We start from the raw sequence: 107,916 nt of genomic DNA, 5'->3' as shown, positions 1-107,916 counted from the left end.
GAACTGCCGGCCGAGCATGTTGTCGGCGTCGACATCGATCTTGATCTGGCTCATGCGTCCCTCAGCGCAGCCCGGCGCGCATCACGCGCCGGGCTACTTGATCAGGCGTTGCCGCTGGCCTTCAGGCGGATCACCGCACGCGGGCGGGTGTTGAGGTTGATCGGGTTGGACTGGCTCTCCATGTCCACACCCTTGTTCATCCGCAGCGGCTCGAGCTTGGTGTAGTACGGCAGGCCGATGCCCTTGACCGTCTCCATGTAGTCCGCCGGCGCGAACCGGGTGATGAACATATCGGGCACACCGAGCGGGAACGCCAGCGCTTCGCCGGCCGGAATGAACGGCTGATTGCCCAGGCCGCCGACCATCTCTTCATAGACCACGCCGCCCAGTTCGAAGCCAGCGCGGACGTCATTGCGCAGCGCCGCGCCGTCCTGCCAGCGCGCGTAGGCGTCACGCACGTCTTTGTGATCGATCAGCGCATCGAAGAACTCCGGGCTGCACAGGACACGTACGCCGCTGTAGGGAACGCCACCCAGTTCGAGCTCGATGGCGCGCTTGACCGCCAGCGACTTGCTGCGCACCTTGGTGGCATCGGTCCCCAGGCCGAAGGGGATGGTGACCTGCTCCACGCCGAACTCGTCGTACATGTCCCAGATCACCGAGCCGTCGGCATCGAGCACCTGGCCGCGGATGGCGCCGATGCGGTGGTACTCGATGGTGTAGTCGACGTCGCGGCGGTGAATGACCTGCAGCGCGTTGATGACTGCCGCAACGCTCTCGCCCGCAGGATCATCGTCACGCACCACATTCAGCAGCTCGTCGGCCATGACCGTCGAGCGCTGCGGCAGATGCGCGGTCTCGAAGATCCGGACGTTGCCACGGGCAAGCGCCTTGGGCTGCGCCGGCGCGCCGCGCGGAACATTCGGCACCAGCACCAGCTTTGCGCCGTTGATGCCGACCTTGACGATGTTGGTGCCGACCAGACCCGCTTCGGTGAACAGGCCGAGCTGCGCGATGCGCGTGGGCGTCGCCGGCAGATTGTTGACATAGGCGTTCAGAGCGCCAGGGCTCAAAACACCAAGTGCCAGGAGGGTTTGCAGATCCATGATTGGTTTCCTTGAGGCAAATAGAAAGCCCCGCTTTCGCGGGGCTGGAGTGGTGCCGAATGCGGGTTGATCAGGCCGCGGCGGTGATCACGATCTCGTCGCTGACGTCGGAGGTCAGCCCGGCCGATGCAGCGGTCAGGGTGAAGGTGCCGGCCACGCTGAAGGACACGGTCGGCCAGGTCACCACACCGTCGACCGCAGCCTTGGCGCCGCCACCGGTGAGCGCCCCGCCGCCCGCGGTCTTGGTCAGGGTGACCGATGCAGCGCTGCCGTTGACCAATGCACCGAACACATCCTTGATGTGCGCGACCACTGGCCCGATGGGCGCGCCAGCGGCACCGCCGACGGGCACCTGGACGAACTCGATGTGGTGCGCGGCACCCGACTTGATCGGCACGAACGTCCAGCGGACCGAAATGCCGGCCTGCTCCAGGCTCTGCACGGCCAGCAGCTTTTCATCGGCAGTGGTGTCGCTAGCCCAGCTCAACAGCTCGCCGTGCACCTCCGCGTCGCGGGCGATCGCCGTGGCCTTGACGGCCTCGGTCGACGCGTCGACCGCGCCATACAGGACCTTGACCGCGTCGGCGCCGTCGGCGGCCTTCGTGTTATCGGCCTTGAGCAGCGTGCCGGCGACCAGGTTGCCCTGGCCAGCGGGAATGACGATCAGCTCGCGGCTGCGCTGGCCGTTGCTTTCGGACAGCAGAAACTCGGCGTTACGGACGCCATTGATGTAAAGCTCCATCTTCAGTTACCTCGTTTTTGGTAGATGGTTGCGGGATTGAGGGAGGCCTTCACTTCAGCCTCCCGCTTCGCGGCGTCCGACGCCGGAAGAGTGGTAACGATCTGCGCGACGCGCCCTTCCTCGGCCTTCAGAGCCAGGAGCTGGGAGCGCACCGCGCTCAAATCGGTGTTTTTCTCGACGTAGTCCGCCGCCAGGGATTCGCCGCCGCGCATTGCAGCTGCGCAGGCATCACGCACGCTCGTCGCATAGGCCACGGCGTCCTCCGGCGTCTGGCCGGTGATCGGGCCGCGCCGGATAAGCGCCATCTGCAGATCGGCGGGCAGTGTGCTCGCGGCAATCACGCGACTCTCGATTGCAGCCGCACGCTCTGCTGCGGTTTCATCGCTGGCGGCGGCCAAGGCCGCAGGTCGCGGTGCGGCCAGCTCGACTCGGCCCGCAGTAGCCACGGCAGCGGCTGCGTCGTCGGCCTCTTCGTCGTCACCCGGCTGCGGTGGCGCATCAGCGTCCGGAGTACCCAACTCGGCAACCATGTCGTCCCACGTACCCAGACGCGTGGCAAAGCCGGCAGCGACGGCGGAGGTGCCTCGAAAGGTTCCCGCCTCCGTCGCGCGCACAGCCGCTTCGTCCATACCGCGGTTGCGCGCCACGGTGCTGACGAACAAGCCGTAGAGCATGTCGATATCGGCCTGGGCGTCGGCCTGCGCTTCTTCGCTCAGCGGGAAATTTGGGTTGAAGTCGACCTTGCGTGCGCCGCCATAGATGGCAGTGACCTTGAGCCCCATCTGCGCGTTGTTCGCGCTCCAGTCGTAATGGAAACCGACCACGCCAATCGAACCGACGCCACCGGTGCGGCTGACCCAGATCTGGTCGCACGCACTGGCCAGCGCGTAGGCGGCCGAGTACGCATAGTCGTCCACGAGCGCATGGATCGGCTTGACGCCGCGCGATGCGTAGATGTGGTCGGCGAGGTCGAAGCAGCCGGCGGCCATGCCGCCAGGCGAATCCAGGCGCAGGACGATCGCGTCGACCTTGTCGTCTGCAAGGGCCTCGTCGAAGACGTCGCGCAGAGCTGCGTAGCTCACGGGGCCGCCGCCGCTCGGGCCAGGCATCGGACGATTGACCAGACCGCCACTGACGTTGATCACCGCGATGACACGACCAACGCTCTCGGCAGGCGCCGGGCTGGCCTGCACGTTGTCCACGCTGGTGTCGGCCCCCACGACCACACGGTCGCAGCTCAGCAGGGTGTCGTCGCTCGTCACCGCGCCTTCGAGATAGGCGCCGATCAGTGCCTCGCCCATGCCTGCGTGCACCAGCAATGGCCGGTTGAGGGCGGCGGTTGCGAGCGAGGCGACAACCGGGTGCTTGCTGCGGCCGAACAGCCGCGCGAGGAGGCCAGGCTTATTGCTCATCAGGGTTTCCTTCATCGGTGGCACCCTGCGGGGCGCCTGAGTTGCCGTTGTCTTCGCCGTGCGACTGCTCGGCGCCGGATGTGTTTGTGCGGCGTGGGTCGCTATCGAGCACCAGCCCGAGCGCGTCGGCGCGGTCGTTGCTCGCCTTGATTTCGGTATCCACCTGCTCGGGATCCTCGCCTGCACCCAAGATCACCTTGTCGCGAGACTTGAAGCCGGCGCGCACGGCGGCCTTTTCTGCGCCCACGTCCTGGACCGGGTGGCTCCAGGGCCAGCCCTCGGGCACCCATAGCGTTTCCGTGACCTCGTCGCGCTGGTCCGCATAGCCGGGCACGGCAAGCAGGCCGGCCAGCACGGCCTGGTCAAACCATGCGTCACGGACGCGCTGGCAGAACATCGGGATCATGTAGAGCCATTGGTCCGACTCGATCACCCGGCGGAATTCGTTGAGGATCAGCCTCAACGCGCGGTCGGAGACGTTCCGCAGATCACCGGTGAGCACCTCGTAAGGAATGTCGTGCCCGGCGGCGATCGCCATCAGGTGCCCGCGCAGGAACTCGGCGTAATCGGTGCCGGCGCCGGGAGGCGTCGAGAACTGGACCTCGTAGCCCGGTGGCAGCTCCTGCATCGTCGCCGGCTCCAGGCCAGCGAGCGGCGTGCCATCGGCATCCAAGCCCGTCTGCATGTCATCCGTCATGGGCGTGGCGCCGCCAGGCTCACCCTCTTGTGCCTCGGGAACCTTGTAGAACCCTGCGAACAAGTTGGCGATGGCCTGACGCTCGAGGACAGCGTCATCGAGCCGGTCGAGATTGAACATGCGCAGCAGCACCGCCGCCGATGCGGGCACGCCGCGCAGCGCGCCGGCCCGGTTCGGACGGTAGAGGTGGATCACTTGCTCTGCCGGCACACGCACAAGCTCGTGGCCGTTCGGCACCATCGCCTGGTCGCCCGGGTGCTCGCGATACATCCAGTACGCCACGCGGCGTCCGATCGCATCGAACTCGATGCCTTCGCGGATCACATTGCCGTTGCTGGCCACTGAGTAGTACCCGCGCGGGCACTGCTCGGATTCCACCAGCTGCACCTGCACTGGCACCGGTAGCCCATCTGTCGGACGACGGAAGCGGATCCGTGCGAACACCTCGCCGGCTTCCTTCCACTCCCGCCACGCCAGTGCCTGCTGTCCGTAGAAGTCCAGCACGCCGTCGGCATCGCTGTACTTGATCCACCGCTTCCACAGCTTGGACGTCGCAGCCTTGAACGCCTTGGTACCCCACAGCGGCTTTGCCTGGATGCCCGTGGCAATGCCATTCGACACGCTCTTGTTGAGCGCGCTGACAGCCCACGGGTCATTGCGTGCAAGGTGCCGCGCGCGCGCCAGCACCGTAGGCAAGTTGACCAGGGCAGCATTCGGCCCCTGCACCACCGGCGGCAGTAGGCGCAAACGCCTGCCCATTCCACCTGCGCGGTAGCTTCCTTCGAACTCAGCCATTACCCGTACCGGATTGGAACAGGCGCATGGTGCGACGTCGGGGCCGCACACCAAGGCTTGCGCCGAGCTCGCCGCGCATCTGGGTCAGCAGGCTGCGCATCTCCTTCAGGCTGTGATAGGTCACCTGCCGATCGCCATAGCGCACGGTCAGCGTGCCGCTCGCGATCGCCGATTCCAGCGAGGTGATTTGTTCTTGCGTGAATGCCATCTCAGCGTCCCAAGTATTTGCTGCGTACAACCCGACGACGCGGAGCGCGCGGGCGCGGGGTTTCCGCCACCTCACCCACGACCACTTCCGGATTTCGATCCCACTCTGCTGCCCACGCCGGTGGAGCGTCCCAGCGAATTGCAGGGACCTTCAGCCACTGCGCGAGCGCCTCTGCGTATACCGCCAGGTCGAATGCTTCGTTGCGTCGCTTCGCCAGGTTCTCCCAGCCCTTGGCGGTGCGCGTTTCCGCGACCAGCTCTTCGAAGTAGCTCGTCGGCAGCCAGTCCGGGAAGTGATAGAAGCCGGGGCCCGGCTGCTCGCGCTTCACGTTGGCCGCGACGGTGTCTTTGAGCCTGTCGACGTTAAGCAGCAGCTGCGGCACGTCGCCGGCTGAGCCGGACTTACGATCTTTGCGCTTGCTGCTGTCCGGATAGGTCTCGCGGAACAGCGCGCCGTTACGATTCGGATCGCCCTTCACCAGGCGGACGCGCCAATGCAGGCCGCGCAGCTTGAGCGAACGCCAGAACTCCAGCGCGCGCACCGATGTTCCCGACTTGCCACCCCAGTCGATACCCACCGCACGGATCGGCATGCTTCTGCCGGTGTCGTCCTGCAGCTGATACCGGCGCTGGATGACCTTGTCGACCAGGCGTTCCCAGTCTTCCAGGTACTTCGCTGGCTCTAAGCCGAGGAAGCCGCCGGCGCCATCCTCGCGCTGCGACGTGCGCAGTGCGAACCAATCGACCACCCAGCGCTCCAAGCCGCCACCTTCGCCCGGCCCCCATCCAGTGACTTTCACCACAAAGCGGTTGGCCTGGATGTCGACGGTGGCGAGCAGGAACCTGACACCTTGCGGCACCACTCCAGCGGGCCACGTCTCTGCGCGGTCCTCCATATCGCTCGGGTTCGATGTCGAACGCGCCGCCATCGGGAGATAGTTGATCGCGCCATCGACGTTGTGCGTCGACTTCAGCGGCTTCTCCTCACCTGTCGTGGCAAAGGTGCGCAGCGCCTGCAGGTATCGCTCCATCAGCGATTCCCAGGACTGATACACCGCAGCCACGCCACCGAGCCAGTAACTCGCGATGCGCGTGTCGATCGACTCGCCTTCAATCGAGCCATCTGGGTGAATTTCCTGCCCCTCTCCCACCCATCGGCCAGCTTCGTTCATGCCGGCTTTCCAACGGTGCGACAGCCCGTCACCGCAGTGCGGGCAATGCAGGAGCGAGTACTGCCGGGCCATCTTCTGCAGATCATCGACCTGCACGCGCTCCAGCAACTCCTCAAGCGGCGGCAGTGCGAAGCCGTCGTATCCGGGCGCCGCCTGGAAGCGCTCGCCGCAGCTCGGGCATGGCCAGTACCACCGCCGGCGATCGCCGCGCATGTAAAGCGCGGCGATGCCGGCGGCTGGCGGGGCGTGGTGCGGGTGTGTCGCCCTCCACGCGCCGTCTGTGTAATCGGCCGCGGGACTCGACTCTGCTACGCAAATTCCCGCCGACATGAAGGTCTGCGTGCGCTTGAGCGCCAGGCCGAAAGCCTCGTCGATCGACAAGTCACCGGTGTAGTTGTCCACGTCCGTCATCAGGACGTCGTGGATGTCCTTGCCGGAAAGGATCGACACCGATGGCCAACCGAAGCGCAGCGACATTCCCGACCGAAAGAACTTCAGCAGGATGTTGTCGTCGTGCGACCGCGGGCTGAGCCTCTTGCGGAGATCGGGGCTTGCGGCGATGCCCCGCGATATACGGGTCTTGCTGTAATCCTCCGCCGCGTCCTTCGACATCTGCACGATCATCGTGTCGGCCGGATTGCACGTGATCGTGTACGCCAGCCGGCCATCAATGAGGGCGATCGTCTTGCCGGAACGCGCCGGCCCCACGAACACCACAGCTTCGTAAAGCCGACTCGCAGTCAGGTCCAACGGCTCGACCATGTACGGCGCAACGCGCGGATCCCAGGGGCCGGCGGCGCCGCTCGCGTTCGCGATGTGGAGCGACTTTGCCCCATCGCTTACGCGCACCCGGCGCGGCGGCCGGATCATCTCGGCTACACCGAGCCTGACCTCACGCGCGGTCGCGTACTGGCTCATCGCTGATTGCCTCATACATCGACTGTCGGACGCGGTCGCATTCCTCCTGGGCCTTGATGACCTGCTCCGGACTCAGCGATAGCTTTCGCTCCAGCACGTCCGGCAACGTGTCGAAGAACTGGACAACTTTTTTCACCAGCTCGGCGTAATCGGCTTCCACCTCCGCCGCCGGCACCAGCAAGCCGGTGGTTGTCTCGACCTTGAGCCGTTCGTTTTCGGACTGGTAATAGGCGCGCCGCTCCATAGGAGGCAGGTCGCGTGGATCGAGAATTTGCTCTGATCCGCTGGCGCCATTCGGGCTTACCAGTGCGGGCGCAGCATCGGCGAGCCGATAGATGTCGTTGGTGCCGCGCTTGCCAGACGGCGGTACGCCGGCTTCCCGGAGCCGCTTTGCAGCGGTGCGCCGGTCCATCCCGAACTCGTCCGCCAGCCTGGCAATCGACCAACCTGGCGAGAAGTCCCGGATGTCAGCCATGTCTTACCTGATGTACAGCGCGCCCTGCCCTGAATTGCGGGTTTTCCCCGGGGATTTCTTCACTTTTGGCCTACCTGTGGTGGAGCATCCCTAGGGGCCGAAATACTGTCGCGCACCGGGGTCCGAATTCCCCGCGGTAGGACCGCCGACGCGCCAGGGTCCCCGGCCAACCTGAACGGGTCAGCTTTTCGTTCATATTCAGCTTCGCCGTTCAGGTTAACGTCTCCGTTCATGTTCCACGATCGTGGAACATGAACATTGATGGATCTGTTCAGGTCCGCGCCGCTTTGCGCACCGAGAACTGCATCCGCGCTCTGTCCACCCCTGTGCCCAGCGGTGAGAAACGTCCGGTCGGCCAGCACTACGGCTTGGCAGGCACGGAGCTGGTCGTCGGCGTCACGCCCGATTCGAACAATTCGGCCCGCAAACTCTTCTCGGCGCTGGGTTCCCGCATCACGTTCGCGGGTGCCGGCTGCGGCTTCGGTGAGGCGCTGGGTTTCACAGCTGGCCCAACCGTCCCGCAGCTTGAGAGCACCGATGCGCAGGTCAGCCACAACAGCATCAGGGACGGCCTGGGCCGCCTGCCGGTCGTTTTCATGCTTGGCTCCAATGTCGGCCAGCACCTCGGCCTGTTTGTGTTCGGTGGCGCGCGCGGCCTGCTCAACTTGTAAGGCCTGCTTACCAGTTGCGGCCTCGCCTGTGGCCACTGCCGCCTCGGCCCGATCACCGCGCCAGGCCCAGCCGGCACCGAACATGGCGCCCGACCACACCAGCGCGGCGATGATGGCAATCGCTATGCGGTTCATGGTCACCGCGCCAGCCGCTCGTCGCACGATCGCTTCGTGCCGGGGGCAACTTCTCCGCAGCGGGTGCAGTACGTAATCCCGCTGCTGGCGTTCAACTGCATGTCATGGCTGGACTTGTTGCGCGCGGCCACGTCCTGCTCGGACAGCTTGTCGCGCAGCCGGAAGCCCAGCAGCGGCCACACCTGATCGAACGCGTTCTGCCGCGCCAGCTTGCGGCCGATATCGGCGTCGAAGTTGGCGGCAACCACCGGGCCTCCATTCACGCCCACGATGCGATGCCCGTTGGTCAGCACCAGGACGCAGATCGTCACCAGCCCCAGCTCCTCGCACGGGGCCGGCTGCGGATCGAAGCCTGGATGCGCACCCCACACGCCTTGCTGCGCGTTGAAAAAGTGCTCGCTGGCGATTGATGCCTCGATGTCCGCCAGCAGCACACGCGGCGCGGTCAGGCCCTTGTCCTGGATTTCCTGCTCGATGCTCTTGTCGTCCATCTCAAGCCCTCGTATTGGTGTTGGTGTAGGTGATCCAGATCCAGGCCAGCGCGGCCAGCAGCACGCCGCACAGCGCGGTGATCAGCCAGCCAGGCGGATCGCGTGGCGGCAATCCACGGTCCCAGCGGTCAGCCACCTGCTTTCCTCGCGCTGTTGGAACCGAAGTAGTAGCCGCCGACGATGCCGGTCAGGTTGACCAAGCCGCCGACCAGCAGCAGCACGATGTCCTTGTTGCCGGCCGGTATCGAGATTCCCAGCATCGCCGCGAGGATGATCAGATTCGTGGCGATAACGAGCACTGCAAGACCGCCGCGCGCCTGCGCCAGCGTGTAGCGCGCGAAGGTCATGTCGGCAGGCTCGCGGCGCCCATGGCCAACCGCATTACCAGCCGCGACACCGCGCGCTTGTCGCGCTCGGTTGCATCGCTGAAAAGCTCCCAGCGAAATTCCTGGATAACCGAACCGAACTCCAGCCAGTCGCCGCGCCGCGCCGCGGCCCACAGGTCCGTCGCGTCGCGCACCAGCTCGGCGCCGATAATGTCGGCGATCGCGATGATGTACGGCAGCGATCGGCGCATCTCGGGGTGCACCGCCAGCAGTTCGAAGAAGCGGCCGCGCAGTGTCTCTTGCGCTTCCATGACGTCCTCGGTCAGCTCCAGCGTGGCCACCCGTTCGCTCTGTTCGCGTGTCTCGATGGCACGGCCGTAGCCAAGCCGCAGGACGTTCCGCGCATCGCGGCGCGGGCGCGACGTGCGCCCCCAGCACTCCTGCAGCAGCACCACTGCCTCGTCGAGCGATTGACGCTCCGCAGCCAACAGGGTGGCGTCGTCGAGGTCCGGCACCATCATGCTCCGAGCGCCTTCAGCGCCTTGGCGTATCGCGCACGTCGATCGGCGGCGCCGTTCTGCCCACCGTTGACGCGCTCGGTGATGTCGTCGAACCGGCCAGCGTCGGCCAGCGTATTGAGATTGCGCGTATCCCAGAAGGCCGCGGCAGCCAGTGCGCCCCACTTGGGCTGCTCCAGCGCCTCCGGCTGCTTCTCGAAGTCCGGCACGTCCCGCACGCCCTTGGCGCGCAGCGTGTCGCGCATGCCGGCGTAATTGGCGCGGCCCGTGTTCTGGATCGGGCCGCGGCCGCGGTATCGATAGCCGTCGCCGCTCGCTTCGTCTCCATTGCCCAGGCGGTTCGCATACGCCGCATTGCCCAAGCCCACCGAGTTGCGCGCCAGTTCCTTTGCCCTTGGCAGCAACGACCGCCAGCGGCTGTTTTCCTTCGCGCGCTTGCAAGCCTTGATCAGGTTTTCGAGGCTGTAGTTCAGACCTTCAACCACGGCGCTGAGACCGGTCGACTCGTGGCCGACCTGCGCCAGGAACGCGGCCACGCGGCGCGGCGTGCTGATGCCATACAGGCGGCACGCCTCGCTGATCGGCTCGATCCAGCGCTCCGCAGTCTGGTCGGAGCAACCCACCGCCTGCTTCAGTTGTTGGGCGGTCAGCTGCATTCAATGCTCCATAAACGCGAAAGCCCCACCAGATGGCGGGGCTTGAGAATTTGCAGGCGGCCGTTCCCAGCCCTTCATCGGCCGGCATCTGCCAACCCAACCTGCGTGATTGTTGAGCCGGCACAGTTGATGCGTCGCTGAGGCGCCGCCGTCACGGAGCGCCCCTTCTATGCGACTCCAGCGGGGAGCCTCACGGCTGGCCGGTTGCTTGGATCTGCATCAACTGTGACTACCGACTCGAAAGACTTGCTCTAGCTATGAAATACGAGAAATCGCCGTGACTTTTGATAGAAGCCTTCTTGTACGCCTCAGCGGCCGCTTTAGCGGTGCCGAAGGTCCCAAGCCGCTTTCTTTCCCCTCTAATGGTTATCTCAGCCAGCCAGCGCACGCCCCCGCCTGAGCGATGCAGAGCAGTCACGCCCTTGTACCCGGATTCGGAATCAGCGCGCGGCCGGCGGTTCCAACTGTTTTCAGCGTGGTCGCACACTCGAAGATTACGTCGCGTGTTGTTGAGCCCGACCCCATTCCGATGGTCAACGAGCTGATGAGCCTTCGGAGAAGCCAGCAACCGGTGCATCAGAACCAGGTTTTCCCCGCTGCCGGATACGGCATAGACCTTGTCCTTGTCACGCATTTTCCGCCAGTCACGACTAGACACGCGAGACACATCTTCTTCGTCGACCAGAGCAAACCCGCCATTGGTGAGTTTGATCAGTTCGGGCATAAAAAAACCGGCTTGCGCCGGCATCTTCGGAGATGTTTTTACTGGAGGCGTTCTTCTCACCAATGCGCTCAATTTACTTATTTACCCCTGGGTGTCAAGCATATTTTTCGTCCGTCCATCCCGACCTCACGCCAGCACTGCCCGCCGGCTCCGTCGGGCCAGTCCGCATGCGCGCCGGCAGCCTCCATCGCGCTGCGCATTGCGCCCTTGTCGGCCTCCTGATCCGTGCGCATGTGCAGCCACGATCCGTGCTGCCAGTACTCGCCGAGAGCTGACGCCATGCCAGCAACAGCCGCGTGCGCCGCACGTTCGCTGCAGGTGGGCATGGTCCAGACCTTTGCGATGCGCGCCGGGCATGCTTCCTGCACCTGCTTCAGCGTGGCCGCCAGGTCCACAGCCCGACCGAGGCGGAACGCGCTCTTCCCGTCCGCCAGCGGCACCGCCGCCAGGTACACCCACCACCGCTTCAGCGCGCGCTTCATGCGCCTTTCCCGAGATAGCGCTGCAGACGCCAGTAGCAGGCAAATGCGAACAGACCGGCGGCGACCTGATGCTTTCCAGCAACAAACACCACCACGCCCGCGCCGTATGCCGAGTACTCGATGCCAGCCTGGATTCGATCAGCCATCTTCATGCTGAGTACTCCGGCTTGGCGGCGAGCATGGCGGCGTCAATGGCGGAATCAAGGCCGTGCTTCGGGCCGCTGGCCAGGTTTATGTAATGCGGCTCATCACCTATGTGCACATCACGAAGCCACCGATACCGTCCCGTAGCGCGGCGCAATTCATCAATCGCCGGTATGCACTGGGTCGTCAGGTCGCTGCCAGCAGGCAGGCCGAGCGCATAGCCGAACCTCTGCAAGGTGGCGTGGTAGACGCGCTCCTCATCGTTTCGGCGCAACGCATCCATGAGCATTGGCCGCATTTCGGTTTCCCATACGTGCTTAGGTGAGCCTTCGTCGGTGCCGGGAATTCGAACCCGCGCGCCGATGCCGAGCATTTCGGCCACCTCGTAGAAAGCGTCGATGTATCCGGCCTGCTGCTGGGACAGCGCGGCGATGATGGCGCGGAGCGCGGTAGGTACGAAAAGCAATTTGCCGTCGCCGCCATCGCGGATGCTGGCTGCTACCTCTCTTGCTCCTTCGATTTCAGGCATTAATTCAGCGTCTAGATCAACCTCAGCTGCCAAAAACTCCCGCGCCCGCTTCTCGATCTCGTTCATGCTGCCCCCTTGATGTCTAGGAATCCGTGTTGGTGCCACCAGCGCAGCGTGCGAGCCATGCCGCGCAAGGCGTAGAACAGCCAGTCTTCGCTGCCCCGCTTGAGACCATGCGTGGTGCCGTTTGAGTCAAATGCGCGATGGCATGCGCCGCAGCCGAACGTGGCGCACACATCGTCGGGCTTCTGCGCGCCACCGACCTCGCCAGCGATGCGAATGTGGCAGAGCATGCAGCCCTGCCCGTCGCACACCCCTGCGATGTTGAGCATGCAGTGCGCCTCGTGGTGGCCGGCGCTCTTGCGTAGTGCGTTCGAGATGATCATCGCCCCTCCTGATAAGCCAGCATCTTCTCGGCCGCGCTGCCGGTGCATGGGTTACGGTGGTCGTTCGCGTGCGGGCAGCGTTTGTTGCCGCACTCGGAGCACACCACCATGCGTGCGTCACACAGGGTGACCGGCCAGCAGGTCGCGCACCCGCACGGCGGCACTGGCTGCCCTTTCGTGTCTCTGACGAATTCACCCCAGCTCATGCGACCACCTGCAGCAGCGGGCGGAGCGCGTTCGGGCGCAGGCGCCGGCCGACCAGCTCGAACCCGGCCGCGCGCAGGGTCAGGTAGGCGCCCTGGCGCAGCGGAGCGTGCCCGGCGTTGGCGATCAGGTTGTTCGCCGTCTCCATGCGCTCGAAATTCTTGCGGCCGCGCCCGCAGTAGTAGCCCCGCAGCACGCAGGCCATGACCACATCCTGCCGGGCGATGCCGCCGATCACGTCCTCCACGCGCTGGGCGCGGGCGTCCACCTCCAGCGGCTTGAACCCGACGTTAGGCGGCGGCATCTCGCCGCGGTGCTCGATCAGCACCTGCAGCATGTTCTTGCTGGCCAGGCCCAGGTAGTCGAAGTCCCGGTGCAGCGCGAACTCGGAGCCCCACCATTCCAGGTCGGAGCGCGTCGCCTCGGTGAAGCTGTCGAACTCGGCCATGGTCAGGCCCTCCCCTGCACCGGCTCCGCGCTGCCGTCCCGGCCCAGGCACCACACTTGGCCGTCGACGTGCACGTTTGCCCACCGGGCGCCCTGCAGCAGCAACCAGTGCGTCGCGTCGTCCAGCGACTCGAACTCGTGGCGCGCGGCGCGCGGGTCGGCTGTGTTGGTGTTCGTATCCATCAATTCCCCCTCTTCTCTGCTGCTGCCGCGATGCGTTCGAACTTGCGGGCCTGGTATTCGTTGGCCTGGATCGCCGCGCTTTTGCTTCTGCGCTCACGCTCGCCAATGGCCGGCTTGCTGTGGATGCCGTCGAGCCGCGCACGGATCTGGCTGGCTTGGCTGCGCGCCCAGGCCGAGCGTTTGGCCGGCGCAGTCATGCCCGGCCGTTCCCACCGCGGCCGAACGCGGTGCGCAGGCGCTGCGTCCAGACGTACAGCGGCCAGCACCAGCTCGCGCGAAAGCGCGCGTTCTCGCTGCTGACCTCGATCAGCTTCTGCAGGTTGCTGCCCAAGTTGGCGCGCAGCACGTCCTTGGTCGGCTGCTTCATGCGGCGCGGCTGCGGCGCGGGCTGGTTGGAAATCAGGTCTTCGCTCATCGGGGCCTCAGTGGTGCGTAACGGTGGAAAGCGCGGACGGCGCGCTCAGCGCCTTGGCCAGGTTGGTGAGGCCCTTCGCGGTGACACGCACCTGCGTGCGGACCAGCTCGCTGCCGTCCGGCTTGGTGCCAACGAAAACCTTGTGCCAGAGCAACCCATTACGCAGCGGGCCGGCGTAGGCGAAGAAAGTGGCGGAGAAAGGGTGGCGATAGATCCACAGCTTCAGCTGCAACATTTCCAGGAACTTGCGCTCAGGAACTTGCAAGGCCTTGGCGGCCTCGCGCAGCGTCAGCGTGCCCTCAGCAGTGGCGATGCGGTCCAGGGCCGCAGCCTTGGGTTCCAGCTCTTCAACGCGGCCGGCGTAGCTGGCAAGCAGCCCACGCAGAGCGGCCGGGTCCGACAGCAGTACCAATGGGTCAGAGCTCGGCGCCGTTACCATCTGGTCGTAGGCCCGGATCACCTGCAGGTGAAATGCCGGGCTGATCCACATTGCGTACGCGTAGACGAGCTCCTTAGCGACGAAGGTGCCTTGCACCGTTCCGCCAGCCGTGCTCAATACGCTCCTCACATCTGAGGAGCGGTCGATCTCGTGGGCAAGAGCCTGGGATTGGTCCATTCGCAGCCAGTTGGCCGGCTGGTGCCGCTTCTGCCCGCCGGCAGCGCGGTGCAGGTCGTTGAGGCAGTAGCGCCCTTCCGCATCCCGGCGAATTTCGGTGTTTGCAATGGTCAGTTGGCTCATGACTGGCTCCCATACCGCGCGATCAGCGCTGCATCTGCGAAGGCTTGGCCGGCCGCCTTCTCGCCCAGATCAACCCAGCGCGGCCACAGCTGGATGGCGCGGCTGCGCGCGGCGTCCTTCTCCGATCCGATCAACCCGGCGCGCTTCTTCCATGCCTGCGGGGTGACCAGCGTCACCGGCAGCATCAGGGCCGCTGTCACGCCCTCCACAACCCCGGCCGCGTGCCCGAAGGTGTAGACGCTCGACACACCCTGCTTAGGCATCGCATGCACCTGTTCAATGAAGACGTGGCCGGTGTCGAAGTCCTGAAGGAAGCGGGCCACTGCTGCGGCGTCTACCCGCGTTGACTGGCCGACCTTGAGGGTGGGCATTCGGATCCACTCGACCGGAAGAGGCTGCGCGGCGCTTTGCAGCACGACCAATGCGCCCGAGCAGCCCGGATCGATACCAATGACGTAGCTCATGCGTTACTCCGATCGGGGATGTACTGCTCGACACCAGGCAGACGGGTTACCTGCCCGCCGGCGCGGATCCAGTCGTCGACGGTCTGCACCGGCGGCCGAGCGGCAACTGGCCGACCGAGCACGGAAGCGCGGATCGGGATGACCGTGTAGCCCTTCGGCGATCGCACCGGCTTCGTCTTGGCCGCGAGCCGGGCCTGCTGCTTGGCCTCTCTTGCCGCTTGGCGAACGGCCAGCCGCTCCGCCTTCTCCTGCGCCAGCCTTTCCGCGCGCGCCGCCTTCTGCAGCGCCTCGTCCTGGCGCCGCTCCGCCATCGTGCGCCCGCCGTTATCGAGGTGCCGCTGGCGCATGTAGGCGCGGTGCTTCTCGACCCGGGACAGGCTCTCGCCCTCGTGCGGCGGCGGATCGCACACGAATGCGTATGCCGGGCGCGGCCCGTTGCCGACGCGCTTGAGGTAACCGGCGTCGGCGTTGTCTTTGATGGCGCTGTAGTACGGCCGGCGATTTTCGGCACCCTGGGCGATGCTCATGCAGTCCAAGATCACGCGCGGCGAATGCGCGCCCGGGTTGGCCTTGAGCCATTCGCGAACGCGGGCGGGATAGGCCTTCATGCGGCCCCCTTCAGCAGCGGCTTGCTGTCGAGCAGGTCGGCAAGCTCTTCCAGGCGCTCGCGCATCTTGGGCGATGCAGAACCGGAGACCTGCACGGTGCCGCTCAACAGAGCCACCGGATTGAATGCAGGCTCCGGGCCCTCGATCTTGAGATGGCTCTGCACCGCCTCGTGGGTGAGCTGCCCGCGCGCGACTGCCTGCCGCAGCGCCGCGTCACGCCCGGCCACGTCGAAACCGATCGACGCGTCGTACGCTGCAGGCTGGTGTGCAGCGCGCGCCTCTTTCACCAGCCGCGCATACGCTTCGAGGAACGCCTGGCGTGCGGCGATCTTGTCACCCATGTTCATCAGCGACTGCGCCACCGCCCAAGCGGCCTGCATCTGCCCTGTCCACACCACCGTGTTGCGCTCATCGGCCGCGAGGATGGCTGTCGCCCATGCTTCGTTCGGCGTCGGATGGCCGTCGTCGATGCGCTCGATGATGGCCGCCAGCGACAGCCGCCCCTTCAACTCGCGGCGGCATTGAGCCAGCGCGGTATCCAGAGCACCCATCGGGTAGACCGACAGGTCATCGGCCATCAGAGCTGCAGCCATCGGGCGGATTTCGTCGCCGATCACCTCGGCCGTGGCCACGAGCAGATCGATCAGCTTGTCCTGCTGCTGGTTACTGAGCATTGGTGCTCCTCCGAGCGTTGAGCAGCGCTTTCGCTTCGGCAGCGGCGCTGAAGTTGGATTCGGTGCGATCGGTCTGCTGCGCCCGGGTCTGCGTCATCGTTCGGCCGGTGGCCCACTGCGTGCGGTACGCCTCGGCCTTGGCCAGCAACAGCCCGAGGTCGTGCAGGCCCTGCACCACGTAGCGCTCGTTGACGGTCAGGAACCACTCGGCCACCAGCGGGGCTTCGGTGTGCCCGAGGCGCTGGACCAGCTGCTTGACGTTGGCGTTGACCTTGGCGTTCCGCACCGGGGTGACGTGGTGGCGGTGCCGATACGCAGCGGCGTACGCAGCCCACGTGCATCGGCATGCCGCCTGCAGCTCCGTCTCGGCATCGGCATCGGCTGCCGGCGGCGCCGCATGGCCCGCCGGAGATGACGGTTCATCTGACGGTTCAATGAGGGTTATATGACGGTTAGGCGGCGCCCCGTGCAGGTCCAGACCTGCGCCCGGTGCCGGACCCCCTGCAGCGGGCGCACCCTGAGGTGCAGCGGGCGCACCCCCTGCATGGGGCGCATCCCCTGCGCCCGGTGCAGTACCCGAAATTGCTGCCTTTCCGACCTTGCGCTTGCCCTTTGCCGGCGACTTCGATTCGTCGTACTTGGCAGGCGTGACCGTGTAATTCGAGCTGCTGTTGAACCGGCGCTCCCGCGCCAGGATGCCCACGGCTTCCAGGTGATCCATGGCGCTGCGCACGGCGCGCTCGGACAAACAGCACCGGCGTGCAATCGTGCCGACGGCCGGCCAGCACACGCCGTCGTCATTGGCCTGGTCGGCCATGGAGATGAGCACCGCTTTTTGCGGACCGCTCAGGCCCTGCAGCGGCCAGCACTGCGACATGATGATGGTGCTCATAGGCTGATCACCACGCCGCCGAGCGCGTGGCCCACGCGATGGTCGGCCAGCTGACGATCCTGCTCGCGCAGCGATTCGCCGCGCACGCGGCCCAGTGCCTCGTCGATCATGGACGAGGCCACCGCGTCACTCACATGCGCTGCAGCTGCAATCTCGGCCGCGTTGCAGCCTTGCTTCAACAGATCCCACACCTGACGTCGCGACATGTTTCGAACTGGCTCTTGATGACCGAGCAGATGGTGCACAAGAGGTCCACGAGCGCGCAGGGCCCTTTTCTGTGGATAAGCTGTGGATTTCATTGATCGCCGCCTTGCGCTGCTGCCTGCGCCGCTTCCTTCTCCGCTTCCTCGGCGACCGCTTCCCAATGGGCGACTCGCTTGTCGAGATCCTTGATGCGTGCGGTGAGCAGAGCGCGCAGGGACGGGTTCGTGGTTGCCCGGCGTGTGAAACCCGCGGTTTCCCTCATGAGCTGCGTGGAGTCGGCCATTGAGCGGGCACGCGCTGCCTTGTCCAGCGAAGGACCTTTCAGGCCGTCCGGTGTCGCCTGCAGCGACTTCAGCACCAACGGATGCTTCGATCCCCAGGACATCAGCGCGCTCCCGCTTCGGCGGCGGCACGTCCCAGCGCGGCCAGCCGCACAAGGGCCGCCTGCCCTTTCAGACACAGCTGTTCGAAATTGGCTGCCTCGTTACTGCTGACCATCAGATCAGCGAGCATTTCCGACAACTCAACTGCGATAGCACCTTTCACCGCGCTTACGGACAAGAACCCATCCATCAGGCTGCCTGATGTCTCTGGATCGATCTTCTGCAGCACGTACCCATGCTCGCCCGCCAGGGCATGCAGCATCCGGTGATCACCCGTAACGGACAGAATCTGGTCGGCCTCAGCCCATGTCAGATGGTGCGCTGAGCTATTGATGTTGACCTTGTTTCGGAGCATCGCACCGGACATCTGGTGCGGTTCGCCTTGCCGATTTCGTGTGAGCAGACTCGGAGCAAGTGCCTCAGCACCGCCGGGATACAGCTTCACCGTGTGGAGTGCTGCAACGTGAATGTTCATCAGGGTCTGTCCTAAACGTTTTCTTGAGTGACGGCGGCCGGCAACATCACGGCCATGGAGAACAACTGCTCTGGAACAGCACCGGCCTCAGCCGGAACGCATCAAAATGGCGTCGCCCTCAGCGCGGTACGCTGGTGCCCCCACGGCTCCAACGACTGCCCGCAAGGAGGGCGACATGGACGAAAAAGAACGGATTGCGCAGCTGGAAACCGAGCTAGCGCGGCTGCAGACGGAATTTGCGATCACGCTGGGGAGAGCGAACGGGTTGCACCTGGTCGTCCTGACCATGGCGCGCCACTGGGGCAAGCCAGCGGCGGCGATCACTGGACACCTCGACGAAGCCATCGAAGCAGGCGAGGCAACAGCGCTCCACTACCCTTTGCGGGAGGAGACACTGGCGGAACAGTTACGCATCGCGAAGCAGGTGTCGCAGACATTGAAAGCGGCAGCGGGAGATACATCAGCCCGTTGACCCTGCAGTCGCTGTCTACGGACACGGTCGGAATGCCGGGATATGCATCGCGTGATGCTTCTTCAGATGCTGAAGCGGTGTCGTATTCGCCTTCGCTGAAGATCCACCTCATCCGGTGGCCCTCAAGGTATGTGTGCGGCCATGCCAGCAAGCCAAGCACTTTCATCACCGGCCAGTTCAACGACAGGCGGACTCGGAGGGGCACGGCTTTGCGAATAGGCAGCGCGCGCATCTCAGGCCACCTCCACGGGGACGATTCGCTCTGCGTCCAGATCGGACGGAGCCTTTGGTTCCTCGGTCGGCTGCGTGGCCACCAGCGCCAGGACGGTGGGCAGCGCGGGCAGCGGCGCGTCCTCGCCCCAGGCCTCGACCCGGTCGCGCGGAAGCTTCAGCAGCACTGCCAGGCCGGCGTCGTTCGAAAGGCCGAGCTTTGCGCGCAGCGCGCGCTTGGTGATGCCAGCGCTGACCTGCTCCACGCTGTCGCCTTGCTCAGAAAAAGCTGGAAATGGACTGGGGCCAAAGATGTCGGGCCGCAGTTCGTGCTTGCTGATGCCCGTTACCGACTCGATCGATCGGACGCGCTCCACTGGAATGCGGCCACGCGACTTCCACTCGCTGATAGATGCCGAGCGAATGCCCAACTGGTTCGCCAAGTTCTGTTGCGATCCGGCGACGACGATTGCTTTCTGCAAGGGGGTTTGGCTGTCCATGCGAGCCATATTAGGTCGGACCTAATAAACAAGCAACAGGGCAAACCTAATATTTCTGAAGGCATCATTTAGGCTATGCCTAAGAGACCCCCCGACAAGGACGCGCCTGAGTTTGGTCGTCGCCTAGTGGAGCTGCTTTCGAGCCACAACGTGCCCAGGCGCGGCGCCGGCGCTTACCTGCAGCGTCAGTACAAGGTGTCGAACGTGACAGCCAATGACTGGCTGAATGGCAAGTTTCGCCCAGAGATCGACACGGCGCGGCGGATCGCGGCAGACCATGGAGTGAGCTTCGACCAGTTGTACTTCGGAGCCAGCAGCCAACCGGACGTTGAAGACCCATACGCCGAGGTCACCGGATGGTCGCAGGCAGTGGGCCTGGGCGCTGGCGCTGAGGCGACGGAGTACGCCGAGACCCACAGCCTCAAGTTCAAGAAGACCAGCCTGCGCCGCCGCGGCATACTGGGCCGCGACCTGGCCGTGTACTACGGCCGGGGCGACAGCATGGAGCCGACCATCCAGGACGGCGACGCCATCCTGTTCGACACGTCGGACACCCGGCCGGTCGACGGCAGCCTGTACGTCATCCAGGTCGACGGCATGGCCAACCCCGAGTACTACGTGAAACGCGCCCTCGTGCTCGAGGCCGGCGTGTACTTCCAGAGCGACAACCCCGCCGGCGACCACCAGTGGCGCAAGCCAAAGCCCATGGTCTCGAAGAAGCACCCGATCACCATCATCGGCCGTGTGCACTGGGTTGGCGGTTGGCGAGACTGACGAGATTTGCTACCTCCTGAATGGCGATGCCAAAATCAGCGGTTCAGGAGCCAAGCTTTTAAGGGAACAGGGGATAACATGGACGGCATGACGCAGTTCCGTATCACATATGATGGCTCCGCATTGGCTACCCACGAGATGGATGCCAGAGAGCTGGCACCTGCGCTGCTTGCAATGGCCGATCTCTTGGACGCCAGCGTTAGAGCACTCCACGGCGACAAGGCCAAGGCTCAGATCAACGTCAAGGGCTCTTTCAAGACGGGCAGCTTTAACATCGATTTCAATACGGCGGTCAGCTACCTGACTGCCATCAAGGACATCTTTGCCGGCGACGGTATGACCGCCGCGGCGAATGCCGCTGCAGTTCTGGGAATCCTGGGATTTGCTGCCAGAAAAAGTGGGAAGGGATTGGGCTATGTTCTGAAATGGCTCCGAGGTCGACGCATCACCCATGTCCGTTTAGATGATAACGGAACCGCCACCATCCAGGTCGATGAAGATTCGCTTCAAATCGAGCAGCAGGTATTGACATTACTGCGAGACTTATCCGTCCGCGAGGCTTTCGATAGGGTACTTGCTCCGCTGGATCAACCTGGAGTTGATTTATTTGCAGCAGGGAATGATGAAGAATTTTCTCTCGTAGTAACGGAGAAAGAGCGAGTGTTCTTTGCACCCCCAGCAGGGGTTGATGAGCTGCTGTTGGAAGAGCGCCGCAAGATGGCGTTCTCAATAGTTGCCCTGACTTTTAAAGAAGACAACAAGTGGCGCTTGTCAGATGGTAATTCGACCATCAATGCAAAAATATCTGACTCTGACTTCATTGCCGGCGTGAACTCTAACGAGATTGCGTTCTCCAAGGGAGATGTTTTGATTTGCGACGTACTTGTGACGCAATGGCAAACAGAGGCTGGCGCCAAAACAGACTACGAAGTAATTCAGGTGATAGAGCATAAGCGCGCCGCCAGACAAATTTCTTTGCCCGGGATAGACCCACCAAGAGGCGGCACTGCCAAGCCCTGACCCACCCCGCTTCGGCGGGGTTTTTGCTTTGTGGGGCCTGGTGCTGGCGGCCACAGAACCGGCTCGATCGTAGAATCCGCCGGATCGGCTCACCGGCTGAGCTTCTGCTCGAGCTCGAAGTCCTGCAGTGCTTTGCGGTACTGGGCTGCGGCAGGTCCCACTGCGACAAGCTGCGCCTCACGTGGCGAGTTGGCCGCAAGCATTGAATCGAGATAGGCGGCCCACGATGTGTAGGCCTGCTTGGCAGCCGCTTTAACCGGCTCAGGCATATTCGACCTGGTGATGATCTTCAGCTGATCGAGAGCTTGGCTGTCGTACTTGGCACGCTCCTCGTGCATCTGGCGAAGTGCAGTCGCGATCCCCTCCCCGTCGCGGTACCCGGCGGACGTGAAAGCCAGCTTTTGCTTCATCTCGCAAGCCAATAGCCCCGAACTGAAGGCCATCGACATGTGCAGCGGAGCTAGCTGGGTAGCGTTTTGCGCAGCCCGCGCTTCTGCTTTCTTTGCAGCTGCCTGTTCCTGCTTTGCAGGCGAGATACCGAATTTCCCCCGCTGTATCTCTTGCGCACCCACTGCTGCGACAGAGGCCAGACCTCCCAAGACAGCAGCAATCGCCAGCACTTGTCGGCTTCTCATTCCCGCTCCTTCGATTGCACGCTCGACAACGGCACGAGGCCGCTTCCCTACAGCTAACGCGATAGTAACAAACCGCCACTGCTCAGCACGCATGAACGACTTCATAAATTATTAGGCTCGACCTATTGACGCTATATTAGGTTTAACCTAATTTAGCTCCGTCGCCCCAGTAACACGGCATTCCGCCGCGGGGCACGGAGACTCAGATGCGCGCCGTCACCGCTCGCCTCACCTGCCTGGCCCTCGCCGCCGCACTGGCCGCAGGCTGCGCCGTCACCGGCCAGCCCGCCGCAGAGCCCACCACCGCCACCGGTGAGGGCATCCCCGAACAGCTGTCGATCACCTCGCTGCGCTTCTGCGCCGCGCTGGCCGTCTACGAGCTGGCCACCGTCGACGACTGGAGCCTGCGCGCCGGCATCGCGCGCGCCGCCCTCAACGGCTTCGCCACCGCCGGCCGCGTGCCGGACTGCGCCGAGGGTGTCGCCGCCGTCCTGACTCGCGACGAGTTCAGCGCCCGCCGCTGGCAAAACGCGCTCGACGCCGTGGACGCGGTCGGCTCCGGCGACTACCCCCTCCCCGACTCCTGCGCCCGCGCCAACGCGGTGATGCCGGCCGATGCCGCCGCCTTCCCAGCAACCGCGCACGCGCAGTGCGTCATGCATGGCCTGGCCTTCGTCGAGGTGCAGCCGTGAGCGCGCCTGTCAATGTGTTGGCAGCTATCGACGGATGCCTGGCCGGAACGCGTGAGGCTCTTCCCAGCATTCCCAAGAAGCATCGGGAGGAGTGCACGATGTTCATAGCCGAAATGGAACAGGCGCGCGCGGCCGTGGCCAACCTGTTCGAGAAGGGCCGCCAGCTCTCCGCCGACCTTGAGCACGCCATCGCGATCGCCAACGTCGGCAGCCCCGACACCGTGCACGTCCGCCACCCAATCCGCGTGGCACTCGACCAGTTCGATGAGGCGCTGCGCGCCGCCGGCGGTGCCGCATGAGCCGCCAGTCCTACCGCCACACGGTGAAGGGCTTCCACTACGACGTGGACCTGCGCTGGGACGCCAACAGCAACAGCTGGCTGCTGCAGTCGCTCGTGCGCGGCGTGCCGTCCGTGTCGATCGTCATCGGCCGCAGCCACGGCATCGACTTCGTCGCGCCCGAGCCTGACGTCGCCAAGGGCCACTACCTCTACGTGCGCGGCGCCTTCATCGACCTGCCGGAAGAAAGCTGGCGCGAGCTCAAGTGCTGGTACGAAGCGATCGCCGATGCCGTCGCGCCGGCGCCGCCCGTCGAAGACCTGCCCCGCAACCTGCCACCCATCGCGCCGCCGCTGGCGCCCTACGTACAGCGCGCGCACGCATGAGCACCAATCAGACACCCGAACAGCGCGCGGCCCTGGCCCGCGCCAAGAAACCCGGCGCGCACCCGTGGCGCATCTGGCAAGGCACCGCGAGCCAGGAGCGCGCCGTCGCGCGCCGCGCCGAAACCATCGTCCCCTACACCACGAGGCTGATCACGAAATGAATGGAGTTCGCCAATCACCAAGGACTGATCAGCCGTCCCTCTTCGGTCAAATCAATGTTCTGCAGAAAATCCCGAGCAGCCTCAAGCGCATCCGCCTCGCTTTGAAATGGGTCGTGGATATTGCGAAACACCAGCTTGTCGCTTTCCTCCCCATCCGCGCCAATCACGACCAGCTTGGCGTCGAATCTGCCGGGCGGATCGACACAGAGCTCCGTGGTGGCTTTTACGGTAAAGCCGCGAATATTTCGCGTGGTTCCAGCCTCGTATGCATTCATGGATCCGCTCCAGCGTGGCCGTTCTCGGCTCCCGGGAGTATGCGCCCATGAGCCAGTCCAAGCTCCAGTCGTTCCTTGAAGCCAACGTCAGCACCGCGATCGGCTTTGCCATCAGCTGGGCTGTCACGCCGCTGATCCTGGCCGCGTTCGGCTACTCGGTCGGCGCCGGCAAGGCCTTCGGGATCACCGCGGCGTACACCGTCATCTCGATCGTGCGCGGCTATCTGGTCCGCCGCGCTTTCAACCGCATGGAGGCACGCCGGTGATCCACGTTGGCGACTGCCTCAGCATCCTGCCCACCCTGGCCGACGCCTCGGTCGACGCGATCGTCACTGACCCACCTTACGGCTTGTCCTTCATGGGCAAGCGCTGGGACTACGACGTGCCAAGCACCGCCATCTGGGCCGAGTGCATGCGCGTGCTCAAGCCCGGCGGCCACCTGCTGGCCTTTGCCGGCACCCGGACGCAGCACCGCATGGCCGTGCGCATCGAGGATGCCGGCTTCGAGATCCGGGACATGATCGCGTGGGTCTACGGCTCAGATTTCCCGAAGTCGCACAACGGCGAATGGGGCGGCACCGCGCTGAAACCGGCATTGGAGCCAATCACCCTGGCGCGCAAACCGCTGCTCGGCACCGTAGCGGCAAACCATGCGCTTCATGGAACTGGCGCACTGAACATCGATTCTTGCCGCGTTTCCGCCGAGAAGATGCCAGCGAACACCGGCGCTGGCGGCATGCCGCGGCGGAGCACAGATGAGCAGCGAGGACCAGGGACAGTCACCCAGCCGCACGATCTCGGCCGGTGGCCGGCGAACGTTTTGCACGATGGCAGCGAGGAAGTACTGGCGGCATTTCCGGACGCGCCGGGCCAACTTGCTAACGCCAGCACCAACCGCGACCAGCGCAAAACGCAGAACACCTACGGGGCTATGCGTCGTGGCCGCGGCGACGAGCCAAGCGTCGACAGTGACAACGCTGGACAGGTTGGCTTCCGGATGCGCCCAGGTATGCGCAGGCTGGATGAAGGGAGCGCGGCGCGGTTCTTCTACTGCGCCAAGGCCAGCAAGGCCGATCGGGATGGCGGCCTGGAGTCGCTAGAAGCAAAGCCGCATGCACTTTCAGGAGGAAGCTGCGCTGCGATCGCATCGGGCGCGGAACTGGACCGAACGCATTCGCTTGGCTTGAATCGAGTGAAGGACCGCCGCAACAACCATCCAACGGTGAAGCCCACGGACCTGATGCGCTACCTGTGCCGCTTGGTCACGCCCGCCGGCGGCACCGTGCTCGACCCCTTCATGGGGAGCGGCAGCACCGGTAAAGCAGCCGCGCTCGAGGGCTTCGCCTTCGTCGGTATCGAAATGGACCCGGCTTATGCAGCGATGGCGGAGGCACGCATTGCCGCCGCCATCGAGGCAGCCGCGCGCGAGGCAGCACTGCCGACACAGATCGGCCTACCGCTGGGAGACGTCGCATGACCCTTGCCCTCCTCGGCCGCGGCCTCGACGCCATCCTGCAGCACGACCTCGCCGGCATGCCGCGCCAGATCACCGACGCCGCGCGCCTGCAGCGCTACGAGTGCGCCTGCCAGCTGCGCCGCGCCCAGCTCTCACCAGAAGCCCGCGAGATCGACCAGCTGCGCGAGCAGTTCGGCCGCAACTACCAAACCGCCTGGCGCAACGGCCAGCGGCCAGACCTCACCCAGATGCCGCAGCGCTTCGCGGCGATCGACAAGGAGCACAACCATGCGTGACCTGACACAGGCCGAGTTGCACGCGCTGCGCCACTCGCTCGGCACCGGCCAAGACGGCAGCAACCCGAGCTACCGCAATCACTTCGTGACAGGCTCCGACAGTACCGATTATCCGACGTGCATGCAGCTTGTTGGCTTGGGACTCATGCAGCGCCGCGGCGGCAATGCGCTATCTGGCGGCGATGACATCTTCACCGTCACGGCAGCCGGCCGCGCCGCAGAAGCTGCGCAGGTCGAGCCGACGCCGAAGCTGACGCCCGGGCAGCGCCGATATCGCGCATTCCTGGACGCGGATTCGGGAATCGATTTCGGGCAGTGGCTGAAGAGCCGAGGCCAGTGCCATGCGTGAGCGCCCCATCCGCCTCAAAGCGCACGAGGTGCGCGCCATCCTGTCCGGCGCGAAGACGCAGACCCGGTGCGTGGCGAAGCCGGTAAAGCACCCGGACCTTGGCAACGTCTACACCCCTGGCGCGCTGGTACTTGAGGGCGAGCCGCAGCACGTGATCGATCGCGCATGCCCCTTCGGCCAGCCCGGCGAACGGCTGTGGGTCAAGGAAACGACAGTGCGCGTGGAAGAGCACGGGTACATCGGACCGGTCTACGCCGCCTCGCAGGAAGGCCAGGATGTAATCAACTGGGGGCTTGCGCCGGCACCCGATGACTGCACGGACGTCGAGCCGTACGAAATCAAGCTGCGCCCGTCGATCCACATGCCGCGCTCAATGTGCCGCCTGGTGCTGGAGATCACCGACGTGCGCGTCGAGCGGCTGCATGCAATCAGCGCCGCGGACGCCGAGGCCGAGGGCATCGACTTCCTGCGGCACGTACCTGACGCCGACGAAACCCTGACGCCCCAGCAGCTTTTCCACTGCCTCTGGGATGGCACCGGCGGCGACTGGGACGCCAACCCCTGGGTGTGGGTCATCTCCTTCCGTCGCCTCCCCTAATTCTCTCTCCAAGGACCAAACATGTTCTTTCGCAACCTCACCATGTTCCGCTTCCCCACCTCCCTCGACCTGTCCGCCGTCGAGGAGCTGCTGCCCCAGTGCGCGCTCAAGCCGGTCGGCGCGCTGGAGATGGCCTCGCGCGGCTTCGTCTCCCCGTTCGGCCGCGAGGAGACCGAGCAGCTCAGCCACCGGCTGGGTGACTTCCTCTGGTTGGCCGTCGGCGGCCAGGACAAGATGCTGCCCGGCGCCGTCATCAATGATGCGCTCGAGCAGAAGTGCGCCGAGATCGAGAAGCGCGAAGGCCGCCGGCCGGGCGGCAAGGCGCGCAAGCGCCTGAAGGACGACCTGATCCATGAGCTGCTGCCGCGCGCCTTCGTCAAGAGCTCGCGTACCGACGTGATCCTCGACTTGGCGCACGGCCTGGCCATCGTCAACACCTCCAGCCGCAAGGCCGGCGAAAGCGTCGTGTCGGAGATCCGCGGCATGCTCGGCAGCTTCCCGGCCCTGCCCCTCAACGCCGAGGTGGCGCCGCGCGCCGTGCTCACCGGATGGATCGCAGGTGAGCCGCTGCCGAAATCGCTGAGCATCGGCGAGGAGGCCGAGCTGCGCGACCCTATCGAGGGCGGCGCCATCGTGAAGTGCCAGCACCAGGAGCTGCGCGGCGACGAGATCGAGAAGCACCTGGAAGCCGGCAAGCAGGTCACCAAGCTGGCGCTGGTGCTGGACGACAACCTGTCGTTCGTTCTGGGCGATGACCTGGTGATCCGGAAGCTCAAGTTCCTGGACGGCGCGCTGGACCAGCTCGACGACGTCGAGGGCGACGGTGCGCGTGCGGAGCTGGATGCGCGCTTCGCGCTGCAGTCGGCCGAGTTGCGCCGCCTGTTCCTGGTGCTCGAGCAGCCGCTGCGCCTGTCGAAGGCGGAGGGCTGAGTCCATGACCACCACAGAAGATTTCGTGCAGTGCGTTGTATGCCAGGGCATCGTCAACCACATGTGCCGATGCAGCTGCGGCTACGCCGATCCCGTTGCGGATGAACGTCTGAACCAACCTTCCGGAATTTCCGGACAGTTGCAGCAGACTGGCGCGGCAGACCGTCTGAACGAACCATTCGGAGATTCCGAACAGTTGGGGACCGATGCGGCGAGCGGCGGGGATGCGCTCGATGCATCCGCCGAGGCTGCCTGGAAGGCGTTGCAGGAGTCAGGTTACCTCTTCAGCGGTGAGCCGTTTGCCGACGCACACGCGGATGACAAGGCCGTCATGCGTCGAGTCGTTAACGCAGTCTTCGCCGCCCGCCAGCCGGTGGGGGTGGAGCCGGTGGCGGGCGGTCAACAGCGTTATCGCTTCGTAGACGGCTCGGCGGGCGGGTTGATGGTCGAATGCCCGGAAGGTGAGTTTGTGCGCTACACCGCCCCGCCCGCGCCTGCTGCCGCTGTGCCGGTTGATGCTTGGGAACAGGCTTTTTCAGAACTGTTGGAAATTTACAAGCGGAACAAGTCGCGCAGGTGGGTGCTTGAAATGCTGCGTGAGCGCGTAGATGCATTGCTAGCCGCCCACGCCCAGCCGGCAGCGGCCGGAGGTGATGCGTGATCAGGTCCGTCTTCTACTGGCTGCCCACCCCACTCCTGCGCCTGATCGCGCTGCGCTTCTGCCAGCGTATGCCGATGGGAACCGCTGTCGTGGTGAGTCCGCGACCAGGCGTCTTCTTCGAGGTCAAGCAGGCTAAGCCGGAGGTGCAGTGATGCCGAAATACTTCGTCGATGACATTGAGGTCGAGCGCAGCCATGCGATGAAGGTGTGGCACGGATCAAGGACTTATAGGCTGGCCAACCCGCGGACGCGCGGCTACATCTTCCTAACTGCGGAGAAGGGCGAGAGCCGGGATGGAGAGATGCAGCACCTGGCCGAGGCAGGCGTGCGCATAGCCCCGGATCGGGAGGTGCGCAATGGCTGACGGCTCCCGCACCCTGCCCCGCCAGGCGCGCAACAACGGGCTTGCTGTTGGCGGCCGACCCATCCGCGTGCCGGTCGGCAAGGCCACCGTGCGCCAGGTGCTGAAGCGACACCTCCTCGAGGAGGGCAAGCGCATCCAGGATCTGGCCGAGCCATGGCAGTGCTGCGTGCAGAACGTCTACGACCGCCTGTCGCGCGGGCGCGTGCTGGCGCCGGGCCATATCGATGCAGCGATCGCGTTCCTGCGCCTGGACGAATTCGACGCGGCTGAACTGCGTCTGCTGGGCGCGCGCGAGGCCGGCTGGAACATCGACACGAAGTACCTGCTGAAGGAGACACCCGATGCCTGACACCGAGACCGAGCTGCGGCTCCTGCCCATCAAGGACGTGCGCGCAAAGGTCGGGCTTAGCCCGGCGACGATCTACCGGCAGATGCAGGCCGGGAAATTCCCCAAGCCGCACAAGGTCTGCTCCCGTTCGCTCTGGCTTTCGACAGAGCTGGACGGATGGATCATCCAGCAGACCGCATCCGCAAGTGTGGGGCAGAACATGGGGCAGGCAGCCTAGAAAACGAAAAAAGCCCCGTTTTACGGGGGCTTTCTTCTTGACATTGGCGGAGCGAGAGGGATTCGAACCCTCGATAGAGCTTTTGACCCTATACTCCCTTAGCAGGGGAGCCCCTTCAGCCGCTCGGGCATCGCTCCAGTTTTTGCGTCCTGCCGCGGTGTCCGTTGCAGGCCGCGAAGAATACCGGGTAAGAGGGGCTAACGTAAACCCTTTATGACGATCAATTCGAAGAATCGTCGCCCTGATGCGCACCGGAAGCGACCGGCTCATCCCCACGCTGGATCCGCTGATAGATTTCTTCGCGGTGTACAGCAACATCTTTCGGTGCGGTGATGCCGATACGCACCTGATTACCCTTGACGCCGAGTACGGTCACAGTGACCGAGTCGCCGATCATCAAGGTTTCGCCTACCCGGCGAGTGAGGATCAACATTTTGCAAATCTCCTGGAACCGGTGGGTTTCCCACCAGCATCGGCGGCCGACTGACGAGGCGCGCCCTAGGTAAAGGGAATAGACCGGAAATGGTAGCGGGACACCCTGCCAACCAGCAAGGCATACCAGGACAAGTGTTCAGCCCAAGTGTTGCTTGACCCAGGAGGGCACGCCTTCCAGCGCGGTCGCAAGGGCGGGACCATCCTCGCCACCACCCTGGGCGAGATCCGGACGACCGCCGCCCTTGCCTCCGATCTGACTGGCGATATGGCCAAGGAGTTCCCCCGCCTTCACCTTGCCAGTTGGGCTGCCGTTCACGCCGGCCACAAGCGCAACCTTGCCGCCAGCAGCGCCTGCCAGCACGATGACCGAGTCGCCCAACTGCTGCTTGAGGCGATCCATCGCATCGCGCAACGCCTTGGCATCGAAGCCCTCCAGACGCACGGCGACCACCTTGACGCCTGCCACATCGACCGCGCCGGAACCCAGGTCTGCAGTTGCGCCGGAAGCCAGCTTGGCCTTGAGCGACTCCAGCTCACGCTCGAGCCGCTTCTGACGTTCGGTAAGCGCGCGAACCTTGTCGACCACCTCGGTGGCGTTGCCGCCGAGCAGGCTGGCCGCCTCGAGCAGACGTCGCTCTTCATCGGCGACATGGTCCAGCGCGCCCTGCCCGGTCACCGCCTCGATGCGACGCACGCCCGAGGACACACCGCCCTCGGAAGTGATCTTGAACAAGCCGATGTCGCCGGTGCGGGTGACATGGGTGCCGCCGCAGAGCTCGGTGGAATAGCCGCCCATCTTCAGCACACGCACGTTCTCGCCGTACTTTTCGCCGAACAGGGCCATTGCGCCGAAATCCAGCGCCTCCTGCATGGCCATGTTGTGCACTTCCACGCTGTGGTTGGTGCGCACTTCGGCGTTGACCTTGCGTTCGATCACGGCGAGCTCTTCGGGCGTGATCGGCTGGAAGTGCGAAAAGTCGAACCGCAAGCGGTCCGGTGCAACCAGCGAGCCCTTCTGCTGAACATGCGTGCCCAGCACCTCGCGCAGGGCCGCATGCAGCAGATGCGTGGCCGAGTGGTTGAGGATGGTCTTGCCGCGACGCTGCACGTCGATGCCGCCTGCCAGCACATCGCCCAATGCCAGCGCACCTTCGGTGATGCGCCCGACATGGCCATGGAACTGGCCGGCAAACTTCTGGGTGTCGGTGATCTCGATGGAGACATCGCTACCGCTCAGCTGGCCGCTATCGCCGACCTGGCCACCGGACTCGGCATAGAACGGCGTGCGGTCGGTGAACACGATGACTTCGTCGCCGGCTTCCGCACGTTCGACCGGGCGGCCCTGCTTGAGCAACGCCACGACCTTGAGCGCATCGGCGTCATAGGCCTCGTAGCCCAGAAACACCGTCGGCGACATGGTGGCGACCAGATCAGCGGGCAATGCGACGCCGCCACCGAACTTGCCGGCGGCACGCGCGGTCTCGCGCTGACGCTCCATGGCGAACTCGAAGCCCTCCATGTCCACGCGCAAGCCACGCTCGCGTGCGATGTCGGAGGTCAGATCGACCGGGAACCCGTAGGTATCGAAAAGGCGGAACGCATCGGCGCCGGGAATCACTTCCTGCGCGCGCGCGGCGACGTCGTCAAAGATCTTCATGCCGGCGTCCAGCGTCTCGGCAAAACGCTCTTCTTCGGCCAGCAATGCGCGCGCGACAGTCTCCCGCGCGACCACCAGTTCGGGATAGGCCTCGCCCATCAGCTCGACCAGGGTCGGCACCATCTTACTGAAGAACGGCTGGCGTACCCCCAGCATCCAGCCGTGGCGCAGCGCACGCCGGATGATCCGGCGCAGCACATAACCGCGGCCTTCATTGGACGGCAGCACACCGTCGACGATCAGGAACGAACAGGCGCGGATGTGATCGGCGATCACCCGCAGCGACTTGTTCTCCAGATCGGTGACGCCGGTCAGCGCGCTGGCCTTGCCGATCAAGGCCTGGAACAGATCGATCTCGTAGTTGGTATGCACGTGCTGCAGGATCGCAGCCAGACGCTCCAGGCCCATGCCGGTGTCCACGCACGGCGCCGGCAGCGGCACCAGGGTGCCGTCGGGCTGGCGGTCGAACTGCATGAAGACCAGGTTCCAGATCTCGATGAAGCGGTCGCCATCCTCGTCCGGGGAGCCCGGGGGGCCACCGGCGATATGGTCGCCATGGTCGAAGAAGATCTCGGTGCACGGGCCGCACGGACCGGTATCGGCCATCTGCCAGAAGTTGTCCGACGCGTACGGCGCACCCTTGTTGTCGCCGATGCGCACGATGCGGCTTTCCGGAATGCCGATCATGTCGCGCCACAGCGCGAAGGCTTCTTCGTCGGTGTGGTAGACGGTGACCAGCAGCCGCTCGGCCGGCAGCTTCCAGACCTGGGTCAGCAGCTCCCAGGCCCAGCTGATGGCGTCCTTCTTGAAGTAATCGCCGAACGACCAGTTGCCCAGCATCTCGAAGAAGGTGTGATGGCGCGCGGTGTAGCCCACCGAATCCAGATCGTTGTGCTTGCCGCCGGCACGCAGGCAGCGCTGTACGTCGGCCGCGCGCACGTAGCTGCGCTTCTCCGCGCCAAGGAAGACATCCTTGAACTGGACCATGCCGGAGTTGGTGAACAGCAAGGTCGGGTCGTTGCCCGGCACCAGCGGCGCGGATGGCACGATGGTGTGGCCCTTCCCCTCGAAGAACGCGAGGAAGTCACTACGGATCTGGGAAGTGCTGAATTTGGCGGGTGCGTTCATGTGCTGGCATTGGGCGGGCGGCAGTCCCGGTCACCCAATGAGATGTGGGCGCAGATGAGCGGAACAACCTGAAACCACAAAGGGTAGCAGGCCTGACGCCCTCAGTCCTCAAGGTCGAAGCGCGTGGCGCTACGAATGCTGTTGCCATCGAAACCACGCCGGGCCAGCAGATCGGCGGCCTTGCGCCGTTGCGGCAGATCGGTGGGGCCCTGGTCGCCAAAGCGACGCCGGATCAGATCGCGCGCGTTTTCGGTCCAGTCGCCCTCAAATGTCGCCATCGCGGCGCTGATGGCATCGCTGTCCAGGCCATGGGTTCCGAGCTCGGCGCGGATATGCAGTGGGCCGTAGCCCGAGCCTGCGCGATTGCGCACGACCGAGGCCGCAAAACGGGTGTCGTCCTGCCACCCCTCGTCAGCCAGGCGTTCCACGGCCGCCTGTGCAGCGTCCGGCTCAATACCGCGTGCCAGCAGCTTGCGGTTCAATTCCTTGCGCGAATGCTCGCGCCGCACCAGCAACCCCAGTGCGCGTTGGACCGGCGTCTGCTCCTTGAACCGGCGTCCCCGCTTTGGCGCGGGCTGTTGCTCGTCCATCGTGGGTGTCCCGAGTACCAAACTCACAGCATCAATGCGCCGTCCATGGCGCCTGCCCTCCTGGCCTTCAATAGATCTACCGCGGGAAGCGACGGCACTGACTCCGCCGTCCCCGCGATAGAAAACCTGCCACATCCATCAGTGCTGCCGTCCTGCCATCAGGCGGACGCGGCCGGTAGGCAGGCAGAACCGGGGGTGGCCCCGCGGACGTCCCGGTTCGCGCTGCCGCCGAAACACCTACCTGATAACGGCCGAGCTCGCACTGCCTGGCTGCTGTTATTCCTTCTCGACGTCGTCGCCGGCTTCGCGCGGCGCTTCGGCCGGCTGGAACTTCTCGCGCAGCTCGGCTTCCAGCCGCACCGCAACCTGCGGGTTGTCGCGCAGATAGCCACGCGCGTTGTCCTTGCCCTGCCCGATGCGTTCTTCGCCGTAGCTGTACCAGGCGCCGGCCTTCTCGACCAGCTTGGCTTCCACGCCCATGTCGATCAGCTCACCCTCGCGGCTGATGCCTTCGCCGTAGAGGATTTCGGTCACGACCTGCTTGAACGGAGGCGCCAGCTTGTTCTTGACCACCTTGATCTTGGTCTGGTTGCCGATGATTTCGTCGCCCTTTTTGATCGCGCCGATACGACGGATGTCCAGACGCACCGATGCATAGAATTTCAGCGCGTTGCCGCCGGTGGTCACTTCCGGGCTCTGGCCCGGCATCATCACGCCGATCTTGTGGCGCAGCTGGTTAATGAAGACCACCAGCGTGTTGGAACGCTTGATGTTGCCGGTCAGCTTGCGCAGCGCTTGACTCATCAGGCGGGCCTGCAGACCCGGCAGCTGGTCACCCATTTCGCCTTCGATTTCCGCCTTTGGGGTCAGCGCGGCGACCGAGTCGACCACCACGATGTCCACCGAACCGGAACGCACCAGCATGTCGGCGATTTCCAGCGCCTGTTCGCCGGTATCCGGCTGCGACAGCAGCAGGTCGTCGACATTGACGCCCAGCTTGGCGGCGTAGATCGGGTCCAGCGCATGCTCGGCATCGATGAAGGCTGCGGTGCCGCCCTTCTTCTGGCATTCGGCAATGGCCTGCAGGGTCAGGGTGGTCTTGCCCGACGATTCCGGACCATAGATCTCCACCACGCGGCCCTTGGGCAGGCCGCCGATCCCCAGTGCGATGTCCAACATCAGCGAGCCGGTCGGAATGACTTCGACGGCCTCGATCACACGGTCGCCCATGCGCATCACCGAGCCCTTGCCGAATTGCTTCTCGATCTGGCTCAATGCGGCGGAAAGGGCGCGCTTCTTGTTCTCATCCATCTGGGTGATCCTTGTCAGTGATTTCGGTGTAGGGCTAATGTAACGGCGGTGTATCGCACAGGCTGAGACTGGCTGCGACACACTCAGATTAGGGAGGCGGCCATGGCGACGGCAGCGGGAAATCCTGCGGCACCGGCTCGGGATAACGCCAGTGAAGCCATCGGCGCAGTACTCAACGATTCGGCCTCAACAGCCCGCAGTACAGGCCCTCGATCGCGAAATCCTGATCCGGCAATACTTCGATCGGCGCGTAGTCCGGGTTGCGCGGCAGCAGGCGGATGCGGTCCTTGCCGATCTTCAACAGCTTGACCGTGATCTCCTCATCGATGCGCGCCACCACGATCTGCCCCGAGCGCGCGTCGCGGGTGCGGTGCACCCCGATCAGGTCGCCGTTGAAGATGCCTTCATCGCGCATCGAGTCGCCCTGCACCTTGAGCAGATAGTCCGGCGACGGCGAAAAGAACACCCTGTCCAGCACCACGAAGTCGTCCGAGCCGATATCCGCGCCGATCGGCAGGCCTGCCGCCACGCGTCCCAGCACCGGCAGGCGCAGCACATCGTCGCGTACCGGCTCGTTTGCAGCGGCAGGCGGGGTGCGCGGCTGGGCGCCCTGCCCGGCCAGACGGATACCGCGGGCCTGGCCGGGGACGCGACGGATCGCACCGGCCAGTTCCAATGCCTCCAGATGGTATTGCGCGCCGCGCACACCCTTGAAGCCGAAGGCGCGGGCGATCTCGGTCTGCGAGGGCGGTACGCCGTCGGCATCGATGCGCTCGGCGATCAAGGCCAGGATTGCTTGCTGGGTATCGGTCAGGTCCATGGTTAGTAGTATTACTACTAACTGGCGCCTGCGCAATAGCCGTGTCGTGCGCCATGCGCAGTCCGGCAATCGGGGGTCAGCATGTGCCGTGTCTAGCGGCGGCTGCGCCAGATGGAGAACAGGATCCAGACGCCGCAGATGGCCGCGCCGATGAAACCGCCGACGCCCAACGCGAGCAGCCAGCGGCTGGCACTGCCACCAACACTGTTCATGACGATCGACGAGCCGATCACCAGCGCGGCAGTCACGATCCCCATGGTGAGCCGGTTGGCCGCGCGATCGACCTGCTCGCCGAACTCGCGCAATGCACGCGTTTCGATCTGCAGTTGCAGCTTGCCGCGCCGTGCGGCCTGCAGCAGCCGCTTGAGGTCGCGTGGCAGATCGCCGATCAGGTCGATCGCGCCGGTCACGGTGCGACGGCTGCGCCGCAGCATCGCGCTGGGCGCATAACGCTGCAGCACCACGCGTTCCAGATACGGGCGCGCCTCGGTGGCCATGTCGAAATCCGGATCGAGCTGGCGCCCCATGCCTTCGAGCGTGAGGAACGCCTTGATCATCAGCGCCAGATCCGACGGCAGGGTCAGCCCGTGATCGCGCAGGATCGAGGTCACATCGCCCAGCATCGCGCCGATGCGCAGCTCCTTCAGCGGCACGCCGCGGTACTCGTCGACGAAGGCACCGATATCCTGCTGCAGCCGCGACTCATCGATCTCCAGGCTGGTACCGGCCCATTCCAGCAGTACGTCGATGACCGCTTCGGCGTCGTAGCTGACCATGCCATGCAGCAGTTGCGCGACCTGGAAGCGGCGCTGCTCGGAAACGCGCCCGACCATGCCGAAATCGATGACGGCGATGCGCCCGTCGCGCAGATAAAAAATGTTGCCCGGATGCGGGTCGGCGTGGAAACAGCCATCCTGCAGCACCATCTTCAGCACGATCCCGGCACCGGTGCGTGCGAGCGCCTTGCGGTCCAGGCCAGCCGCATCCACGGCGACCAGGTCCCGCCCCGGGATGCCGTCGATGAATTCCTGCACGTTGAGCGATTCGCAGGTCCACTGCCAATAGACGGACGGCACCACCACCTGAGGGTCGTTGACGAAATTGGCTGCGATGCGCTCGGCATTGCGGCACTCGGCGGCGAAATCGAGTTCGCGCCGCAAGGAGACGGTGAATTGCTGCACCACTTCGGCGGGGCGATAACGCTTGAGATCGGGCGCACGCGTTTCCACGATTTCCGCCAGGCGCGCCAACAGACGCAGATCCGCATCGATGACATCGCCAATGCCGGGGCGGCGGATCTTCAGCACTACTGGTGTGCCATCGGCCAGCCAGGCGCGATGCGTCTGCGCCAGCGATGCCGCAGCCAGAGGCTGTTCGTCCAGGCGTGCGAACACGCTTTCCGGCTCCGCGCCCAGGGCTGCGACCAGTTGCGGGCGGATCTGTTCGAACGGCAGCGCTGGCACCGCGTTCTGCAGCTCGCTCAGCTCTTCGATCCACTCCGGCGGCAGCAGGTCCACGCGCGTGGCCAGCACCTGCCCCAGCTTGACGAAGGTCGGCCCAAGTTCCTCGAGCGCGCGCCGCACCCGCGTCGCGGCGGACATGCGCAGGCGGCCCTCGGCGTTATGCCAGTGCAGCAGCTTGCCGGCACGTTCGAGCACGTCGGCAAGCCCGATGCGCCGCACCACATCGCCGAATCCGTAACGAATCAGCACCGCGGCGATTTCCTGCAGCCGCCCAAGATCCCGAACGGTGCCGAGCGCTTCCCACATCAGCACACCGCCTGCGATTGCGCTGCGGCAACGGGCCGCATGGCGTTAACGTGCATCACTGCTTGTGTGCGCTCCTTGCAAACGCCTGTTGACCATGCACGACCACGCGCAACGCCTGTGGCTACATGATCGCTCGCGCGCAGGACGGCGCGGTGGCCGGTCGCCGCAGGCATCGGCTGCCGCGCGGCTGCGCGCCGATCATCCAGCAACGCCCGGACAGCGCCAGCAGATCGGCGCAGCAAGGACAACGGCAACGCATGAGCAAAAAACGGAAGCATCGGCACGCAGGTTGGAAACGGGACCTTGTTTGTAGCCGATCTGCACGTGCCTGTCGCGTCATGAATACCTGCGGGCTTAGCCGAGGTTGCGCTTGCGCATGCATCTTGCTGCTTTGGCAATGCGGTGCTTGGGCCTTCGAAACCTAATACCGCAACCGCAAGGTGAGCCCATACGTGCGCGGCGCACCCAGAAATGCATTCCACGAACCCGCCTGTAGCGGCGCATCGATGACGATCTGGCGATAGGTTTCGTTGCCGAGATTTTCTGCCCACGCTTCCAGCATCCAGCGCTTGTCGTCGGCGCCGATGCCCAGCCGTGCGTTGAGCACCGTATAGCCCGGTTGTGCCTTCTGCGGATCCAGATCGGAGCCGGCGTTGTACTCGGAAACATACTTCGCGCCGACATTGAACCGGCCGGTCATGCGATTGCCGAGCGCGTGCTCGTAGCTGACCGAAAGATTGGCCGACCAGCGTGGCGCAAAACTCAAACGACTGCCCGGCAGCAGTGCCAGATCGGCGTCCGGCAGCGGATCGTCGCCATACGCGGTATCCGTGTAGCTGAGCCCGCCCTGCACCATCAGGCCGGGCATGGCGCCCTGCCACAGCAGTTCGGTATCGATGCCGCGCGACACCACGCTGGGAATGGCGCGCACCACGAAGCTGGTCCCGAGGAAATTGTTGAGCTGAAAGTCGCTGAAGTCCTGATAGAACAGCGCGGCATTGAGCAGCAGGTTGCCACCGAGCCAGCTGGTCTTGGCGCCGAGCTCGTAACTGTCGACGAATTCGCCGGGAAACGCGGTGTCGTCCACCGGCAGGATGCCTTGCACGCCGCTGGACAAACCATCGGAGGACTGCACGCGATCCAGGTTGAAACCGCCGGCCTTGTAGCCGCGTGCGGCGGACACATAGGTCATCACCGCATCGCTCCAGCGGTACGCCAGCTTCGCCGTGCCCGACCATCCTCGCTCGGTGCGGCGTTGCTCGGTGCGACGGCCGGCATGGGCGACGTTGGCCCAGGGCAGACAGGTGAAACCGACCACTTGTGGTGCGATTGTCGGCACCGCCGACGCAGGCACGCCGCGCGCGACCAGCGCGGCCCCGATACGCCGCAATGCGGCCGGATCGAGCTGACCGTTGGCCGCGAAGTAACTGGCGCACGCCGAGCTTCCATCGGGATTTTCGAACCTTGACTGCAATGCCTTGTGCTCGTAGGTGTAGCGCAGCCCAACCACCACATCCAATGCATCGGTGGCATGCCAGGTGTTATTGGTGAACAGCGCGGCACTGGTGCCATCCTGCCGAAAGCGATCCCAGCTACCCTGGCCGCGAAACAGCGTGCCGGCCGGCAAGCCGGTGGCATCCGCGAGAAAGCGCGTTGCATCCGCACGGGTGGCCAGCGCCGGATTGACCCGTGCAAGCAACACGCTGGACAGATACGGCTCGTAGGCACTGCCGAAGCGATAGGACTCGTTGCGATGCAGGGTTTCGTCGGCGTAGAACGCACCGACCATCCAGTCCAGGTGCTCGCCCGATCCGGCCAGGCGCAGTTCCTGGCTGAAGGTCTTGAACCGGGTCAGCATCTCGTCCTCGCGCGGCGCGCGGTAGAGGATGTCGGCCGCACTGTAGTCGAAGTCCAGGCCGTTGATGGATGTCCAGTCGCGCAACGCGGTGATCGAGGTCAGCACCGCCTCGCCCAGCCACGGCGTGATCCAATCCAGCTGCGCCGACACGCCCTTGTCCTGGATATCCTGCGCGGTGCTGCGATTGCTGTAGGCACGCCTGCCTTGCGGATCGGCACGCGCAATCGCGCCCTGCCCGCCTGGTGCCAGCGCATCGATCAGTGCTGCGGTCGGCCCACGTTCGGTGGTGACGGTGACGCAGCAGTTTTCCCGGCGGCGGGTGTAGTCGGCAGCCAGATTGATGTCCAGGTCGGCGCCGGGTTCCCATAACCACTGCACGCGCGCAGTGCGCAGGTTCTGGTCGCCATCGTCGCTGGCGGTGCGCGGGCCGGCCCCGGTGATCACCTGTTCAAAGCCGTCGCGACGCCGCCTGGCCGCATAGACGCGCAAGGCACTGGTGTCGCCCAGCGCATCGTTGAAGGCGCCGGCAATCCCGAGCGCGCCATAGTTGCCCACGGTGATCTCGGCATCGGCGCTGCGGGTAAAACTGGGCCGACGCGTCACCACGTTGATGACGCCGGCCGAGGTGTTCTTGCCGAACACGGTGCCTTGCGGCCCCTTCAACACCTCGATGCGCTCAAGCTCACCGAGGTCGGCAAAACCCACGCCGTTGCGTGCGCGCGCCACCCCATCGATGACCACACCGACCGAGGATTCGAGCCCGGCGTTGTCGCCCACGGTGCCAATGCCGCGAATGCGCGCGGTGGTCTGTGCAGCGCTCTGACTGCTGGTCACGATCAAGCCGGGCACCAGCACCTGCAGTTCCTTGATGTCATGCACGCCGCTGTCCTGCAGCAGTTGCTCGGGCAATACCGAGACCACCACCGGCACGTTCTGCAGCGATTCCTCGCGCTTTTGCGCAGTCACCTTCAGCGACGCCAGCGTTGCCGGCTCGTTGCGCTGTTGCTGCGTGGCCGTTTGCGCATGCAGCGGCGATGCCTGTGCGGCCGCGAAGAGCGCCAGCGCAAGCCCGGTGCTGCGTTGCTGTTGCATGCGCATGCCTGTCCCCCCGACAAAGAGCCCGCAATGCACTGCGGCGAGCGCCGCAGGTCGCGTGACGCCACACCTTAGCGAGTGAACGGGGTTGGACAACACCGCTGGCAGAAGCTGCGCAGCGCACAGCGAACGCAATGCAACGAAAGCTGCATTGCAGCCATGCATGAACTGCGCAATCGCTGGATGTCGGAGACAATCGCCACGGCCAGCGTCGCATTGCGCGCAGCATAGGCGCACGCGCGGCTTCTTCCGTACGAGGACTAGAGCAGTGCGCTCAAGCCCTGCAGCGCGGCAACCACGGTCTGACGCCGCACTGCATCGCGATCGCCGGCGAACTGAAACAACTGCGCAGTGGCATAGCCGCCGCGTCGCTTCCAGCCGATCCATACCGTGCCGACCGGCTTGTCCTCACTGCCGCCACCCGGGCCGGCGATGCCGGTCACCGCCACCGCGATGCTCGCGCCGGAATTGACCAGCGCGCCCGACACCATTTCGATCACCGTTTCGCGGCTAACCGCACCATGCACTTCCAGCGTCTGCGGCCGCACGCCCAGCAAGGCCTGCTTGGCCTCGTAGCTGTAGGCGGCCATGCCGCAATCGAACCAGTGCGAGGACCCGGCCACATCGGTGACCGCCTTGGCGATCCAGCCACCGGTACAGCTCTCGGCAGTGACCAGGCGCTCGCGCGCGGCAAGCAGCTGTTGACCAAGGCGTTCGGCCAGCTGCTGCAGTTCGGAATCGGCGGACATGGACATGGGCACGGCGAATGAAGGAGCAACCGACGTTTTAGCCGAATTTGCCGCGCCTGTCTGCGCTGGCGCCCAATCCGCGCCAGCGACGACGTGGCCGGGGTTCAGTGGCGGTGTGCAGCCGATGGCAGCGGGCATCGGCTGCGCTGGCGACAGGATCGCAAGGATATCGGCTGCTGGCGGACGTTCTTACGCCTGCACCACTGCTGCAGACACGCATTTGGTCGTGCCAGCAAACAGAACGCCACGGCCAAGCAGCGCGATCGCTACACCGCTGCCCTCATCTGCCGGCCCTGACCACATCGATCTGCACGGCCGGCACAAGCCGACCCTGCAGCGCCGATCACGACTCCCAGTCTTCGCGACGGTCGGGCAGCATCGCGCGCAGTGGCGCCCCGTCGTCGCCGGCAGCCAGGCGCTCGGCCTCGACCATCGGCAGGTCGACGTCCAGCAACCAGCCGTCCTCGTCGGACTGCTCGCCGCGCACCACTTCCAGTTGATGCAACTTGGAGCGCAGACGCCCGGCCGATGGCGGCAACCGCAGTTGCCCGGTCACATGGCGCAGGTCCAGTCGCTGCCCGAGCGCATGCTGCAGTTCCTGCAGCCCGCGTCCGTCACGCGCGGAAACCCACACGCGTTCGCGCCGCGCCTGGTCGGGAATACCGTCCTGCGCATCGTGACGCACCTGCGCGCCTTCGATCTTGTCGATCTTGTTGAACACCAGCAGTTGCGGCAGATCGCCCGCACCCACCGCATGCAACACTTCATCGACCTGCTGGATGCGTTCCTCGCGCAGCGGGTCGGCCGCATCGACGATATGCAACAGCAGATCGGCGTCGCGCGCCTCGGACAAGGTCGAACGGAATGCGGCGACCAGTTGGTGCGGCAGATCGCGTACGAAGCCGACCGTGTCGGCCAGGATCGCACTGCCGCCGGGCAGCGCGATGCGGCGCACGGTGGGGTCGAGCGTGGCGAACAACTGGTCGGCCACGTAGGCCTCCGCACCGGTCAAGGCGTTGAACAGCGTGGATTTGCCGGCATTGGTGTAACCGACCAATGCAATCCGCGGCAGTTCGCTGCGCATGCGCGCGCGCCGCATCTGGGTGCGCTGCACCTCGACCTTTTCCAGCCGCTGCTGCAACTGCTCCACCCGCTTCTGCAGCAGGCGACGGTCGGTTTCCAGCTGGGTTTCGCCAGGGCCGCGCAGGCCGATCGAGCCGCCGCGCTGACGTTCCAGGTGGGTCCAGCCGCGTACTAGCCGGGTGGCCATATGCCGCAACTGCGCCAGCTCCACCTGCAGCTTGCCCTCGTGGCTGCGTGCCCGTTGCGCGAAGATGTCCAGGATCAGGCCGGTGCGGTCGATCACGCGCCGCTCCAGATAGCGCTCTAGATTGCGCTCCTGGCCGGGCGACAAGGTGTGATTGACCAACACCAGATCCGCACCGGTGGCCTCGGCAGCGGCCTTGATCTCTTCCAGCTTGCCGCTGCCGATCAAGGTCGACGGGTTCGGTTTGTCGATGCGCGCGGTGAGCGTGGCCGCCACCGTGGCGCCCGCCGACTTGGCAAGGTCGGCGAACTCCTCCAGCACATCCTCTTCGGCAGGCCCACCGGAGTGGGTCTGAATCAACAACGCGTGTTCACCCTTGCGTGAGCGATCAAACACGCACTACTCCATTACTGCTCGACGTCGTCATCTTCCGCCTGGTTGCCTTCATTGGATTGCACATACCCACCACCCGGTCCCACGCGCACATTGCGCGCCGGCACGACCGTGGAGATGGCGTGCTTGTAGACCATCTGACTCACGGTATTGCGCAGCAGGACCACGAACTGATCGAACGACTCGATCGTGCCCTGCAGCTTGATGCCGTTGACCAGATACACAGAGACCGGCACCCGCTCGCGCCGCAGCGCGTTGAGGAATGGATCCTGTAAAGATTGCCCCTTAGCCATCGAAAACTCCTCTTCATTATTGTTCTTATAGTCCCGGTCGACACCTGCCATCCCCAGCCGGCCCCGGAAACGGGATGTTACACGCCTGAAGCCTGCCGTACAGCGGGACGTTGACCGAGGAAGCCGACAAGTGCGCTCTCCAGTCGATGGCGGTCATGCTCCGGGTCGAACCAGCGCGCGTCGAGCTCGCCACGCAGCCAGGTGAGTTGCCGCTTGGCCAGTTGACGGGTGGCCTGCACCGCCTTGTCACGGAAGTCGGCCAGGCGACCGGCCCCATCCAGGTACTCCCAGGCCTGGCGGTACCCCACCGCGCGCACCGCGGGCAGATCCAGCGGCGCGGCGACTGCACGCAGTTGCGGCAATGCCCGCAGACGTTCCACCTCGGCCAGGAAATCCTGCGCCAGCATCGTGTCCAGGCGCTGTTCGATGCGTGCATGCAGCACTGCGCGCTCGCGCGGCGCCAGCACCACCTTCAGCACCCGCACCGGCAAGCGCGGGCCCGGCGGTAGCGCCTGCCAGTAGCTGATCGGCCTGCCGCTGATGCGGTAGACCTCCAGGGCGCGCTGGATCCGCTGCGGATCGGTGGTATGGATCCGCGCCGCCGCGACCGGGTCGACGTCCGCCAGTTGTGCGTGCATCCGGGCCCAGCCAAGTTCGCCGGCTTCGGCTGCGATCGCCGCGCGCACCGCCGGGTCGGCCTCGGGCAACTGCGACAGCCCTTCCAGCAAGGCGCGGAAGTACAGCCCGGTGCCGCCGGCCAGAATCGGCAGCTTGCCGCGCGCCACGATCTGCTCGATCGCCTGCCGCGCATCGCTGGCAAATTCCGCCGCCGAATAGATCTGCCAGGGCTCGCGCAGATCGATCAGGTGATGCGGCACCGCCGCGCGCATCGCCGCATCCGGCTTGGCCGCGCCGATGTCCAGGCCGCGGTACACCAGCGCCGAATCGACGCTGACGATCTCGCCGTTCCAGCGCTGCGCGGCGTCCAGTGCCAGCGCGGTCTTGCCGCTGGCGGTCGGCCCCATCAGCGCAATCGCCAGCGGGCGGCGGTCGGCCGGCATCAGTCCTCGTCCGGCCAGCGAATGCTCGGTGCCGCCGGTGCGCTCACGCGCGGCAGCGGAATCGCCGCCATCGCGCTCCACACCTTCAGGGCATCCACGGTGGCGGCCACATCATGCACGCGCAGCAACATCGCGCCGTGCTGGGCGGCGATCAGATGCGCGGCGACCGAGCCGTATACGCGCTCTGCGGCGACCTGGCGCCCGGTCAACTCACCGATGCTGCGCTTGCGCGACAGCCCCGCCAGCACCGGCAGGCCGAACTCCTGCAGGCGCTGCAACTGCGCCAGCACGGTCAGATTGTGCGTGGTGGTCTTGTCGAAGCCGAACCCCGGGTCGAGGAGCAAGCGGCGCTTGTCGATCCCGGCCATTTCGGCCGCGAAGATGCGCTCGGCCAGGAAACGATGCACCTCGGCCACCACGTCGTCATAGTGCGGCGCGTCCTGCATCGCATGCGGCGCACTGCGTGCATGCATCAACACCACCGGCACCCGCAATTCGGCTGCTGCATCCAGCGCGCCCGGCGAGCGCAGCGCATGCACGTCGTTGATCATGCCGGCGCCGGCTGCGACCGCCGCGCGCATCACCTCCGGCTTGTAGGTATCCACACTGATCGGCACAGTGGTCTGCTCCGCCAATGCCTGGATCACCGGGATCACGCGTTGCAGCTCTTCCTCCAATGACACCGGCGTGGCACCGGGACGGGTGGATTCACCACCGATATCCAGCAGCGCAGCGCCCTGCTCGACCAGACCCAGGCCATGCGCGATGGCAGCCTCGCAGCTGGCGTGCTGGCCACCGTCGGAAAACGAATCCGGCGTGACATTGACGATCCCCATCACCTGTGGCGCATCCAGTCGCAGCTCGCGACCGGCGCAATCCAGCTTGAGGGCAGTGTCGAACATCAATGGTGTCTCCTTGGATGGTTGCGATGAGCGCCGACAGGGTGATGCGGCGCTATAACGCATCAAGGCCGGGAATCGCTTCCCGGCCTTGATGAATGCTTCTGCAGCTGACCGATGCGTTGGGTTACAGCTGCTCGGCCGGCCCAGCAATCGGCGGCAACGGACGCGGGCTACCCTTGTCGTTATTGTTGCCACCGTCCTTGTCGGACTTGCCCCAGCCTGCCGGCGGCGGCGGCTCGCGGCCTTCCATGATGGCGTCGATCTGCGGCACGTCGATGGTCTCGTACTGCAGCAGCAGCTGCGACATCGCATGCAGCTTGTCCAGGTTCTCGGTGAGGATCGCCTTGGTCTTGCTGTAGGCCTTGTCCAGGATCGAGCGCACCACTTCGTCGATCATGCGTGCGGTCTCGTCGGAGACGTTCTTGTGCTGGGTGACCGAACGACCCAGGAACACCTCGTCTTCCTCCTCGCCGTAGGCCACCGGGCCAAGCTCGTCGGACAGGCCCCACTTGGTGACCATGTTGCGCGCCATCTTGGTCGCACGCTCGATGTCATTGGACGCACCGGTGGTGACCTTGTCGCCGCCGAAGATCAGCTCTTCGGCAACGCGGCCGCCGTACAGCGAGCACAGCTGCGACTCGATCGCCACGCGGTTCATCGAGTAGCGATCGCCTTCCGGCAGATACATCGTCACGCCCAGGGCGCGACCACGCGGAATGATCGTGACCTTGTAGACCGGGTCATGCTCGGGCACCAGACGGCCGACGATGGCGTGGCCCGCCTCGTGATAGGCGGTGAGCGTCTTTTCGTCCTCGCTCATGGCCATCGAGCGACGCTCGGCACCCATCAGGATCTTGTCGCGCGCACGGTCGAAGTGGTCCATGCGGACTTCCTTCTCGCTGCCACGCGCGGCAAACAACGCCGCCTCGTTGCACAGGTTGGCCAGATCGGCACCCGAGAAGCCCGGCGTACCGCGTGCGATGACCATCGGCACCACGTCGTCGGCCAGCGGCAGCTTGCGCATGTGCACGCGCAGGATCTGCTCGCGGCCCTTGACGTCCGGCAGGCCGACCACGACCTGGCGGTCGAAACGGCCTGGACGCAGCAGCGCCGGATCCAGCACGTCGGGACGGTTGGTCGCCGCGATGACGATCACGCCTTCGCCGCCTTCGAAACCGTCCATCTCGACCAGCAACTGGTTCAGCGTCTGCTCGCGCTCGTCATGCCCGCCGCCCAGACCGGCGCCGCGATGACGGCCCACCGCATCGATTTCGTCGATGAAGATGATGCACGGCGCATGCTTCTTGGCCTGCTCGAACATGTCGCGCACGCGGCTGGCACCCACGCCCACGAACATCTCCACGAAGTCCGAGCCGGAGATGCTGAAGAACGGCACCTTGGCTTCGCCGGCGATCGCCTTGGCGAGCAGCGTCTTGCCGGTACCCGGCGGGCCCACCATCAGCACGCCGCGCGGAATCTTGCCGCCCAGCTTGGTGAACTTGGTCGGGTCGCGCAGGAAATCGACCAGTTCGCCGACTTCTTCCTTGGCCTCGTCGCAGCCGGCAACGTCGGCAAAGGTGATCTTGACCTGGTCCTCGCCCTGCAGCTTGGCGCGCGACTTGCCGAAGCTCATCGCACCCTTGGCACCGCCGCCACCGCCCTGCATCTGGCGCATGATGAACAGCCAGAAGCCGATGATCAGGATGACCGGCAGGAAATTGAGCACCAACGACCAGAAACCAGGCCCGGTGGAGGGCTTCTGGCGGGTCATTTCGATGTTCTTGCTATACAGCACGTCGACCAGCTTGTCGTCGCGCGGACCGTAGACGGTGGCTTCGCTGCCGTCGGTGCGCTTGAAGCGGATCGCGTTGACCGCCAGGTTGGTCTCGTCGGTGTAGTCCACCGATTTAACACGGCCTGAGTCCACTTCCTTCAGGAACTGGGTGTAGGTGATCGAGTCGGGGCCGACACCGCCTGCCATCCGCGGCGAAAAGCTCTGGAAGACGACCATCAGCACAACCGCGACGACCACCCACAGCAGCAGATTCTTGGTCAAGTCGTTCATCCTCATTGGCTCCGGTGCCCTCTACTCTTCAATTCTTGAAACACGGTGGTCATTGGCAGCTTACTTGATCTGGGCACGCTTGCCCTGACCGAGCGCATAAACTTCCGGGGAGCGCTTGCGCGAGGCCGCCGGCTTGCGAATCGTCACCTTGTCATAGCGGCGGCGAAGCTCACGAATGTAGTCGTCGGACCCGACACCCTGGAACAGCTTGATCAGGAACGCCCCGCCCGGTTTGAGGTGGGTATCGGCAAATTCCATCGCCAGTTCCGCCAGGTGCATCATCCGCGGTTGGTCGACCGCATCCATGCCACTCTTATTGGGGGCCATATCGGACAGCACAAGGTCCACCTGCACATCGCCCAGCATCGCCTCGAATTCCGATAGGACGGTTTGCTCCCTGAAGTCGCCGTGAAGGAACTCCACCCCGGCCAGCGGCGGCATCTCCAGGATATCCAGCGCCACCACCCGGCCACTGTCGCCCATGGACTTGCGCACCTGCTGCGACCAGCCGCCCGGCGCCGCGCCCAGGTCGACCACCACCATGCCCGGCTTGAGCAGGCGGTCGCGCTGGAGCAGTTCTTCCAGTTTGTAGGCCGCGCGCGAGCGCATGCCTTCGGCCTGCGCCTTCTTGACGAACGGATCGGCGAAGTGTTCCTTGAGCCAGCGCTGGCTGCTTTTACTACGGGAAGGCATCGGCAAAGGGGTCTGAACGGGTCGCCATGATACCCTGAACACCCTTTGCTTCCCTTTGATCCTGCATGTCCATTGTTCTCACCTCCGCCCAGAACCGTTTCCTGCGCGGCCAGGCCCACGATCTCAAGGCACTGCTGCAAACCGGCGGCAAAGGGGTCACGCCGGCATTTCTGGCCGAACTCGAGGAAGTGCTCGAGCGCCACGAACTGATCAAGGTGAAGGTGACATCGGAGGATCGCGAGGCCCGTGACGCCATGATCGCCGAACTGACCGAGAAGACCGGCAGCGCGCTGGTGCAGCGGATCGGCCATGTCGCCATCCTTTACCGCCCCAGCAAGGAGAAGCGTCAGATCGTGCTGCCGCGCGGCTGACCCGACGAGTTCGACATGCCTTTAAGCCAGGAACACCCCGACTACACCTATGCGCTGCGCGCGGCCGATGGCCGCCACGCCAAGGTCAACGACCAGATTCTGCAGCGCAGCTTCATCCTGATGCCCGACGAGCTGGTGGAAGGCTGGCCGGTGTCGAGCCTGGAACAACTCCAGGTCGCGCATATGGACGCGGTGCTGGCGCTCGCCCCGGCGGTGATCCTGCTCGGCACCGGCGAGCGGCAGCAGTTCCCGAAGACCGACGTCCTGGCAGCCTGCCTGACCCGCGGCATCGGCCTGGAAGCGATGACCAATGCGGCCGCGGCGCGCACCTACAACGTGCTGGCCAGCGAAGGCCGCCGGGTGGCACTGGCGATGATTCTGGAAGGCCGGGATTAGGGAGTCGGGAATCGGGAATCGGGAATCGGGAATCGGGAATCGGGAATCGGGAATCGGGAATCGGGAAAGCAGGCCGGGCTGAAGTTTCTCTGTCAAACAATAATTTGACAAAGCCCAAGATGCCGTGCCTCTGCAGGGCGTCGCACGCGGCCCACCGATAAAGCTCCAGCCCAAGGCTGTTGCGACTCCCTATTCCCTATTCACTTTTTAGGCAGATACAGCAACGGATCCACCGGCTTGCCGTTATAGCGGATCTCGAAGTGCAGCATGTCGCGGGCGGCGCCGCTGCGGCCCATCTCCGCGATCTGCTGGCCGGCCTTGACGCTTTGGCCTTCGTTGAGCAGGCGCTTGCGGTTGTGTCCATAGGCGGACAGCCACTGGTCGTTGTGCTTGATGATGATCAGCTCGCCGTAGCCGACCAGGCCGGCGCCGGAGTACACCACCACACCGTCGGCCGCGGCACGCACCGCCTGCCCGCTGGCGCCGGCGATGTCCACGCCCTGCTTCGTGGTCTCGCCGCTGACGAAGGTGCCGACCACCACGCCGTCGGCCGGCCAGCGCCACGGAAATCCGCTGCTGACCGGTGCTGCGATCGGGGCACTCGGGCGCGGCGGAACCACCGTGCCTGCGCTGGAGGCGCTGCCGCCCGGCCTGCTGGCTCCGGGCGGATAGAGCTTGAGGGTCTGGCCGGGATAGATGGTGTTGGGTGAGGACAGGCCATTCCAGGCCGCCAGATCCGGCGCGGTGATGTTGGTGCGGCGCGAGATGGCGTACAGCGTGTCGCCGCGCTGCACGGTGACGGTCGCACCCGGGCGCGGCACCGACGGACGCGGCGTCGCGGACGGACGCGCGGACGCCGAACCACCGCCGGCTCCGGGCGAACGCACCACCGTGGCGCTGCTGCAGGCGCCCAGCCCGACGGCGACTGCGAGCAGGACTGCTGTCTTACGTACCGAATTCATCTGCAACTTGCTCATCCGTTGGTTGTCTTCCACACCAGCCAGCCTGCTCCCACCGCCAGAACGGCCATGGCCACCCAGCCCAGCGGCTCGATCCAGCGATGCAACGCGGCCTCGGCACGCGCCCCACCCAGCCGGATCGCGCCGGCCACCAGATACACGCGCTTGCCGCGCCCAACCAGCATGCTGGCAATGAAGGGCAGGATCGGCACGCCGACCACGCCCGAGGCCCAGGTAAAGATCTTCAACGGGATCGGGGTGAAGCCCACCAGCACCAGCGCCCAGAAGGCCTTCCACGGCGAATCGGCGACCAGCGTGCGCAGCGTCTCGATCTGCGCCTGGATCTTCGCGCTCCAGCCCAGCCATTCGATCAGCGGCTGCAATGCGGCGAAGGCGAAATGGCCGAGCAGGTAACCTACCAGCGCACCGCAGACCGAGCCGATCAGGCTCAAGGTGGCGAACCACAACGCACGCTTGGGTTCGGCCAGCGACATCGGTGCCAGCATCACCTCCGGCGGCACCGGGAAGATGAAACCCTCCACGAAACTGAGGCCGGTCAGCAGCGCCGGAGCGCGGCGATTGCGCGACCAACGAATGGCCACGTCGTACAACGGCCCGAAGATCTTCATCGAGAAACTCTCATGGATTCAATCCAGCATGCCCGACAACAGCGGGACGAACGTGACCGGCGCCAGAACCTGCTGCTCGATCGCGCCGTCGGCAGCGCGCGTGAGTTGCACCAGTGACTGCGACGAGGCACCACCGACCGGGGCCACCAGCCGCCCGCCGACCGCCAGCTGATCGACCAACGCATCGACCAGCGCCGGGGCGGCCGCGGTGACCACGATGGCATCGTAGGGGCCGTGTTCGGGCCAGCCGATGCGGCCGTCGTCGTGCTTGCTGCGCACGTTCATGCCCAGGTGCCGGAAGCGCTTGCGCGCCTGTCGCAGCAGGTCGCCGATGCGCTCGACCGTGTACACCTCCAGCCCCAGCGCGGCGAGGATCGCGCCCTGGTAGCCGGAGCCGGTGCCCACTTCGAGCACTTTGGTCGGGCCGACCTGCAGCACCGCCTCGGTCATGCGCGCGACCACCCAGGGCTGCGAGATGGTCTGGCCGTGGCCGATCGGCAAGGCGGTGTCTTCGTAGGCACGCGAGGCCAGCGCTTCGTCGATGAACAGATGGCGCGGCACGGTGCGCACCGCGTTGAGCGTCGCTTCGTCCTGGATGCCGGCCTCGCGCAGGCGCTCGACCAGCCGGTCGCGCACGCGTTGCGAGGTCATGCCGATCCCGACCGATTCCGGTTGCAGCCGCAGCCTCGGCGTCATGCCGGCGTATCCAGCGCGGCGGTCAGGCCGCCCACCCAGCCGGCCACCGTCTCCAGCGCCTGATAGCGGGTCAGGTCGACATGGATCGGGGTGATCGAGATATGCCCGGTGCGCACGGCATGGAAGTCGGTGCCGGCGCCGGCGTCCTGCTCCGGCCCGGCCGGGCCGATCCAGTACACGGTGCGGCCGCGCGGGTCGCGCTGCGGCACGCAGGGCTCGGACCGGTGGCGGTTGCCCAGCCGGGTGACCTCGAAACCGAGCACCTCCGACCAGGCCAGGTCCGGCACGTTGACGTTGAGGATGGTATCGGCGGGCAACGGGTCGGACTTCAGCCGTGCCACGATCTCCACCGCGGCGCGCGCGGCGGTTTCGTAGTGATGCGCTTCGTGATTGTGCGTCACCAGCGAGACCGCCACCGCCGGCAGGCCGAGGAAACGGCCTTCCATCGCGGCGGACACGGTGCCCGAATAGATCACGTCGTCGCCGAGATTGGCCGAGTTGTTGATGCCGGAGACCACGATGTCCGGGTCGTAATCGAGCATGCCGGTCAACGCCAGATGCACGCAGTCGGTGGGCGTGCCGGCAACCGCGCAGGTCTGCGCGTCGATGCGGCGGGTGCGGATCGGCACATCCAGCGTCAGCGAATTGCTGGCGCCGGAGCGGTCGCGGTCGGGCGCGACCACCATCACTTCATGACCGGCATGGCGCAGCGCCTCGGCCAAAATCTGGATGCCGGGGGCGTCGACACCGTCGTCGTTGCTAACCAGTACGCGCATGGGACTCCTCGGAAAACCGGGTCATGATACCGGATGCGTCCGCGCCCTTCGCGCTTGATCTTCGCTTGCACCTGGGGTTGGGCAGGTTAGGCTGTGGGCATGTCGCATCCTGAAGACGAAGACGACGGCGCGCTGTTCCGCGCAGCGATCGGCGCGGTCAAGCCGATTCGTGAAGTCGCCCCACCGGCCAATGCCAAGCCGCGCCCCAAGCCGCGCGCGCGCATGGCCGAGCGCGACGATGCGGAAGCGCACACCGAATTCGCGCGTCTGCTGCGCGACAGTGCGCCGTTGGAGGCGGGCGATACCGCCAGCTACCGGCGCGAGAATCTTCCCACCCGATTGTTTCAGCGGCTCAAGCGCGGTCAATTCTCGATCCAGGACGAACTGGACCTGCATGGCGCCACCGCCGCGCAGGCCGAATCCCTGCTGCGGCAGTTCCTGCTGGAAGCGCATGCGCACGAGCATGGCTGCGTGCGCATCATCCACGGCAAGGGGCTGCAGTCGGACAATGGCGCGCCGGTGTTGAAAAACCTGATGGATCGCCTGCTGCGTCAGCGCAACGATGTGCTGGCGTTTCATTCCGCGCCGGCCACGCAAGGTGGCACCGGGGCGCTGCTGGTGTTGCTGGCGCGGCGTTAGCGCCGATTGGGCGACGGGTCGCTGGTGCAGGCATGCGCTTGCGCAAAGGACGCGTTGATGGGGGAGGCCTGTCGCGGCCAGGTCCGCTCCTACGCGGTGACGTGCTTGCCGGGTAGCCAACGACAACCGAGCAGGCCTAGGCGTCGGAACGCAGGCCGGCGTTGAGACGGCCGGCGTCGCTGACTTCGCCCAGCTCCCACAGCACCGCGGTGGCGTAGCAGCCCGGCGGCAGTGCGAATTCGATCTGCAGGCTGTCCGCATCCAGCCAGCGATACGCCAGTTGTTGCGGACGCAAGCGCAGTGCGCGGCGCTCCTGCTTCAAGCCCGCGGCCTCCAGACCTTGTCGCAGCACCTCCGATTGCGGGTCGGACAGCGCGCCCTGCTCCACCGCCGCGGCCTGCCCGGTCGAACGCAGTTCGCCGGCGCCCCACAACGGCCCGCTGGGATGGATGTCGAAGCGCGCCAGGCGCTCTGCCAGTACATCGGTGAACGGCTCGGGGCCGAACACGCTGCGCGAGCCATCCAGCATCCACGCCTCGCCATCCAGCGCGGCGTCCCAGCTACCCTGCTCCACGCGTGCGGTGAGCAACCGATTGAACAACGCCGAGCGCGCCGCCGACAGCAGCATCGAGCGTTGATCGTTGCGCAGCCGCCGCCGGGATGCCGGCGCCGCTGACAAGGTGCAGTCGGCATTGGACACATAACCGAACATCGCCAGCGCGGAGGCCACGTTGCCGCCGTCGCGGCCGAAACGCTGTTCGCCAAACCAGTTCGGGATACCGCGCGCGGCGATTGCCTGCAGGCGCTGTTCGATCGCCGCGTGCTCGCCCTGCACCTGGCGCAACGTCAACACGAAACGATTGCCCAGCAGTGCGCCGCGTTGCAGCTTGCGGTTGTGCCAGGTGCTGGCGATGACCTGCATCTCATCGTCGTCGAGCGCGGCGAGCTCCGGCGCGATGCGCTTGGGCAGATGCACGCTGAAGCGCTGCGTGGTCACCGCATGGCGGTCCTTCAGCCCGGCGTAGCTGACGCCCATCTCGGCGATCCCGGCCCACTGCGCGAGTTTTTTCGCGATATAGGCGGTGTTCTGCCCACGCTTGCGGATGGTGAGCAACAGGTGCTCGCCCTCGCCGGTGGGCTCGAAGGCCGGCAGCTCATCGACCTGAAAATCGTCGGGCGTGCTGCGCATTGCCGCGCCGAGGACCGCAGCGCCATGCGCGCGCGGCAGAACAGAGGTGTCGCTCATGCTGTGATTTACCTTCGCGCCGACAGGTCGTGCGCTATGTGCCGAATGCCTCGGCGCGGTGGTGTCGCGGTGCGACGCCAAGACGAGCCCGGCGCAGGTAACCGCGATCTGGAGCGGCTGGAACAGCTGGCCGGCAGTGGCCGGATGCGTGGACGGCAGGCTCAGCACTGCAGGGTATGCGGGATGATCGCCATGCCCGGCACCGTCCATGCCACCGACGGTGCGCGCAGGCGTTTGTCAGTCGCGGTCAGCCGGCGATCTTGCCGAGCAAGACCGCCGCTTGGGCAGCAATGCCCTCGCTGCGACCGGTGAAGCCGAGCTTTTCGCTGGTGGTGGCCTTGACGCTGACCGCATCGAGTTCGATCGCCAGCAGGCCGGCGATGCGTTCGCGCATCGCCAGCGCATGCGGGCCGATCTTGGGACGCTCGCAGATCACGGTGACATCGGCATTGCCGACGCGCCAGCCACGCTCGCGCAGCAAGTGATCGCAATGCTGCAGGAACTGCGCGCTGTCGGCGTCCTTCCAGCGCGCGTCGGACGGCGGAAAGTGCTGACCGATATCGCCCAGCGCCAGCGCGCCCAGCATCGCATCGCACAGCGCGTGCAACACCACGTCGCCATCGCTGTGCGCGAGCACGCCATGGCTGTGCGCGACGCGCACGCCGCCCAGCATCACGTGGTCGCCCGCACCGAACGCGTGCACGTCGTAGCCCTGACCGATTCGAAAATTGAAAGACATGGTAATCCGTGGTGATTAGGGAGCGTCGGCGTCGTGGTGCGCGCCAGCGGACGGCGCATCGGCGTGGCCAACGACCACCCCGGCGCGCGGACCGGCTGCAGGCGACTGGGCATCCACCGCCACGCCGCGGCGCGCCAGTTCGAATTCAAAGCGCGCCAGATCCGTCGGCGTGGTCACCTTGAAGTTGTCTTCGGCACCTTCCACCAGCAACGGGCGCAATCCCAGCCGCTCCATCGCCATCGCCTCGTCGGTTACGTCCACGCCAGCGGCCGACGCTTCGGTGAGGCCGCGGATCAGTTGATGGCGACGGAACAGCTGCGGGGTCAACGCGCGCCACAGCCGCTCGCGTGGCTCGGTGGCATCGATGCCGCCATCGTCGCCGGCTCGCTTGAGCGTGTCGCGCACCGGCGCAGCCAGGATCGCGCCGACCGGATCGCCGCGGCCGATTTCCAGCAGACGCTCCAGATCGGCCAAGGCGAGATTGGGCCGCGCGGCGTCGTGCACCAGCACAAAGTCATCGGCCCGCACGCTCTCCGGCAGGGCCAGCAATCCGGCCAGCACCGATGCCGCACGTGTCCCGCCGCCGACGCAGGTCAGCACCGGCTTGTCCTGCACCGAAGTCCAGCCTGGCCAATCCGCATCATCGGGCGCGATGGCCACCACGATGCCGGCCACCACCGGATGCGCGGCAAGCGCCGCCAGCGTGTAGGCCATCAGCGGTTGCCCGGCAGCAGGCAGATACTGTTTGGGGGTCTGCCCACCAAAGCGCGTGCCGCGCCCGGCGGCCGGCACGATCGCCCAGATCGAACCGGTCATGGCTGTTCCGCCGGAGCGTCACGCTCGACGGGCGCAGCGGACGGCGCGGCCACTGCGGGCGGCAGCGGTGGTGCATCCTCGACCACGCGATAGAACGTCTCGCCCGGTTTGATCATGCCCAGTTCGCTGCGCGCGCGTTCCTCGATTGCCGCCTCGCCGTCCTTCAAATCCTTCACCTCTGCTGCCAACGCCTGGTTGCGTTGGCGCAGACCTTCGTTGTCCTGTGTCTGATGCGCGACCTGGGCTTCCAGCATCATCACTTCACCGGAATTCCCAGGCCCGAACCAGAAGCGGTACTGCAGCCAAGCCAGCAGCACCGCCAGCACCAGCAGTAGCCAGCGCCAGTTGCGCACGGCTTAGCGCTTGAGCGAAACGAACGCGTCGCGGCCGGCGTAACGCGCGCCGGAGCCCAGCGCCTGCTCGATGCGCAGCAACTGGTTGTACTTGGCGACGCGGTCGCTGCGGCACAGCGAGCCGGTCTTGATCTGCGTGGCGGTGGTGGCCACGGCGATGTCGGCGATGGTGGTGTCTTCGGTTTCGCCCGAGCGGTGCGAGACGATCGAGGCATAGTTGGCCGCATGCGCCATCGCAATGGCTTCCAGCGTCTCGGTCAGCGTGCCGATCTGGTTGACCTTGATCAGGATCGCGTTGGCAGTGCCCGAGTCGATGCCCTGCTTGAAGATCTTCGGGTTGGTGACGAACAGATCGTCGCCGACCAGCTGCACCTTCTTGCCGACGCGGTCGGTGAGCAGCTTCCAGCCGGCCCAGTCGTCCTCGGCCAGGCCGTCTTCGATGCTGATGATCGGGTACTGCGCGACCCAGTCGGCCAGGAAGTCGACGAACTGCTCGCTGGTCAGGCGCTTGTTTTCGCCGACCAGGTTGTACTTGCCGTTGTCGTAGAACTCGCTGGAGGCCACGTCCAGGCCCAGCAGCACGTCTTCGCCGGCGGTATAGCCGGCCTTGCCGATCGCCTCGAGGATGGTGTCCAGCGCTTCGACATTGCTGCGGAAGTCCGGCGCAAAGCCGCCTTCGTCGCCCACTGCCGTGCTCAGGCCGTGGCCCTTTAGCACCGACTTGAGCGCGTGGAAGATTTCGGTGCCGGCACGCAGCGCTTCGGAGAACGAGCTGCAGCCGACCGGCAGCACCATGAACTCCTGGAAGTCGACGTTGTTGTCGGCATGCGCGCCGCCGTTGATGATGTTCATCATCGGCACCGGCAGTGCCACGTCGGACTCGGTGATGGTGGACAGGTACTGCCACAGCGGCTGCTTACGCGAGGCGGCCACGGCATGCGCGGCGGCCAGCGACACACCCAGCAGCGCGTTCGCGCCCAGGCGGCCCTTGTTCTCGGTGCCGTCCAGGTCGATCAGGCGGCGGTCCAGACCCTGCTGGTCGGCCGCGTCGAAGCCCTTGAGCGTCTCGGCGATGGTGCCGTTGACGTTCTGCACCGCATGCAGCACGCCCTTGCCCAGGTAGCGGGTCTTGTCGCCATCGCGCAGTTCCACCGCTTCCTTGGTACCGGTCGAGGCGCCCGAGGGCACGGCAGCGCGGCCGAACGAGCCGTCGTCCAGCGAGACTTCGGCCTCCAGCGTGGGGTTGCCGCGGGAGTCGAGGATTTCGCGGGCGAGGATCTTGGCGATAGTGGTCATAGGTCGATCGGTTACCAGTAAGGGGGAAGTACACCGGAAACAAGCTGCGGGATTATCGCCGCACACCGGCACATTGCCAAATCGCGTGAAGCTGCCGCACGCAACAGGCCGGCAAGCATGCCGCTAGGCCATCAAGCCCAGCAGCGGTAAACCAGACAGCAGCAGCAAGACCGACAGCGACACCAACGCAACGATCGCTGCGCCGGATTGGCGAGCCAGCCGCAACGCCAGCGGACCGGCGATCAGGCAACTTGTGATCGCCACGGCGGCCAGCAGCAGCGTGACCAGCTTTGGCACCCGCGTGGCCTGCATGGCATGGTCGCCGTCGCCCGGCATGCCGATGCTGGCAGCGACCAGAAACACCATCGCGGCCATACACGCCCACGCGGCGATCGATGCGACCAGCGCGATCCAGCCCCAGGGCCAGTGGCGCCACTGCCGACGCTGGCGCTGCGACGCGGCCAGCGCCCATGGATCGGAACTCATGCGAAGCGCGCGAACCCGTGCTTCTTGGTGACGGCATCCAGTTCCATCAGGGTCTCGAGCAGCTCTTCCATGCGGTCCAGCGGCCAGGCGTTGGGGCCGTCCGACAAGGCCTTGGACGGATCCGGATGGGTTTCGGCAAACAGGCCGGAAATGCCCACCGCCACCGCCGCGCGCGCCAGCACCGGCACGAACTCGCGCTGGCCACCGGAACTGCTGCCCTGCCCGCCCGGCAACTGCACCGAATGGGTGGCATCGAACACCACCGGGCAGCCGGTGTCGCGCATGACGCTCAGCGAGCGCATGTCGCTGACCAGATTGTTGTAGCCGAACGAGGCGCCACGCTCGCAGACCATGATCTGCTCGTTGCCGGTCGACTTGGCCTTGTCGACCACCGGCTTCATGTCCCACGGCGCCAGGAACTGGCCCTTCTTGATGTTGACCGGCTTGCCGGCGGCGCAGACGTTCTTGATGAAATCGGTCTGGCGTACCAGGAAGGCCGGGGTCTGCAGCACATCGACGACGGCGGCGACCTCGTTCATCGGGGTGTATTCGTGCACGTCAGTCAGCACCGGCACGCCGATCTGCTGCTTTACCGCAGCCAGCACCTTCAGGCCCTCTTCCAGGCCCGGGCCGCGAAAGCTGGTGCCGGAGGTGCGGTTGGCCTTGTCGAAGCTCGACTTGAAGATGAAGTTGATCCCCAGCTTGCCGGTGATTTCCTTCAGCTTGCCGGCCACGTCGAGCTGCAGCTGCATCGACTCGATCACGCAGGGGCCGGCGATCAAGAACAACGGCTGATCCAGGCCAACGTCAAAGTCACACAGTTTCATCAGGTCACCTATTGATTAAAGCCCCTCTCCCGTCGGGAGAGGAGTTGGTGTGCGGGTACGGTTGCGAAGCGCTGCTGACGTGCGATGGTTTGCCCTGGCTGACGCGTGGCAACGCGTCCGTCATGGCTGGCAACTTCCGGTGCGTTGCGGCGCCGCTCATCCGGCGCTGCGCGCCAGCTTCTCCCGACGGGAGAAGGAGCGGTTCAGGCACGCGCTTCCTTCAGCAGTTTTCCGCCCGCCTTCTTCTCGCGCGCAGCGCGCACGAAGCCGATGAACAGCGGATGCCCGTCGCGCGGGGTGGACAGGAATTCCGGATGTGCCTGGCAGGCCAGGAACCACGGGTGCGCATCGCGCGGCAGCTCCACCATCTCCACCAGCGTGTCGTCCATCGACTTGCCGGAGATCACCAGGCCGGCGTCTTCCAGTTGGGTGCGGTAGCGGTTGTTGAACTCGTAGCGGTGGCGGTGACGCTCGGCGACCACATCCTTGCCGTACACCTCGCGCGCCAGCGTGCCCGGCTTGAGCCGCTGCTCCTGCAGACCCAGCCGCATGGTGCCGCCCAGGTCGGACTTCTCGTCGCGCTTTTCCACTTCGCCGGTGGCGGTGCGCCATTCGGTGATCAGGCCGATCACCGGGTGCGGCGACTGGCGATCGTTCTCGGTGCTGTTGGCTGCGTCCAGATCGGCCACGTGGCGGGCATAGTCCACCACCGCCGCCTGCATGCCGTAGCAGATGCCGAAGTACGGCACCTTGTGCTCGCGCGCATACTTGGAGGTGAGCACCTTGCCTTCGAAACCACGGTCGCCGAAGCCGCCCGGCACCAGGATGCCGTCGATATCCTGCAGCGCAGCCATGTCGCTGCCCTCCAGATCCTGCGCTTCCAGCCACTTCAGGTTGACCTTGGTGCGCTGGCGCAGACCGCCGTGACGCAGCGCTTCGGCCACCGACTTGTAGGCGTCCTGGTGGTCGACGTACTTGCCGACCACCGCAATGGTGACCTCGTCCAGCGGGTGCTTGACCGCATCCACCACCGCAGCCCATTCGGACAGGTCGGGCGCAGCCACCTTGTCGCGCAGCTTGAACTGATCGATGACCAGTTCGTCCAGGCCCTGGCGACGCAGCTCCAGCGGCATGCCGTACAGCACATCGATATCGGGGCAGCTGATCACCGCGCGCTCGGAGACGTTGGTGAACAACGCGATCTTGCGGCGCTCCGAATCCGGTACCGGCTGCTCGGAACGGCACAGCAGCACGTCCGGCTGGATACCGATCGAGCGCAGCTCCTTGACCGAATGCTGGGTCGGCTTGGTCTTCAACTCACCGGCGGCGGCGATGTACGGCACCAGGGTGAGGTGCATGAACATGGCCTTTTCGGCGCCACGCTCGGTGCGCACCTGGCGGATCGCTTCCAGGAACGGCAGCGACTCGATATCGCCAACGGTGCCGCCGATCTCGATCAGCGCCACGTCGAACCCGGCGGTGGCCTCGTCGATGCAACGGCGGATCTCGTCGGTGATGTGCGGGATCACCTGCACGGTGGCGCCCAGGTAATCGCCGCGACGCTCCTTGCGGATCACGTTCTCGTAGATCCGACCGGTGGTGACCGAGTTCTTGCGCGACAGCCGCGTGCGCACGTAGCGCTCGTAGTGACCCAGATCCAGGTCGGTCTCGGCGCCGTCGTCGGTGACGTAGACCTCGCCATGCTGGAACGGGCTCATCGTGCCCGGGTCCACATTGATGTACGGGTCCAGCTTCATCATCGTGACCTTCAGGCCACGCGCTTCCAGAATGGAGGCAAGCGAAGCGGCGGCAATGCCCTTGCCTAGCGAGGACACTACGCCGCCGGTAACAAAAATCAGGGGGGTCATGGGGCTTGAAGCCTCCCGGAAAGCCATAGTTTAGCGGGTGACGGGCGAATGCCCAAGGGTTGCGTGACGATCATGTCGTCACAGCGGCGAAAAACGCGCTGCGCCTGGCGCGCAAATGCAGACGCCCCGACCAAGGCCGGGGCGTCCGTGTGGCGTTGTGCCGTCGCGCGATGAAATCAGCGCGCCGGCTTTTCTTCTTCCTCTTCCTCGCGCGTGGCGGCGTCGGCCTTGGGCTTGTGTGCCGCAGCAGCGGCGCGGCGCTCGGCCTTGCGCTCGGCTTCGGTCTTGGCCTTGGCGTCGTCGGCCTTCTGCGCGCTGGCGCCGGTGCCCTGACCGGTCTGCTGAGGAGCGGCCTGGGCCATGGCAGGAAGCGCGGCCACTGCGGCAGCACCGAGGGTGAGCATCAGGATGTGCTTGAACTTCATGGTGTCCTCCGGGTTCGGTGACATCCTCAGGTGGGGACGTTTGGTTCCGAATCCAACGCCAGGGTATCCAGCCGCACCCCGCCCTGCACTGAACGCCTGTCGCGTGCAAAAAATCGGCCCAACCCCCACACTTGCGCGTCGTTTCACGTGCCAACGAGATGCATGAACACCCGTTATAACGCCGCCGATATTGAAGTGCTGTCGGGCCTGGACCCGGTCAAACGCCGCCCTGGCATGTATACCGACACTGCGCGCCCGAACCATCTGGCGCAGGAAGTGATCGACAACTCGGTCGACGAGGCGCTGGCCGGTCACGCCAGGCAGGTCGAAGTGACCCTGTACAAGGACGGCAGCTGCGAGGTGTCCGACGACGGTCGCGGCATGCCGGTGGACATGCACCCGGAAGAAAAGATTCCCGGTGTCGAGCTGATCCTGACCCGGCTGCATGCCGGCGGCAAGTTCAGCAACCGCAACTACACCTTCTCCGGCGGCCTGCACGGCGTGGGCGTGAGCGTGGTCAATGCGCTGTCGACCAAGGTCGAGCTGTTCATCAAGCGCGAAGGCAGCGAGCACCGCATGGAGTTCCGCGACGGCCACGCCGCCTCCAAGCTGGAAGTGGTCGGCACCGTCGGCAAGAAGAATACCGGCACGCGGCTGCGCTTCTGGGCCGATCCGAAGTATTTCGACACGCCCAAGTTCAACGTGCGCGCGTTGCGTCATCTGCTGCGCGCCAAGGCGGTGCTGTGCCCGGGCCTGACCGTGAAGCTGCATGACGAGGCCACCGGCGAGCAGGACAGCTGGTACTTCGAGAACGGCCTGCGCGACTACCTCAAGGGCGAGATGGCCGAGCACGAAATGCTGCCGGCCGACCTGTTCGTGGGCAGCCTGAAGAAGGACACCGAGATCGTCGACTGGGCTGCGGCCTGGGTGCCGGAAGGCGAGCTGGTGCAGGAAAGCTACGTCAACCTGATCCCGACCGCGCAGCACGGCACCCACGTCAACGGCCTGCGTTCGGGCCTGACCGATGCGCTGCGCGAGTTCTGCGACTTCCGCAACCTGCTGCCGCGCGGCGTCAAGCTGGCGCCGGAAGACGTGTGGGACCGGGTCACCTTCGTGCTCAGCCTGAAGATGACCGACCCGCAGTTCTCCGGGCAGACCAAGGAACGCCTGTCCTCGCGCCAGGCCGCCGGCTTCATCGAAGGCGCCGCGCACGATGCCTTCAGCCTGTATCTGAATCAGAACGTGGAGATCGGCGAGAAGATCGCGCAGATCGCCATCGACCGCGCCAGTGCGCGCCTGAAGACCGAAAAGCAGATCGTCCGCAAGAAGGTCACCCAGGGTCCGGCCCTGCCCGGCAAGCTGGCCGACTGCATCAGCCAGGATCTGTCGCGCACCGAACTGTTCCTGGTCGAGGGCGACTCGGCCGGCGGCTCGGCCAAGCAGGCCCGCGACAAGGACTTCCAGGCGATCCTGCCGCTGCGCGGCAAGATCCTCAACACCTGGGAAGTGGCATCGGGCAGCGTGCTGGCCTCCGAGGAAGTGCACAACCTGGCGATCGCGATCGGCTGCGACCCGGGCAAGGACGACATCACCGGGCTGCGTTACGGCAAGGTAGTGATCCTGGCCGATGCGGACTCCGACGGCCTGCATATCGCCACCTTGCTGACCGCGCTGTTCCTGCAGCATTTCCCGGCGCTGGTCGCGGCCGGCCACGTGTTCGTGGCGATGCCGCCGCTGTTCCGCGTGGACGTGGGCAAGCAGGTGTTCTACGCGCTGGACGAGGAGGAAAAGACCACGCTGCTGGACAAGATCGCGCGCGAGAAGCTCAAGGGCCAGGTCAGCGTCACCCGCTTCAAGGGCCTGGGCGAGATGAATCCGCAACAGCTGCGCGAATCGACCATCCACCCGGATACGCGTCGCCTGGTGCAGCTGACCATCGACGATGGCGAACAGACCCGCTCGCTGATGGACATGCTGCTGGCGAAGAAGCGCGCCGGCGATCGCAAGCAGTGGCTGGAGACCAAGGGCGATCTGGCATCGCTGGAGGTTTGAATTCGCTGAAAACCTGAAGACACCAAGCAGCGGAAGCTTCGCCCCGCATCGGGGCGAGAAGGCACTGCTTGCGCAGGTATCTTCGAGCGCCCGCGCTGCCAGCCCGGGCCGGGGGTGCGAAGCGGAAGTTGGAGTGAGGGTGAAGCCGATGATTCACTGTGGTGGCGCGTGGCGACGCGCTTGCCATCGCAGGCAGTGATATCCCTCTGAGGCGCCCCTCATCCGCCCCTGCGGGGCACCTTCTCCCGAGGGGAGAAGGAAGTGTTACCGGTTTTCTTTTCAGTCGACGCGGATTTCAGCGGACTGCGCAGACCCCACCCTTTGGCTCAGACGACTGCCTGCAGCGGCACATGCTGCTCCAAGCCAGGCAGGCCACGTCGGCCAACGCGACACACATGCCTTTGTGCACAGCCATCGGACGCCATCGGCGGCCTAGCATCGTCGCTCCCTGCCGAATCTCCGATGCTCATGCCCTCCCTTCTCCGTGCCAGCCTGCTGGCCTGCGTCCTGCTCAGCGGGAACGCGCTGGCCGATGCGCCCGACAACAACGCTGCAAAAACCGACACCAAGTCCGATGCCGCCGCCGCCAAGCCCGCGCCACTGCCGGCCGATGCCAGCGTGCGGCAAAGCACCCGCGTGGGCGGGCGCACGCTGAGTTACACCGCAACCGTCGGCACGCTGCCGGTGCGCGATGCGCAGGGCAAGACCACCGGCGAGGTGGTGTTCACCGCCTATACCGTCGATGGCAAGGACCGCCCGGTGACCTTCGCGCTGAATGGCGGGCCCGGTGCGTCGTCGGTGTATCTGAACATGGGCGCGATCGGACCCAAGGTGGTGGGTTTCGGCGCCGAAGGCGACAGCGCCTCCGCGCCGGCGGCGTTGCGCGATAACCCCGGCACCTGGCTGGACTTCACCGACCTGGTGTTCATCGACCCGGTCGGCACCGGCTTCAGCCGCGCCCTGATCGGCGACGACGAGGCCAAGAAGCAGTTCTACAACCCGCAGGCCGACGTGGAATATCTCTCGCGCGTGGTCTACGACTGGCTGCTGAAGAACCGCCGCCTGCAGGCACGCAAGTACCTGGTCGGCGAAAGTTATGGCGGCTTCCGCGGCCCGCGCATCACGCAGTACCTGCAGACCCGGCTGGGCGTGGCGATGAACGGCGTGGTGCTGGTGTCGCCGTATCTCAATCCCACCCTGGACGACAACAGCGATGTGTCGCCGCTGGCCTGGATGATGACGCTGCCCTCGATCGCCGCTGCACACCTGGAACGCCAGGGCCAGCTCAGCGACACGGCGATGCGCCAGGTGATCGATTACACCCGCGGCGACTACGCGGTGGCGCTGATGAGGGGCCGCACCGACCCGCAGGCGACCGAGGCGATGCTGCAGCAGGTCACCCGCATGACCGGGCTGGACGCGACCTATGTGCGTCGCTCCGGCGGACGCCTGGAAACCCAGGCCTACCTGCGCGAGGTGTTCCGCGACAAGGGCGAGCTGAGCAGCCGCTACGACTCCAACGTGACCGCGTTCGACCCCTTCCCCAACGATCCGGAGCAGCGCGCCAACGCCCCGCTGCTGGACAGCATCATCGCGCCGACCACCACCGCGATGGTGGACTTCGTCACCCGTGTGGTCGGCTGGAAGGTCGATGCGCGTTATCAGGCGCTCAAGTACGACGTCAACAAGCTATGGGACTGGAACGACGAACTGCGCAAGGGCGCGGTCACCCAACTGCGCCAGTCGGTGGCGATCGACCCCAAGCTGCGCGTGTTGATCGCGCATGGCTGGAACGACCTCTCCTGCCCGTTCATGGGCTCGGTGCTGACGGTGGACCAGATGCCGACCATGGGCAGCGACCCCAAGCGCGTGCAGGTACGCGAATATCCCGGCGGCCACATGTTCTACAACCGCACCGATAGCCAGGCCGCATTCCGCAACGACGTCAAGACGATGTACGAAACCCGATGAGCATCACCATCGCCGGCCGCACACGCGGCGGGCGATGCATCACGCCAGCCGCAACTACCAGCCGCAACTAAATGCGCAACCGGCTGCGCTGCCACCAAGCAGCGCAATCACCCTCCCGACCGCCGCGCACACGCATTGCACCCGTTAATCCGGAGCGGCAAGCGCTGTCGGACGCTAATCAGCCGCACATATCAGGCAGCGCACCAGCTGCTACGAATCCCGAATCCCGAATCCCGAATTCCCATTCCCGATTCCCGAATCCCGATTCCCCATTCACAACGCCCCAGCCCGAACAGCCTCCACATTCCACCCCAGCCACTCGTAAACCCGATAGCGCGCAATGCCCAGGTACTCGTGCAAGGCGACATCGGCCACGGTGAAGTTGTAGCTCTGCGGCAACCACGCCCAGGACGCGGTCAACCAGTCCGAGCGCACCGGCGTGGCATCGATGCCGAAGTGGCGGAAGTACAGCTCGGCACGCCGCAGATGCGTGGCCGAGGACACCAGCACCACCCGCTCGGGGCGGTACTGGCGCAGCAAGGGCTGGCTGAACTGCGCGTTCTGCCAGGTGTTCATGCTGGACGGCTCCATGATCAGGTCGGCCTGGGCGATGCCCAGCCCGATCAGCACCTTTCGATACACCACCGCCTCGGACAGGCCCAGCCCGCGCGCGTCGCCGCCGCTGATCTCGATCTTGCAGTCGCCGCCATGCGCACGGCACTGCCGGTACAGCCGCGCCGACTCGACGATGCGGCCGTAGGCGAACATGTTGGCCTCGGCGGTGGCGTCGGGACCATCCGGCCGCACCGTGCCCGCGCCCAGCAGCACGATCATGTTGCGCGCGCGCCAGTCGTTGAAATCGTTGACGCCGGTCTGCTGCAGCCCGTGCAGCATCCAGCTCGCCAACGGGCCGCAGCCCACCAGCAGCAGCAACGCCAATGTGGCCGCTGCCAGCGCACGCGCACTGCGCAGCCAGCGCCGGCGGCCGATCAGCCAGGACAGCAAGAACAGCACGCACACCAGCGCAAGCATCATCGGCGCGTTTCCTCAGGCAGGACGCGTTGGCACATCAGGGTCGAATGGAACGGCCTGCAACAGGGCACGCCGCGGTTGGCGCGCATGCTCGCCCACCGAGGTGACCACAGCGCGACATCGCTCAGGTCCAGCCGAACCATTCGAAGCAGCGCAGGATCAGATACGCCACTCCGCCGGCGGCCGGGATGGTCAGAATCCAGGCCCAGACGATGCGCTCGATCACGCCCAGCCGCAGCGAGCGCGGGTTCTTGGCAAAGCCCACACCCATGATCGCGGTGGAAATGCTGTGCGTGGTGGACACCGGCATGCCGAAGTGCGCGGCCACGGTCAGCACGGTGGCCGAGCTGGTTTCTGCGGCAAAACCGTGGATGGGATGCAGCTTGACCATCTTGTGGCCGAGCGTCTTGATGATCTTCCAGCCGCCCGAGGCGGTGCCGGCGGCCATCACCACTGCACAGGTCAGCACGATCCACATCGGAATGCCGGCACCCGCGGCCAGGCCGGTGCCCGGATGCAGGAACGACAGCCAGCTCGGCAGATCGTCCAGCGCACCGGCCGACTGCGCGCCAATCAGGGTCATCGCGATGATGCCCATGGTCTTCTGCGCGTCGTTATGGCCGTGGGCATAGCCCATATAGGCGGCCGAGGCGATCTGCGCCTTGCCGAAGAAGGCATTGACCCAGCGCGGACGCGCCAGCCGCCCGATCGGCCCGCCCAGCCGGGCCATGCCGGCGATGATCGCCCACAGCAACAGCATCACCACGATGCCGAGCAGGAAGCCGGCGATCGGCGAGGTGATCATCGGCACGAACACCTTCCACAACAGGCCCTTGTTCTTGGCCCAGTTACCGATGTTTTCCGACCAGATCAAGGCGTTCCAGTTGTTGTGCGCGGCGGCAAGGCCGGCGCCGCACAGCCCGCCGATCAAGGCGTGCGAGGACGACGACGGCAGACCCTTCCACCAGGTGATCAGGTTCCAGATGATGCCGCCCAGCAGCGCACACAGGATCACCTGCGGGGTGACTTCGACCACGTCGGTGTTGAGCAGGCCGGAGGCGATCGTCAATGCCACCGCGGTGCCGGTGAGCGCGCCGATCAGGTTCATGCCGGCGGCCAGCATCACCGCCCAGCCCGGCGACAGCACCTTGGTGGCGACCACGGTGGCGATGGAGTTGGCGGTGTCGTGGAAGCCGTTGATGAACTCGAACACCAACGCCGCCAGGATCACCACCAGAACTAGGGTAAGCACGCGGCGACCTCAGCTGTTCTTCAACACGATCTGGTACACCACCACCCCTGCCTCGCGGCAACGGTCGATGGCCTTTTCCAGAATCTCGAAGAATTCCTTGAGCAGGAACATCTGCAGCGTGTCCAGGCGGCCGGAATAGATGTCGCGGTACAGCTCGAGCATCAGCCGGTCGGCCTCGTTTTCCAGCATGCGCAGCTTGTCGTTGAGCGCGGTCATGCGATCGATGTTCATCTGCGGCAGGTCGGCCACCATCTCCACCACCACCGCGGCGGCCTGTTCCAGCATCGCCGCGCGCGGGGCGAAGTCGATGTGCTCCAGATGCTTGGTGGCCAGCGAGTAGCGGTCGGCGAACTTCTCGACCTGCTTGGGAATCTTGTACAGGGCCGAGCCCAGCGCTTCGATGTCCTCGCGCTCGATCGGGGTCATGAAGCTGTCCACCAGCGCCTGGCCGATCTTGTCCGAGGCGGCGCGTTCGCGCAGGCGAGCCAGCTTGAAGGCGTCCAGCGCGGGTTGGCGGTCGGACGTGCGCATCATGGCGTGCAAGGCCTTGGTGCTGTCGTAGGCGGCCTGCGCCGCTTCGTTCAGAAGCGCATAGAACTGCTTGCCGGAGCCGAAGATGGTCTGCAACGAGAACATGGGTGGAAAACTTCCTGCCGTCGAGGGAGAGACGGACGCCAAGCGCGAATTATGACCGTTCCATGACCTGTCTGGGTATCTCGGCGGCGCAGGCGGCCTTCACATCGGCATTTCCCGGCTCGAACCACCCTGTGGTTTGCTAACATGCTCCCGCGCCCTCGGGTGCACCCTATGGAAGACGACCCTATATTCCCCCGTTGCCGCCCCGCCCCTGTGCGCGCCGGCCAACCCAGTGCTCGCCCGCCCTCCCCTTCACTGACCGGGGAAGACGCCCGTGGTTGAGTTTCTGATCGTCATCGCGCTGATCCTGCTGAACGGCTTCTTCGCGATGTCGGAAATGTCCTTGATGACCTCGCGCAAGAGCCGGCTGAAGCAGATGGCCGGCTCCAGCAAGCGCGCCGCCCGCGCCCTGGCGCTGGCCGAAAGCCCGGAAAACTTCCTGTCCACGGTACAGATCGGCATCACCCTGATCGGCATCCTCACCGGCGTGTTCGGTGGCGAGGCGATCGGCGAGGCCATCAGCAGCTGGCTGCAGGGGCTGTTCCCGGCGCTGTCGGCCTCGTTCGAGCTGGTCGGCAAGCCGCGCCCGTACTCGGTGGTGATCGGCAGCACGTTGGCGGTGGCCCTGATCACCTTCCTGACGCTGATCTTCGGCGAGCTGGTGCCCAAGCGGCTGGCGCTGCGCAACTCCGAGGACATCGCCGGGGTGGTGGCGGTGCCGATGGCCTGGCTGGCAAAGATCGCCGCGCCCGGCGTGTGGGTGTTGGCGCGCTCGACCCGGCTGGTGCTGCGCATGCTCGGCATGGGCAAGGACGAATCGGCATCGGTGACCGAAGAGGAGATCCGCATGCTGGTGGCCGAAAGCCACGAGGCCGGCGTGATCGATGCGCACGAGCGCGACATGATGAACCGCGTGATGCGGCTGGGCGACCGCACCGCCGACAGCCTGATGACGCCGCGCAACCGCATCGCCTGGCTGGATGCCAATGCCGAGCCGGAACGCAATCTGCTGGTGATGCGCGAACACGAATTCTCGCGTTACCCGGTCTACCGCGGCAGCGACCAGGACATCGCCGGCGTGCTGGAGGTCAAGTCGCTGGTCACGCGCATGGATGGACACGGCGCGCAGCTGTTCCAGGCGCTGCGCGACACCTTGTTCGTGTCCGAATCCACGCATGCGATGAAGCTGCTGGAGATCTTCCGCGAAGAGCAGCAGTCGATGGCGCTGGTGGTGGACGAATACGGCGAAATCCGCGGGCTGGTGACCATCAGCGACCTGATGGGCGCAGTGGTGGGCCGCCTGCAGGCGGTGGAAAACACCGACGAGGACGCGCTGGTGGTCACGCGCGCCGACGGCTCGCTGCTGATCGACGGCTCGTTGCCGGTGGAGGAACTGCGCGAAGTGCTGGGCGCCGAACTGCCGGAGGCCGACGAAGGCGACTACCACACGCTCGCCGGCCTGTGCATCTACTACTTCGGGCGCATTCCGCAGGCGGGCGAATTCTTCGATTGGGCCGGCTGGCGCATCGAGATCGTCGATCTGGATGGCGCACGCGTGGACAAGCTGCTGCTGAGCCGCGTCAGCGACGAGGGCAGCGATGACATCGTCGGATAACCGCGTACCGCCTTCGGACGGAGCGGACGACGCGCAGATGCGCTATCGCAACGAAGGCATCCGCAGCCTGCTGGCGGCCTTCAGCGAGGGCGATCCGGAGCATGTGCTGCGGGTGCGCGAGATCCTGGCCGATCTGCAGCAGAGCGCGTTCGGGGTGTTCCTGTTCCTGGCGATCCTGCCGTCGTTCATTCCGATTCCCGGCGTGGCCGGCGGCATCAGTGGCCCGCTGACGGTATTGATCGGGCTGCAGATGATGTGCTGCCTGCGCAAGCCATGGGTGCCGCGTTTCATCGGCGATCGCGGGCCGCGCCGCAGCACCAGCCAGCGTTTCGTCGCGCGGCTTGCGCCGACGCTGCAACGCCTGGACCGGCTGCTCAAGCCGCGCCTGCACGGCATGCTGGACCGGATGCCGGCGCAGATGTTCACCGGCGTGCTGCTGGTGCTGGTCGGCATCCTGCTGACGCTGCCGATTCCGTTCACCAACTACATCTTCGGACTGATCCTGCTGCTGTTTGCGCTGGCCCTGCTCGAGCGCGACGGCGCATTGCTGCTGGTGGGCTGGGCCGCTGCGCTGATCTCGGTGGCGGTGTTCGGCGTCACCTCGGACCAGTTGCTGGACCTGATCCGCGGTTGGTGGCCGGCCGCCTGGCGCTGAGCGCGCGACGGCCGGTGCACCTGGAGCGCAGCTACTTCAGATCGACCACGCGGTTGTCCGACAGGCTGCCGGTATCGTCGGTCACGGCCGTCATCACGAAGTACAGCGCCTTGCCCAGCAGCCCGCTCGGGCCATCCCAGTACTCGGCCGATTCGGCGCGCACATGGATCAGGCGCAGGTTGGGGTCGTCCTTGCCACCGGGGAAGAACACCTTCATCGCCGGCGACCACAGCTGCTCGATCTTGGCGCGGTCATCGACCACGCGTGCGGTACCGGCGACCGATACGTAGCTGTTCTTCGAGGCCGAGGCGTAGGCCACGTTGACGCGCGGATCTGCGGCGATTTCAGCCACCTTCGGGCTGTCGGCGGCGGTGGCGAACCACAGGTCGCCATCGAATTCGACTTCCTGCGTCCCCAACGGCCGGCTCACCAACTTGCCGTCGGCCGACACGGTCGTGAACATCGCGATGTCCACGCCGCGGATCAATTCCGCCAACTGCTTGATGCTCTCGCTGCGTTCCTGAAATTGCATGCTGGTGTTCCCAATGGAGGTGCATGCATCTGAGCGGATCGCCGCGCAAAGCGACGTGAATCACGCAGGAGTCACGTCCAGCTCGCGGCAGGCCATGGCGGCGATTTCGAACGAACGCAAACGCGCAGCATGGTCGTAGATGTTGGCGGTGAACAGCAGTTCGTCCGGGGTGTGGCGCTCGATGAACTCGGCCACGCCCTGCGCGATCTGCTCGGCATCGCCCAGCACCGTGCACGCCAACGCTCGCTCCACGCCGGCACGCTCGTGCGGCTGCCAGAAGCTGTCGATGTCGTCGATCGGCGCGGGAATCTTGCCCGGCTTGCCGCGACGCAGGTTGACGAAGCTCTGCTGCTGGGTGGTGAACAGGCGGCGTGCCTGCGCTTCGGTCTCTGCAGCCACCACATTCAAGGCCAGCATCACATGCGGCTTGGCCAACTGCGCGGACGGACGGAACTCGCGGCGGTAGATCGCCACCGCCTCGTCCATCGCGTCGGGCGCGAAATGCGAGGCGAACGCGAACGACAAGCCCATCGCCGCGGCCAGCCGCGCACTGAACAGGCTGGAACCCAGCAGCCACACCGGCACGTCGAGACCGCCCCCCGGCACTGCCTGCACCAGCTGCCCCGGCACCACCGGCGCGAAGTAGCGCAGCAGCTCGGCCACGTCCTGCGGGAAATGGTCGGCGCTGTCGAAATAGCGGCGCAGGGCGCGCGCGGTCGGCTGGTCGGTGCCGGGCGCGCGGCCCAGGCCCAGGTCGATGCGCTGCGGATACAGCGAGGCCAGCGTGCCAAACTGTTCGGCCACCTGCAGCGGCGCATGGTTGGGCAGCATGATGCCGCCGGCGCCGACGCGGATGGTCTTGGTGCCACCGGCGACATGGCCGATCAGCACCGCGGTGGCGGCGCTGGCGATGCCCGGCATGTTGTGGTGCTCGGCCAGCCAGTAACGCTGGTAGCCCCAGCGCTCGGCGTGCTGGGCCAGATCGAGCATGTTGGCGAAGGCATGGGTGGTGTCGCTGCCTTCGCAGACCGGCGCCAGGTCGAGCACGGAAATGGGCGTCATCGGATGACTCCGGGGAATGAGTGATGTGTAAAAGATGGGGCTGGCCAGGCGGCTTTGCCACCTGCCCAGGTGGCGCTGGGGGGATTACAGCATTCCAGTGGTCAAACAACGGGAGGACCTGCAGCTGGCCACTGTCCCGCTCCGTGCCCAGGCCCAGGCCCGCGCCTCGCTGGACGGGTGCTGCAACGCAGGCGCGGCAATGGCGCGCAAGCCATGCATTCGCCTCGGAGAGAGGGGCTTCACGCTGTGCGCGATGGCCGTTGGTGTCTGGCGCTCGTCGAATCGCCTGCGAATGCAGTTGCCTGGCTGCGAAGTACGGGCGCCGGGTGACAGGGCTGCTAGCTATGATGGACACCGCACTGGCAGCGCCTGCATGACAATGGCTTCGACCGCTCCGCTCGACCCCGCTTCCGCCACCCTGCACATCGCCGCGCGGATCGACCGGCTGCCGGCCAGCGCCACGCTGTGGCGGCTGGTCGGCCTGCTCGCGCTGGGTGGATTTTTCGAGTTGTACGACCTGTTCCAGACCGCCTACATCAGCCCGGGGCTGATCCGCGACGGCATCTTTGCCAGCGCTGCCGATGGCGCGTTCGGCATGTCCGACCAAGCCGCGTTTGCGGCGGCGACGTTTCTGGGCCTGTTCGTCGGCGCGGCCCTGCTGAGTCCGTTCGCCGACCGCTTCGGGCGCCGTCCGGTATTCACCTTCGCCCTGATCTGGTACACCGCCGCGACCGTGGCGATGGGCCTGCAGCACACCGCCACCGGGGTCATCGTGCTGCGCTTGGTGGTCGGGATCGGCCTGGGCATCGAGCTGGTCACCATCGACACGTATCTGTCCGAGCTGGTGCCGCGGCATATGCGCAGTGCCGCATTCGCGTTTGCATTCTTCGTGCAGTTTCTGGCGGTGCCTGTGGTGGCGCTGACCGCCTGGCTGCTGGTGCCGCATGCACCGCTGGGGGTGAGTGGCTGGCGCTGGGTGGTGCTGCTGAGCGGGGTATTTGCGCTGGCGATCTGGTGGCTGCGCAGCCGGTTGCCGGAATCGGCCCGCTGGCTGGCGGCGCAGGGACGCCATGCCGAAGCCGATGCGGTCTTGACCCAGCTCGAAGCGCGCTGCGCGCGCGATCTGGGCGCGCCCCTGGCCGCACCGCAGCCGGTTGCCCCCTCGCCGGCCAGCGACATGCAGACCGCGATGCTGTGGCGTGCGCCGTATCGCGGGCGCATCGGCATGCTGGTGGTATTCCATATCTTTCAGGCGATCGGCTTCTTCGGCTTCGGCAACTGGTTGCCGGCACTGATCTCGGCGCAAGGCACCGGCGTGACAAAGAGCCTGGCCTATTCCTTTGCGATTTCGCTGGCCTACCCGCTGGCGCCGCTGCTGTTGCTGCGCTTTGCGCAGCGCTGGGAGAACAAATGGCAGATCACCGCATCGGCCCTGGGCGCGGTGCTGTTCGGCGTGCTGTTTTCGCTGCAGCATCAGGCGCTCGGCATGGTGCTGTGCGGGGCGATGATCGCGTTCTGCAATGCCTGGATGAGCTTTGCCTATCACGGCTATCAGGCCGAGCTGTTCGCCACCGCCTTGCGCGCGCGGGCGGTGGGCTTTTGCTATTCCTTCAGCCGTCTTTCCACGGCGGTGAGCAGCGTGCTGATCGGTTGGCTGCTCGCCCAGGTCGGCAGCCATGGCGTGCTGGCCTTTATCGTGATCAGCATGTCGATCGTGGCCAGCGTGATTGCGCTATTGGGCCCGCGCACGCGCAATCGGGCGCTGGAAGAGATAGCCGGCTGATCGCGTCGCCGACGCGAGCACGCCACGTGACATCACGCGTCTGAGCTTGCAACCGCATCGGCGTGGGCAGCGGTCTGCGCCGCCACTGCAATGCCCAAGACAATCGTGCGATCGGCCACTGCGGCCAGGCTGGTGCGATGCGAGACCACCACCAGCACGGTCTGCGGCAGGCGTTGCCGCAGCATGCACAACACCTGCTGTTCGGCCTCTGCATCCAGTGCGCTGGTGGCCTCGTCCAGCACCGCCAGGGTCGGCTTGCGCAACAGCACCTGCGCCAGCAGCAGGCGCTGCGCTTCACCACCGGACAGGCGCCCATCCGGGCCGTTGATCGGGCTGTCCAGGCCTTGCCCGTCGCGCTGCAGACGGGCGCCCAATCCGACGTCGGTCAGCACCTGCCACATGCGTGCATCGCTGGTGCCGGGCAATGCCCAGTCCAGACAGGCGCGGATCGTGCGCTGCCACGGCCGCACCCCCTGGCCCAGGTAGGCGCCATGCAGCACCAGGGCGCGATACGCGGCGAAATCCAGCCGGCGCCCGGCCATGTGCGCGGTGAACTGCGCAGGCGGGGTCTGACCCGAGAGCACGTCCATCAGACTGCTCTTGCCGATGCCGGAGGGACCGACGACCAAGGTCAGCTCGCCGGGCAGCAACAGCAGCGGATCGAGAGCGAGCCTGGGCAACGGCGGTGCCAGGCCGATGTGTTCGAGATGCAGGGCGGCCGGCAACGGTTGTGCCGGTGCGGCCGACGCCGGTGGACGCGTCGTGCCCAGCGCCACATAGCGCCGCCACAGCTGCAACGCCGGCCACGCCGAGCGCAGTTGCTGCACGCTCTGGCGGGTGCTGACCAGATACGGCAGCAGGCGCCCGAGCAGCAGGCTGACGGTGATCAACGCAGCGCGGTCCGCGCCCTGCCACAGGTTGGCCAGCACCAGGATGCCGGCGATGGCAGCCACTGCGGTGGCTTCGAGCATCAGCCGGCTGCCCGCCACCAGCGCCTGCTGCTGCGCGTAGCCCTGCCCCAATCGAGCGGAAATGCGCTCGTAATGGAGGGTTTCCAATGCTTCGCGCTGGAACGAACGTACATGCCGCAGGCGCCGCGGGAAATCTTCGCTCAGCCAGAACAGCTGCGTCATGTCGGCCACGTAATCGCGGCTGATGCGCGCCTGGGTGTCGCTGCTGGAGATGCGCAAGCCCAGCCACGCCAGTGCCAGCAGCAGCGGCGTGGCCATCAGCAACGCGGGGGCGATCATGACCGCGATGCAGATGCTCACCAGTGCGGTCATTCCGGCCACCAGCAGCTGCAAGGTGGCACTGAAACCCTGGGTGGCGATCTCGATGTTGTAGGTCAGCACATTGGCGATTTCCGCCGAGCTGGCACCGGACAGCGCCGGCAGCGGCGCATCGATCAACGCCGCATGCACGCGCTGCCGCAACCCGATCGCGTAGCGGCTGGTCAGCCGTGCGGCCAGCCGTGCGCCATGCCAGCGCAGTGCGGCAAACACCAGGCTGACACCGGCAAACAGCGCCACCTGCATTGCCAGACCAGCCGGTAACGCCAGCGCGTAGCCGGCCAGGCGGACGGCATGACCAGGCTGCACCAGCGGCACCAAACTGACCGCGACCAGGCTGCCGGCCAGTGCGGCCAGCAGCGACAAGCCGACATAGAGCGCGATGGTCGACACATCCGCCGGCACCAGCGTGCCGACGAAATCGCGCCACAGCGCACGCATGGGTTTGCGATCTGCAGCCGCGCGTATCTCAGTCACGCCTGACGCTCACGGTGGAATACGGCATGGCGTCGGCCCGGCAGGGGACGCACCGCTGCCGCGCTGCCGGCGCGCTCACCGCAACACCTGCAGCAGCGCGTCCAGCGCGGCCTGGGGATGCGCCCCGCGGCGCAGGGTGAACATGCCGATGCGCTGTACCTGTTGGACAAAGCGCTGCCAGCCCGGTTGCCCGGCCGCATACGGCTGATCGTCTGCCAGGCAAGCGGCGATGCGTTCGGCGGGCATTGCCAGCAATGGCTGCGCGGGATCGCTCGCTGGCATTGCCGACAGCATCACCACCGCACACAGCTGCAAGGGCGCGCGCGCCAGTTGCGCACGGCCGTGGCGGATGTCGATCTCGAACTTTTCCACACCGCTGCGGCGGCGGATGGTTGGCGATGCGTTGATCCACGCGCGGGTGTCCGCGTCGACCAAATCCAGCGCGTCGGCACGCAGATGCAGGAAGTTGGCAACACCGGTGGTGAGGAGACTCTCCGGCGCCACGAACACGCCGTCTTCGGCGATGAAATCCAGGCCATGCAGCAGGCTGTGCAGCGCCAGGGTCGATTTGCCGGCGCCACTGGCGCCGAGCAACAGCACACAGCGTCCCTGCCGGCCCACGCAGGCGCCATGCAACGGCACCAGGCCCATGCCGCGCGCCGCCAGCAGGAACACCGAAAATTCGATCAGCTCGTAACGCACGTGGTAGGCGTGGGCGAGCATGTCGTCGGAAACCACCAGCATGGCGCGGCGCGCGGGCACCGACAACATCAGGTAATTGCAGGCATCCATGACGCCGCACAGCAATCCGCCGCTGGCATGGGTGCGCACCCGTGGCGGCTGTGCGCTCGAAGACGCGTGACCACGCGCCACCAGATCCAGCGTGATATGGAATTCCGGCGCACCCGGCAGGCGATGCGCAGGCAGGCCCGCGTAGGCCAGGTCCACCAATGCCAGCAGCGCGTCGCTGTCGCTTTCGAAGTGGAACAGTGCGCCGAGGATCTGCCGGCGCACGCACTGCCGACGCGGCCGATGTTCGCCGAACGGATCTGCTGCCACTGCCGCCGTATCCGGCGTGCCAGTGCGTGCGTCATCGCACACCGGCATCAATTGCGCCAACGCAGCCGACTGCGGCATGCCCTTCCACCCGTTGCATCGATCAGCCGGTGTGTGCCGAACGGCACCAGAAAGGTTGCCGCATCCGCATCGGCACGCGTGCCCAATGCACGCCAACAACGGCATGCCGATCGGCGCAACCAAAGCCACCTCCATCCGCACCTACTGCCGAGCCGAATGCCGGTGCCTGCGCACGCCGCTGCTGCGCGCACCTGGCGACAGAACGAGAGCCTTGTGCAGATGCTAAAGATCCAGGTCAGTCATTCGTATTTCCTGCGTTACGACCCCAAGCAATGGGAGCGCGGCAAGCCGTATCCACCGCTGGCGACGCTGCAGGTTGCCGCGTTATTGCGCGAGCGTGGCCATGCACTGAGCCTGTTCGACGCGATGCTGGCCGACGACGTGCAGGACTACACCGGCGCCTTGCACGCTGCGCAGCCTGACCTGGTGGTGTTCTACGAAGACAACTTCAACTTCCTCACCAAGATGTGCCTGAGCCGCATGCGCGAGGCGGCCTGCCAGATGATTGCGCAAGCGCGCGCGGCCGGCTGCCGCGTGCTGGTGGCAGGATCGGATGCATCCGACAACCCGGATGTGTTTCTGGCTGCCGGCGCGCATGCGGTGTTGATCGGCGAAGGCATCGCGCCACTGCTCGAACTGGTGGCGCGCGTCGAAGAAGATCCCATTATCGATACAGACGCCTGGCTCGCGGGCGTTGCACGTATCGCCGTCAGCTCATCTGCTGCAGCACACGTGCATCGTGGCGCACAACCGCCGGACGCGCGCCTGAGCGGCCTGCCGGCCTGGGACCTGGTCGACATGCCGCGCTATCAGCGGTTCTGGCGGCAACGGCACGGCTATTTCAGCCTCAACATGGCCGCCTCGCGCGGTTGCCCGTTCCGCTGCAACTGGTGCGCCAAACCGATCTGGGGCAATCACTACAAGCGCCGCGATGCGGAAGACGTGGCTGCCGAGATGATCCATCTCAAGCGCAGCTTCCAGCCCGATCACCTCTGGATGGCCGATGACATCTTCGGCTTCCATATCGATTGGGTGGAAACCTTTGCGCAGCGCCTGAGCGATGCCGATGGCGCGATCCCGTTCACCATCCAGACCCGTGCCGACCTGGCCAGCGAGCGTATGGCTGCTGCGCTGGCACGCGCCGGCTGCGCCGAGGCCTGGCTGGGTGCCGAAAGCGGTAGCCAGCGCATCCTGGACAAAATGACCAAGGGCACCGAGGTTGGCGAGGTCATCGCCGCACGCCGGCGCCTGGGTGCGCACGGGATCCGCGTGGGCTTCTTCATTCAACTCGGCTACCTGGGCGAAGAACTCGACGACATCCTGGCCACGCGCGCACTGGTGACGCAGGCCAATCCGGACATCATCGGCGTCAGCGTGTCCTACCCGCTGCCCGGCACCAAGTTCTACGAAGAAGTGAAAAACCAGCTGGGCGGCAAGACCCATTGGCAGGACAGCGACGACCTGGCGATGATGTTCCATGGCGCGTACGACTCGGAGTTCTACCGCAGCGTGCGCGATCTGCTGCATACGCAGGTGGACCTGCAGCAGGCGCGCGCCACGCTAGGCGCCGATGCCTTTGCACAGGCCTCGGACACGTTGGAAGCACGCTGGTCCGCCTTGATCGCCAGCGAACAGCAACATCGCACCGAGCCGCTTGGCGGCGCTGCCGCACATCAACCACGCCGGTTGGCCAGCGTGCTGGTCGGCTGACGCACAACCCGCCGACCTCGCTTCCCGACCCCACGTTGCCTTTCTCGGAATCTCCGCCGCATGCAGCCTTCCCTTCGCACCATCAAGCACGGCCTGCAGACGGCCACCGAACGGCTGGCCCGGGAATTGGCACAGCCCGGCGAGGCAGTGCCGCAGTGGGACCGGCTGCAATGGCAGCTGGCCGCGGCCGCGGCGGCCGCGCATGGGGTGTCGCCGCTGCTGCAACGCCGTTCGCTGTGGCAGGAGGTCGACTGGACAGCGTTCCTGCACGACCAACGCAGCCATGTCGAAGACCGCCATCGGCGCATCGCGCTGCTGCTGACACGCATCGACGCGGCAGCGCGTGCGGCGGGCATCGCCCTGGTCGGTCTCAAGGGCACCGCCTTGCATCGGCTCGGCGTCTATCTGCCCGGCGATCGCCCGATGGCCGATATCGATCTGCTGGTGGCGCCGGAGGATGCGCCCGCGGCGGCGGCGCTGTTGTGCGAGCTGGGTTACGTGGCCTCCTTCGAACAATGGAAGCACCAGGTGTTCAAGCCGCTGCAGGGCGAGGCGGTCGCAGGGTTGGGGGAGCATCGCGATGCGCCGATCAATCTCGAGCTGCATACCCGCATCCAGGAACGCCTGCCGCTGAGCAGCGTGGACATCACCGCGCGCATCCTGCCGGAGCGTCCGCAGCCGGGATTGAATCCCTACCCGTCGGTCGGCGCGCTGATGTGCCATCTGCTGCTGCATGCGGCCGGCGGCATCTGCCAGCGCAGCATCCGCCTGATGCATCTGCATGACCTGGCATTGCTGGCCACGCGCATGGGCCCGCGCGACTGGGAACAGTTGTGGGACGACCCGGCCATGGCACCGTGGTGGGCGTTGCCACCGCTGCTGCTGTTGCAACGTTATTACCGCAGCGTGGTGCCGCCGGCGGTGATGGCGCGGCTGCAGGCCGATTGCCCGCGCCTGCTGCGCATGCGTGCGGCCCGCCAGACCCTGACCACCGCCTCGTGTTCCAACCTGTGGTTGTCGGCCCTGCCCGGCATCGAGTGGTCACGCTCGCTGGGCGAAGCGCGGCAGTACCTGCGCAACCGGGTGGTGCCGTCGGCCGAGAGCCGCAAGGAACGTGCCGACATGCTGCAGACCCAATTGTGGCTTCAGGACCAGCCGTGGGTGCGGCAGACCCAGCTGCGCCGGGTGATGACGCGCCTGACCCGGCCGGTGCCGCGCACCGACATGCTGTATGTGGTGCGTGCAGCGCTGGACGGCTATCTGCAGCCAGTCTGAGCGCGGCTGACAACGCTGCTGCGCTCACTGCTGCACCGGCGAGGCCGATGCCCTGAGGCGGCAGGTATCAGCCGCACAGTCCGATTCCGAGCGCGCCGTCCACATCCATCCATCTGCCGCTCGCGACGTCTTGTTGGCCATTCCAGGACTGCAGCAGGCGTGCACAGGCTGCCGCTTCTTCAACCGATCGCCCTTGCGAGGATGTCACCACGTTTGGCCTGGCAGCCTCGTTGCTGCACCGCGCGTATTGCATGGCGGCTGATGCAGGCTGCGTCCCTTGCGAGCGCAGTCAGCGCAGCGGCCGCGCCTCGCACAGTTGCCGATACAGCTGCTCGAACAACCGCGTGGTCAACGCCGCGTCCTCGCGTACCGCACGGCATTGCGCCGCCCAGGCCAGGCGCAGGCGCAGCTCGTCGTCGGCCAAGACCTGGCGGACGGCTTCTGCCAGCCCGGCCCAGTCGCCCGGCGGCACAGCGAGCGCACACACCGGTGCCCACTCGACCAGATGCCCGACTGCGGTGCCGACGGTGGGCACGCCGGCGACCGCCGCTTCCAGTAGCACCAGCGGGCCGGCCTCGTGCAAGGACGACAGCACCAGCAGGTCGGCCGTTTGCATGATCGGGCGCAACTCGCGCTGGGTCTTGAAACCAAGAAAACGCACCTGCCCGCCCAGGTCCAGCTGGTGCACCAGGCGCTGCATGGCGCCATCCAGCGTATCGACGCCGACCATGTCCAGGGTAAAGGCGACACCGGCGCGTTTGAGCGCCGCCATTGCCTGCAGCAAGGTGGTCTGGTCCTTGACCGGATTGAGGCTGGCCACATGCAGCAAGCGGGCGATGCCGCCGCTGCGTGCACGTGGCGCCGCCGGTGGCCAGGCCCGCAGATCCACGCCCAGCGGCACCCGCTGCGCGTGGATGCCGAGCGCCAGCAGCAACTCCAGGATGGGCGCACTGGCCGCGGTGACGCGATCAGCCAGGCGCAGGATCACCGCTTCGCGCAGGCGCCCGCGCCAACGCTGCCGGCCGCCGTAGCCGATGCCATGCAATGCGACGAGTTCGCCACCGGCGATATGCACCACGCTTGGACGACGCAACAGCCTTGCCGCGGCGACCGCGATCAGGCTGCAATAGCCGGAAAAGATTGCCTGGATCACATCGAAGGGGGCACGCCGGTGTTCGCTGGCGATGGCGGCGATCGCGCGCGTGCGGGTGCGCCTGGCGCCGATGTTGTGCACGGTGGCGCCGCGCAATGCCCAGGTACCGGGCAGCGGCTCCTGGTGCAGCACGAACACATGCACCTGGTGATGGCGCGCCAGCCATTCGATCAGGGTCAGGAACACCGGGATCACGCGGACCTCGCCGCTGCGGTCGACGCCGCCTGGGACCACCAGGGCCAGTTTCATGCGGCCCGCCCTGGCGCGGCGGCCAGCAATTGGGTATACGCATGCTTCCAGCGTTGCCCCACCGCGGCAAACGACAGCCGTGCATCGAAATGCGCGCGTACCTGTGCGCGGTCGGGGCGTTGCCGGAAGACCCGCAACAGCAGTTCCGCCAGGGCCGAGGCATCGCCCACCGGCCACAACGCGCCGACTGCGCCGCCATCGCTGAGCGCACGAAAGGCCGGGATATCGGTCAAGAGCGGCAAGGTGCCGCAGGCATAGGCTTCCACAGCCGCGTAACCGCAGCTCTCCGCATGGCTGGCGGAGACGAACAGGTCGCAGGCACGCAGCAGCGTTTCCACGCGCGCATGCGGCACCTTGCCCAGCAACTGCACGCAGCGCGCCAGCGACGGATCGGCGCGCAGGCGCTGCTGTACCTGCTCCAGCAACGGCGCCTGGTCGAACACGCACCACAGCCGCAGCCCCGGCAACACGCGCGCGGCCAGGGCGATGGCGTCGAGCACGCACAGCGGATCCTTGGCCGCGCTCAGATGCCCGACCCACAACACGCAGGGGTCGCCCTGCAGGCGGGTGTGCTCGCGTGCCTGCAGGCGATCGCCCGGCGAGAAGCGGCTGCTCGATTCGGGAATCGCAAACAGCTGCGTCCTGGCCTTGAACAGGCGCGCCTGTGCGAACGGCTGCGCCATGTCCTGCGAGGTGAACGCGATCCCGGCGGCGGCAGCGTAGCGACGCCGCCACACACTCCGGGCCCACCAGCGCGGCGGGCGATTGGCGTGATCCTGCAGCAGGATCGGCGTATGCGGCAGCAGGCGGGCGAGACGGCGTGCATCGCCGGCAAATTCCAGACCGTGGACATGGACCACATCGGCGCCGATCTCGCGCAGCGTCGCCGCAAGCAGCGCTGCGCGCTGCGCACTGCCGCGCGCACCCAGCTCGACGAAGCGGTAGTCCACGCCCTGGCGGGTGAGCCGCAGGTTCAGTGCAGAGGCCTGGACCACCGCCACGCGCACCCCGGCGCTGGCGACGGCCTCGGCGATATCGGCCAGCGATGGCCATTGCGCGAACACCTGCTCCGCCGTCAGGCCGGCCGGCGTCGGCACCAGATTGAGTTGCGCCACCCGCAAGCTCATGACAGCGACCGCGCCCGGATTGCACGGCCTGCAAGCGCGATCGGGCCACGTGCCGCGCAGCGCGCGGCGCGCAAACGGCAAGGCTTGCCCGCGGCCGAGGTGCTGCAGGCACATGCCAGCATGGCCGCCACGTTGCTCACGCGATGCGCCGCAGCCGCAACACCAGCGCGACCGGCACCTGCAGCGCGGCCTGATCGAACCGTGCACCGGGCGCGATGTCGGCCGGGTCCAGCATCGGCTCGGCCACTGCTTCGATTTCCATCCCCAGCGCCGCACAGGCCGCATGCCAATGGCTGTAGAGATGTTGCGTATGCCGCACCGCGTACTGCCGGCCATCGGCCTTGAAGTCGCGCCGCCAGCCCAGCGCATGGCCGATCGGATGCACATCGCTGCACAGCACGATGCCGCCGACGCGGGTGACCCGATGCAGTTCTTCCAGCGCCGGCCATAGCCGCTGCAGATGGCCGACCACCAGGCCGCAGACGCTGAGATCGGCCACCGCATCGTCCAGCGGCAACTGCTCCAGGCTGCCCTGTTGCAGGCGCATACGCGCCGCTGGCCAGTGCTGCGACAGCTCGGCGTGCGCACGCTGCAGCATCTGCGGCGACAGATCCACGCCGGTGACCTGCAGCGCGCCGCGCCGCAAGGCATGCAGCATGTAGCGGCCACTGCCGCAGCCGGCGTCCAGCACGTGCTGGCCCTGCAACACGCTCGGCATCAGCGCGAGCATGGCGCGTTCCTCGGCCAGCATCACCGGGTTGTGCGCATGCGGCGGATACGCCTGCGCCCACAGCGCATACGCCGCTGCCGGCTCCAGCGTCGGCACTGCGCTCACGACAGCGCACCGCTGGTGGCCATGGCCACGCCGGGCCGGTGCGCTGTCAGCGCCACGCGCTGCAGGCCCGGTTCCAGTGCCAGCACCGCCGGATCGGCCAGCGTGGCATCGAGCAGCTTGGGGCGGCCATCCAGCAGCACCGGCACGGTCGAGACGCCTGCAGCGTCGAACCAGTCGGCAAAATCCGGGTCGGCGATGCGCGGGACGCCATCGCGTATCACCGCACGCAGGTCGCTGCGTGTGCAGCCCACCACGCTGTCGGCCGGGTCGCCACCGCGGTCGCGCACGATCACCAGATCGGCCGCCGCCCCCGGCGCCAGGCGTCCACGCGTGGCCATGCGCAGGATGCGCGCCGACTGATGGGTGACCAGGCCGAGCAATAGATCCGCGGCCAGCCCGCTGCTGGAGGCAATGCGCAGTTCTTCCAGCAGATCGCGCGAACCGCTGACGCGCGAATCGTTGCCCAACGCAAGCCGGCCCGCCATGCACAGGCGCCAGGGGTCGAGCGTGCGACCCAGCAGCGCAAGATTGCTCGACGGGCACCACACCACCGCCGCGCCGCATGCGATCACCCGCTCGATGTCGCACTCGCCCATGCCCACGCCGTGGATCAGCACGCTGTTGGAGGCCAGGCAACCGAGCCGATCCAGTTCCTCCAGCTCGGCGGCCGCCACCGCGTCGGTGCCTTCGGCCAGGTGGATCATCCAGGGGTGCTCGGGCGAGGTGGCGGCAAAGCTGCCCTGCACCGGTGGACCGTAGCCGGTCCATCCCAGCGCATAGCTCCAGCCGAACTCACGCAGCAGGCCAACCGGAAAGCTGGCCTCTTCCAGGGTGGCATGCCACGGGTCGTGCTGCGCCACGCAGGTGACGCCGGCCAGCAGATTCTTTAGTCCACCGTGACGCAAACGCACCGCCTTGGGCACACGCAGGGCCGCGGCCACCTCGGGATGCTGGAAATGCGCCTGGAATGCCTCGATCCACGCATAGCTGTTGGGAAACGCCGCGCCCTGCGGCAGCGGCGGCACGCAGTTGACCTGCAGATGATCGTGCGCATTGATCAGGCCGGGCGCCAGCACATGCCCCTGCAGGTCCAGGCGCAGGCTGCGCGTGCCGAGCGTGCCGCCGAAGCGCCCCGCGCGGATGGTCAGCGGCGCGCGCGAGGGGCCGGCCAAGGTGATCGAGCGCGCGCCCTGCAGACAGACATCGGCCATGGACATCGGCGTCTCCACTCAGCGCTTGCGCATCACGATCAGGAAGTGGTCGCCCATGTCGCGCAGCAACGGCAGGCCGCCCAGCCGGTCGTCGCACTGGCCCAGGCGCGCGGACAGGCGCGGATGCCGTTCGCAAAAATCCACCAGGTACGGCGGCGGCAGGAACAGGCTCAACGCGCGATAGCGGTCCAGGACGAAATGCTTGGCGAAGGCGCGGTAGAACTCGCGCGGCAGGTGGTACCAGGTCCAGATGGTGTGGCCGTTCATGCCCACCGCGGTGACCCCGCGCGCGGCCCGCACCGCGGCGCGTTTGAACCGCCCGCGCACGCTGTAATGGCCGATTTCCCAGGGGCAGATGCGCCCGATCACCGAGAACACCAGGCAGCCATCGGCGCGCAGCAGACGCGCGCATTCGGCCGCCACCGCCGGCAGATCCGGCGCGCAGTTGAGTGGGCCGAAGTTGGAATACATGCCGTCGAAGCTGCCCTGCAGCTGGTCGAGCTGCTGGATGCCGACATGGGCCGCGCTCAGGCGCTCTTGCAGGCCCTGCGCTGCCGCGCGATGGCGGGTGCGCTCGACCATCGCCGGCGACCAGTCGGTGGCCAGCACGTGGTAACCGCGACGTGCGAATTCGCCGGCATCCAGGCCGGTACCGCAACCCAGGTCCACCAGATGCGAGCCCACCGGCAGCTCGGCCGCGACGGTGTCCCACAAGGTGGTGCGCATGCGCTGGATCAACGCGTTGTTGCCGCGTGGGCCGTCGTAGTCGGGCGCAACGCTGTCGAACGCGCGTTGCGTTTCCAGCAAGCGCTCCGGGGCCACCGTGCCACCGCGCGCCGCATGCTCATTGGCCACCGACATGCGCAGCCTCCCACACCGATCCAGCTGTTCTCACGACACTCTCCAGACGCGATACCGCCAACGCGGCAATCGCTTGATTGACCGGTGAGTGCCTCGCGCCGGCGGTTTGGTTGCAGCGTGGGCAGCCTTGCGCAGCGTGCCGCACGGCGCTGCGCAGATCAGCCGGCGGCGCGCGGGGCGGCCACCGTGCGGCGACGCCATGCATTGCGCAACACCGCCGCCAGCACCGCCAGCCCCGCCCCGCCGAGCAGGCCGGCGGCCCAGGCGGTGACGGCATTGGGAAACGCCTGCTGCTCGGGCACGTACAACGGCCATGCCAGCGAGGTCTGGTAGGTGTAGCGCGTGGTCAGCCGGGCAATCAGATCGTCGCGTTCGCTCTTCAATGCGCGCACGGTGGTGTTGCTGTCGGTCAACAGCACGCCTGCCAGAACCTGGACCGGCGTGGCCGCAGCGGTGCCCTGCCCGGCCTGCACCTGCTGCTGCAACTGATCGCGGTTGCGGATTGCCGCGCGCAGATCGCCGGTGAGGCCTTGCAGGCGTGTACGCGCCAGTGCGAGCGCCACGGCATTGGTGTCGCCGTGCAGGCCCTGCAAGGCGCTCACCGTCGCCATCGCCAGCTTGCGCGCCTGCGCCGACGATTCGGCCCGGATGGTCACCCCGATCAGATTGGCATACGGGTCCGGGTCCGGTTTGAGGCTGCCGCGGTACAGCTGCGCAGCGCGGCTTTTCAGCGGCACGCCGGCCTGGCGCAGCACCGCATCCTGGAACAGCCGCGTCTTCATGCGGTCGATCACGCGCTGGAACGGTTCGACCTTGGGGTCGCGCCCGGCCGGCGTGGGGCCGATCTCGCCGACCTGGATCCAGGCGGTGGCTTCCCACTGCGGCCTGGCCAGGCGGGTAAAGGCAAAGGTCAATGCAAGCACCACCAGCAGTGCGGCCAGCGCCCAGCGCCATTCGCGGCGCAGGATGCGCCACAGGTCGATCAGATAGATATCGTCGTGTTGAGTCATGGTGCACCGGCTCTGGAACAGGGTGAAGCGAAGCGGCCGCGCATTACGCAGCAGCGGTGGGTACGGCATTGCGGGTAGGCAACAGCACCGTGCAGGCATGCAACACCAGGCACAGCGCGATGAAGCCGAAATTGGTCCAGGTGAAGGCCTGCGGCGCGAACGGCGACATCAGGCAGGCATACGCGATGCGCAGGAAGATCAGCACATGGAAGATCGACAGCGAGCGGTTGAGCAGGCGCACGCTCCACACCAGCCCTGCATACAACGTCAGCAGCGCCAGCAACGCACCCGGCGCGCCCCAGGCCATCAGGAACGGGAAGAATTCGGTCCCCACATTGATGTTGGGCGCGTCCAGCGGAATGCTGGTGCCGGCGGTGGCGATCGAGCCACTGAACGGCACCAGCTGATTGACTAGGAAACTGGCGTTGACATAGCCCTTGGCCAGGATTGCGCCGAAGTTGTACGGCCCGGCGCTGATGTACAGCAGCAACCACTGCACGCCCTGCGGCATGGCGCGATACAAGGCACTGAATGGCAAGGCGACCGTGACCAGCGAGCCGGAACGCAGTGCGCCGAGGATGGAAAACACTCCGCCACCGGCCAGCACCAGCAGGCCGATGGTCTTCCACGGCAGGCGACGTGCCGGATCGCGGCGCAACAGCATCACCAGCACGAACGAAAACAGCCCGGCAAAGATGCGGTTGCGGTCGATCACCACGATCGGAAACACGAACCCCAGTGTCAGCATCGCCGCGCGCAGCCCGCGATGGCGCACGCACAGCAGCGCGATCGGCGGCAGGATCCAGCACATGTTGGAGATGTGCCGCACATGCGCGCGCAGCGGACTCAAGGTCGCATACGAGGACGGATCGCTGAACAGCGGAATCGGAAACAGCGCCACATCCACGATGCAGAACAGCGTCACCACCGCCGCCAGCGTCATCACCAGGAACGCATCACGGGTGCCGGCGTAACGGTAGGCGCGAAAGCGCTCCACCGCAGGCAACTGCACGCGCAGCACGGCATCCAGCACGCAGGTCGCGGCGGCGGCGGCGGCCAGCAGCGCGATGCCGTCCGCATAGTCGCCGGGCAAGCTGTAAGTCAGAAGCGTCAGCGCGCAACTGAGCAGCATCGGCAGTGCTAGATAAGTCGCCGGCCGGCGTAGCAGCGTGCTCATGCCGATTTCACCGTGCTGCGCGCCGACCTGGGTCGCCACCTGGCCGGCAGCGACATCCAGGCATAGGCGAGCAGATGCCCGATAACCCGGTGCGGCCGGCGCTGCAGGAACGCCACCTTTGCGGCGATGTAGTGCGACTGCGCGTGCAGCAGGCTGCGCTCGGGCGCATCGAACAATTCCGCACAGCGCCGTGCCACCTGACGCGACTCGCTCAGGTTGGCGATGCGCGCGCGCACGTCCACGGTTTTGCTGAGATTGTGGCCATGCAACCGGTACGCGCACACCGGCACGTCGACAAAACCCAGCGCATCACGCGCGGCCAGACGCAGGAAAAAATCCCAGTCTTCGATCCGCAACGACTCGTCCCAGCCGGCGCGCGCATCGAAGGCACTGCGGCGCAGCAGCGCCACCGCGCCGCCGACCGCCCACTGCTGGATCACCGCGCGGCGGATGCCGGACGCGGAGCGGTACAGGTCCACATCCACCCGATGCAGGTCGCGCATGGCGCTACCGTGCAGCAGCTGCCCATGCTGGTCGACCACACAGGCATCGCCGATCACCGCCAGTTTCTGCGGATGCGCACGCAGGTAGCGCACCTGTGCATCCAGCCCGCCGGCCAGCAGATAATCATCGCTTGCGCCCAGCCGCAGGTACTCGCCGCGCGCACGCAGCGCCAGCTCGTTGAGTGTGGCCGCCACCCCGCGATTGGCGCGCTGCACGAACTGCACCGGCAGCCGGTGGCCATGGCTGGCGATCCACTGCGCAATCTTCTCGCCGGTCGCATCGCTGGAACCATCGTCGATGATGACCAGTTCCTTGCACGGGTACGGGTCCTCCAGCACGCTGTCCAGACAGCGTTGCACGAAGCGTTCGTGGTTGAAGGCCGGGATCAGCACCGATACCAGCGGCCAGCGTGCACGCCCGAGGGGTTGGGTGGAATCGCTCATGCCGGCTGCACCAGATAGCGCCGCACCACCACGATATTGAACAGCAGATACAGCACGTAGTTGGCGACGAAGGCATACATCGCACCGATCAGCCCCCATTGCGCGGTGAACAGATACACCAGCGCCAGATAGCTGGCGGCAAACACGCATTCGGAGATCACGAACAGCCGCGTCATCGCCTTGGCCAGCATCACGTACGACAGCACGAAGGCGGCGATCTTGATCACATCGCCCAGCAGCTGCGGGGCATACAGCGGGGTGGCCTGGGCAAACCGGGCGTCGAACAGCAGCCAGGTCAGCCAATCGCGACACAGGTAGACGCCCAGCGCCATCACGATCACCGCCGGCAGCACATGGCGATACGCGGCACGCAGCTCGCGCCCGAGCGCTGCGCGCTCCTGCAGCGATGCCAGCTTGGGCAGGTAATACACGTTGATCGCGGTCGTGAAGAACAGCAGATACGCATCCGACACCCGGCTCACCGCCTGCCAGTACCCCACCTGCTGCCAGCCGAACTGCAGCGCCAGATGGTCGCGCACCAGCATGGCCACCAGCTGCGGCACCAGCGTGGAGGTCAGCGTCATCACCGAGAACGTCGCCAGCCTGCGCGTCATCTGCGCATCGAAGCGCATGCGCAACATCTCGCGTCGAAAATAACCGCTGCGCCGCAGCGCCGGCACGCCGGCCAGCAACCACAGCACCTGACCCAGTACCAGCGCCAGCAAGGCGCCCTGCAGCTGTGTCCGGCTGGACAGCCATGCCACCAGTACCGTGCTCAGCACCGCACCGCTGACCTGCACGAATGCCAGGCGGCGCACGTCCATGAAGCCGTTGATCACCGCCAGGATGTAGTTGACCAGTGCGATGCCCAGCTGCGCCACCGCCACCACGCAGATCAGCGGCCGGTACGCCGCATCGCCGAGCAGGCGCTCGGCGATGGCGCCACTGAACAGCAACGCCAGTGCCGCCATCACGCAGGCCGCGCAGAACGCGTACCACAGCGCCGCGCTGAGCAGACGTGCCAGCGCAGCCGCGTCGTCGCGGTACTCGGCCACGTACTTGACGATGCCGGCACTGATGCCGCCGCCTGCCAGCACCGCCAGCACCGACATCAGATTGAGGAACTGGCCCAGCCGGCCGACCCCCTGCGGGCCGGCGTAGACCGCCACCACTTTCACCACCACCAGCGCGGCCAGCAGCTTGGCCAGCGTCGCAACGCCGGTGTAGGCGCTGCTGCGCACGACATTCATGCGGGGGCGCCAAACGACTGGCATGCTGCAATCACGCGCGCAACCGACGCATCGTCCAGCGCCGGCCCCATCGGCAGGCTCAGCACTTCACGGTGCAGCCGCTCGCTCACCGGCAGGCAGGCATCGCCCAAGGTGGTGTAGGCCGGCTGCCGATGCGGCGGCACCGGGTAATGGATCTGGGTATGGATGCCCGAGCGCAGCAGATGCGCCTGCAAGGCATCGCGCTGGGCGCTGCGCACCACGAACAGATGCCAGACGTGCTGCGCTTCGGCCACCACCGTCGGCAGCGTGATCAGGGGATTGTCGATGCCGTGCAGGTAGCGTTGCGCCACTGCGCGGCGACGGGCGATCTCATCGTCCAGATAGCCCAGCTTGACCCGCAGGAACGCCGCCTGCATCTCGTCCAGCCGCGAATTCACGCCCTGGCAGAGATGGTGATACTTCACCTGCGAACCGTAGTTGCGCAGCGCACGGATGCGCTCGGCCAGGCGCGCATCCGAGGTCACTATTGCGCCGCCGTCGCCGAGTGCGCCCAGGTTCTTGGTCGGGAAAAAACTGAACGCTGCCGCATCGCCAAAGGCGCCGGCACGTCGCCCGTTCGCACTGGCACCATGCGCCTGCGCGGCATCTTCGATCAGCAGCAGCCCGTAGCGATGCGCCAGCGTCTGTAGTGCCGCCACATCCACCAACTGCCCGTACAGATGCACCGCCATGATGGCCCGCGTGCGCGGGCCGATCGCCTTCTCCACGCTGGCCGGGTCGATGTTGAAGGTCGCAGGGTCCGGCTCCACCGGTACCAGCACCAGGTGGTTCTGACTGATCGCAAGAAAGGTGGCGATGAAGGTATTGGCGGGCACGATGATTTCGTCGCCCTCGCGCAATACGCCCAGCTCGCGATAGCCGCGCAGGATCAGCGACAACGCATCCAGCCCGTTACCCACACCCACCGTCTGCGCGGCGCCGCAGTAGCTGGCGAATTCTTCCTCGAAGGCGGCCAGCTCCTGACCAAGCACATACCAGCCGGCATCGATCACCCGCGCCGCAGCCAGCTTCAGCTCCTCCGCATACCGCGCATTGACCGCGCGCAAATCCAAGAACGGCACATCCATTACAGCATCCACCGATAAAAATCCTGTACCACGGCGCGTGCGCCGAAACGTTCTTTTTGTTCGACCAGACCGTCGTTGAGCACCTGGCCGGCCTGCTCGGTCGAGATACCGAAGCTGAAGTAATGGCGCTGCTCATACACCTGGGTGATCAGCTCGGCCAGCAGCAGGCTCAGTGCATCCAGCTGGCGACCGCGCGCGGACACCGCCAGATACTGGGTATGCACACTGCGACCGAAATCCAGCACCAGCGCTGCCGCCAACAGCTCCCCCTCGGCTCGCGCCTCATGCAGCACGATCTGCTGCGGAAACCGGCGTTGCAGCAATTGCAGCTCGTCCAGCCGATGGGTCGGCGCCACGTGGTGGCGCTGCAACACCTCGGTCAGCAGGGCATGAAATTCATCGAGTCGGGTGCCGACCTGGATCTGCATACCGGCCTTGCGCGCCTTGCCCAGCGAGCGTCGACGTTCGGCGCTGAACGCAAATGGCTCGCGCAATGCGATCGCCGAGGACAGATCGCGCCGGTACAGCTGCGCGCCTACGCGATGCAGGGCATACAGGTCTTCTTCGGCCGGATATGCGTGAAAGATATGCGGCACCGGCTTGTACACAAGCTCGCGCACGCCACGCGCGCGATAGTGCGCGGCGATCTGTTCGAACACCTGCAAGGTCGCACCCGCGCGCAGGGCCGTGGACGACAGCAGGCCCGCATAGGTCAGGCCGGCGTGGCTGCTGACACAGTCGCCCTCCACATTCGCCGGCAATACCGCCGCCACCTCGCCACCGCGCTCGATCAGCAACGATGCGTCCACGAAGCGGTCGGCGTGATAGTCCATGTAGCCGCGCCGATGCAACACGTTGCCATTGCGCGAGGACGCCACCAAGGCATCCCAGGCAGGCGCATCGCCGGGCAGATACGGCCTAACCGAAAACATGGTGCCCCTGCAGGCCCGGCGGCAACGCGGCATCGGCCAGGCCGAAGCCGGCCTGCCCCATCGCATTGCCGTTGTAGAACATCAACACCCGATCATGCTGCTGGATCAAGGCCGGGTAACAGAGTGTCTGCGCATCCCAGCCCTGCTCGGACAGCTGCAGCCCCAGCTGACTGTCATCGCGCTGCCACTGCACACCGTCGCGACTGGATGCGAAACCCGGGAAATAACCGCCGTGCGTATCGCCGCGGGTGAAATACATCAGATAGCGATCACCCAGGCGATACACGCGCGGACGGCCGATACGGTATTCGTCGCCCTGCGGACACAGGCACACCACATCGTCGGCAGGGATATGGCGCAGATCGTCGGTCTCCGCATAGCGGATGTGGTAGCGCGGATACGGCTGGCCGCCGATGGTTTCCCAATCGTCGCCCACCGCGTACCACAGCCGCCACCGCCCATCCTCGAAACGTGCCGAATGCACCGCGGCAATCGTGCTGCGCCCGGGCGCGCGATCCAGCAGCGGTGTGTCCTGCAAGCGTTGGAAACGCTCGCCACCATCGCGGGACAGCGCAAGCCCGGTGAAGGCCAGGAACTTGGCCTTGGCCACGCGCTGGAAGCCGACATAGAACATGTACAGCCCATCCGGCCCGGCCACCACATCGCCGAGAATCATGCCGTTGTCGTCGAAACAGCCAGCGCGGCCGATGTCCAGCACCGGCTGCGAGCTGACACCGACGATCTGCGTCGGTGCGTCGGCGCGCACGTCCACATAGCCGATCCGGCTCACGCCCTGCGCATCGCGAAATCCCGCATAGACACGCAGCACCTGCGCAGACAACCGGTAGGGCGTCGGCGTCAGCGCGGCGTGCTGCATCCAGCCGCCCACACCATCGCGTGCGATGTCGAAGACCAGGCCGCGCTTGGTCCATGCAAACATGCTCACAGCTCCACGTCGAAGCTGGATCTGCCGGCCACCGCGCGCGCCGGCGAGCCGACGTAGACACGCTCGGCATCGGTATGCCGGGTGACCAGCGCACCGGCGCCGATGATGTTGTCGGCGGCGATGCGCACCTTGTCGCTGAGCGTGGCGTTGACACCGATGAAGCTGCCGCACCCGATCTCGCAATAGCCGGAAATCACCGCATGCGAGGCGATGAAGACATTGTCCTGCACCACGGTACGGTGGCCGATATGGTTGCCGCTCCACAGGATGCAGTTGTCGCCGATCCGGGTGAACGGCTGGATCACGTTGCCTTCGAACAGGAAGCAGTTGGCGCCGATCTGCGCATTGCGCCAGACGAACGCACGCGAGCTGACATAGCTGGCGCAGCGATAGCCACGCCGCAGCATGTCCTGGAAAAAGCGCGTCCGCAGGCGATTGAGCTGCGTGGCCGGGATGGCGACGAAGACCTCGTACTGTTCGGGCGGATAGCGCTGCTCGAGCTCTTCGTAGGCCACCACCGGCAACTCGGCCAGCGTGGGCCGCAGCAGGAAGTCGCGCTCCACGCTGAAGGCCACCACGGTGTAGTCGCTGTCGTGCTGAAAATACTCGCAGGCGATCTGCGCAAATTCGCCTGCGCCCACGATCACCAAGGGCTTGTGCACGCTCATGCTTCCAACCTGCGTGCGTCCAGACCGCTGCCAGCGCGCACTTCGCTGAGGAACTGGTCGTAATCAAGAATGTAGTCGGCGGGATCGTAGAACTGGTCGGCCAGCACCATCAGCACGCAGTCGGGGCTGAAGCGATGCAGGTCGCGCCACACCATGCGGCCGAGCAGCAGGCCCTGCGATGGATCGTCCAGCACCACTTCCTGCTGGCCGTGGCCGTCGCCCTGATCCAGCAGGATCGTCACCGAGCCATGCAAGGCCACGGCCAGCTGGTTGAGCCGGCGGTGTGCATGCTGTCCGCGATGGACGCCGTTGCGGGTGCCGAACAGGTAATACACACGACGTATCTCGAACGGGACATTGCGCTGCTGCTCCAACGAGATGAGCAGCCCGCGATCGTCGCCGTGGGTATGCAACTGGATGCGTTCGATGGCCATGATCGGAAGGGCGTAACCGCTGACTGCACGTAGTGCGACATGCCTGAGTGCGCCGGCATGCGCGAAAGGTTGCGCGGCGTCACGGCGCTGCGAACCCGTGTGCGCGCAAGCGCAGTCGCTGTCGCCAACCCCGTGGCCAGGCACGTCATCACTGCACGGCGATGCAACCTTTCAGCGGCCGCGCCGCACATATCGGTGCACGTTCACGTGGCCGCAGCTCGGCCGGCGTGGGGAGCCAGGCCTGGCAGCGCACCGCGCACTGCCGGATCCAACGACACCAGCGCAGGACACCGATCGATGAGTTCATCCCCCCACGCGCCCGATGCGGTTGCAGCCGACAGTGCCAGTGCGCTGCCAGAGCAGGCCGCACTGCCGGCGCGCGTCATCCCGCTGCCCAGACCGATGCGCGTATTGCATTGGCTGACAGTGTTCTGCCTGGCCATGGCAGCCACGCTGATCCTGCTGCGCGCCGAGCTGGAAGGACGCGCCCTGCGGCAGTGGCTGATGGAAGGCCATCGCCACTTCGGTTTGATGGTGCTGCTGCTGTTCGTCCTGCGGGTGGGCCTGCGCATCCGCCTGCGCGCGTTGCCGCCCGGCCCGCCATCGCCGCTGCCGATGCGGCTGGCTGCAGGCGCCACCCACCTCGCGCTGTACGGCTTGATGGTCGCCCTGCCGCTGATCGGTTGGTCGTTGAGCAACGCCTACGCCAAACCGGTCTATCTGTTCGGACTGACGCTGCCCAATCTGGTTGCGCCGGATGAAGACCTGGCCGACACCCTGAGCACCTGGCACTTGAATGCCGCCTGGGTGTTGCTGGCCTTGGTGATCGCGCATATCGGCGCCGCCCTCTGGCATCACCTGGTGTTGCGCGATGGCCTGCTGCACCGCGTGCTGCCGGGAAAACGCCGATGAGCTCCATCGTGTTGCCCGCCGTCCCCCGCTCCCGCAGCGCCGACCCCCGTACCGTCGAACAAGGACTTTCCATGCCTACTCCCCAGCCCGCTCCGCGTCGCACCCCTGCCACGCGCACCGCTTCCCTGACCTCCTTGTTGTGCGTGTCCGGCCCGTTGCTGCTGCTGGCCAGCACCCAGGCGCAGGCGATTCCCTCGTTCGCACGCCAGACCGGTTCGTCGTGCGCGGACTGCCATGTCGGCTCCTACGGTCCGTCGCTGACGCCGTACGGCATGCGCTTCAAGCTCGGCGGCTTCACCGATACCGACGGCAACGGCACCAAGATCCCGGCCTCCGGCCAGGTCACCTGGACCCGGCGCAATCCCAGCCGCGGCGACAGCAGCGCACGCATCAACGAAGCGGACCTGTATCTGGCCGGACGGGTCAACGACCACGTCGGCGGTTACTCCAAGATCCGCTCCAACAACGGCGGCAACGACACCTTCAACACCCAGCTGGACGATGTGGATCTGCGCTTTGTCAGCAAGCCGTTCCAGCTGGCCGGCAAGGACGCAATGGTCGGCGTCAGCATCAACAACAATCCCGGCGTGTCCGACCCGATCCAGGTGCTGCCCAATGCATCGACGTTGAGCCCGGTGTCCAATGCCGGCTCGGCCAGCATGCTCAGTTCGTCCTCGCTCTCCAACCGCGTGATCGGCGCCACCGTGTACGGCCTGTTCGACCGCAACTGGTACGGCGAAGTCGGCAGCTACAGCGCGCTGTCCACCGACGCGCAGGACCACCTGGGCTGGAACCCCAACGGCGACCCGGGCAGGCTCAGCGACACCGGCTATGCGCGCTTTGCCTACATGAAGGACATGAAGCGGCAGTTCTTCTCGGCCGGCCTGACCGCCATGACCACGCGCCGCCAGCGGCTGCGCAGCGGCGGCCCCAGCGATGACCTCACCGATCTGGGCTACGACCTGACTTATCAGTTCCTCGGCACCCGCGAGCACGTACTGTCGCTGGCCTACGTCAACATCTACGAGCGCCGCAAATACGGCAGCCCGCTGCTGCCGACCGACCCGAGCATGTCCCCGCGCGATCGCGGCAGCGTGCGCGATCAGAACATCAGCATGAACTACGCGTTCAAGCAGACCTACGGCGTGCTGGCGGCGCATCTGATCAACAGCGGCTCGTTCGATGTGGCGCGCTATCAGCCCTACGGCATCCCCGACACCACCGCCAATCTGATCCTGCTGTACTGGACCCCGTTCGGCAAGGAAGGCACCTACACCACCAATGCCAACGTGCGGTTCGCGGCCACCTGGTTCCGCTTCGACAAGTTCAACGGCAGCACCACCAATGTGTTCGGTGGCGGCATTCCGATCACCAACCCGCGCGATCTCGACAGTTTCGCGCTGTCGGTCAATGTCTCGTTCTGATCCCCCACACGCGTAAGGACCCCCATGAAGTCATTCCACCAGACCCTGTTGTGTGCCCCGCTGGCCGGCCTGCTGCTGGCCGGCGCCCTGCTTGCCCCACCTGCGCACGCGGCCGACGGCAAAGGCGTTTTCATGACCGAATGCGCCGAATGCCACAGCGCCGCCCAGGGCAAGAACAAGAAGGGCCCGTCGATGTTCGGCGTGGCCGGGCGCCCGGCCGCCAGCCTGGCCGACTACAGCAATTACTCCGATGCGCTCAAGGCCAGCAAGTGGCAGTGGACGCCTGCTCAGCTCAAGACCTATCTGTCGCAGTCCTCCTCCAAGGCCTTGCCGGGCACCAAGATGAAGTACGAAGGCCTGGAAGATCAAAAGGAACTCGACGCGCTGATCGCCTACCTCAACACCCTGCACTGATCGCCACCGGCGTGCTGGCGCCAGCGCTGCCGGTTGGCATCCGGAAGCGCGATCGCCGGCGCATACCGGCACAGGTGCGCGTTGCCTGTGCCGGTTCCTTCGCGTATACGGACGGAACAACCGCCGTCGCAGCGGTCTCGTCTTGCGTGATGGGTCACTATCGCGCCCCTGTTCCATGTAGACGCCTACCCCATTGCCGAATGCCTTGACTGCCAGGCCTTACCCGCTCCGGACGCGACGCAGCTGCGCCTGCGACGGGCAGCCGTGGCTCGCGAGCGGCCACTGGGCGGGCCGGCGACGCTGCCACACGCCCCGGGGCACGCCGCACTGCCGGCACGCGCAGGCCGCACGGCGACGCGCCGCGTTGCGCCACTGCCTGCTGCTGGCCCTGGTGTTGGGCCCAGGCAACGCCATCGCCGGCACGGTCGGCGGCGCGGTGGCGGTGACCTCGCAGTTGATCGACCGCGGCATCTCGATCGCGCCCAACAAGGCCACCCTGCAGACCGCCGGCTACTGGCTGCCTGCACCGGGCTGGTCGATGTCGGCGTCGGTCGCGCTGCAATCGCCCTCGCTAAGCAGGCCGGTGGCGGTGACCGCCCAGGCCGCACGCGCCTGGATGCTGGGCGACCGCTGGCAGATACAGGCCAGCGCGCTGTATTACGGCTACCCCACCAATCAGGCCACGCGCACCTTCGACCGCCAGGAGGCCAGCCTGGCCTGGTCCTATCGCGACGTGCTGACCTTCTCGGTGTCGACCTTCAATTTCCCGCGCGCCGACCAGTCGCCGTGGAATGTCGCCATCGACGTCACCGCCAATATCCCGCTGCGCGACGACCTCAGCCTGACGGTCGGGGCCGGCTCGTCACGTTTCCCGGCGATGGCCTACGGCGCCGCCCGGTCCGGCCGCTATCAGTATGGGCAATTCGGCCTGCGCTGGAGTCGGGACCGATGGACGCTGAAGCTGGAACGCATCGTCACCAGCGACAACACCCCACGCCTGCAGGGCGGCCCCGGCGAAACGCCCTGGCTGGGCACCGCGTCGGTCACCTTCTGATCCCCACGCAACCTTTTGCCCGCCCGCGGGCACTGACATGCGTCCTAAGCCGTGCCTGCCTCGATGAATGATTCCGACCCCCTGGGTGATGCCACCGATCGCATGCTGCTGCGCCGCATGGCGGCGGGCGATCGCGCCGCGTTGTCCACCATGTACACCAGCTATCACGGCCGGCTGTGCCGCTTCCTGTCGCGCCTGACCCGGCGCCCGGACATCATCGAGGAAGCCATCAACGACTGTTTCTGGATCGCCTGGCAGAAGGCCGGCGACTTCCGCGGCGATTCGCAGGTTTCGACCTGGATCATGGGCATTGCCTACCGCTGCGGCCTCAAATGCCTGCGCCAGCATGACGGCGAGGCCATCGACGATACCGCGGTGGTGGAAGACCACGCCCCCAGCGCCGACGACAACGACGACCGCGAGCTGCGCGACTGGCTCGACAAGGGCATGGAACGGCTGTCGCCGGACCAGCGCCTGGTGATCGAACTGGTCTACGGCGTCGGCCACAAGCTGGAAGAAGTGGCCGAGATCATGCAGTGCCCGGTAGGCACCATCAAGGCCCGGCTGTTCCATGCGCGGGTCAAATTACGCAATGTGCTGCCCGGTCTGGCCGGCGGCGCCCCCTATACGGAGACCATGCAATGAAGACGTTTTTCATCGCGCCTGGCAAGGAATGCTCGCACGCCTGGGAACTGATGCCCGCGGTCCTGCTCGACAGCGCCACCGAGGAAGAGAACACCTGGCTGATTGCGCACGTGGCCAAGTGCGCCTCGTGCAGTGCCGAGTTCGCCCAGCAGAACCGCCTGCGCCAGGCGCTGGCGCTGCCGTCTGTGGTAAAGCTGGACGCCAACGCCGGCCTGCAGCGCCTGCTCGGCCGCCTGGACGCGCCGGAGCAGGCCAGCGCGCCCGCGCCGCCGCCAGCGCGCCGCTCCGGTAGCTGGACGGTGCGCGCGTTGGCGGCCGCGGCGCTGGTGCAGGCAATCGGCCTGGGCGTCATGGGCGTCAGGCTGGCCGCGCCCGCGCCCTCGCACGACTACCGCACGCTCAGTAGCGCCACCGCCCAGCCGGTGCCGCAAGGCGCCATCCGGGTGGTGCCGGACGCCAAGATGACCGTGGCCGACTGGGACCGCCTGCTGCATGCACAGCAGTTGCAGGTAATCGGCGGGCCCAACGAGATGGGCGCCTACACCGTGGTGCCGGCCCAGCCGCAACCGCCGGTCCAGTCGCAGCAGACCGTGCAGCAACTGCGCGCCAACCCGGGCATCCGCATGGCCGAGATCGTGTCCGCACCATGAAGCGCCTGCTTGCCATCGGCATCATCGCCGCCTGCATCTGCCTTGGCCCGCAGGCCGCCGCGCAGGAGCCGGCGCCCGTCGCCGCCAGCGCCAGCACGCCACCGGCGGCCGATGCGCATACGCCCGACAGCAGCCGCGACATCCTGCTGGCGGTGGCCAACCCGCTCAGCGCACCACCGGCCCGCGCCGGGTCCAGCCTGATCGGCTACGCCTCCAGTTATTACGGCGCCGGTCAGAAGGCCGCCGTGCGCATGGAAGCACTCAAGCAGCGCTACAAGCTGCGCGAAGTCTCCGGCTGGCCGATCACCTCGCTGGGCCTGTATTGCGCCGTGCTGCAGCCGCCGCCGGGAGTGTCGCGCGACGAACTGGTCAGCGCGCTGGCCGACGACGACGGCGTGGAGCTGGTGCAACCGGTGCAGGATTTCTCGGTGTTTTCCGCCGACGCATCGGAAAAGACCACCGCGCTGTCCGGCTACAACGACCCCTATGTGGATCTGCAACGCGGCTTCATCGCCACCGATGCGGCCAGCGCGCAGACCGTCACCCAGGGCCGCGGCGTGGTGGTGGCGGTGGTCGATACCGGCGTGGACACCACGCATGCCGACCTGAAGGCGCGCATCCGCGACGTGCACGACCTGGTTGACGACTCGCCGGTGATGACCAGCAGCGACTCGCACGGCACCGAGGTGGCCGGCATCATCGCCGCCGGCAGCAACAACCATCAAGGCATCGTCGGCATGGCGCCCAAGGCCATGCTGAGCATCTACAAGGCCTGCTGGTATGCGCCCACGGTCGGCGCCACCGCACGCTGCAACACCTTCACCCTGGCCAAGGCGCTGGCGGCGATCAACAACAGCTCCGCGCGCGTGATCAACCTGAGCCTGGGCGGCCCGGCCGACCCGCTGCTGAGCAAGATGCTGCAGCACCTGGTGCAGCAGGGCCGCATCGTGGTCGCCGCGATGCCGCCCAACGGCCGGCTGGACGGCTTTCCCAACGATGTGCCGGGCGTGCTGGTGGTGCGCAGCAGCAGCCCCACCGCGGCCATGCCCGGCGTGCTCAGCGCCCCCGGCAAGGACATCCTGACCACCCAGCCGAACGGCCGCTACGACTTCACCTCCGGCTCGTCGATGGCCACCGCGCATGTCAGCGGCGTGGTCGCGCTGCTGTTGTCGCTGTCGCCGTCGCTGGACGCCACCTCATTGCGCGAGCTGATGCAGCGCACCAGCAAGCTCTCCGACGGCCAGTTGCAGGTCAACGCCGGCGCCGCCGTGCAGGCGCTGGCGCCTCCCGCCAGACATTCCAACTGACGACACCGGCATGGCCAAGTGGATTCCCTTGTGGCTGCACAGACTCAGCTCGCCGCCGACTTTCTATCGCGTGGCCGGACGCGTGCGTCCGTGGGCCTTGGGCCTGGCGCTATTGCTTGGTGCGGTAGCCGCCTACGGTGGGCTGGTGCTGGCGCCGCCGGATTACCAGCAGCACGATGCCTACCGCATCATCTTCATCCACGTGCCCAGCGCCTGGATGAGTCTTTTCATCTACGCGGCGATGGGCGTGTCCGCGTTCATCGCACTGGTATGGCGGATCAAGCTGGCCGAGGTGGTGACCATGGCCTCGGCGCCGATCGGCGCGGCCTTCACCTTCATCACCTTGTGCACCGGCTCACTGTGGGGCAAGCCGATGTGGGGCACCTGGTGGACCTGGGATGCGCGGCTGACCTCCGAGTTGCTGCTGCTGTTCCTGTATCTGGGCGTGCTCGGCCTGTACCACGCGGTGGAAGACCGCCGTCAGGCGATGCGTGCGGCCGGCTTGCTTGCATTGGTGGGCCTGGTGAATCTGCCGATCGTGCATTACTCGGTGGTGTGGTGGAACACGTTGCACCAGGGCTCCACCGTGCGCCTGCTCGGCCCCTCCACGATGAGCGCGGACATGCTGTGGCCGCTGCTGACCATGACGCTGGCGACCAAGTGCTATTACCTGGCCAGCCTGTTCGGCCGCGTGCGCGTGGACCTGCTCGCTCTGGAAAGCGGCAAGAACTGGGCGCGCCGCATCGTGCTGACGGAGCGCACCGCATGACGACCCTGCTGGCGATGGGCGGTTACGGGCAATACGTGTGGACCGCATACGCGCTGTTCGTACTGGTGCTGCTGGCCGACCTGGCATCGCCATGGTTACGTCGCCGCCGCCTGCCGCGCGAGCTGCGCAGCCAGCTGCAACGGCAAACGCCGCGGCGCACGCGCGAGCTGTCGGCAACGGCGCCGCTGGAGCGTGACGCCCCATGAACGCCACCCGCAAGCAACGCCTGTGGCTGGTGATCGGCGCACTCGCCGCTGCGGCATTGGCGGTCACGCTGATCGTGCTCGCGCTGCAGCGGAACATGAGCTACCTGTTCACGCCCAGCCAGGTGCATGCCGGCGAAGCGGCCAGCTACCGGCAATTCCGCCTCGGCGGCATGGTCAAGGCCGGCTCGATCCAGCGCGCCACCGACAGCCTCACCGTCCACTTCACCGTGATCGACAAGCATGCCGCGACGCAGGTCGAGTACACCGGCATTCTTCCGGACCTGTTCCGCGACAACCAGTCGGTGATCGCCAACGGGCGCATGCAGGGCGGGCGCTTCGTCGCCAACGAAGTGCTGGCCAAGCACGACGAAACCTATATGCCGAAAGAACTGAAGGACGCGATGGCCGAAGGCCATGTCGGCAAGCCGATTCCCGCCGCCGCGGTGCCGCTGTCTGCGCCGCGCTGATGCGGCGCGCAGGCTGTTCCTTCCCTCGATGATTCCTCTTCGCTGCACGATGCGATTCGCCCATGACGCCTGAACTCGGCCAGATCGCACTGATCCTGGCGTTACTGCTCTCGCTCGCCCAGGGCGTGCTGCCGCTGATCGGCGCCTGGCGCGGCAATGGCGCGTTGATGGGCCTTGCGCGGCCTGCCGCGGTCGGTCAGGCGCTGTTTGTGTGGATGGCGTTCGGCCTGCTCGCCTGGTCGCTGCTGTCGCTGGATTTTTCGGTGCGCTATGTCGCCGACAACGCCAACATCGCCCTGCCCTGGTACTACCGCTTTGCCGCGGTGTGGGGCGCGCACGAAGGCTCGTTGCTGCTGTGGATCGCGATCCTGTCGACCTGGACGCTGTTGCTGGCCGCCTTCAGCCGGCATCTGCCGCAGCATTTTGCCGCGCGCGTGCTGGCGGTGCTGGGGCTGGTGTCGGTGGGCTTTCTCGCCTTCATCCTGCTGACCTCCAATCCGTTCGCGCGGCTGTCGCCGATTCCGCTGGATGGCAACGAACTCAATCCGGTGCTGCAGGACCCGGGCATGACCTTCCACCCGCCGGTGCTGTACACCGGCTATGTCGGCTTCTCGGTGGCGTTTGCGTTCGCGGTGGCGGCCTTGCTGGGTGGCGAACTGGAACAGGCCTGGGTGCGCTGGGCGCGGCCGTGGACCAATGTGGCCTGGGCCTGCCTCACCGCCGGCATCGTCGCCGGCAGCTGGTGGGCGTATGCGGAACTGGGCTGGGGCGGCTGGTGGTTCTGGGACCCGGTGGAAAACGCCAGCTTCATGCCATGGCTGGTCGGCACCGCGCTGATCCACACCCAGGCGGTCACCGAAAAACGCGGCAGCCTGCGCGCCTGGACCATCCTGCTGTCGATCCTGGCGTTCTCGCTGTCGTTGCTGGGCACCTTCCTGGTGCGCTCGGGCGTGCTGACCTCGGTGCACGCCTTCGCCGCCGATCCGCGCCGTGGCCTGTACATCCTGATCTTCCTGATCGCCGTGGTCGGTGGCTCGTTGCTGCTGTATGCGCTGCGCGCGCCCCGGATCGCTATCGGCAAACCGTTCGCCGCCGCCTCGCGCGAGACCGCGATCCTGATCGGCAACCTGCTGCTCACCGTGGCGGCGGCAATGGTGCTGCTGGGCACCTTGTTTCCGCTGGTGGCCGATGCCTTCGGACTGGGCAAGGTGTCGGTGGGGCCGCCCTACTTCGGTTTGCTGTTCCCGCTGCTGATGTTGCCGGTGATGCTGTTGCTGCCGTTCGGCCCTTATCTGCGCTGGGGCAAGGCAGAGGCGGCGCCGCTGCAGGCACTGGGCACGCGCGCCGGCATCGCCGCGGTCGCCTGTGCGCTGGTCGGCAGCCTGTTTGCCGAGGGCCAACCCAGGGCGATCGCCGGCATCGGCGTCGCCGCATGGGTGGCGGCCGGCACAGCGCTGTACATGTACAAGCGCTGGCGCGAGATGCCGCGCGGCCGGCGGTTTCCGGCGGAAATGGCCGGCATGCTGCTCGCGCACGCGGGCGTGGCGGTGTTCGTGGCCGGCGTGCTGGTGTCGGAAAGCCTGTCGGTCGAACGCGACGTGCGGCTGTCGCCCGGGCAGACCGCCGAGATCGCCGGTTACGCCTTCCGCTTCGACGGCGTGCAGCTGATCGACGGGCCGAACTGGAAGGCCGAACAAGGCAGCGTGCAGGTCAGCCGCGATGGCCAGCTGGTCGCGCAGCTGCATCCGCAAAAACGCCTGTACAGCAGCGAGCGCATCCAGACCGAATCGGCGATCGACCCCGGTATCACCCGTGATCTGTATGTCGCGCTCGGCGAGCCGCTGGACGATCAACACATCGAGTACGACTGGACGCTGCGGCTGTACTACAAACCCTTCATCCGCTGGATCTGGGCCGGCGGCCTGCTGATGATGCTGGGCGGCTTCGTCAGCGCCTGTGCCCGCCGGTTTCGTGCGCCGGCGCTCGCCACGACGGCGGCACCGGCACCGGCACCGGCACCGGCACCGGCACACGGCACCAGTGTCACTGCGCAGGAATCGCACGCATGAACCGTCTGCTGCCCTTGCTGGGTTTTTTGTTGCTGGCGGCGCTGTTCGGCTTCGGCATCTACTGGACGATGCAGCACAACCCGCGCGATGTGCCCTCGCCGTTGATCGGCAAGCCGGCACCGGCGTTCTCGCTGCCGCGGCTGGATCGGCCCGAGCAACGCGTCAGCCGCGATCAGCTGCTGGGCAAGCCTTACGTCCTCAATGTCTTCGGCAGCTGGTGCGCCGAATGCGTGCACGAACATCCGGTGCTGATGGCGCAGGCCAGCCGGCTCGGGGTGGCGTTGATCGGCTACAACTACAAGGACGCGCCTGCCGACGCCACGGCCTGGCTTGCGCAGTACGGCAATCCGTATGCGTTGGTGATTGCCGATGAAGCCGGCCAGACCGCGATCGATTTCGGTGTCTATGGCGCACCGGAGAGTTTCCTGATCGATGCGCAAGGCGTGATCCGCTACAAGCACATTGGCGTGCTCACGCCCGCGGTCATCAACGACGAATTGCTGCCCGCCATCGCCGCACTGCCCGGGGGCACGCAGTGATGGCGGCACGCTGGGTTTGGCGCTGGTACTGGCGCATGCACGGCCGGCAACTGCGTCTGCTGCTGGTGCTGCTGCTGGGCGTGCTGCTTGCACCGCCGCTGGCGGCGCAGGCGGTGGACCCGCTGCCGTTCAAGAACCGCAGCGACGAAGCGCGTTATCAGCGTCTGACCGCGCAGTTGCGCTGCCTGGTGTGCCAGAACGAGAACCTGGCCGACTCCAATGCCGAGCTTGCGCGCGATCTGCGCCACCAGGTGTTCGCGCAGTTGCAGGCCGGCAGAAGCGATGCGCAGATCAAGCAGTACATGGTCGATCGCTATTCGGACTTCGTGCTGTACGACCCGCCGGTCAAGCGCGGCACCTGGCTGCTGTGGTTCGGTCCGTTGCTGCTGCTGGGTGCCGGTGCGGGCGTGGTGATCCATACCGTGCGCAAACGCGCGCGCGCCGGTACGCCGGTGGCGCCGCAACCGGAGGAAGAATGGTGATGACCGGTTTCTATGTCGCAAGCGCCGCGCTGGTGGTCGTCGCCTTGCTGTTCGTGTTGGTGCCATTGCTGCGCCAGCCAACGCGCAGGGGCAATGCACGCTACAGCCTGCCGATTGTGCTGGTGCTCGGCTTGCCGATCGCCACGGCCGGCTTGTATCGGCTGGTCGGCGCGCCGGATGCGATCGCACGGCGTGTGTATGCGACGGCGCAACCGGCAGACGCGCCTGCCGCCGCCGCGGGTGAGCAAGCCCGGGCCGCAGAGGCCAACGCCGACGCTGCGCAGGAGCAGGCGCTGGAGTCGTGGATGCAGCAAGCCAGGACCCACGAGCAGGACAACCGCCCCGCCGATGCGCGTGAGGCCTATGCGCAAGCGCTCAAAATCGCGCCGGATCTCAGCGCCGCCATCGTCGGCTGGGTGGCCGCGGACATGGCCAAGCGCAGCGATTTCGCCATCGACGCCAATTCACGCAGGCGCATGCAACAGGTGGTCGCACGCGAGCCGGATCATCAACGCGGGCTGTGGCTACTGGGCATCAGCGACTTTCAGCAGCAGGACTACCGCGCTGCCAGCGAGCACTGGCGGCATCTGCATGGCTTGCTCGCCGCCGGCTCGCCGATGCAGAAGGCGGTGGCCGACAAGATCGCCGTGGCCGAGTCGCTGGCCAGCGCGCGGCAATCCGGGCGCGCAGCGCCCTGACGCCAACCTCAGGCTGCATCCCTCATCAAAGACGCCCCGGTGCCAGCCGACGGCAGCGCCGTTGTGGTGTCAGGCGCGATTGACCGCGCAACGCCATCAGGCCGACGGCCCCAACACCTCGTGCAGCTTTCCGCTGAACTCGCCCAGCGTAAACGGCTTGGCAATCATGCTCATGCCGTCGGCAAGAAACTCGCCGCGATCGCGCGCGGTTTCCGCATAGCCGGTCATGAAGATCACCGGCAGATCCCGCCGCGACTGCCGCGCAATCTCCGCCAACTGGCGCCCGTTGAGTCCGGGCAGGCCCACATCGGTCACCAGCAGATCGATGCGCCGTTGTGAAGCCAGGATCGGCAGCGCGGCATCGGCGTCGGCCACCACATCGGCCTCATAGCCCAACTCGTTGAGCAGCTCGGTCACCAGCAGCCGTACCTGTTCGTCGTCTTCCACCACCAGCACCTGCTGGCCGCGCCCGGCCACCACGGCACCGGCTTGCGGTTGCGGCGACAGCGCCTGCGGATGGAGACCGGCAGGCAGATACAGGCTCACCGTGGTGCCCTTGCCCAGCTCGGACTCCACCCACACCTGCCCGTTGGACTGCTGCATGAAGCCGTAGATCATCGACATGCCCAGGCCGGTGCCCTGCCCGATCGGCTTGGTGGTGTAGAACGGTTCGAACACACGCTCCAGCACATCGGCCGGCATGCCGGCGCCGCTGTCGGTCACCGACACCACCGCGTAATTGCCCGGCGCCAGCGTCACCCCGCGCCCGAGTTCCAGCGGCTGCGCTTGGACCTGCAACTGCCGGGTGGCGATGCGTAGCTGCCCGCCATCGGGCATCGCATCGCGAGCATTGATCGCCAGGTTGAGCAGCGCGCTTTCTAGCTGGTTTTCGTCGACATACGCCTGCGGCAGGTCGGCCTGCAGATCGGTTTCCAGGTGCACCGATTCGCCCAGCGTGCGCGCCAGCAATTCCTGCAGCGACACCACCAGGTCGTTCAGATGCAGATGCCGCGCTTCCAGCGATTGCCGGCGCGAAAACGCCAGCAGCCGTTGCGTCAGTGCGGCCGCGCGCAGGGCCGACGCCGACGCCACATCCAGAAAGCGACCCAGCCCTTCGGTGCGACCCTGGTCGATGCGCAGGCGCGCCAGATCCAGCGCCGACAGGATGCCGGTCAGCATGTTGTTGAAGTCATGTGCGATGCCGCCGGTGAGCTGGCCCACCGCTTCCATCTTCTGCGCCTGGCGCAATGCCGCCTCGCTGGACTCGCGTGCCAGCATCTGCTGCTGCAGCTCAGCGGTGCGCTCGGCCACCTTGACCTCGAGCAGGCTGGCCTGCTGCTGGATCGATTCCAGCGCCAGCGCGCGCGCGGTGATGTCGGTGGCAAATACATGAAAGCCGTCCACCTTGCCGTCCGCATCCAGGCGCGGCATGTAGCGGATCTCCGCATCACGCCGGCGTCCGTCGGCGTGCGGCCAGCTGGCCTCCACCGTCAACGCCCGCCCGGCCAGTGCGGCCTCGATCCAGGCGCGGCGCTGCTGCACCACCGCCGGCCCCACCACATCCACCATCGGGCGCCCGATCACCTCGGCAGGCGGGATGCCGATCCAGTCTTCATACGAGCGGTTGGCGAAGCGGTACACCAGATCCTTGTCGATGAAGGCAATCAGCACCGGCAGCGCATCGGTGACGCGGCGCAGCTCGGCCTCGCTCGACATCAATGCCATTTTGCTTTCGGCCAACTGCTCCATCTGGTCACGGATCACGAACTGCTTCTGGCGCGAGCGCAAAGCAGTGGAAATCGCGCTCAACAACGAAGACGAACTCAGCGGCCGTTCCAGCTCGATGACATTGGTGACTTCCGCCGGCAGCGTGGCCTGGCGCCCGTTATGGGTGCCGCGCGGTGCACGCAGCAGCACGAACGGAATATCCGACCAGGCGGCCTGGCTCTGCAGGATGCGCGAAAGCTGCTGCAGATCGCCGCCGACCGCTTCCTCGGTCAGCACCACCACGCCGGAGGCATCGAGCAGGTCGCTGGCCAGCGCAGCCAGCGAGCCGTACACCCGGCGCGTCAGTCCGCGCTGGCCGACGATGCCGGCAATGCTCTCCGCATCGCGGCCGAACGGCGCGATGATGTGGACGATGGACCCATCCGGGTCACAGGTAGTCAAGTGGACGATCCAGCAACGGCGTATCGTCCCCAACGAGATGCGGAGTACCGGTCAGCACGCCGTGGAATTTCTCCAGCGGCTCGCTCAGATGGATACCGCCCGTCCCGATGCGCAGCTCGCGGATCGAATCCTCGTGCGCGCCACTGCGGTTCTTGATCACCGACAAGGCCTTGCGGATGCGCCCTTGCGCCTCGAAGAAGCGGAACAGGATGACGGTGTCGGCCATGTAGGAGATGTTGAGGTTGCCGGTGGACATCGTGCCGACCAGGCCATGCTGCGGATTGACCAGGAACGTGGTCACACCGCTCTGGTTGAGGTAGGACAGCAGCTCGTGCATCTGCAGCATCAGCTGCTTTTCCTGCGGCATCGAGGTGAGATAGCCGTTGAGGCTGTCGATCACCAGCACGCGGCAGTTGCGCTGTTCCACGCTGGCGCGCACCGCCCAGGCGAACTCGCCCGGGGTCAGCTCGGCCGGATCCATCTGATGCAGTTCCAGCAGGCCCGCGTCCAGATACTTGCGCAGATCCATGCCCAGGCTCTCGGCACGCGTCAGCAAGGTGCCGGTGCGCTCGTCGAATTCCAGGATGCAGCAATGCTCGCCGCGCTCGCAGGCAGCGGTCACGTATTGCAGCGCGATATTGGTCTTGCCCGAACCGGCAGGCCCGGTCAGCAGCGTGCTGGTACCGCGCAGCGGCCCCCCATGCAGCAGCGCATCGACACGCGCCACGCCACTGGACACGGCATCGCCAATGAACGGCACATGGTGATCGGAGGCGATCAGCCGCGGAAAGATCCGCATGCCGCCGGTGGTGATGGTGAGGTCGTGGTAGCCGGCGATGAAATCCACACCGCGCAATTTCTGCACCTGCATGCGCCGCCGCGCCGCACCGAAATCCAGCGTCATGCGTTCCAGCGAAATCACCCCGTGGCACAGGCTGTGCAGATGCGCATCGCGTTCGCCGTTCTCGCCGGTGAGGTCGTCGACCAGGAACACGGTGATGTTGCGCGGTGCAAAGAACTGCTTGAGCGCCAGCACCTGACGCCGGTAGCGCAGCGAATCCTGCGCCAGCAGGCGCAACTCGGACAGCGAGTCGAACACCACACGCGTCGGCTTGACCCGGTCCACCTCGGACTGGATCAGCTTGATGGTGCCATCCAGCTCCATTTCCCACGGATGCAGGATGGACTGCTGGCGTCCATCGCCCAGAAACGCCTCGGCCGATGCCAGCTCGAAGATATGCAGCGCCTCCAGCGACCAATTGTGCGAGGCGGCCACTTCGTTGAGCTCGTCGATGGTTTCCGACAAGGTCACGTACAGGCAGCTCTCGCCCTTTGCAGCGCCATCGAGCAGGAACTGCAGCGACGCGGTGGTCTTGCCCGAGCCCGGCTGGCCCTCCAGCAGGTACAGGCGGTTGGGCGGCAGGCCGCCGCGCAGGATGGTGTCAAGCCCCGTCGTACCAGTCGTAATGCGGTTTGCGATCATCGGCTTCAGATTTTCCATAGGTTTAAATTTATCACGGGCGCATCACTGACCGCTGCGCACCAATTAATGGATCAGCTTGCTTGGCGCGAGCTGAGCGCCCGCGATACCGGTAGCGTGCTGTGACCTGCGGCGCGCTTTATGACAGTTCCGACACGTTCGTCACGCGCGTGGGCCTAGCGTTACGCCTGAAGTGCATCGCATGGTTACGATCGCTCGAGGACATCGGTGAATCACGCATCATGTAACGCCCGTATCTTGTTGGTCGAAGACGACGATGCCATTCGTGCGATGACCGCAGATATCCTGGGTGACGAGGGCTATCAGGTCATCGCGTCGCCAGATGCCGAGCAGGCGCTGGAGCAGCTCAACCAGGCGCGTCCGTTCGATCTGCTGCTGTCCGATATCTGCCTGCCCGGCATGAACGGGCGCGACCTTGCCGACAATGCGCGCCGTCTGTATCCCGCCCTGCCCATCGTGTTCATGACCGGCTATGCCGGGTCCATTGCCAAACGCGCGGATTTTCTCGATACCGGCATGCGTCTATTGACCAAGCCGTTTTCGTTGCGCGACCTGCTGGGCATCGTGCAGACCGCGCTGTAAGCAAGCCCGACCCAATCATCGCCAGGCCTGCATGCAGGCCTCAGTGCGATTTGCGCTCCAGCAGCTGCGCCACGCGGCGTTCCAGGTCCACGGCCAAAAACGGCTTGGTCAGCACCTCCATGCCCTCCTCCAGTTG

General features: G+C 66.1%; 127 protein-coding genes, 1 tRNA gene, 1 other RNA gene and 1 pseudogene (2 of these 130 running past the window's edge). 45 read left to right on the top strand and 85 right to left on the bottom strand.

What is annotated here, in order from left to right; all coding sequences use genetic code 11:
* The 8 genes from KHN93_RS09365 to KHN93_RS09330 form a co-directional block, all read right to left on the bottom strand.
* Positions 1-54 carry the 5' end (the start) of a hypothetical protein gene (locus KHN93_RS09365; RefSeq protein ID WP_212579462.1) on the bottom strand. Its footprint begins 723 nt before the window's first position, so the window shows 54 of its 777 coding nt (coding positions 1-54); its start codon is at positions 52-54; its stop codon lies beyond the left edge, outside the window.
* 47 nt (positions 55-101) lie between these two features.
* Positions 102-1,106 carry a major capsid protein gene (locus KHN93_RS09360; protein ID WP_212579461.1) on the bottom strand — a complete coding sequence of 335 codons (1,005 nt, stop codon included), beginning with the start codon at positions 1,104-1,106 and terminating at the stop codon, positions 102-104.
* A 70-nt stretch (positions 1,107-1,176) separates the two neighbouring features.
* Complete coding sequence (locus KHN93_RS09355) at positions 1,177-1,848, bottom strand: head decoration protein (RefSeq protein ID WP_033482660.1); 672 nt, start codon at positions 1,846-1,848, stop codon at positions 1,177-1,179.
* Positions 1,849-1,850: 2 nt separating this feature from the next.
* Positions 1,851-3,260: a S49 family peptidase gene (locus KHN93_RS09350; protein WP_212579460.1), complete on the bottom strand. Its 1,410-nt coding sequence runs from the start codon at positions 3,258-3,260 to the stop codon at positions 1,851-1,853.
* The gene (locus KHN93_RS09345) at positions 3,250-4,752 is read right to left on the bottom strand and encodes a phage portal protein (protein ID WP_212579459.1); all 1,503 of its coding nucleotides are present in this window, start codon (positions 4,750-4,752) and stop codon (positions 3,250-3,252) included. The genes KHN93_RS09350 and KHN93_RS09345 overlap by 11 nt, the downstream gene beginning before the upstream one ends.
* Positions 4,745-4,960, bottom strand: coding sequence for a phage head-tail joining protein (locus KHN93_RS09340; RefSeq protein WP_102256222.1), 216 nt, complete (start codon positions 4,958-4,960; stop codon positions 4,745-4,747). The genes KHN93_RS09345 and KHN93_RS09340 overlap by 8 nt, the downstream gene beginning before the upstream one ends.
* Before the next feature lies 1 nt (position 4,961).
* Entirely contained in the window at positions 4,962-7,049 is a 2,088-nt protein-coding gene (locus tag KHN93_RS09335; RefSeq protein WP_126962530.1) for a terminase gpA endonuclease subunit, read from the bottom strand.
* Positions 7,024-7,524 (bottom strand): DUF1441 family protein, encoded by a 501-nt coding sequence (locus tag KHN93_RS09330; protein WP_104568561.1) that lies wholly within the window; start codon positions 7,522-7,524, stop codon positions 7,024-7,026. Before KHN93_RS09330 ends, KHN93_RS09335 begins: the two co-directional genes overlap by 26 nt.
* 251 nt (positions 7,525-7,775) lie before the next feature.
* On the opposite strand from KHN93_RS09330, the gene KHN93_RS09325 reads away from it, so the two are divergent.
* The gene (locus KHN93_RS09325) at positions 7,776-8,195 is read left to right on the top strand and encodes a hypothetical protein (RefSeq protein WP_212579458.1); all 420 of its coding nucleotides are present in this window, start codon (positions 7,776-7,778) and stop codon (positions 8,193-8,195) included.
* Positions 8,196-8,332: 137 nt separating this feature from the next.
* On the opposite strand, the gene KHN93_RS09320 is transcribed toward KHN93_RS09325, so the two are convergent.
* From KHN93_RS09320 to KHN93_RS09220, 22 genes are all read right to left on the bottom strand, one after another.
* Positions 8,333-8,821 (bottom strand): Gp49 family protein, encoded by a 489-nt coding sequence (locus KHN93_RS09320; protein WP_212579457.1) that lies wholly within the window; start codon positions 8,819-8,821, stop codon positions 8,333-8,335.
* Between the two features lies 1 nt (position 8,822).
* Positions 8,823-8,957 carry a hypothetical protein gene (locus KHN93_RS21670; RefSeq protein ID WP_280518762.1) on the bottom strand — a complete coding sequence of 45 codons (135 nt, stop codon included), beginning with the start codon at positions 8,955-8,957 and terminating at the stop codon, positions 8,823-8,825.
* Entirely contained in the window at positions 8,950-9,168 is a 219-nt protein-coding gene (locus KHN93_RS09315; protein ID WP_212579456.1) for a hypothetical protein, read from the bottom strand. The genes KHN93_RS21670 and KHN93_RS09315 overlap by 8 nt, the downstream gene beginning before the upstream one ends.
* Entirely contained in the window at positions 9,165-9,668 is a 504-nt protein-coding gene (locus tag KHN93_RS09310) for a hypothetical protein (RefSeq protein WP_102256225.1), read from the bottom strand. The genes KHN93_RS09315 and KHN93_RS09310 overlap by 4 nt, the downstream gene beginning before the upstream one ends.
* Positions 9,665-10,321 carry a glycoside hydrolase family 19 protein gene (locus KHN93_RS09305; protein ID WP_212579455.1) on the bottom strand — a complete coding sequence of 219 codons (657 nt, stop codon included), beginning with the start codon at positions 10,319-10,321 and terminating at the stop codon, positions 9,665-9,667. Before KHN93_RS09305 ends, KHN93_RS09310 begins: the two co-directional genes overlap by 4 nt.
* Before the next feature lie 229 nt (positions 10,322-10,550).
* Entirely contained in the window at positions 10,551-11,045 is a 495-nt protein-coding gene (locus KHN93_RS09300; protein WP_212579454.1) for an AP2 domain-containing protein, read from the bottom strand.
* A 77-nt stretch (positions 11,046-11,122) separates the two neighbouring features.
* Positions 11,123-11,527: a hypothetical protein gene (locus KHN93_RS09295; RefSeq protein WP_212579453.1), complete on the bottom strand. Its 405-nt coding sequence runs from the start codon at positions 11,525-11,527 to the stop codon at positions 11,123-11,125.
* Entirely contained in the window at positions 11,524-11,679 is a 156-nt protein-coding gene (locus tag KHN93_RS09290; protein WP_212579452.1) for a hypothetical protein, read from the bottom strand. The genes KHN93_RS09295 and KHN93_RS09290 overlap by 4 nt, the downstream gene beginning before the upstream one ends.
* On the bottom strand, positions 11,676-12,266 hold the full coding sequence (locus KHN93_RS09285) for a hypothetical protein (protein ID WP_212579451.1): 591 nt from the start codon (positions 12,264-12,266) through the stop codon (positions 11,676-11,678). Before KHN93_RS09285 ends, KHN93_RS09290 begins: the two co-directional genes overlap by 4 nt.
* Entirely contained in the window at positions 12,263-12,586 is a 324-nt protein-coding gene (locus tag KHN93_RS09280) for a nuclease domain-containing protein (RefSeq protein ID WP_212579450.1), read from the bottom strand. Before KHN93_RS09280 ends, KHN93_RS09285 begins: the two co-directional genes overlap by 4 nt.
* A gap of 202 nt (positions 12,587-12,788) precedes the next feature.
* Entirely contained in the window at positions 12,789-13,238 is a 450-nt protein-coding gene (locus KHN93_RS09275; protein WP_212579449.1) for a hypothetical protein, read from the bottom strand.
* Between the two features lie 2 nt (positions 13,239-13,240).
* Positions 13,241-13,420 (bottom strand): hypothetical protein, encoded by a 180-nt coding sequence (locus tag KHN93_RS09270; protein ID WP_212579448.1) that lies wholly within the window; start codon positions 13,418-13,420, stop codon positions 13,241-13,243.
* Complete coding sequence (locus KHN93_RS09265; RefSeq protein ID WP_102256231.1) at positions 13,420-13,617, bottom strand: hypothetical protein; 198 nt, start codon at positions 13,615-13,617, stop codon at positions 13,420-13,422. Before KHN93_RS09265 ends, KHN93_RS09270 begins: the two co-directional genes overlap by 1 nt.
* A complete protein-coding gene (locus tag KHN93_RS09260; protein ID WP_102256232.1) occupies positions 13,614-13,835 on the bottom strand; it encodes a hypothetical protein in 222 nt (73 codons plus the stop codon). The genes KHN93_RS09265 and KHN93_RS09260 overlap by 4 nt, the downstream gene beginning before the upstream one ends.
* Before the next feature lie 7 nt (positions 13,836-13,842).
* Positions 13,843-14,574 carry a KilA-N domain-containing protein gene (locus KHN93_RS09255; RefSeq protein WP_212579447.1) on the bottom strand — a complete coding sequence of 244 codons (732 nt, stop codon included), beginning with the start codon at positions 14,572-14,574 and terminating at the stop codon, positions 13,843-13,845.
* Complete coding sequence (locus KHN93_RS09250) at positions 14,571-15,038, bottom strand: crossover junction endodeoxyribonuclease RuvC (protein ID WP_212579446.1); 468 nt, start codon at positions 15,036-15,038, stop codon at positions 14,571-14,573. Before KHN93_RS09250 ends, KHN93_RS09255 begins: the two co-directional genes overlap by 4 nt.
* Positions 15,035-15,646, bottom strand: coding sequence for a hypothetical protein (locus KHN93_RS09245; RefSeq protein WP_212579445.1), 612 nt, complete (start codon positions 15,644-15,646; stop codon positions 15,035-15,037). The genes KHN93_RS09250 and KHN93_RS09245 overlap by 4 nt, the downstream gene beginning before the upstream one ends.
* Positions 15,643-16,278, bottom strand: coding sequence for a hypothetical protein (locus KHN93_RS09240; RefSeq protein WP_244812228.1), 636 nt, complete (start codon positions 16,276-16,278; stop codon positions 15,643-15,645). The genes KHN93_RS09245 and KHN93_RS09240 overlap by 4 nt, the downstream gene beginning before the upstream one ends.
* A gap of 31 nt (positions 16,279-16,309) precedes the next feature.
* Positions 16,310-17,212: a helix-turn-helix domain-containing protein gene (locus KHN93_RS09235; RefSeq protein WP_212579443.1), complete on the bottom strand. Its 903-nt coding sequence runs from the start codon at positions 17,210-17,212 to the stop codon at positions 16,310-16,312.
* The gene (locus tag KHN93_RS09230) at positions 17,209-17,418 is read right to left on the bottom strand and encodes a hypothetical protein (protein WP_212579442.1); all 210 of its coding nucleotides are present in this window, start codon (positions 17,416-17,418) and stop codon (positions 17,209-17,211) included. The genes KHN93_RS09235 and KHN93_RS09230 overlap by 4 nt, the downstream gene beginning before the upstream one ends.
* Before the next feature lie 89 nt (positions 17,419-17,507).
* Positions 17,508-17,801 carry a hypothetical protein gene (locus KHN93_RS09225; protein WP_212579441.1) on the bottom strand — a complete coding sequence of 98 codons (294 nt, stop codon included), beginning with the start codon at positions 17,799-17,801 and terminating at the stop codon, positions 17,508-17,510.
* Positions 17,801-18,274 carry a phage regulatory CII family protein gene (locus tag KHN93_RS09220; protein WP_212579440.1) on the bottom strand — a complete coding sequence of 158 codons (474 nt, stop codon included), beginning with the start codon at positions 18,272-18,274 and terminating at the stop codon, positions 17,801-17,803. The genes KHN93_RS09225 and KHN93_RS09220 overlap by 1 nt, the downstream gene beginning before the upstream one ends.
* A gap of 175 nt (positions 18,275-18,449) precedes the next feature.
* Here KHN93_RS09220 and KHN93_RS09215 point away from each other — a divergent pair, with 175 nt between their 5' ends.
* Positions 18,450-18,746: a hypothetical protein gene (locus KHN93_RS09215; protein WP_212579439.1), complete on the top strand. Its 297-nt coding sequence runs from the start codon at positions 18,450-18,452 to the stop codon at positions 18,744-18,746.
* A 233-nt stretch (positions 18,747-18,979) separates the two neighbouring features.
* On the opposite strand, the gene KHN93_RS09210 is transcribed toward KHN93_RS09215, so the two are convergent.
* Positions 18,980-19,456 carry a transcriptional regulator gene (locus KHN93_RS09210; protein WP_212579438.1) on the bottom strand — a complete coding sequence of 159 codons (477 nt, stop codon included), beginning with the start codon at positions 19,454-19,456 and terminating at the stop codon, positions 18,980-18,982.
* Positions 19,457-19,582: 126 nt separating this feature from the next.
* On the opposite strand from KHN93_RS09210, the gene KHN93_RS09205 reads away from it, so the two are divergent.
* Entirely contained in the window at positions 19,583-20,230 is a 648-nt protein-coding gene (locus KHN93_RS09205; protein WP_244812227.1) for a S24 family peptidase, read from the top strand.
* Positions 20,231-20,308: 78 nt separating this feature from the next.
* Positions 20,309-21,250 carry an LAPAL motif-containing putative phage structural protein gene (locus KHN93_RS09200; protein ID WP_212579437.1) on the top strand — a complete coding sequence of 314 codons (942 nt, stop codon included), beginning with the start codon at positions 20,309-20,311 and terminating at the stop codon, positions 21,248-21,250.
* A gap of 89 nt (positions 21,251-21,339) precedes the next feature.
* On the opposite strand, the gene KHN93_RS09195 is transcribed toward KHN93_RS09200, so the two are convergent.
* Positions 21,340-21,990: a hypothetical protein gene (locus KHN93_RS09195; protein WP_212579436.1), complete on the bottom strand. Its 651-nt coding sequence runs from the start codon at positions 21,988-21,990 to the stop codon at positions 21,340-21,342.
* Between the two features lie 101 nt (positions 21,991-22,091).
* Here KHN93_RS09195 and KHN93_RS09190 point away from each other — a divergent pair, with 101 nt between their 5' ends.
* The 4 genes from KHN93_RS09190 to KHN93_RS09175 are packed head-to-tail and all read left to right on the top strand — an operon-like array spanning position 22,092 to position 23,402.
* Positions 22,092-22,577: a hypothetical protein gene (locus tag KHN93_RS09190; protein WP_244812226.1), complete on the top strand. Its 486-nt coding sequence runs from the start codon at positions 22,092-22,094 to the stop codon at positions 22,575-22,577.
* Positions 22,574-22,876: a hypothetical protein gene (locus tag KHN93_RS09185; protein ID WP_212579435.1), complete on the top strand. Its 303-nt coding sequence runs from the start codon at positions 22,574-22,576 to the stop codon at positions 22,874-22,876. Before KHN93_RS09190 ends, KHN93_RS09185 begins: the two co-directional genes overlap by 4 nt.
* Complete coding sequence (locus KHN93_RS09180; protein ID WP_212579434.1) at positions 22,873-23,241, top strand: hypothetical protein; 369 nt, start codon at positions 22,873-22,875, stop codon at positions 23,239-23,241. Before KHN93_RS09185 ends, KHN93_RS09180 begins: the two co-directional genes overlap by 4 nt.
* Positions 23,238-23,402 (top strand): hypothetical protein, encoded by a 165-nt coding sequence (locus KHN93_RS09175; RefSeq protein WP_170922855.1) that lies wholly within the window; start codon positions 23,238-23,240, stop codon positions 23,400-23,402. The genes KHN93_RS09180 and KHN93_RS09175 overlap by 4 nt, the downstream gene beginning before the upstream one ends.
* Positions 23,403-23,416: 14 nt before the next feature.
* On the opposite strand, the gene KHN93_RS09170 is transcribed toward KHN93_RS09175, so the two are convergent.
* On the bottom strand, positions 23,417-23,677 hold the full coding sequence (locus tag KHN93_RS09170) for a hypothetical protein (protein WP_212579433.1): 261 nt from the start codon (positions 23,675-23,677) through the stop codon (positions 23,417-23,419).
* 47 nt (positions 23,678-23,724) lie between these two features.
* Between KHN93_RS09170 and KHN93_RS09165 the strand changes: the two genes are divergently transcribed.
* The 11 genes from KHN93_RS09165 to KHN93_RS09115 are packed head-to-tail and all read left to right on the top strand — an operon-like array spanning position 23,725 to position 28,897.
* Positions 23,725-23,943, top strand: coding sequence for a DUF7220 family protein (locus KHN93_RS09165; protein WP_212579432.1), 219 nt, complete (start codon positions 23,725-23,727; stop codon positions 23,941-23,943).
* Positions 23,940-25,154 (top strand): DNA-methyltransferase, encoded by a 1,215-nt coding sequence (locus KHN93_RS09160; protein ID WP_212579431.1) that lies wholly within the window; start codon positions 23,940-23,942, stop codon positions 25,152-25,154. The genes KHN93_RS09165 and KHN93_RS09160 overlap by 4 nt, the downstream gene beginning before the upstream one ends.
* Positions 25,151-25,429, top strand: a complete 279-nt coding sequence (locus KHN93_RS09155) for a hypothetical protein (protein WP_212579430.1) — start codon at positions 25,151-25,153, stop codon at positions 25,427-25,429. The genes KHN93_RS09160 and KHN93_RS09155 overlap by 4 nt, the downstream gene beginning before the upstream one ends.
* Positions 25,422-25,778, top strand: coding sequence for a hypothetical protein (locus KHN93_RS09150; protein ID WP_212579429.1), 357 nt, complete (start codon positions 25,422-25,424; stop codon positions 25,776-25,778). The genes KHN93_RS09155 and KHN93_RS09150 overlap by 8 nt, the downstream gene beginning before the upstream one ends.
* On the top strand, positions 25,771-26,376 hold the full coding sequence (locus KHN93_RS09145) for a hypothetical protein (protein ID WP_212579428.1): 606 nt from the start codon (positions 25,771-25,773) through the stop codon (positions 26,374-26,376). The genes KHN93_RS09150 and KHN93_RS09145 overlap by 8 nt, the downstream gene beginning before the upstream one ends.
* Before the next feature lie 21 nt (positions 26,377-26,397).
* Complete coding sequence (locus tag KHN93_RS09140) at positions 26,398-27,306, top strand: recombination-associated protein RdgC (RefSeq protein ID WP_212579427.1); 909 nt, start codon at positions 26,398-26,400, stop codon at positions 27,304-27,306.
* 4 nt (positions 27,307-27,310) lie between these two features.
* Positions 27,311-27,967, top strand: a complete 657-nt coding sequence (locus tag KHN93_RS09135) for a hypothetical protein (protein ID WP_212579426.1) — start codon at positions 27,311-27,313, stop codon at positions 27,965-27,967.
* Positions 27,964-28,119: a hypothetical protein gene (locus KHN93_RS09130; protein ID WP_212579425.1), complete on the top strand. Its 156-nt coding sequence runs from the start codon at positions 27,964-27,966 to the stop codon at positions 28,117-28,119. Before KHN93_RS09135 ends, KHN93_RS09130 begins: the two co-directional genes overlap by 4 nt.
* On the top strand, positions 28,119-28,331 hold the full coding sequence (locus tag KHN93_RS09125) for a hypothetical protein (protein ID WP_209261515.1): 213 nt from the start codon (positions 28,119-28,121) through the stop codon (positions 28,329-28,331). Before KHN93_RS09130 ends, KHN93_RS09125 begins: the two co-directional genes overlap by 1 nt.
* Positions 28,324-28,680 (top strand): hypothetical protein, encoded by a 357-nt coding sequence (locus tag KHN93_RS21545; RefSeq protein WP_225874161.1) that lies wholly within the window; start codon positions 28,324-28,326, stop codon positions 28,678-28,680. Before KHN93_RS09125 ends, KHN93_RS21545 begins: the two co-directional genes overlap by 8 nt.
* Positions 28,673-28,897 (top strand): helix-turn-helix transcriptional regulator, encoded by a 225-nt coding sequence (locus KHN93_RS09115; protein ID WP_104568597.1) that lies wholly within the window; start codon positions 28,673-28,675, stop codon positions 28,895-28,897. The genes KHN93_RS21545 and KHN93_RS09115 overlap by 8 nt, the downstream gene beginning before the upstream one ends.
* Positions 28,898-28,941: 44 nt before the next feature.
* On the opposite strand, the gene KHN93_RS09110 is transcribed toward KHN93_RS09115, so the two are convergent.
* The 15 genes from KHN93_RS09110 to rlmE form a co-directional block, all read right to left on the bottom strand.
* Positions 28,942-29,034 (bottom strand) — tRNA-Ser (locus KHN93_RS09110).
* An 83-nt stretch (positions 29,035-29,117) separates the two neighbouring features.
* The gene (csrA, locus tag KHN93_RS09105) at positions 29,118-29,330 is read right to left on the bottom strand and encodes a carbon storage regulator CsrA (protein WP_024939585.1); all 213 of its coding nucleotides are present in this window, start codon (positions 29,328-29,330) and stop codon (positions 29,118-29,120) included.
* A gap of 138 nt (positions 29,331-29,468) precedes the next feature.
* Positions 29,469-32,117 carry an alanine--tRNA ligase gene (gene alaS / locus KHN93_RS09100; protein ID WP_212579424.1) on the bottom strand — a complete coding sequence of 883 codons (2,649 nt, stop codon included), beginning with the start codon at positions 32,115-32,117 and terminating at the stop codon, positions 29,469-29,471.
* A gap of 101 nt (positions 32,118-32,218) precedes the next feature.
* Positions 32,219-32,707, bottom strand: a complete 489-nt coding sequence (recX, locus tag KHN93_RS09095; RefSeq protein WP_016904266.1) for a recombination regulator RecX — start codon at positions 32,705-32,707, stop codon at positions 32,219-32,221.
* A 276-nt stretch (positions 32,708-32,983) separates the two neighbouring features.
* Positions 32,984-34,018 (bottom strand): recombinase RecA, encoded by a 1,035-nt coding sequence (gene recA, locus KHN93_RS09090; protein WP_016904265.1) that lies wholly within the window; start codon positions 34,016-34,018, stop codon positions 32,984-32,986.
* Between the two features lie 172 nt (positions 34,019-34,190).
* A complete protein-coding gene (gene lexA, locus KHN93_RS09085) occupies positions 34,191-34,838 on the bottom strand; it encodes a transcriptional repressor LexA (protein WP_212579423.1) in 648 nt (215 codons plus the stop codon).
* 92 nt (positions 34,839-34,930) lie between these two features.
* The gene (ubiB, locus tag KHN93_RS09080) at positions 34,931-36,607 is read right to left on the bottom strand and encodes a 2-polyprenylphenol 6-hydroxylase (protein ID WP_024939581.1); all 1,677 of its coding nucleotides are present in this window, start codon (positions 36,605-36,607) and stop codon (positions 34,931-34,933) included.
* Positions 36,608-37,028: 421 nt separating this feature from the next.
* Positions 37,029-39,557, bottom strand: a complete 2,529-nt coding sequence (locus tag KHN93_RS09075; protein WP_244812225.1) for a TonB-dependent receptor — start codon at positions 39,555-39,557, stop codon at positions 37,029-37,031.
* 263 nt (positions 39,558-39,820) lie between these two features.
* Entirely contained in the window at positions 39,821-40,315 is a 495-nt protein-coding gene (locus KHN93_RS09070; protein WP_039515969.1) for a CinA family protein, read from the bottom strand.
* Positions 40,316-40,652: 337 nt separating this feature from the next.
* Complete coding sequence (gene hflX / locus KHN93_RS09065; RefSeq protein ID WP_039527808.1) at positions 40,653-41,972, bottom strand: ribosome rescue GTPase HflX; 1,320 nt, start codon at positions 41,970-41,972, stop codon at positions 40,653-40,655.
* Between the two features lie 11 nt (positions 41,973-41,983).
* Positions 41,984-42,262: an RNA chaperone Hfq gene (gene hfq / locus KHN93_RS09060; protein WP_005915027.1), complete on the bottom strand. Its 279-nt coding sequence runs from the start codon at positions 42,260-42,262 to the stop codon at positions 41,984-41,986.
* Positions 42,263-42,339: 77 nt separating this feature from the next.
* A complete protein-coding gene (gene miaA / locus KHN93_RS09055) occupies positions 42,340-43,323 on the bottom strand; it encodes a tRNA (adenosine(37)-N6)-dimethylallyltransferase MiaA (protein WP_104559710.1) in 984 nt (327 codons plus the stop codon).
* A complete protein-coding gene (folP, locus tag KHN93_RS09050; RefSeq protein WP_104559232.1) occupies positions 43,323-44,225 on the bottom strand; it encodes a dihydropteroate synthase in 903 nt (300 codons plus the stop codon). Before folP ends, miaA begins: the two co-directional genes overlap by 1 nt.
* Positions 44,226-44,349: 124 nt before the next feature.
* A complete protein-coding gene (ftsH, locus tag KHN93_RS09045) occupies positions 44,350-46,290 on the bottom strand; it encodes an ATP-dependent zinc metalloprotease FtsH (RefSeq protein WP_016904004.1) in 1,941 nt (646 codons plus the stop codon).
* Positions 46,291-46,350: 60 nt separating this feature from the next.
* Complete coding sequence (gene rlmE / locus KHN93_RS09040; protein WP_212579422.1) at positions 46,351-46,983, bottom strand: 23S rRNA (uridine(2552)-2'-O)-methyltransferase RlmE; 633 nt, start codon at positions 46,981-46,983, stop codon at positions 46,351-46,353.
* Positions 46,984-47,048: 65 nt separating this feature from the next.
* Here rlmE and yhbY point away from each other — a divergent pair, with 65 nt between their 5' ends.
* Both yhbY and KHN93_RS09030 read left to right on the top strand, forming a co-directional pair.
* Positions 47,049-47,354 carry a ribosome assembly RNA-binding protein YhbY gene (gene yhbY / locus KHN93_RS09035; protein ID WP_039515963.1) on the top strand — a complete coding sequence of 102 codons (306 nt, stop codon included), beginning with the start codon at positions 47,049-47,051 and terminating at the stop codon, positions 47,352-47,354.
* A 15-nt stretch (positions 47,355-47,369) separates the two neighbouring features.
* Positions 47,370-47,750, top strand: a complete 381-nt coding sequence (locus KHN93_RS09030) for an Mth938-like domain-containing protein (protein ID WP_039520793.1) — start codon at positions 47,370-47,372, stop codon at positions 47,748-47,750.
* 200 nt (positions 47,751-47,950) lie between these two features.
* Here the strand turns inward: KHN93_RS09030 and KHN93_RS09025 are convergent, their stop codons facing one another.
* Genes KHN93_RS09025 through surE form a run of 4 tightly spaced genes read right to left on the bottom strand, consistent with a single transcriptional unit; the run spans position 47,951 to position 50,810 of the window.
* Positions 47,951-48,727: a peptidoglycan DD-metalloendopeptidase family protein gene (locus KHN93_RS09025; protein WP_047125523.1), complete on the bottom strand. Its 777-nt coding sequence runs from the start codon at positions 48,725-48,727 to the stop codon at positions 47,951-47,953.
* Positions 48,724-49,338, bottom strand: a complete 615-nt coding sequence (locus KHN93_RS09020) for a YqaA family protein (protein ID WP_039515957.1) — start codon at positions 49,336-49,338, stop codon at positions 48,724-48,726. The genes KHN93_RS09025 and KHN93_RS09020 overlap by 4 nt, the downstream gene beginning before the upstream one ends.
* Before the next feature lie 18 nt (positions 49,339-49,356).
* Positions 49,357-50,034, bottom strand: a complete 678-nt coding sequence (locus tag KHN93_RS09015) for a protein-L-isoaspartate(D-aspartate) O-methyltransferase (protein ID WP_016904010.1) — start codon at positions 50,032-50,034, stop codon at positions 49,357-49,359.
* Positions 50,031-50,810 carry a 5'/3'-nucleotidase SurE gene (surE, locus tag KHN93_RS09010; protein ID WP_024939572.1) on the bottom strand — a complete coding sequence of 260 codons (780 nt, stop codon included), beginning with the start codon at positions 50,808-50,810 and terminating at the stop codon, positions 50,031-50,033. The genes KHN93_RS09015 and surE overlap by 4 nt, the downstream gene beginning before the upstream one ends.
* Before the next feature lie 99 nt (positions 50,811-50,909).
* Between surE and KHN93_RS09005 the strand changes: the two genes are divergently transcribed.
* On the top strand, positions 50,910-51,449 hold the full coding sequence (locus KHN93_RS09005; RefSeq protein ID WP_039520788.1) for a Smr/MutS family protein: 540 nt from the start codon (positions 50,910-50,912) through the stop codon (positions 51,447-51,449).
* Positions 51,450-51,585: 136 nt separating this feature from the next.
* On the opposite strand, the gene truD is transcribed toward KHN93_RS09005, so the two are convergent.
* The 9 genes and pseudogenes from truD to KHN93_RS08960 form a co-directional block, all read right to left on the bottom strand.
* Positions 51,586-52,695 (bottom strand): tRNA pseudouridine(13) synthase TruD, encoded by a 1,110-nt coding sequence (gene truD, locus KHN93_RS09000; RefSeq protein ID WP_212579421.1) that lies wholly within the window; start codon positions 52,693-52,695, stop codon positions 51,586-51,588.
* Positions 52,696-52,942: 247 nt separating this feature from the next.
* Positions 52,943-53,434, bottom strand: a complete 492-nt coding sequence (gene ispF / locus KHN93_RS08995) for a 2-C-methyl-D-erythritol 2,4-cyclodiphosphate synthase (protein ID WP_039515953.1) — start codon at positions 53,432-53,434, stop codon at positions 52,943-52,945.
* Positions 53,435-53,556: 122 nt separating this feature from the next.
* Positions 53,557-54,250, bottom strand: a pseudogene (gene ispD / locus KHN93_RS08990) (2-C-methyl-D-erythritol 4-phosphate cytidylyltransferase); the annotation flags it as partial.
* Entirely contained in the window at positions 54,247-54,603 is a 357-nt protein-coding gene (ftsB, locus tag KHN93_RS08985; protein WP_212579419.1) for a cell division protein FtsB, read from the bottom strand. The gene ftsB and the pseudogene ispD, both read right to left, overlap by 4 nt.
* Positions 54,604-54,606: 3 nt before the next feature.
* Entirely contained in the window at positions 54,607-55,899 is a 1,293-nt protein-coding gene (gene eno / locus KHN93_RS08980) for a phosphopyruvate hydratase (RefSeq protein WP_212579418.1), read from the bottom strand.
* Between the two features lie 123 nt (positions 55,900-56,022).
* Positions 56,023-56,385 (bottom strand): hypothetical protein, encoded by a 363-nt coding sequence (locus KHN93_RS08975; protein ID WP_244812224.1) that lies wholly within the window; start codon positions 56,383-56,385, stop codon positions 56,023-56,025.
* The gene (gene kdsA / locus KHN93_RS08970; protein WP_006453321.1) at positions 56,382-57,212 is read right to left on the bottom strand and encodes a 3-deoxy-8-phosphooctulonate synthase; all 831 of its coding nucleotides are present in this window, start codon (positions 57,210-57,212) and stop codon (positions 56,382-56,384) included. The genes KHN93_RS08975 and kdsA overlap by 4 nt, the downstream gene beginning before the upstream one ends.
* 203 nt (positions 57,213-57,415) lie before the next feature.
* Positions 57,416-59,080 carry a CTP synthase gene (gene pyrG, locus KHN93_RS08965; RefSeq protein WP_104559226.1) on the bottom strand — a complete coding sequence of 555 codons (1,665 nt, stop codon included), beginning with the start codon at positions 59,078-59,080 and terminating at the stop codon, positions 57,416-57,418.
* A 176-nt stretch (positions 59,081-59,256) separates the two neighbouring features.
* On the bottom strand, positions 59,257-59,505 hold the full coding sequence (locus tag KHN93_RS08960; RefSeq protein ID WP_166768296.1) for a hypothetical protein: 249 nt from the start codon (positions 59,503-59,505) through the stop codon (positions 59,257-59,259).
* A gap of 162 nt (positions 59,506-59,667) precedes the next feature.
* Between KHN93_RS08960 and parE the strand changes: the two genes are divergently transcribed.
* Both parE and KHN93_RS08950 read left to right on the top strand, forming a co-directional pair.
* Positions 59,668-61,557, top strand: coding sequence for a DNA topoisomerase IV subunit B (gene parE / locus KHN93_RS08955; protein WP_024939562.1), 1,890 nt, complete (start codon positions 59,668-59,670; stop codon positions 61,555-61,557).
* A gap of 468 nt (positions 61,558-62,025) precedes the next feature.
* Positions 62,026-63,528: a S10 family peptidase gene (locus KHN93_RS08950; protein WP_212579417.1), complete on the top strand. Its 1,503-nt coding sequence runs from the start codon at positions 62,026-62,028 to the stop codon at positions 63,526-63,528.
* A gap of 273 nt (positions 63,529-63,801) precedes the next feature.
* Here the strand turns inward: KHN93_RS08950 and KHN93_RS08945 are convergent, their stop codons facing one another.
* From KHN93_RS08945 to KHN93_RS08935, 3 genes are all read right to left on the bottom strand, one after another.
* Positions 63,802-64,563: a YdcF family protein gene (locus KHN93_RS08945; protein WP_005914990.1), complete on the bottom strand. Its 762-nt coding sequence runs from the start codon at positions 64,561-64,563 to the stop codon at positions 63,802-63,804.
* Between the two features lie 121 nt (positions 64,564-64,684).
* On the bottom strand, positions 64,685-65,812 hold the full coding sequence (locus KHN93_RS08940; RefSeq protein ID WP_047128560.1) for an inorganic phosphate transporter: 1,128 nt from the start codon (positions 65,810-65,812) through the stop codon (positions 64,685-64,687).
* A gap of 9 nt (positions 65,813-65,821) precedes the next feature.
* Complete coding sequence (locus KHN93_RS08935) at positions 65,822-66,448, bottom strand: DUF47 domain-containing protein (RefSeq protein ID WP_016902066.1); 627 nt, start codon at positions 66,446-66,448, stop codon at positions 65,822-65,824.
* A 274-nt stretch (positions 66,449-66,722) separates the two neighbouring features.
* Between KHN93_RS08935 and KHN93_RS08930 the strand changes: the two genes are divergently transcribed.
* The gene (locus tag KHN93_RS08930; RefSeq protein WP_016902067.1) at positions 66,723-68,063 is read left to right on the top strand and encodes a hemolysin family protein; all 1,341 of its coding nucleotides are present in this window, start codon (positions 66,723-66,725) and stop codon (positions 68,061-68,063) included.
* A complete protein-coding gene (locus KHN93_RS08925) occupies positions 68,047-68,718 on the top strand; it encodes an exopolysaccharide biosynthesis protein (protein ID WP_024939558.1) in 672 nt (223 codons plus the stop codon). The genes KHN93_RS08930 and KHN93_RS08925 overlap by 17 nt, the downstream gene beginning before the upstream one ends.
* A 31-nt stretch (positions 68,719-68,749) precedes the next feature.
* On the opposite strand, the gene KHN93_RS08920 is transcribed toward KHN93_RS08925, so the two are convergent.
* On the bottom strand, positions 68,750-69,250 hold the full coding sequence (locus KHN93_RS08920) for a pyridoxamine 5'-phosphate oxidase family protein (RefSeq protein WP_016902069.1): 501 nt from the start codon (positions 69,248-69,250) through the stop codon (positions 68,750-68,752).
* Positions 69,251-69,310: 60 nt separating this feature from the next.
* Positions 69,311-70,312, bottom strand: a complete 1,002-nt coding sequence (locus KHN93_RS08915; RefSeq protein ID WP_016902070.1) for an LLM class flavin-dependent oxidoreductase — start codon at positions 70,310-70,312, stop codon at positions 69,311-69,313.
* A 373-nt stretch (positions 70,313-70,685) separates the two neighbouring features.
* On the opposite strand from KHN93_RS08915, the gene KHN93_RS08910 reads away from it, so the two are divergent.
* On the top strand, positions 70,686-72,095 hold the full coding sequence (locus KHN93_RS08910) for an MFS transporter (RefSeq protein WP_024939557.1): 1,410 nt from the start codon (positions 70,686-70,688) through the stop codon (positions 72,093-72,095).
* Between the two features lie 32 nt (positions 72,096-72,127).
* On the opposite strand, the gene KHN93_RS08905 is transcribed toward KHN93_RS08910, so the two are convergent.
* The gene (locus tag KHN93_RS08905; RefSeq protein WP_212579416.1) at positions 72,128-73,825 is read right to left on the bottom strand and encodes an ABC transporter ATP-binding protein; all 1,698 of its coding nucleotides are present in this window, start codon (positions 73,823-73,825) and stop codon (positions 72,128-72,130) included.
* Between the two features lie 111 nt (positions 73,826-73,936).
* The gene (locus KHN93_RS08900) at positions 73,937-74,998 is read right to left on the bottom strand and encodes a phosphoenolpyruvate carboxykinase (ATP) (RefSeq protein ID WP_212579415.1); all 1,062 of its coding nucleotides are present in this window, start codon (positions 74,996-74,998) and stop codon (positions 73,937-73,939) included.
* 156 nt (positions 74,999-75,154) lie between these two features.
* Between KHN93_RS08900 and KHN93_RS08895 the strand changes: the two genes are divergently transcribed.
* From KHN93_RS08895 to KHN93_RS08885, 3 genes are all read left to right on the top strand, one after another.
* On the top strand, positions 75,155-76,708 hold the full coding sequence (locus tag KHN93_RS08895; protein WP_212579414.1) for a B12-binding domain-containing radical SAM protein: 1,554 nt from the start codon (positions 75,155-75,157) through the stop codon (positions 76,706-76,708).
* A 60-nt stretch (positions 76,709-76,768) separates the two neighbouring features.
* Positions 76,769-77,983 carry a nucleotidyltransferase family protein gene (locus tag KHN93_RS08890; protein WP_104559223.1) on the top strand — a complete coding sequence of 405 codons (1,215 nt, stop codon included), beginning with the start codon at positions 76,769-76,771 and terminating at the stop codon, positions 77,981-77,983.
* 62 nt (positions 77,984-78,045) lie between these two features.
* A non-coding RNA gene (locus KHN93_RS08885) (sX9 sRNA) lies at positions 78,046-78,122 on the top strand.
* A 150-nt stretch (positions 78,123-78,272) separates the two neighbouring features.
* On the opposite strand, the gene KHN93_RS08880 is transcribed toward KHN93_RS08885, so the two are convergent.
* The 14 genes from KHN93_RS08880 to KHN93_RS08815 form a co-directional block, all read right to left on the bottom strand.
* Entirely contained in the window at positions 78,273-79,385 is a 1,113-nt protein-coding gene (locus KHN93_RS08880) for a glycosyltransferase family 4 protein (protein ID WP_212579413.1), read from the bottom strand.
* Entirely contained in the window at positions 79,382-80,512 is a 1,131-nt protein-coding gene (locus KHN93_RS08875) for a glycosyltransferase family 4 protein (RefSeq protein WP_212579412.1), read from the bottom strand. The genes KHN93_RS08880 and KHN93_RS08875 overlap by 4 nt, the downstream gene beginning before the upstream one ends.
* 136 nt (positions 80,513-80,648) lie before the next feature.
* On the bottom strand, positions 80,649-81,347 hold the full coding sequence (locus KHN93_RS08870; RefSeq protein WP_039520767.1) for a class I SAM-dependent methyltransferase: 699 nt from the start codon (positions 81,345-81,347) through the stop codon (positions 80,649-80,651).
* A complete protein-coding gene (locus KHN93_RS08865) occupies positions 81,344-82,564 on the bottom strand; it encodes an amidohydrolase family protein (protein ID WP_212579411.1) in 1,221 nt (406 codons plus the stop codon). Before KHN93_RS08865 ends, KHN93_RS08870 begins: the two co-directional genes overlap by 4 nt.
* A gap of 12 nt (positions 82,565-82,576) precedes the next feature.
* On the bottom strand, positions 82,577-83,419 hold the full coding sequence (locus KHN93_RS08860; protein ID WP_212579410.1) for a class I SAM-dependent methyltransferase: 843 nt from the start codon (positions 83,417-83,419) through the stop codon (positions 82,577-82,579).
* Positions 83,420-83,577: 158 nt separating this feature from the next.
* Positions 83,578-84,429 (bottom strand): Wzz/FepE/Etk N-terminal domain-containing protein, encoded by an 852-nt coding sequence (locus KHN93_RS08855; protein ID WP_212579409.1) that lies wholly within the window; start codon positions 84,427-84,429, stop codon positions 83,578-83,580.
* Positions 84,430-84,472: 43 nt separating this feature from the next.
* Entirely contained in the window at positions 84,473-85,606 is a 1,134-nt protein-coding gene (locus tag KHN93_RS08850) for a hypothetical protein (RefSeq protein WP_212579408.1), read from the bottom strand.
* The gene (locus tag KHN93_RS08845; protein ID WP_212579407.1) at positions 85,603-86,553 is read right to left on the bottom strand and encodes a glycosyltransferase; all 951 of its coding nucleotides are present in this window, start codon (positions 86,551-86,553) and stop codon (positions 85,603-85,605) included. The genes KHN93_RS08850 and KHN93_RS08845 overlap by 4 nt, the downstream gene beginning before the upstream one ends.
* Complete coding sequence (locus tag KHN93_RS08840; RefSeq protein ID WP_212579406.1) at positions 86,550-87,803, bottom strand: O-antigen translocase; 1,254 nt, start codon at positions 87,801-87,803, stop codon at positions 86,550-86,552. The genes KHN93_RS08845 and KHN93_RS08840 overlap by 4 nt, the downstream gene beginning before the upstream one ends.
* The gene (locus KHN93_RS08835) at positions 87,800-88,912 is read right to left on the bottom strand and encodes a DegT/DnrJ/EryC1/StrS family aminotransferase (RefSeq protein ID WP_212579405.1); all 1,113 of its coding nucleotides are present in this window, start codon (positions 88,910-88,912) and stop codon (positions 87,800-87,802) included. The genes KHN93_RS08840 and KHN93_RS08835 overlap by 4 nt, the downstream gene beginning before the upstream one ends.
* Positions 88,912-89,823, bottom strand: a complete 912-nt coding sequence (locus KHN93_RS08830) for a GNAT family N-acetyltransferase (protein WP_212579624.1) — start codon at positions 89,821-89,823, stop codon at positions 88,912-88,914. Before KHN93_RS08830 ends, KHN93_RS08835 begins: the two co-directional genes overlap by 1 nt.
* A 7-nt stretch (positions 89,824-89,830) precedes the next feature.
* On the bottom strand, positions 89,831-90,784 hold the full coding sequence (locus tag KHN93_RS08825) for a glycoside hydrolase family protein (protein WP_212579404.1): 954 nt from the start codon (positions 90,782-90,784) through the stop codon (positions 89,831-89,833).
* Between the two features lie 2 nt (positions 90,785-90,786).
* Positions 90,787-91,458: an acetyltransferase gene (locus KHN93_RS08820; protein WP_212579403.1), complete on the bottom strand. Its 672-nt coding sequence runs from the start codon at positions 91,456-91,458 to the stop codon at positions 90,787-90,789.
* Entirely contained in the window at positions 91,455-91,892 is a 438-nt protein-coding gene (locus tag KHN93_RS08815; RefSeq protein ID WP_016902088.1) for a sugar 3,4-ketoisomerase, read from the bottom strand. The genes KHN93_RS08820 and KHN93_RS08815 overlap by 4 nt, the downstream gene beginning before the upstream one ends.
* A 297-nt stretch (positions 91,893-92,189) precedes the next feature.
* On the opposite strand from KHN93_RS08815, the gene KHN93_RS08810 reads away from it, so the two are divergent.
* The 14 genes from KHN93_RS08810 to KHN93_RS08745 all read left to right on the top strand — a co-directional run bounded on the left by KHN93_RS08810 (position 92,190) and on the right by KHN93_RS08745 (position 103,528).
* Positions 92,190-92,804: a cytochrome b gene (locus KHN93_RS08810; RefSeq protein ID WP_016902089.1), complete on the top strand. Its 615-nt coding sequence runs from the start codon at positions 92,190-92,192 to the stop codon at positions 92,802-92,804.
* A 71-nt stretch (positions 92,805-92,875) separates the two neighbouring features.
* Complete coding sequence (locus tag KHN93_RS08805) at positions 92,876-94,228, top strand: cytochrome C (RefSeq protein ID WP_212579402.1); 1,353 nt, start codon at positions 92,876-92,878, stop codon at positions 94,226-94,228.
* Between the two features lie 24 nt (positions 94,229-94,252).
* A complete protein-coding gene (locus KHN93_RS08800; RefSeq protein ID WP_016902092.1) occupies positions 94,253-94,642 on the top strand; it encodes a c-type cytochrome in 390 nt (129 codons plus the stop codon).
* Between the two features lie 364 nt (positions 94,643-95,006).
* Complete coding sequence (locus KHN93_RS08795) at positions 95,007-95,696, top strand: TorF family putative porin (RefSeq protein ID WP_184230964.1); 690 nt, start codon at positions 95,007-95,009, stop codon at positions 95,694-95,696.
* Positions 95,697-95,759: 63 nt separating this feature from the next.
* Entirely contained in the window at positions 95,760-96,341 is a 582-nt protein-coding gene (locus tag KHN93_RS08790; protein ID WP_104570471.1) for a sigma-70 family RNA polymerase sigma factor, read from the top strand.
* Complete coding sequence (locus tag KHN93_RS08785) at positions 96,338-96,991, top strand: zf-HC2 domain-containing protein (protein ID WP_181143236.1); 654 nt, start codon at positions 96,338-96,340, stop codon at positions 96,989-96,991. Before KHN93_RS08790 ends, KHN93_RS08785 begins: the two co-directional genes overlap by 4 nt.
* Positions 96,988-98,298, top strand: a complete 1,311-nt coding sequence (locus KHN93_RS08780; RefSeq protein ID WP_047125545.1) for a S8 family serine peptidase — start codon at positions 96,988-96,990, stop codon at positions 98,296-98,298. The genes KHN93_RS08785 and KHN93_RS08780 overlap by 4 nt, the downstream gene beginning before the upstream one ends.
* A gap of 10 nt (positions 98,299-98,308) precedes the next feature.
* Positions 98,309-99,067, top strand: a complete 759-nt coding sequence (gene ccmC / locus KHN93_RS08775) for a heme ABC transporter permease CcmC (protein WP_047125546.1) — start codon at positions 98,309-98,311, stop codon at positions 99,065-99,067.
* Complete coding sequence (ccmD, locus tag KHN93_RS08770; protein WP_104570473.1) at positions 99,064-99,273, top strand: heme exporter protein CcmD; 210 nt, start codon at positions 99,064-99,066, stop codon at positions 99,271-99,273. The genes ccmC and ccmD overlap by 4 nt, the downstream gene beginning before the upstream one ends.
* A complete protein-coding gene (ccmE, locus tag KHN93_RS08765) occupies positions 99,270-99,740 on the top strand; it encodes a cytochrome c maturation protein CcmE (RefSeq protein ID WP_039527891.1) in 471 nt (156 codons plus the stop codon). Before ccmD ends, ccmE begins: the two co-directional genes overlap by 4 nt.
* Before the next feature lie 62 nt (positions 99,741-99,802).
* On the top strand, positions 99,803-101,809 hold the full coding sequence (locus KHN93_RS08760; protein ID WP_212579401.1) for a heme lyase CcmF/NrfE family subunit: 2,007 nt from the start codon (positions 99,803-99,805) through the stop codon (positions 101,807-101,809).
* Positions 101,806-102,348 (top strand): DsbE family thiol:disulfide interchange protein, encoded by a 543-nt coding sequence (locus KHN93_RS08755; protein WP_212579400.1) that lies wholly within the window; start codon positions 101,806-101,808, stop codon positions 102,346-102,348. The genes KHN93_RS08760 and KHN93_RS08755 overlap by 4 nt, the downstream gene beginning before the upstream one ends.
* The gene (locus KHN93_RS08750; RefSeq protein ID WP_065049067.1) at positions 102,348-102,830 is read left to right on the top strand and encodes a cytochrome c-type biogenesis protein; all 483 of its coding nucleotides are present in this window, start codon (positions 102,348-102,350) and stop codon (positions 102,828-102,830) included. Before KHN93_RS08755 ends, KHN93_RS08750 begins: the two co-directional genes overlap by 1 nt.
* Positions 102,824-103,528, top strand: coding sequence for a tetratricopeptide repeat protein (locus KHN93_RS08745; protein WP_212579399.1), 705 nt, complete (start codon positions 102,824-102,826; stop codon positions 103,526-103,528). Before KHN93_RS08750 ends, KHN93_RS08745 begins: the two co-directional genes overlap by 7 nt.
* A 96-nt stretch (positions 103,529-103,624) precedes the next feature.
* Here the strand turns inward: KHN93_RS08745 and KHN93_RS08740 are convergent, their stop codons facing one another.
* Complete coding sequence (locus KHN93_RS08740; protein WP_039527901.1) at positions 103,625-105,697, bottom strand: PAS domain-containing protein; 2,073 nt, start codon at positions 105,695-105,697, stop codon at positions 103,625-103,627.
* Positions 105,684-107,198: an ATPase domain-containing protein gene (locus tag KHN93_RS08735; RefSeq protein ID WP_212579398.1), complete on the bottom strand. Its 1,515-nt coding sequence runs from the start codon at positions 107,196-107,198 to the stop codon at positions 105,684-105,686. The genes KHN93_RS08740 and KHN93_RS08735 overlap by 14 nt, the downstream gene beginning before the upstream one ends.
* Before the next feature lie 237 nt (positions 107,199-107,435).
* Here KHN93_RS08735 and KHN93_RS08730 point away from each other — a divergent pair, with 237 nt between their 5' ends.
* The gene (locus KHN93_RS08730) at positions 107,436-107,780 is read left to right on the top strand and encodes a response regulator (protein ID WP_016903378.1); all 345 of its coding nucleotides are present in this window, start codon (positions 107,436-107,438) and stop codon (positions 107,778-107,780) included.
* A 40-nt stretch (positions 107,781-107,820) separates the two neighbouring features.
* Here KHN93_RS08730 and KHN93_RS08725 read toward each other — a convergent pair whose 3' ends face one another.
* A protein-coding gene (locus KHN93_RS08725) for a hybrid sensor histidine kinase/response regulator (protein WP_212579397.1) crosses the window boundary here: on the bottom strand, positions 107,821-107,916 show its 3' portion. Its footprint extends 2,763 nt past the window's final position; 96 of the gene's 2,859 nt are visible here — the last part of the coding sequence; the start codon falls outside the window, past its right edge — the gene reads right to left on this strand; the stop codon is at positions 107,821-107,823.

It is taken from the genome of Xanthomonas arboricola pv. juglandis, assembly GCF_905367715.1.
GTDB classification, from domain to species: Bacteria; Pseudomonadota; Gammaproteobacteria; order Xanthomonadales; family Xanthomonadaceae; genus Xanthomonas; species Xanthomonas arboricola.
Note: the sequence above shows the minus strand (reverse complement) of the source record. Positions and strands in the feature narration are given on the sequence as shown.

Excerpts from the sequence above, each read along its gene's own strand:
- KHN93_RS09360 (WP_212579461.1), bottom strand. The coding sequence starts at position 1,106 with ATGGATCTGCAAACCCTCCTGGCACTTGGTGTTTTGAGCCCTGGCGCT.
- KHN93_RS09355 (WP_033482660.1), bottom strand. The coding sequence starts at position 1,848 with ATGGAGCTTTACATCAATGGCGTCCGTAACGCCGAGTTTCTGCTGTCC.
- KHN93_RS09350 (WP_212579460.1), bottom strand. The coding sequence starts at position 3,260 with ATGAGCAATAAGCCTGGCCTCCTCGCGCGGCTGTTCGGCCGCAGCAAG.
- KHN93_RS09345 (WP_212579459.1), bottom strand. The coding sequence starts at position 4,752 with ATGGCTGAGTTCGAAGGAAGCTACCGCGCAGGTGGAATGGGCAGGCGT.
- KHN93_RS09340 (WP_102256222.1), bottom strand. The coding sequence starts at position 4,960 with ATGGCATTCACGCAAGAACAAATCACCTCGCTGGAATCGGCGATCGCG.
- KHN93_RS09335 (WP_126962530.1), bottom strand. The coding sequence starts at position 7,049 with ATGAGCCAGTACGCGACCGCGCGTGAGGTCAGGCTCGGTGTAGCCGAG.
- KHN93_RS09330 (WP_104568561.1), bottom strand. The coding sequence starts at position 7,524 with ATGGCTGACATCCGGGACTTCTCGCCAGGTTGGTCGATTGCCAGGCTG.
- KHN93_RS09325 (WP_212579458.1), top strand. The coding sequence starts at position 7,776 with ATGAACATTGATGGATCTGTTCAGGTCCGCGCCGCTTTGCGCACCGAG.
- KHN93_RS09320 (WP_212579457.1), bottom strand. The coding sequence starts at position 8,821 with ATGGACGACAAGAGCATCGAGCAGGAAATCCAGGACAAGGGCCTGACC.
- KHN93_RS09315 (WP_212579456.1), bottom strand. The coding sequence starts at position 9,168 with ATGACCTTCGCGCGCTACACGCTGGCGCAGGCGCGCGGCGGTCTTGCA.
- KHN93_RS09310 (WP_102256225.1), bottom strand. The coding sequence starts at position 9,668 with ATGATGGTGCCGGACCTCGACGACGCCACCCTGTTGGCTGCGGAGCGT.
- KHN93_RS09305 (WP_212579455.1), bottom strand. The coding sequence starts at position 10,321 with ATGCAGCTGACCGCCCAACAACTGAAGCAGGCGGTGGGTTGCTCCGAC.
- KHN93_RS09300 (WP_212579454.1), bottom strand. The coding sequence starts at position 11,045 with ATGCCCGAACTGATCAAACTCACCAATGGCGGGTTTGCTCTGGTCGAC.
- KHN93_RS09295 (WP_212579453.1), bottom strand. The coding sequence starts at position 11,527 with ATGAAGCGCGCGCTGAAGCGGTGGTGGGTGTACCTGGCGGCGGTGCCG.
- KHN93_RS09290 (WP_212579452.1), bottom strand. The coding sequence starts at position 11,679 with ATGAAGATGGCTGATCGAATCCAGGCTGGCATCGAGTACTCGGCATAC.
- KHN93_RS09285 (WP_212579451.1), bottom strand. The coding sequence starts at position 12,266 with ATGAACGAGATCGAGAAGCGGGCGCGGGAGTTTTTGGCAGCTGAGGTT.
- KHN93_RS09280 (WP_212579450.1), bottom strand. The coding sequence starts at position 12,586 with ATGATCATCTCGAACGCACTACGCAAGAGCGCCGGCCACCACGAGGCG.
- KHN93_RS09275 (WP_212579449.1), bottom strand. The coding sequence starts at position 13,238 with ATGGCCGAGTTCGACAGCTTCACCGAGGCGACGCGCTCCGACCTGGAA.
- KHN93_RS09270 (WP_212579448.1), bottom strand. The coding sequence starts at position 13,420 with ATGGATACGAACACCAACACAGCCGACCCGCGCGCCGCGCGCCACGAG.
- KHN93_RS09265 (WP_102256231.1), bottom strand. The coding sequence starts at position 13,617 with ATGACTGCGCCGGCCAAACGCTCGGCCTGGGCGCGCAGCCAAGCCAGC.
- KHN93_RS09260 (WP_102256232.1), bottom strand. The coding sequence starts at position 13,835 with ATGAGCGAAGACCTGATTTCCAACCAGCCCGCGCCGCAGCCGCGCCGC.
- KHN93_RS09255 (WP_212579447.1), bottom strand. The coding sequence starts at position 14,574 with ATGAGCCAACTGACCATTGCAAACACCGAAATTCGCCGGGATGCGGAA.
- KHN93_RS09250 (WP_212579446.1), bottom strand. The coding sequence starts at position 15,038 with ATGAGCTACGTCATTGGTATCGATCCGGGCTGCTCGGGCGCATTGGTC.
- KHN93_RS09245 (WP_212579445.1), bottom strand. The coding sequence starts at position 15,646 with ATGAAGGCCTATCCCGCCCGCGTTCGCGAATGGCTCAAGGCCAACCCG.
- KHN93_RS09235 (WP_212579443.1), bottom strand. The coding sequence starts at position 17,212 with ATGAGCACCATCATCATGTCGCAGTGCTGGCCGCTGCAGGGCCTGAGC.
- KHN93_RS09230 (WP_212579442.1), bottom strand. The coding sequence starts at position 17,418 with ATGTCGCGACGTCAGGTGTGGGATCTGTTGAAGCAAGGCTGCAACGCG.
- KHN93_RS09225 (WP_212579441.1), bottom strand. The coding sequence starts at position 17,801 with ATGTCCTGGGGATCGAAGCATCCGTTGGTGCTGAAGTCGCTGCAGGCG.
- KHN93_RS09220 (WP_212579440.1), bottom strand. The coding sequence starts at position 18,274 with ATGAACATTCACGTTGCAGCACTCCACACGGTGAAGCTGTATCCCGGC.
- KHN93_RS09215 (WP_212579439.1), top strand. The coding sequence starts at position 18,450 with ATGGACGAAAAAGAACGGATTGCGCAGCTGGAAACCGAGCTAGCGCGG.
- KHN93_RS09210 (WP_212579438.1), bottom strand. The coding sequence starts at position 19,456 with ATGGACAGCCAAACCCCCTTGCAGAAAGCAATCGTCGTCGCCGGATCG.
- KHN93_RS09200 (WP_212579437.1), top strand. The coding sequence starts at position 20,309 with ATGGACGGCATGACGCAGTTCCGTATCACATATGATGGCTCCGCATTG.
- KHN93_RS09195 (WP_212579436.1), bottom strand. The coding sequence starts at position 21,990 with ATGAAGTCGTTCATGCGTGCTGAGCAGTGGCGGTTTGTTACTATCGCG.
- KHN93_RS09190 (WP_244812226.1), top strand. The coding sequence starts at position 22,092 with ATGCGCGCCGTCACCGCTCGCCTCACCTGCCTGGCCCTCGCCGCCGCA.
- KHN93_RS09180 (WP_212579434.1), top strand. The coding sequence starts at position 22,873 with ATGAGCCGCCAGTCCTACCGCCACACGGTGAAGGGCTTCCACTACGAC.
- KHN93_RS09175 (WP_170922855.1), top strand. The coding sequence starts at position 23,238 with ATGAGCACCAATCAGACACCCGAACAGCGCGCGGCCCTGGCCCGCGCC.
- KHN93_RS09170 (WP_212579433.1), bottom strand. The coding sequence starts at position 23,677 with ATGAATGCATACGAGGCTGGAACCACGCGAAATATTCGCGGCTTTACC.
- KHN93_RS09165 (WP_212579432.1), top strand. The coding sequence starts at position 23,725 with ATGAGCCAGTCCAAGCTCCAGTCGTTCCTTGAAGCCAACGTCAGCACC.
- KHN93_RS09155 (WP_212579430.1), top strand. The coding sequence starts at position 25,151 with ATGACCCTTGCCCTCCTCGGCCGCGGCCTCGACGCCATCCTGCAGCAC.
- KHN93_RS09150 (WP_212579429.1), top strand. The coding sequence starts at position 25,422 with ATGCGTGACCTGACACAGGCCGAGTTGCACGCGCTGCGCCACTCGCTC.
- KHN93_RS09145 (WP_212579428.1), top strand. The coding sequence starts at position 25,771 with ATGCGTGAGCGCCCCATCCGCCTCAAAGCGCACGAGGTGCGCGCCATC.
- KHN93_RS09140 (WP_212579427.1), top strand. The coding sequence starts at position 26,398 with ATGTTCTTTCGCAACCTCACCATGTTCCGCTTCCCCACCTCCCTCGAC.
- KHN93_RS09135 (WP_212579426.1), top strand. The coding sequence starts at position 27,311 with ATGACCACCACAGAAGATTTCGTGCAGTGCGTTGTATGCCAGGGCATC.
- KHN93_RS09125 (WP_209261515.1), top strand. The coding sequence starts at position 28,119 with ATGCCGAAATACTTCGTCGATGACATTGAGGTCGAGCGCAGCCATGCG.
- KHN93_RS21545 (WP_225874161.1), top strand. The coding sequence starts at position 28,324 with ATGGCTGACGGCTCCCGCACCCTGCCCCGCCAGGCGCGCAACAACGGG.
- KHN93_RS09115 (WP_104568597.1), top strand. The coding sequence starts at position 28,673 with ATGCCTGACACCGAGACCGAGCTGCGGCTCCTGCCCATCAAGGACGTG.
- csrA (WP_024939585.1), bottom strand. The coding sequence starts at position 29,330 with ATGTTGATCCTCACTCGCCGGGTAGGCGAAACCTTGATGATCGGCGAC.
- alaS (WP_212579424.1), bottom strand. The coding sequence starts at position 32,117 with ATGAACGCACCCGCCAAATTCAGCACTTCCCAGATCCGTAGTGACTTC.
- recX (WP_016904266.1), bottom strand. The coding sequence starts at position 32,707 with ATGGACGAGCAACAGCCCGCGCCAAAGCGGGGACGCCGGTTCAAGGAG.
- recA (WP_016904265.1), bottom strand. The coding sequence starts at position 34,018 with ATGGATGAGAACAAGAAGCGCGCCCTTTCCGCCGCATTGAGCCAGATC.
- lexA (WP_212579423.1), bottom strand. The coding sequence starts at position 34,838 with ATGGACCTGACCGATACCCAGCAAGCAATCCTGGCCTTGATCGCCGAG.
- ubiB (WP_024939581.1), bottom strand. The coding sequence starts at position 36,607 with ATGTGGGAAGCGCTCGGCACCGTTCGGGATCTTGGGCGGCTGCAGGAA.
- KHN93_RS09075 (WP_244812225.1), bottom strand. The coding sequence starts at position 39,557 with ATGCAACAGCAACGCAGCACCGGGCTTGCGCTGGCGCTCTTCGCGGCC.
- KHN93_RS09070 (WP_039515969.1), bottom strand. The coding sequence starts at position 40,315 with ATGTCCATGTCCGCCGATTCCGAACTGCAGCAGCTGGCCGAACGCCTT.
- hfq (WP_005915027.1), bottom strand. The coding sequence starts at position 42,262 with ATGGCTAAGGGGCAATCTTTACAGGATCCATTCCTCAACGCGCTGCGG.
- miaA (WP_104559710.1), bottom strand. The coding sequence starts at position 43,323 with ATGCCGGCCGACCGCCGCCCGCTGGCGATTGCGCTGATGGGGCCGACC.
- folP (WP_104559232.1), bottom strand. The coding sequence starts at position 44,225 with ATGTTCGACACTGCCCTCAAGCTGGATTGCGCCGGTCGCGAGCTGCGA.
- ftsH (WP_016904004.1), bottom strand. The coding sequence starts at position 46,290 with ATGAACGACTTGACCAAGAATCTGCTGCTGTGGGTGGTCGTCGCGGTT.
- rlmE (WP_212579422.1), bottom strand. The coding sequence starts at position 46,983 with ATGCCTTCCCGTAGTAAAAGCAGCCAGCGCTGGCTCAAGGAACACTTC.
- yhbY (WP_039515963.1), top strand. The coding sequence starts at position 47,049 with ATGTCCATTGTTCTCACCTCCGCCCAGAACCGTTTCCTGCGCGGCCAG.
- KHN93_RS09030 (WP_039520793.1), top strand. The coding sequence starts at position 47,370 with ATGCCTTTAAGCCAGGAACACCCCGACTACACCTATGCGCTGCGCGCG.
- KHN93_RS09025 (WP_047125523.1), bottom strand. The coding sequence starts at position 48,727 with ATGAGCAAGTTGCAGATGAATTCGGTACGTAAGACAGCAGTCCTGCTC.
- KHN93_RS09020 (WP_039515957.1), bottom strand. The coding sequence starts at position 49,338 with ATGAAGATCTTCGGGCCGTTGTACGACGTGGCCATTCGTTGGTCGCGC.
- KHN93_RS09015 (WP_016904010.1), bottom strand. The coding sequence starts at position 50,034 with ATGACGCCGAGGCTGCGGCTGCAACCGGAATCGGTCGGGATCGGCATG.
- surE (WP_024939572.1), bottom strand. The coding sequence starts at position 50,810 with ATGCGCGTACTGGTTAGCAACGACGACGGTGTCGACGCCCCCGGCATC.
- KHN93_RS09005 (WP_039520788.1), top strand. The coding sequence starts at position 50,910 with ATGTCGCATCCTGAAGACGAAGACGACGGCGCGCTGTTCCGCGCAGCG.
- truD (WP_212579421.1), bottom strand. The coding sequence starts at position 52,695 with ATGAGCGACACCTCTGTTCTGCCGCGCGCGCATGGCGCTGCGGTCCTC.
- ispF (WP_039515953.1), bottom strand. The coding sequence starts at position 53,434 with ATGTCTTTCAATTTTCGAATCGGTCAGGGCTACGACGTGCACGCGTTC.
- eno (WP_212579418.1), bottom strand. The coding sequence starts at position 55,899 with ATGACCACTATCGCCAAGATCCTCGCCCGCGAAATCCTCGACTCCCGC.
- KHN93_RS08975 (WP_244812224.1), bottom strand. The coding sequence starts at position 56,385 with ATGAGTTCCGATCCATGGGCGCTGGCCGCGTCGCAGCGCCAGCGTCGG.
- kdsA (WP_006453321.1), bottom strand. The coding sequence starts at position 57,212 with ATGAAACTGTGTGACTTTGACGTTGGCCTGGATCAGCCGTTGTTCTTG.
- pyrG (WP_104559226.1), bottom strand. The coding sequence starts at position 59,080 with ATGACCCCCCTGATTTTTGTTACCGGCGGCGTAGTGTCCTCGCTAGGC.
- KHN93_RS08960 (WP_166768296.1), bottom strand. The coding sequence starts at position 59,505 with ATGAAGTTCAAGCACATCCTGATGCTCACCCTCGGTGCTGCCGCAGTG.
- parE (WP_024939562.1), top strand. The coding sequence starts at position 59,668 with ATGAACACCCGTTATAACGCCGCCGATATTGAAGTGCTGTCGGGCCTG.
- KHN93_RS08950 (WP_212579417.1), top strand. The coding sequence starts at position 62,026 with ATGCCCTCCCTTCTCCGTGCCAGCCTGCTGGCCTGCGTCCTGCTCAGC.
- KHN93_RS08945 (WP_005914990.1), bottom strand. The coding sequence starts at position 64,563 with ATGATGCTTGCGCTGGTGTGCGTGCTGTTCTTGCTGTCCTGGCTGATC.
- KHN93_RS08935 (WP_016902066.1), bottom strand. The coding sequence starts at position 66,448 with ATGTTCTCGTTGCAGACCATCTTCGGCTCCGGCAAGCAGTTCTATGCG.
- KHN93_RS08925 (WP_024939558.1), top strand. The coding sequence starts at position 68,047 with ATGACATCGTCGGATAACCGCGTACCGCCTTCGGACGGAGCGGACGAC.
- KHN93_RS08920 (WP_016902069.1), bottom strand. The coding sequence starts at position 69,250 with ATGCAATTTCAGGAACGCAGCGAGAGCATCAAGCAGTTGGCGGAATTG.
- KHN93_RS08915 (WP_016902070.1), bottom strand. The coding sequence starts at position 70,312 with ATGACGCCCATTTCCGTGCTCGACCTGGCGCCGGTCTGCGAAGGCAGC.
- KHN93_RS08910 (WP_024939557.1), top strand. The coding sequence starts at position 70,686 with ATGACAATGGCTTCGACCGCTCCGCTCGACCCCGCTTCCGCCACCCTG.
- KHN93_RS08905 (WP_212579416.1), bottom strand. The coding sequence starts at position 73,825 with ATGCGTGCGCTGTGGCGCGATTTCGTCGGCACGCTGGTGCCGGCGGAT.
- KHN93_RS08900 (WP_212579415.1), bottom strand. The coding sequence starts at position 74,998 with ATGCCGCAGTCGGCTGCGTTGGCGCAATTGATGCCGGTGTGCGATGAC.
- KHN93_RS08895 (WP_212579414.1), top strand. The coding sequence starts at position 75,155 with ATGCCGGTGCCTGCGCACGCCGCTGCTGCGCGCACCTGGCGACAGAAC.
- KHN93_RS08890 (WP_104559223.1), top strand. The coding sequence starts at position 76,769 with ATGCAGCCTTCCCTTCGCACCATCAAGCACGGCCTGCAGACGGCCACC.
- KHN93_RS08880 (WP_212579413.1), bottom strand. The coding sequence starts at position 79,385 with ATGAAACTGGCCCTGGTGGTCCCAGGCGGCGTCGACCGCAGCGGCGAG.
- KHN93_RS08875 (WP_212579412.1), bottom strand. The coding sequence starts at position 80,512 with ATGAGCTTGCGGGTGGCGCAACTCAATCTGGTGCCGACGCCGGCCGGC.
- KHN93_RS08865 (WP_212579411.1), bottom strand. The coding sequence starts at position 82,564 with ATGTCCATGGCCGATGTCTGTCTGCAGGGCGCGCGCTCGATCACCTTG.
- KHN93_RS08860 (WP_212579410.1), bottom strand. The coding sequence starts at position 83,419 with ATGTCGGTGGCCAATGAGCATGCGGCGCGCGGTGGCACGGTGGCCCCG.
- KHN93_RS08855 (WP_212579409.1), bottom strand. The coding sequence starts at position 84,429 with ATGACTCAACACGACGATATCTATCTGATCGACCTGTGGCGCATCCTG.
- KHN93_RS08850 (WP_212579408.1), bottom strand. The coding sequence starts at position 85,606 with ATGAGCACGCTGCTACGCCGGCCGGCGACTTATCTAGCACTGCCGATG.
- KHN93_RS08845 (WP_212579407.1), bottom strand. The coding sequence starts at position 86,553 with ATGAGCGATTCCACCCAACCCCTCGGGCGTGCACGCTGGCCGCTGGTA.
- KHN93_RS08840 (WP_212579406.1), bottom strand. The coding sequence starts at position 87,803 with ATGAATGTCGTGCGCAGCAGCGCCTACACCGGCGTTGCGACGCTGGCC.
- KHN93_RS08835 (WP_212579405.1), bottom strand. The coding sequence starts at position 88,912 with ATGGATGTGCCGTTCTTGGATTTGCGCGCGGTCAATGCGCGGTATGCG.
- KHN93_RS08825 (WP_212579404.1), bottom strand. The coding sequence starts at position 90,784 with ATGTTTGCATGGACCAAGCGCGGCCTGGTCTTCGACATCGCACGCGAT.
- KHN93_RS08820 (WP_212579403.1), bottom strand. The coding sequence starts at position 91,458 with ATGAGCGTGCACAAGCCCTTGGTGATCGTGGGCGCAGGCGAATTTGCG.
- KHN93_RS08815 (WP_016902088.1), bottom strand. The coding sequence starts at position 91,892 with ATGGCCATCGAACGCATCCAGTTGCATACCCACGGCGACGATCGCGGG.
- KHN93_RS08810 (WP_016902089.1), top strand. The coding sequence starts at position 92,190 with ATGAGTTCATCCCCCCACGCGCCCGATGCGGTTGCAGCCGACAGTGCC.
- KHN93_RS08805 (WP_212579402.1), top strand. The coding sequence starts at position 92,876 with ATGCCTACTCCCCAGCCCGCTCCGCGTCGCACCCCTGCCACGCGCACC.
- KHN93_RS08800 (WP_016902092.1), top strand. The coding sequence starts at position 94,253 with ATGAAGTCATTCCACCAGACCCTGTTGTGTGCCCCGCTGGCCGGCCTG.
- KHN93_RS08790 (WP_104570471.1), top strand. The coding sequence starts at position 95,760 with ATGAATGATTCCGACCCCCTGGGTGATGCCACCGATCGCATGCTGCTG.
- KHN93_RS08785 (WP_181143236.1), top strand. The coding sequence starts at position 96,338 with ATGAAGACGTTTTTCATCGCGCCTGGCAAGGAATGCTCGCACGCCTGG.
- KHN93_RS08780 (WP_047125545.1), top strand. The coding sequence starts at position 96,988 with ATGAAGCGCCTGCTTGCCATCGGCATCATCGCCGCCTGCATCTGCCTT.
- ccmC (WP_047125546.1), top strand. The coding sequence starts at position 98,309 with ATGGCCAAGTGGATTCCCTTGTGGCTGCACAGACTCAGCTCGCCGCCG.
- ccmD (WP_104570473.1), top strand. The coding sequence starts at position 99,064 with ATGACGACCCTGCTGGCGATGGGCGGTTACGGGCAATACGTGTGGACC.
- ccmE (WP_039527891.1), top strand. The coding sequence starts at position 99,270 with ATGAACGCCACCCGCAAGCAACGCCTGTGGCTGGTGATCGGCGCACTC.
- KHN93_RS08760 (WP_212579401.1), top strand. The coding sequence starts at position 99,803 with ATGACGCCTGAACTCGGCCAGATCGCACTGATCCTGGCGTTACTGCTC.
- KHN93_RS08755 (WP_212579400.1), top strand. The coding sequence starts at position 101,806 with ATGAACCGTCTGCTGCCCTTGCTGGGTTTTTTGTTGCTGGCGGCGCTG.
- KHN93_RS08750 (WP_065049067.1), top strand. The coding sequence starts at position 102,348 with ATGGCGGCACGCTGGGTTTGGCGCTGGTACTGGCGCATGCACGGCCGG.
- KHN93_RS08745 (WP_212579399.1), top strand. The coding sequence starts at position 102,824 with ATGGTGATGACCGGTTTCTATGTCGCAAGCGCCGCGCTGGTGGTCGTC.
- KHN93_RS08735 (WP_212579398.1), bottom strand. The coding sequence starts at position 107,198 with ATGGAAAATCTGAAGCCGATGATCGCAAACCGCATTACGACTGGTACG.